This window comes from Qipengyuania citrea (assembly GCF_009828015.1).
Taxonomy (GTDB): domain Bacteria; phylum Pseudomonadota; class Alphaproteobacteria; order Sphingomonadales; family Sphingomonadaceae; genus Qipengyuania; species Qipengyuania citrea.
Window position 1 is genome coordinate 731420 of sequence record NZ_WTYG01000002.1, and the last position, 114352, is coordinate 845771.

At 62.9% G+C, this 114352-nt stretch carries 102 protein-coding genes, 5 tRNA genes and 1 other RNA gene (2 of these 108 cut by a window edge); 49 read left to right on the forward strand and 59 right to left on the reverse strand.

Annotation, left to right across the window (positions count from 1 at the left end; all coding sequences use genetic code 11):
- Positions 1–363: the 3' portion of a DUF3052 family protein gene (locus GRI55_RS09070; RefSeq protein WP_307019311.1), read on the forward strand. The gene continues 45 nt to the left of window position 1, outside the view; 363 of the gene's 408 nt are visible here — the last part of the coding sequence; its start codon lies off the left edge, out of view; it ends in the stop codon at positions 361–363.
- A 25-nt stretch (positions 364–388) separates the two neighbouring features.
- A complete protein-coding gene (locus tag GRI55_RS09075; protein WP_160766900.1) occupies positions 389–1060 on the forward strand; it encodes a nitroreductase family protein in 672 nt (223 codons plus the stop codon).
- A gap of 2 nt (positions 1061–1062) precedes the next feature.
- Here GRI55_RS09075 and GRI55_RS09080 read toward each other — a convergent pair whose 3' ends face one another.
- Together GRI55_RS09080 and serB are read right to left on the reverse strand one after the other, a co-directional pair.
- Entirely contained in the window at positions 1063–1908 is an 846-nt protein-coding gene (locus tag GRI55_RS09080) for a Coq4 family protein (RefSeq protein WP_160766901.1), read from the reverse strand.
- Between the two features lie 55 nt (positions 1909–1963).
- Positions 1964–2764, reverse strand: coding sequence for a phosphoserine phosphatase SerB (gene serB / locus GRI55_RS09085; protein WP_331251265.1), 801 nt, complete (start codon positions 2762–2764; stop codon positions 1964–1966).
- A gap of 88 nt (positions 2765–2852) precedes the next feature.
- On the opposite strand from serB, the gene miaA reads away from it, so the two are divergent.
- The 7 genes from miaA (at position 2853) to GRI55_RS09120 (ending at position 9610) form a co-directional block, all read left to right on the forward strand.
- Positions 2853–3806, forward strand: a complete 954-nt coding sequence (gene miaA, locus GRI55_RS09090) for a tRNA (adenosine(37)-N6)-dimethylallyltransferase MiaA (protein ID WP_160766902.1) — start codon at positions 2853–2855, stop codon at positions 3804–3806.
- A gap of 107 nt (positions 3807–3913) precedes the next feature.
- Entirely contained in the window at positions 3914–5665 is a 1752-nt protein-coding gene (gene ilvB, locus GRI55_RS09095) for a biosynthetic-type acetolactate synthase large subunit (RefSeq protein ID WP_160766903.1), read from the forward strand.
- Complete coding sequence (locus GRI55_RS09100; protein WP_063506000.1) at positions 5665–5964, forward strand: hypothetical protein; 300 nt, start codon at positions 5665–5667, stop codon at positions 5962–5964. Before ilvB ends, GRI55_RS09100 begins: the two co-directional genes overlap by 1 nt.
- A complete protein-coding gene (gene ilvN, locus GRI55_RS09105; RefSeq protein WP_050600645.1) occupies positions 5961–6476 on the forward strand; it encodes an acetolactate synthase small subunit in 516 nt (171 codons plus the stop codon). Before GRI55_RS09100 ends, ilvN begins: the two co-directional genes overlap by 4 nt.
- A 108-nt stretch (positions 6477–6584) precedes the next feature.
- A complete protein-coding gene (gene ilvC, locus GRI55_RS09110; RefSeq protein WP_050600646.1) occupies positions 6585–7619 on the forward strand; it encodes a ketol-acid reductoisomerase in 1035 nt (344 codons plus the stop codon).
- A gap of 154 nt (positions 7620–7773) precedes the next feature.
- Positions 7774–8418 carry a YceI family protein gene (locus GRI55_RS09115; RefSeq protein ID WP_160766904.1) on the forward strand — a complete coding sequence of 215 codons (645 nt, stop codon included), beginning with the start codon at positions 7774–7776 and terminating at the stop codon, positions 8416–8418.
- Positions 8419–8461: 43 nt separating this feature from the next.
- Complete coding sequence (locus tag GRI55_RS09120; RefSeq protein ID WP_160766905.1) at positions 8462–9610, forward strand: alpha-hydroxy acid oxidase; 1149 nt, start codon at positions 8462–8464, stop codon at positions 9608–9610.
- A gap of 18 nt (positions 9611–9628) precedes the next feature.
- Here GRI55_RS09120 and GRI55_RS09125 read toward each other — a convergent pair whose 3' ends face one another.
- Together GRI55_RS09125 and GRI55_RS09130 are read right to left on the reverse strand one after the other, a co-directional pair.
- On the reverse strand, positions 9629–10756 hold the full coding sequence (locus GRI55_RS09125) for an epoxide hydrolase family protein (protein ID WP_160766906.1): 1128 nt from the start codon (positions 10754–10756) through the stop codon (positions 9629–9631).
- Positions 10757–10758: 2 nt separating this feature from the next.
- Complete coding sequence (locus tag GRI55_RS09130) at positions 10759–11184, reverse strand: PaaI family thioesterase (protein ID WP_063511465.1); 426 nt, start codon at positions 11182–11184, stop codon at positions 10759–10761.
- 229 nt (positions 11185–11413) lie between these two features.
- On the opposite strand from GRI55_RS09130, the gene leuA reads away from it, so the two are divergent.
- Complete coding sequence (gene leuA / locus GRI55_RS09135) at positions 11414–13096, forward strand: 2-isopropylmalate synthase (RefSeq protein ID WP_160766908.1); 1683 nt, start codon at positions 11414–11416, stop codon at positions 13094–13096.
- Here leuA and GRI55_RS09140 read toward each other — a convergent pair.
- Positions 13093–14907, reverse strand: coding sequence for a sensor domain-containing diguanylate cyclase (locus GRI55_RS09140; RefSeq protein ID WP_160766909.1), 1815 nt, complete (start codon positions 14905–14907; stop codon positions 13093–13095). The genes leuA and GRI55_RS09140 overlap by 4 nt on opposite strands.
- A 241-nt stretch (positions 14908–15148) precedes the next feature.
- Between GRI55_RS09140 and GRI55_RS09145 the strand changes: the two genes are divergently transcribed.
- Together GRI55_RS09145 and GRI55_RS09150 are read left to right on the forward strand one after the other, a co-directional pair.
- Positions 15149–16210 carry an amidohydrolase family protein gene (locus GRI55_RS09145; protein WP_160766910.1) on the forward strand — a complete coding sequence of 354 codons (1062 nt, stop codon included), beginning with the start codon at positions 15149–15151 and terminating at the stop codon, positions 16208–16210.
- Between the two features lie 84 nt (positions 16211–16294).
- Entirely contained in the window at positions 16295–17263 is a 969-nt protein-coding gene (locus tag GRI55_RS09150) for an NAD(P)H-dependent flavin oxidoreductase (protein WP_063513070.1), read from the forward strand.
- Here the strand turns inward: GRI55_RS09150 and GRI55_RS09155 are convergent.
- The 3 genes from GRI55_RS09155 to GRI55_RS09165 form a co-directional block, all read right to left on the reverse strand.
- The gene (locus tag GRI55_RS09155; protein WP_307019302.1) at positions 17260–17793 is read right to left on the reverse strand and encodes an AHH domain-containing protein; all 534 of its coding nucleotides are present in this window, start codon (positions 17791–17793) and stop codon (positions 17260–17262) included. The two genes, GRI55_RS09150 and GRI55_RS09155, sit on opposite strands and share 4 nt — an antisense overlap.
- A 7-nt stretch (positions 17794–17800) precedes the next feature.
- Positions 17801–18547, reverse strand: a complete 747-nt coding sequence (locus GRI55_RS09160) for a hypothetical protein (protein WP_160766911.1) — start codon at positions 18545–18547, stop codon at positions 17801–17803.
- 159 nt (positions 18548–18706) lie between these two features.
- Entirely contained in the window at positions 18707–19192 is a 486-nt protein-coding gene (locus tag GRI55_RS09165; RefSeq protein WP_160766912.1) for a flavodoxin family protein, read from the reverse strand.
- A 79-nt stretch (positions 19193–19271) separates the two neighbouring features.
- On the opposite strand from GRI55_RS09165, the gene recJ reads away from it, so the two are divergent.
- The 11 genes from recJ to phoB all read left to right on the forward strand — a co-directional run bounded on the left by recJ (position 19272) and on the right by phoB (position 30063).
- Positions 19272–21050 (forward strand): single-stranded-DNA-specific exonuclease RecJ, encoded by a 1779-nt coding sequence (gene recJ / locus GRI55_RS09170; protein ID WP_160766913.1) that lies wholly within the window; start codon positions 19272–19274, stop codon positions 21048–21050.
- Positions 21051–21134: 84 nt separating this feature from the next.
- Positions 21135–21209 (forward strand) — tRNA-Glu (locus GRI55_RS09175).
- Between the two features lie 46 nt (positions 21210–21255).
- Positions 21256–21330 (forward strand) — tRNA-Glu (locus GRI55_RS09180).
- A 62-nt stretch (positions 21331–21392) separates the two neighbouring features.
- A complete protein-coding gene (locus GRI55_RS09185; protein ID WP_160766914.1) occupies positions 21393–22580 on the forward strand; it encodes a sensor histidine kinase in 1188 nt (395 codons plus the stop codon).
- A gap of 128 nt (positions 22581–22708) precedes the next feature.
- Positions 22709–24031 carry an OprO/OprP family phosphate-selective porin gene (locus GRI55_RS09190; protein ID WP_160766915.1) on the forward strand — a complete coding sequence of 441 codons (1323 nt, stop codon included), beginning with the start codon at positions 22709–22711 and terminating at the stop codon, positions 24029–24031.
- A 113-nt stretch (positions 24032–24144) separates the two neighbouring features.
- Positions 24145–25191, forward strand: coding sequence for a substrate-binding domain-containing protein (locus GRI55_RS09195; protein ID WP_160766916.1), 1047 nt, complete (start codon positions 24145–24147; stop codon positions 25189–25191).
- 16 nt (positions 25192–25207) lie between these two features.
- A complete protein-coding gene (gene pstC / locus GRI55_RS09200; protein WP_050600660.1) occupies positions 25208–26593 on the forward strand; it encodes a phosphate ABC transporter permease subunit PstC in 1386 nt (461 codons plus the stop codon).
- A complete protein-coding gene (gene pstA, locus GRI55_RS09205) occupies positions 26586–27836 on the forward strand; it encodes a phosphate ABC transporter permease PstA (protein WP_050600661.1) in 1251 nt (416 codons plus the stop codon). The genes pstC and pstA overlap by 8 nt, the downstream gene beginning before the upstream one ends.
- Positions 27837–27874: 38 nt before the next feature.
- Positions 27875–28621, forward strand: coding sequence for a phosphate ABC transporter ATP-binding protein PstB (gene pstB, locus GRI55_RS09210; protein WP_050600725.1), 747 nt, complete (start codon positions 27875–27877; stop codon positions 28619–28621).
- A 13-nt stretch (positions 28622–28634) separates the two neighbouring features.
- On the forward strand, positions 28635–29306 hold the full coding sequence (phoU, locus tag GRI55_RS09215) for a phosphate signaling complex protein PhoU (RefSeq protein WP_050600726.1): 672 nt from the start codon (positions 28635–28637) through the stop codon (positions 29304–29306).
- A gap of 70 nt (positions 29307–29376) precedes the next feature.
- Complete coding sequence (gene phoB / locus GRI55_RS09220; protein WP_063511931.1) at positions 29377–30063, forward strand: phosphate regulon transcriptional regulator PhoB; 687 nt, start codon at positions 29377–29379, stop codon at positions 30061–30063.
- Position 30064: 1 nt separating this feature from the next.
- Here the strand turns inward: phoB and GRI55_RS09225 are convergent, their stop codons facing one another.
- From GRI55_RS09225 to GRI55_RS14890, 7 genes are all read right to left on the reverse strand, one after another.
- The gene (locus GRI55_RS09225) at positions 30065–30724 is read right to left on the reverse strand and encodes an extensin-like domain-containing protein (protein ID WP_160767070.1); all 660 of its coding nucleotides are present in this window, start codon (positions 30722–30724) and stop codon (positions 30065–30067) included.
- 62 nt (positions 30725–30786) lie between these two features.
- Entirely contained in the window at positions 30787–31422 is a 636-nt protein-coding gene (locus tag GRI55_RS09230; protein WP_160766917.1) for a LysE family translocator, read from the reverse strand.
- Positions 31423–31431: 9 nt separating this feature from the next.
- The gene (locus GRI55_RS09235) at positions 31432–35016 is read right to left on the reverse strand and encodes an error-prone DNA polymerase (RefSeq protein ID WP_160766918.1); all 3585 of its coding nucleotides are present in this window, start codon (positions 35014–35016) and stop codon (positions 31432–31434) included.
- 122 nt (positions 35017–35138) lie between these two features.
- Positions 35139–36608 carry a UdgX family uracil-DNA binding protein gene (locus tag GRI55_RS09240; RefSeq protein WP_160766919.1) on the reverse strand — a complete coding sequence of 490 codons (1470 nt, stop codon included), beginning with the start codon at positions 36606–36608 and terminating at the stop codon, positions 35139–35141.
- Positions 36605–37849 (reverse strand): putative DNA modification/repair radical SAM protein, encoded by a 1245-nt coding sequence (locus tag GRI55_RS09245; RefSeq protein ID WP_063513180.1) that lies wholly within the window; start codon positions 37847–37849, stop codon positions 36605–36607. Before GRI55_RS09245 ends, GRI55_RS09240 begins: the two co-directional genes overlap by 4 nt.
- Positions 37850–37909: 60 nt before the next feature.
- Positions 37910–39397, reverse strand: a complete 1488-nt coding sequence (locus tag GRI55_RS09250) for a DNA polymerase Y family protein (RefSeq protein ID WP_237452488.1) — start codon at positions 39395–39397, stop codon at positions 37910–37912.
- Between the two features lie 83 nt (positions 39398–39480).
- On the reverse strand, positions 39481–40263 hold the full coding sequence (locus tag GRI55_RS14890; protein WP_202392408.1) for a hypothetical protein: 783 nt from the start codon (positions 40261–40263) through the stop codon (positions 39481–39483).
- A gap of 144 nt (positions 40264–40407) precedes the next feature.
- On the opposite strand from GRI55_RS14890, the gene GRI55_RS09260 reads away from it, so the two are divergent.
- Positions 40408–40893 carry a pyridoxamine 5'-phosphate oxidase family protein gene (locus GRI55_RS09260; protein WP_063513182.1) on the forward strand — a complete coding sequence of 162 codons (486 nt, stop codon included), beginning with the start codon at positions 40408–40410 and terminating at the stop codon, positions 40891–40893.
- 134 nt (positions 40894–41027) lie between these two features.
- On the opposite strand, the gene GRI55_RS09265 is transcribed toward GRI55_RS09260, so the two are convergent.
- A complete protein-coding gene (locus tag GRI55_RS09265) occupies positions 41028–42458 on the reverse strand; it encodes a sodium-dependent transporter (protein ID WP_050600669.1) in 1431 nt (476 codons plus the stop codon).
- Positions 42459–42585: 127 nt separating this feature from the next.
- Between GRI55_RS09265 and panB the strand changes: the two genes are divergently transcribed.
- Together panB and GRI55_RS09275 are read left to right on the forward strand one after the other, a co-directional pair.
- Positions 42586–43458, forward strand: a complete 873-nt coding sequence (gene panB / locus GRI55_RS09270; RefSeq protein ID WP_063505867.1) for a 3-methyl-2-oxobutanoate hydroxymethyltransferase — start codon at positions 42586–42588, stop codon at positions 43456–43458.
- A 16-nt stretch (positions 43459–43474) separates the two neighbouring features.
- Entirely contained in the window at positions 43475–44545 is a 1071-nt protein-coding gene (locus tag GRI55_RS09275) for a DUF475 domain-containing protein (RefSeq protein ID WP_063505868.1), read from the forward strand.
- On the opposite strand, the gene GRI55_RS09280 is transcribed toward GRI55_RS09275, so the two are convergent.
- From GRI55_RS09280 to GRI55_RS09305, 6 genes are all read right to left on the reverse strand, one after another.
- Complete coding sequence (locus GRI55_RS09280; protein WP_160766921.1) at positions 44475–45479, reverse strand: bile acid:sodium symporter family protein; 1005 nt, start codon at positions 45477–45479, stop codon at positions 44475–44477. The genes GRI55_RS09275 and GRI55_RS09280 overlap by 71 nt on opposite strands.
- Positions 45480–45519: 40 nt before the next feature.
- Complete coding sequence (locus GRI55_RS09285; protein WP_160766922.1) at positions 45520–47229, reverse strand: tetratricopeptide repeat protein; 1710 nt, start codon at positions 47227–47229, stop codon at positions 45520–45522.
- On the reverse strand, positions 47213–48580 hold the full coding sequence (prsR, locus tag GRI55_RS09290; protein WP_160766923.1) for a PEP-CTERM-box response regulator transcription factor: 1368 nt from the start codon (positions 48578–48580) through the stop codon (positions 47213–47215). The genes GRI55_RS09285 and prsR overlap by 17 nt, the downstream gene beginning before the upstream one ends.
- Complete coding sequence (prsK, locus tag GRI55_RS09295; protein ID WP_063505805.1) at positions 48580–50688, reverse strand: XrtA/PEP-CTERM system histidine kinase PrsK; 2109 nt, start codon at positions 50686–50688, stop codon at positions 48580–48582. The genes prsR and prsK overlap by 1 nt, the downstream gene beginning before the upstream one ends.
- Entirely contained in the window at positions 50688–52073 is a 1386-nt protein-coding gene (locus GRI55_RS09300; RefSeq protein ID WP_160766924.1) for a TIGR03013 family XrtA/PEP-CTERM system glycosyltransferase, read from the reverse strand. Before GRI55_RS09300 ends, prsK begins: the two co-directional genes overlap by 1 nt.
- A gap of 116 nt (positions 52074–52189) precedes the next feature.
- Positions 52190–53572 carry a short-chain fatty acyl-CoA regulator family protein gene (locus GRI55_RS09305; RefSeq protein WP_063535401.1) on the reverse strand — a complete coding sequence of 461 codons (1383 nt, stop codon included), beginning with the start codon at positions 53570–53572 and terminating at the stop codon, positions 52190–52192.
- A gap of 141 nt (positions 53573–53713) precedes the next feature.
- Between GRI55_RS09305 and GRI55_RS09310 the strand changes: the two genes are divergently transcribed.
- A complete protein-coding gene (locus tag GRI55_RS09310; protein WP_160766925.1) occupies positions 53714–55312 on the forward strand; it encodes an isocitrate lyase in 1599 nt (532 codons plus the stop codon).
- Positions 55313–55323: 11 nt separating this feature from the next.
- Positions 55324–55515 carry a hypothetical protein gene (locus GRI55_RS09315; RefSeq protein ID WP_369795408.1) on the forward strand — a complete coding sequence of 64 codons (192 nt, stop codon included), beginning with the start codon at positions 55324–55326 and terminating at the stop codon, positions 55513–55515.
- A gap of 84 nt (positions 55516–55599) precedes the next feature.
- On the opposite strand, the gene GRI55_RS09320 is transcribed toward GRI55_RS09315, so the two are convergent.
- The 7 genes from GRI55_RS09320 to efp form a co-directional block, all read right to left on the reverse strand.
- Complete coding sequence (locus GRI55_RS09320; protein ID WP_160766926.1) at positions 55600–56934, reverse strand: amidohydrolase; 1335 nt, start codon at positions 56932–56934, stop codon at positions 55600–55602.
- A gap of 127 nt (positions 56935–57061) precedes the next feature.
- Positions 57062–58759 (reverse strand): sulfatase-like hydrolase/transferase, encoded by a 1698-nt coding sequence (locus GRI55_RS15240; RefSeq protein WP_160766927.1) that lies wholly within the window; start codon positions 58757–58759, stop codon positions 57062–57064.
- The gene (locus tag GRI55_RS09330; protein ID WP_197458066.1) at positions 58756–60555 is read right to left on the reverse strand and encodes an SLC13 family permease; all 1800 of its coding nucleotides are present in this window, start codon (positions 60553–60555) and stop codon (positions 58756–58758) included. Before GRI55_RS09330 ends, GRI55_RS15240 begins: the two co-directional genes overlap by 4 nt.
- A gap of 48 nt (positions 60556–60603) precedes the next feature.
- Positions 60604–60687, reverse strand: a tRNA-Leu gene (locus GRI55_RS09335).
- A gap of 42 nt (positions 60688–60729) precedes the next feature.
- Positions 60730–61551 (reverse strand): inositol monophosphatase family protein, encoded by an 822-nt coding sequence (locus GRI55_RS09340; RefSeq protein ID WP_050600681.1) that lies wholly within the window; start codon positions 61549–61551, stop codon positions 60730–60732.
- Positions 61552–61561: 10 nt separating this feature from the next.
- Positions 61562–61912 carry a hypothetical protein gene (locus GRI55_RS09345; protein ID WP_063505120.1) on the reverse strand — a complete coding sequence of 117 codons (351 nt, stop codon included), beginning with the start codon at positions 61910–61912 and terminating at the stop codon, positions 61562–61564.
- Between the two features lie 4 nt (positions 61913–61916).
- The gene (gene efp / locus GRI55_RS09350) at positions 61917–62480 is read right to left on the reverse strand and encodes an elongation factor P (RefSeq protein ID WP_050600683.1); all 564 of its coding nucleotides are present in this window, start codon (positions 62478–62480) and stop codon (positions 61917–61919) included.
- Positions 62481–62621: 141 nt separating this feature from the next.
- Between efp and GRI55_RS09355 the strand changes: the two genes are divergently transcribed.
- A complete protein-coding gene (locus GRI55_RS09355) occupies positions 62622–62990 on the forward strand; it encodes a hypothetical protein (protein ID WP_050600684.1) in 369 nt (122 codons plus the stop codon).
- On the opposite strand, the gene GRI55_RS09360 is transcribed toward GRI55_RS09355, so the two are convergent.
- From GRI55_RS09360 to thiE, 3 genes are read right to left on the reverse strand one after another with little or no spacing between them, the layout of a single operon-like run.
- Positions 62991–63683: a M23 family metallopeptidase gene (locus GRI55_RS09360; protein WP_160766928.1), complete on the reverse strand. Its 693-nt coding sequence runs from the start codon at positions 63681–63683 to the stop codon at positions 62991–62993.
- Positions 63684–63700: 17 nt separating this feature from the next.
- Complete coding sequence (locus GRI55_RS09365; protein ID WP_160766929.1) at positions 63701–64924, reverse strand: L,D-transpeptidase family protein; 1224 nt, start codon at positions 64922–64924, stop codon at positions 63701–63703.
- A 50-nt stretch (positions 64925–64974) separates the two neighbouring features.
- The gene (thiE, locus tag GRI55_RS09370) at positions 64975–65613 is read right to left on the reverse strand and encodes a thiamine phosphate synthase (RefSeq protein ID WP_160766930.1); all 639 of its coding nucleotides are present in this window, start codon (positions 65611–65613) and stop codon (positions 64975–64977) included.
- On the opposite strand from thiE, the gene GRI55_RS09375 reads away from it, so the two are divergent.
- Complete coding sequence (locus GRI55_RS09375) at positions 65612–66085, forward strand: hypothetical protein (RefSeq protein WP_082835677.1); 474 nt, start codon at positions 65612–65614, stop codon at positions 66083–66085. The genes thiE and GRI55_RS09375 overlap by 2 nt on opposite strands.
- Positions 66086–66088: 3 nt before the next feature.
- Here GRI55_RS09375 and GRI55_RS09380 read toward each other — a convergent pair whose 3' ends face one another.
- Positions 66089–66976 (reverse strand): fructose bisphosphate aldolase, encoded by an 888-nt coding sequence (locus tag GRI55_RS09380; protein WP_160766931.1) that lies wholly within the window; start codon positions 66974–66976, stop codon positions 66089–66091.
- A 218-nt stretch (positions 66977–67194) separates the two neighbouring features.
- Between GRI55_RS09380 and GRI55_RS09385 the strand changes: the two genes are divergently transcribed.
- Positions 67195–67953: a flavodoxin family protein gene (locus tag GRI55_RS09385; protein WP_160766932.1), complete on the forward strand. Its 759-nt coding sequence runs from the start codon at positions 67195–67197 to the stop codon at positions 67951–67953.
- An 18-nt stretch (positions 67954–67971) separates the two neighbouring features.
- On the opposite strand, the gene GRI55_RS09390 is transcribed toward GRI55_RS09385, so the two are convergent.
- From GRI55_RS09390 to tkt, 4 genes are read right to left on the reverse strand one after another with little or no spacing between them, the layout of a single operon-like run.
- Positions 67972–68427: a PaaI family thioesterase gene (locus GRI55_RS09390; protein WP_050600692.1), complete on the reverse strand. Its 456-nt coding sequence runs from the start codon at positions 68425–68427 to the stop codon at positions 67972–67974.
- Positions 68424–69623 (reverse strand): phosphoglycerate kinase, encoded by a 1200-nt coding sequence (locus GRI55_RS09395; protein WP_160766933.1) that lies wholly within the window; start codon positions 69621–69623, stop codon positions 68424–68426. The genes GRI55_RS09390 and GRI55_RS09395 overlap by 4 nt, the downstream gene beginning before the upstream one ends.
- Before the next feature lie 30 nt (positions 69624–69653).
- On the reverse strand, positions 69654–70661 hold the full coding sequence (gene gap / locus GRI55_RS09400; RefSeq protein ID WP_160766934.1) for a type I glyceraldehyde-3-phosphate dehydrogenase: 1008 nt from the start codon (positions 70659–70661) through the stop codon (positions 69654–69656).
- A 15-nt stretch (positions 70662–70676) separates the two neighbouring features.
- Positions 70677–72668, reverse strand: a complete 1992-nt coding sequence (gene tkt, locus GRI55_RS09405; protein ID WP_160766935.1) for a transketolase — start codon at positions 72666–72668, stop codon at positions 70677–70679.
- A 226-nt stretch (positions 72669–72894) separates the two neighbouring features.
- Here tkt and GRI55_RS09410 point away from each other — a divergent pair, with 226 nt between their 5' ends.
- The 6 genes from GRI55_RS09410 to GRI55_RS09430 all read left to right on the forward strand — a co-directional run bounded on the left by GRI55_RS09410 (position 72895) and on the right by GRI55_RS09430 (position 75948).
- Positions 72895–73071: a hypothetical protein gene (locus GRI55_RS09410; RefSeq protein ID WP_156488678.1), complete on the forward strand. Its 177-nt coding sequence runs from the start codon at positions 72895–72897 to the stop codon at positions 73069–73071.
- Positions 73068–73394 (forward strand): cell division protein ZapA, encoded by a 327-nt coding sequence (locus GRI55_RS09415; RefSeq protein WP_050600697.1) that lies wholly within the window; start codon positions 73068–73070, stop codon positions 73392–73394. The genes GRI55_RS09410 and GRI55_RS09415 overlap by 4 nt, the downstream gene beginning before the upstream one ends.
- Before the next feature lie 11 nt (positions 73395–73405).
- Positions 73406–73576: non-coding RNA, 6S RNA (gene ssrS, locus GRI55_RS15405), on the forward strand.
- Between the two features lie 98 nt (positions 73577–73674).
- Entirely contained in the window at positions 73675–74247 is a 573-nt protein-coding gene (locus GRI55_RS09420) for a 5-formyltetrahydrofolate cyclo-ligase (protein WP_160766936.1), read from the forward strand.
- On the forward strand, positions 74244–74459 hold the full coding sequence (locus tag GRI55_RS09425; protein WP_160766937.1) for a DUF2842 domain-containing protein: 216 nt from the start codon (positions 74244–74246) through the stop codon (positions 74457–74459). The genes GRI55_RS09420 and GRI55_RS09425 overlap by 4 nt, the downstream gene beginning before the upstream one ends.
- Before the next feature lie 52 nt (positions 74460–74511).
- On the forward strand, positions 74512–75948 hold the full coding sequence (locus tag GRI55_RS09430) for an MFS transporter (protein ID WP_160766938.1): 1437 nt from the start codon (positions 74512–74514) through the stop codon (positions 75946–75948).
- A gap of 30 nt (positions 75949–75978) precedes the next feature.
- Here GRI55_RS09430 and GRI55_RS09435 read toward each other — a convergent pair.
- The 5 genes from GRI55_RS09435 to thyA all read right to left on the reverse strand — a co-directional run bounded on the left by GRI55_RS09435 (position 75979) and on the right by thyA (position 80975).
- Positions 75979–76055: transfer RNA gene (locus GRI55_RS09435), tRNA-Asp, on the reverse strand.
- A gap of 227 nt (positions 76056–76282) precedes the next feature.
- The gene (locus GRI55_RS09440) at positions 76283–77596 is read right to left on the reverse strand and encodes a dihydrolipoamide acetyltransferase family protein (protein WP_160766939.1); all 1314 of its coding nucleotides are present in this window, start codon (positions 77594–77596) and stop codon (positions 76283–76285) included.
- 4 nt (positions 77597–77600) lie between these two features.
- Positions 77601–78662: an alpha-ketoacid dehydrogenase subunit beta gene (locus tag GRI55_RS09445; RefSeq protein ID WP_160766940.1), complete on the reverse strand. Its 1062-nt coding sequence runs from the start codon at positions 78660–78662 to the stop codon at positions 77601–77603.
- Positions 78659–79963, reverse strand: a complete 1305-nt coding sequence (locus GRI55_RS09450) for a 3-methyl-2-oxobutanoate dehydrogenase (2-methylpropanoyl-transferring) subunit alpha (RefSeq protein ID WP_160766941.1) — start codon at positions 79961–79963, stop codon at positions 78659–78661. Before GRI55_RS09450 ends, GRI55_RS09445 begins: the two co-directional genes overlap by 4 nt.
- Positions 79964–80042: 79 nt before the next feature.
- Positions 80043–80975 carry a thymidylate synthase gene (gene thyA, locus GRI55_RS09455; RefSeq protein WP_160766942.1) on the reverse strand — a complete coding sequence of 311 codons (933 nt, stop codon included), beginning with the start codon at positions 80973–80975 and terminating at the stop codon, positions 80043–80045.
- Between the two features lie 138 nt (positions 80976–81113).
- Between thyA and GRI55_RS09460 the strand changes: the two genes are divergently transcribed.
- The 3 genes from GRI55_RS09460 (at position 81114) to GRI55_RS15310 (ending at position 83673) form a co-directional block, all read left to right on the forward strand.
- A tRNA-Pro gene (locus GRI55_RS09460) sits at positions 81114–81190 on the forward strand.
- A gap of 110 nt (positions 81191–81300) precedes the next feature.
- On the forward strand, positions 81301–83334 hold the full coding sequence (locus tag GRI55_RS09465) for a site-specific integrase (RefSeq protein ID WP_160766943.1): 2034 nt from the start codon (positions 81301–81303) through the stop codon (positions 83332–83334).
- Positions 83335–83382: 48 nt separating this feature from the next.
- The gene (locus GRI55_RS15310) at positions 83383–83673 is read left to right on the forward strand and encodes a transposase (RefSeq protein ID WP_370873256.1); all 291 of its coding nucleotides are present in this window, start codon (positions 83383–83385) and stop codon (positions 83671–83673) included.
- Positions 83674–83854: 181 nt separating this feature from the next.
- Here GRI55_RS15310 and GRI55_RS09475 read toward each other — a convergent pair whose 3' ends face one another.
- The 5 genes from GRI55_RS09475 to GRI55_RS09495 all read right to left on the reverse strand — a co-directional run bounded on the left by GRI55_RS09475 (position 83855) and on the right by GRI55_RS09495 (position 90350).
- Positions 83855–84802 carry a hypothetical protein gene (locus GRI55_RS09475; RefSeq protein WP_160766945.1) on the reverse strand — a complete coding sequence of 316 codons (948 nt, stop codon included), beginning with the start codon at positions 84800–84802 and terminating at the stop codon, positions 83855–83857.
- A gap of 182 nt (positions 84803–84984) precedes the next feature.
- Positions 84985–86361: a hypothetical protein gene (locus tag GRI55_RS09480; RefSeq protein WP_160766946.1), complete on the reverse strand. Its 1377-nt coding sequence runs from the start codon at positions 86359–86361 to the stop codon at positions 84985–84987.
- 77 nt (positions 86362–86438) lie between these two features.
- Positions 86439–87752, reverse strand: a complete 1314-nt coding sequence (locus GRI55_RS09485; protein WP_160766947.1) for an LlaJI family restriction endonuclease — start codon at positions 87750–87752, stop codon at positions 86439–86441.
- Positions 87724–89319, reverse strand: coding sequence for an AAA family ATPase (locus GRI55_RS09490; RefSeq protein WP_160766948.1), 1596 nt, complete (start codon positions 89317–89319; stop codon positions 87724–87726). The genes GRI55_RS09485 and GRI55_RS09490 overlap by 29 nt, the downstream gene beginning before the upstream one ends.
- 14 nt (positions 89320–89333) lie before the next feature.
- Positions 89334–90350 carry a DNA cytosine methyltransferase gene (locus tag GRI55_RS09495; protein WP_202392409.1) on the reverse strand — a complete coding sequence of 339 codons (1017 nt, stop codon included), beginning with the start codon at positions 90348–90350 and terminating at the stop codon, positions 89334–89336.
- A 331-nt stretch (positions 90351–90681) separates the two neighbouring features.
- On the opposite strand from GRI55_RS09495, the gene GRI55_RS09500 reads away from it, so the two are divergent.
- Complete coding sequence (locus GRI55_RS09500; protein WP_160766949.1) at positions 90682–91164, forward strand: hypothetical protein; 483 nt, start codon at positions 90682–90684, stop codon at positions 91162–91164.
- Between the two features lie 37 nt (positions 91165–91201).
- On the opposite strand, the gene GRI55_RS09505 is transcribed toward GRI55_RS09500, so the two are convergent.
- The 4 genes from GRI55_RS09505 to GRI55_RS09520 form a co-directional block, all read right to left on the reverse strand.
- Positions 91202–91981 carry a 3'-5' exonuclease family protein gene (locus GRI55_RS09505; protein ID WP_160766950.1) on the reverse strand — a complete coding sequence of 260 codons (780 nt, stop codon included), beginning with the start codon at positions 91979–91981 and terminating at the stop codon, positions 91202–91204.
- Between the two features lie 39 nt (positions 91982–92020).
- Positions 92021–92605: a hypothetical protein gene (locus tag GRI55_RS09510; protein ID WP_160766951.1), complete on the reverse strand. Its 585-nt coding sequence runs from the start codon at positions 92603–92605 to the stop codon at positions 92021–92023.
- Positions 92606–92698: 93 nt separating this feature from the next.
- A complete protein-coding gene (locus tag GRI55_RS09515) occupies positions 92699–93238 on the reverse strand; it encodes a hypothetical protein (RefSeq protein ID WP_160766952.1) in 540 nt (179 codons plus the stop codon).
- Positions 93239–93309: 71 nt separating this feature from the next.
- Complete coding sequence (locus GRI55_RS09520) at positions 93310–94224, reverse strand: exonuclease domain-containing protein (RefSeq protein ID WP_160766953.1); 915 nt, start codon at positions 94222–94224, stop codon at positions 93310–93312.
- Positions 94225–94533: 309 nt separating this feature from the next.
- On the opposite strand from GRI55_RS09520, the gene GRI55_RS09525 reads away from it, so the two are divergent.
- Positions 94534–97449, forward strand: coding sequence for an AAA family ATPase (locus GRI55_RS09525; protein WP_160766954.1), 2916 nt, complete (start codon positions 94534–94536; stop codon positions 97447–97449).
- 280 nt (positions 97450–97729) lie between these two features.
- On the opposite strand, the gene GRI55_RS09530 is transcribed toward GRI55_RS09525, so the two are convergent.
- The 4 genes from GRI55_RS09530 to GRI55_RS09545 form a co-directional block, all read right to left on the reverse strand.
- Positions 97730–99493, reverse strand: a complete 1764-nt coding sequence (locus GRI55_RS09530) for a relaxase/mobilization nuclease domain-containing protein (protein WP_160766955.1) — start codon at positions 99491–99493, stop codon at positions 97730–97732.
- Entirely contained in the window at positions 99490–99804 is a 315-nt protein-coding gene (locus GRI55_RS09535; RefSeq protein ID WP_160766956.1) for a hypothetical protein, read from the reverse strand. Before GRI55_RS09535 ends, GRI55_RS09530 begins: the two co-directional genes overlap by 4 nt.
- Before the next feature lie 212 nt (positions 99805–100016).
- Positions 100017–100682, reverse strand: a complete 666-nt coding sequence (locus tag GRI55_RS09540) for a hypothetical protein (protein WP_160766957.1) — start codon at positions 100680–100682, stop codon at positions 100017–100019.
- The gene (locus tag GRI55_RS09545; RefSeq protein WP_160766958.1) at positions 100679–101113 is read right to left on the reverse strand and encodes a hypothetical protein; all 435 of its coding nucleotides are present in this window, start codon (positions 101111–101113) and stop codon (positions 100679–100681) included. The genes GRI55_RS09540 and GRI55_RS09545 overlap by 4 nt, the downstream gene beginning before the upstream one ends.
- Before the next feature lie 544 nt (positions 101114–101657).
- On the opposite strand from GRI55_RS09545, the gene GRI55_RS09550 reads away from it, so the two are divergent.
- From GRI55_RS09550 to GRI55_RS09570, 5 genes are all read left to right on the forward strand, one after another.
- Positions 101658–105158, forward strand: a complete 3501-nt coding sequence (locus tag GRI55_RS09550) for a CHASE domain-containing protein (protein WP_160766959.1) — start codon at positions 101658–101660, stop codon at positions 105156–105158.
- A gap of 97 nt (positions 105159–105255) precedes the next feature.
- Positions 105256–105618: a response regulator transcription factor gene (locus tag GRI55_RS09555; RefSeq protein ID WP_160766960.1), complete on the forward strand. Its 363-nt coding sequence runs from the start codon at positions 105256–105258 to the stop codon at positions 105616–105618.
- A gap of 5 nt (positions 105619–105623) precedes the next feature.
- Positions 105624–106754 carry a tetratricopeptide repeat protein gene (locus GRI55_RS09560; RefSeq protein ID WP_160766961.1) on the forward strand — a complete coding sequence of 377 codons (1131 nt, stop codon included), beginning with the start codon at positions 105624–105626 and terminating at the stop codon, positions 106752–106754.
- On the forward strand, positions 106751–107728 hold the full coding sequence (locus tag GRI55_RS09565) for a HEAT repeat domain-containing protein (protein WP_160766962.1): 978 nt from the start codon (positions 106751–106753) through the stop codon (positions 107726–107728). The genes GRI55_RS09560 and GRI55_RS09565 overlap by 4 nt, the downstream gene beginning before the upstream one ends.
- Positions 107725–109152 (forward strand): glycosyltransferase family 2 protein, encoded by a 1428-nt coding sequence (locus GRI55_RS09570; protein WP_160766963.1) that lies wholly within the window; start codon positions 107725–107727, stop codon positions 109150–109152. The genes GRI55_RS09565 and GRI55_RS09570 overlap by 4 nt, the downstream gene beginning before the upstream one ends.
- 17 nt (positions 109153–109169) lie before the next feature.
- Here GRI55_RS09570 and GRI55_RS09575 read toward each other — a convergent pair whose 3' ends face one another.
- From GRI55_RS09575 to GRI55_RS09585, 3 genes are read right to left on the reverse strand one after another with little or no spacing between them, the layout of a single operon-like run.
- Positions 109170–109901 (reverse strand): glutaredoxin family protein, encoded by a 732-nt coding sequence (locus GRI55_RS09575; RefSeq protein WP_160767072.1) that lies wholly within the window; start codon positions 109899–109901, stop codon positions 109170–109172.
- A gap of 26 nt (positions 109902–109927) precedes the next feature.
- Positions 109928–110407: a DUF411 domain-containing protein gene (locus tag GRI55_RS09580; RefSeq protein ID WP_160766964.1), complete on the reverse strand. Its 480-nt coding sequence runs from the start codon at positions 110405–110407 to the stop codon at positions 109928–109930.
- Positions 110408–110435: 28 nt separating this feature from the next.
- Positions 110436–110708, reverse strand: coding sequence for a metal-sensitive transcriptional regulator (locus GRI55_RS09585; protein WP_063506732.1), 273 nt, complete (start codon positions 110706–110708; stop codon positions 110436–110438).
- Positions 110709–110782: 74 nt separating this feature from the next.
- On the opposite strand from GRI55_RS09585, the gene GRI55_RS09590 reads away from it, so the two are divergent.
- Entirely contained in the window at positions 110783–112489 is a 1707-nt protein-coding gene (locus tag GRI55_RS09590; RefSeq protein ID WP_160766965.1) for a copper resistance system multicopper oxidase, read from the forward strand.
- On the forward strand, positions 112486–113487 hold the full coding sequence (locus GRI55_RS09595; RefSeq protein ID WP_160766966.1) for a copper resistance protein B: 1002 nt from the start codon (positions 112486–112488) through the stop codon (positions 113485–113487). The genes GRI55_RS09590 and GRI55_RS09595 overlap by 4 nt, the downstream gene beginning before the upstream one ends.
- 66 nt (positions 113488–113553) lie before the next feature.
- Here GRI55_RS09595 and GRI55_RS09600 read toward each other — a convergent pair whose 3' ends face one another.
- Positions 113554–114352: the end of a S9 family peptidase gene (locus GRI55_RS09600; RefSeq protein WP_160766967.1), read on the reverse strand. Its footprint extends 1367 nt past the window's final position; the window shows 799 of its 2166 coding nt (coding positions 1368–2166); the start codon falls outside the window, past its right edge; it ends in the stop codon at positions 113554–113556.

A 114352-nucleotide genomic window follows, 5' to 3' on the forward strand; every position in this document is an offset into this window, starting at 1 on the left:
CTGCGCGATGGCCAGCGGGTGTGGTTCGACGGCATGCCCGAAAGCATTCAGGACGAAATCGGTGAATACGCACTCGAGCTGACGTTCGTTCGCGGCCCCGAAGAGGGGCCCGATGCTGCACACATCTTCGTGACCGAACAGGCGGCGCTTGCAGCAAAGCTCGCCGAATTGCGCGAACATATGGCGGGTGACGGCCATGTCTGGGTCAGTTGGCCGGCGCGGGCGGACGGTGCGCCCTCCACCCTTTCCGAGGAGCTGGTTCGCGAGATTGCGCTCCCGCTGGGCCTGGTGGACACCAAGCAGTGCGCGGTCGACGAGGACTGGTCCGGTCTAAAGCTGGTGATCCGCAAGGAATTGCGCTGAACGCCGCTTGGTATAGATCCGCATCATGCGCGATCATGAAATTGTACCCTACTCGCTCCCCGACCTGTCCGATGGCGAACGCATCGCGCGGGCGGAGGCCATGCGCGACCGGCTGAAGCTACGGCGGTCCTGCCGGTATTTCGCCGACACGCCGGTCCCGCGCGCGATTATCGAAGCCGCCATCGAAGCGGCCGGCAGCGCGCCCAATGGAGCAAACCACCAGCCCTGGCATTTCGCGGCGATTTCAACGCCCGAAACCAAGCGCGCGATCCGCGACGCGGCGGAAGCCGAGGAGCGCGAGTTTTACGCGGGCAAGGCCGGGACGCAGTGGCTCGAAGCGCTGGAGCCGCTGGGAACGGATGCCGACAAGCCCTTCCTCGAAACCGCACCGTGGCTGGTGGTCGTCTTCGCCCAGCGCAAGGGCGGGATCGAGGAAGATGGTGAGACGCAGAACTACTATGTCAGCGAAAGCGTGGGGATCGCCTGCGGCCTGCTGCTTGCCACGGTGCACGAAGCCGGGTTGGCCACACTGACCCACACGCCCTCTCCGATGGGCTTCCTGCGCGCGATCTGCGGCCGGCCCGATCATGAAAAGCCGGTGATGATCGTGGTGGTCGGGCACCCGGCGAAGGATGCAAGCGTTCCCGCGCACGCGCTGGATAAGAAACCGCTCAGCCGGATTGCCAGCTGGCTTTAGGATCAGGCTACAGCGGCGGCCCCGTCCCCCTGCTGCGCCAGAAGGTCATAGGGATCGATCCCGTCCTGACGCCAGACATGGTGGCAGACACGGTACCAGTGTGGATCGGGAATACGGAATTGCGCCCGGACTTCGGCGAGGTTCTTGCCCAGCAGCTCGCGGATCGAAAGGCCTACCAGCGGCGGGCAGGCTTTCCCGGTCCGATGCGCCTGCCGCACGGCTTTCATCACCGGGGCTTCGCTTCGGACTAGCCGCTTGAGATGCAGGGCGCCGGCATAGCCCAGCAGCAAATGACCATGGCTGGGGGATTGCCCGTGCGTAAACAGCAATACGCATTGTTCACCCAGTGCATCCCGCCCATATCCGGTGAGCACATGCATCAGATCGTGCGTATCGCGCTGGCGATAGCCGTACCACTGGATAAGGTCGTCATAACTCTGACTGCCCGACTTCTCCGACTCTTCGACGAGCCCGGCGGCAGTCAGGCCTTCGCGTTCCATGAAATCGCAATAGGCGTGCGCCACCGTACCCTCGGGATGGCGGCGCAAGGCGGCATGGTCGTCGAGAATGGGCGGCAGGAACGGTTCGCTCGCGCGTAGCGCCTCGCCATGCGGGCTGAGCGCAAGTTCGCGTACACGCGGCACGAACTGGCCGGACGGCAGAGCATCGTAGATCTTGAAGACCTCGGCCGTATTCTCCTTATCCTTCAGCAATTCGCGGAAGTGACCGAAAGCGGCAAAGGGGCGATAGCGCGGCCTGGGGCGGCGCGGGTCGCGCAAGGGAGTGCCGTCGCGCGCCGATTCGAAATCGACAGAGGTGAAAGCGCCGAGGCTGATCTGATCGTTCATGGTGCCCGTTTGCTACCAGTTCAGCCCCATCTCGCATTGGAAAAGCGCGCCATGGCTAGGCCGGATCGAAATCCTCCACCCATTCGCTCTCCGCAATTCCGAGCAGCTTGAGGATCGCAGTCAGTTCGACGCTGGCAATCCGGCCGTTGGCTGCTTCGCGCGCCTTGGGCTTGGCGCGGTAGGCGATGCCGTAATCGGCGGCCTCGATCATCGGGATGTCGTTGGCCCCGTCGCCCGTCGCCAGCACGCGCGCGCCCTCGCCAAGTTGGGAGCGTTCGTCCTCCAGCGTGGCGAGCTTGGTCGAAGCATCGCTGACCGGTCCGGCCAGAAGCCCGGTCAACGCCCCGCCCGCCACGCCGAGGCGGTTGCCCACGACGCGCTCGAAGCCGAGTTGCTCGGCCACCGGGTCGGCGAAATGATGGAATCCGCCAGTCACCAGGACCGTACGGCAGCCCTTGCTGCGCAGGGTATTCACCAGCGCCCGTGCACCCGGCACCGGCTGGATGCGCTGATCCAGGCAGGTGGCGATAGCGCCTTCCTCGAGCCCTTCGAGCAGCCCGACACGCTCCTTCAGTGCGCTTTCGAATTCGAGTTCGCCGCGCATCGCGCGTTCGGTAATGTCGGCGACCTTGTCCTTTATACCGGCGAAATCGGCGAGCTCGTCGATGCACTCCTGCCCGATCATTGTTGAATCCATGTCGGATACGAACAGCCGCGGCACCTCGATCTCGTGATCCGCGACCAGCAGGTCGCATTCGCCGAAATGTTCGGTCAGGATGCCGGTAAGCCGGGCGCGCTCGCCGTCCGGAAGCGAAATCTGGAGCACGTCGCTACAAAAATCGAGCATGCCTGCCATGGCCACCGGCATCCCGGCATCGGCGCATGCCCCCAGCGCGGCGTCGAGACGCGTTTCCACGCCGTCCATGTCTGCTATCAGCCGCGCGATGAGCACTTCGAAATCTCCCGAGAACAAGCCGGTGGCGCTCATTGCAGGGCCGACTGCCAGCGGCAAGAGCCAACTCGCGGTTGATCTGGCGCAGCGGCTGGCGCGCGACGGGCGCCGCGGGGTCGTCGTCAACGCCGATAGCCAGCAGGTCTACCGCGAGCTGCATATCCTCTCGGCACGCCCCTCGGAGGATGAAACGCAGGGCATCGAGCACCGATTGTTCGGAACCTGGGACGGGGCGCAATCCTGTTCGGCCGCAGATTGGTCCGCAGCGGCGCGCGACATCATTCGCGAGATCCACGCCAGTGGCGGCGTTCCGATCCTGTGCGGCGGGACGGGGCTCTACTTGCGCACCCTGCTGGAGGGCATCGCCCCCGTACCAGAAATCGACCCGGACATTCGCGCGGCGGTGCGGGATCTGGACCAGGTGCGCGCGCGGGCGGCGCTCGAGGCGGAGGATCCCCAAGCGGCGGCGCGCCTTGCGCCTGCCGATGCCACGCGAACGGCCCGCGCACTCGAAGTCATCCGGTCGACCGGGCGCACGCTGGCACAATGGCAGGCGCATAAACGCGGGGGGATCGCAAAGGAAGTGGGGCTTCACCCACTCGTGCTGCTGCCCGACCGCGGCTGGCTGAACGCGCGCTGCGATCTGCGTTTCGAACGCATGCTCGATACCGGTGCGATCGCCGAAGTGGAGGCGCTGCTGGCCCGCGAACTCGACCCAGGCCTCCCGGTGATGCGCGCCATCGGAGTGCGTGAAATCGCCTCCCTGATCAAAGGCGAACTATCGCGCGCTCAAGCTATCGCGGCTGGCCAGCTGGCTACGCGCCAGTATGCCAAGCGCCAATACACGTGGTTTCGCAACCAACCACCCGCCGACTGGGTGCGTGCGGATAACAAAACTATCGCCGAACACGATTTTTTTGTTTCTTTGTTTCGCGCACAAGGTTGACCGCGTAATTGAAGCATCGTATTTGAGTGCATGTCGGCCCGGCGCTTGAGACCCCAGCGTCGGGCCGACTTGTGTTCTGAAATGCCCGGATCGGGCTGGAGGATAGTGTGACCACCGAGCGCAGCGGCGCTGCAATCCTGATCGAATGCCTCAAGCGGCAGGGTGTCGAATTCGTTTTCGGCTATCCCGGCGGCGCGGTCCTGCCGATCTACGACGAGCTCTTCGCCGATGAAGATATCCGTCACGTTCTCGTTCGCCATGAAGCGGGCGCGGCGCATGCCGCCGAAGGCTACGCCCGTTCGACCGGCAAGCCCGGCGTCGTGCTGGTAACCAGCGGACCGGGGGCGACCAATGCCGTGACGGGCATCGCCGATGCCTATATGGATTCGATCCCCCTGGTGGTGATCACCGGGCAGGTGCCCACGGCGCTGATCGGGACCGACGCGTTCCAGGAAGCCGACACGGTCGGATTGACGCGCCACTGCACCAAGCACAACTACCTCGTCAAAGACCCCGAACGGCTCGGCGCGACGATCGAGGAAGCATTCCGCATCGCCACCACGGGGCGTCCCGGCCCGGTGGTCGTCGACATTCCAAAGGACGTCCAGATCGCGCTGGCGACGCAGAGCGGACAAGACGGCACGCCGCTGCCCTCGCATCGCTATCAGCCGCGCATGGTCGGGGCTGCCGACGAGATTGCCGAAGCGGTCGAAATGCTCGCCGCAGCCGAACGGCCCGTGTTCTACACCGGCGGCGGCATCATCAATGCCGGCCCGCAGGCGAGCGAATTGCTGCGCAAGCTCCAGTCTGCCACCGGAGCGCCGGTGACCAGCACGCTGATGGGCCTTGGGGCCTTTCCTGCCGAGCATCCCGATTGGCTCGGCATGCTCGGCATGCACGGCACCTACGAAGCCAACATGGCGATGAACCGCGCCGACCTGATCGTCGCGATCGGCGCCCGCTTCGATGATCGCGTGACCGGGCGGCTGGATGCCTTCGCGCCCGGAGCCCGCAAAATCCACATCGATATCGACCGCGCCAGCATCAACAAGATCGTCCCCGTCGATCTGGGCATTGTCGGTGATTGCACGCATGTGCTCGATCAGATGCTCGAAGCCTGGGGTGGCCGCAAACCGCGCGACCTGTCCGAATGGCAGGCCCGTATTCTCGGCTGGAAAGCGCGCGATTGCCTCGCCTATCCCGAACGCGGCAGCGATTTGATCATGCCGCAGAAGAGCATCGAGCGGCTGTTTGCGCTGACCCGCGACCGTGATCCAATCATCACCACCGAGGTCGGCCAGCACCAGATGTGGGCAGCCCAGTATTTCCGGTTCTTCGGCCCCAACAAGTGGCTGACCAGCGGCGGCCTGGGGACCATGGGTTATGGCCTGCCCGCCGCGATCGGTGCGCAGCTTGGCAATCCGGACAGTCTCGTGATCGACATTGCGGGCGAAGCAAGCATTCAGATGAATATCCAGGAACTGGGCACCGCCAGCCAGTATCGCCTGCCGGTCAAGGTGTTCATCCTCAACAATGAATACATGGGCATGGTCCGCCAGTGGCAGGAGCTGACCTATGAAAGCCGCTATTCGAACAGCTATTCGGACAGCCTTCCCGATTTCGTGAAGCTGGCCGAAGCCTATGGCTGGAAAGGCATTCGCATCGAGGACGAAGGCCAGCTCGATTCCGGGATCGAAGCCATGCTCGCGCATGACGGACCGGCGATCGTCGATTGCCGGGTAGCGAAGGAAGCGAACTGCTTCCCGATGATCCCCAGCGGCGCGGCGCATACCGACATGCTGCTCTATGGCGATCAGGTGGGCGGCACCATGGACGATGAAGCAAAGGCGCTTGTGTGATGGGCATGATGGCGAATTTCCCGAACCGCTTCGAAGCGCGTGCCGAACGGCGCAACTGGTTTGCCCGCAAGGATGCCGAAGCACTGCTTGACTGGGTCGAGGACTGCGGACACCGGTTCATCGGGCTCGAGGTCGCGCAGAAGCAGGACGACGGAACCTGGACCCTGCTTGCGGACTCGCTCGACCTGTCGCGCCAGACCGAGAATTTCGAGGCCATCCGCATGGGCCGCGTCTTCCTGTCGGAATATGACGGCGAAGGGCGGATGTTCGAACCCGTCTGGCAGGACCGCGCACAATGAAGATTGCCCAGCAGGCGGCCGAACGGCACGTCCTCAACGTTATCGTCGACAACGAGCCGGGCATTCTCGCCAAGATCACGGGGATGTTCACCGCGCGCGGCTACAACATCGACAGCCTGACCGTGGCCGACATTTCGGAAGATCACGCGATCAGTCGTATCACGATCGTCACGCGCGGTCCCGAGCCGGTAATCGACCAGATTCGCGCCCAGCTCGAACGGCTGGTGCCGGTCCACAAGGTGATCGACCTCACCGAATCGGGCGGGCATGTCGAACGCGAACTGGCGCTCATCAAGGTCGCCGGGAAAGGCGACAATCGCGTCGAGGCGCTGCGCATCGCGGAACTGTTCCGCGCCAATGTGGTCGACACCACGACCTCCAGTTTCGTCTTCGAACTGACCGGCTCGCCCGAGAAAATCGACAGTTTCATCGCGCTGATGCGCGAGCTCGGGCTTGTTGAAGTGGGGCGTTCGGGAATCGTGGGAATGGTCCGCGGTCCCGAGCCGAACTGATCGAATGAATTTCGTCGCTCCTGCTCAGGCGGGAGCCTATCCAACCTATCGCCAGTCGGCGACCAATTCTGGGCCCCTGCCTTAGCGGGGGCGACGCGAGGGAAGAAAATGCAAGTCTATTACGATGCCGATTGCGACCAGCAGCTGATCAAGGACAAGAAGGTCGCAATCGTCGGCTATGGCAGCCAGGGCCATGCCCACGCGCAGAACCTACGCGATAGCGGTGTGGGCGAACTCGCCATTGCGCTGCGCGATGGCTCCCCCAGCGCGAAGAAAGCCGAAGGTGCGGGCTTTACGGTCAAGACCGTTGCCGAAGCCGCCGAATGGGCCGACGTGCTGATGATCCTCGCGCCCGATGAACACCAGGCAGCGATCTACGCCAATGAAGTCTCTGGCCGGATGCGCCCGGGTACTGCGCTCGCCTTCGCGCACGGTCTCAACATCCATTTCGGGCTGATCGACCCACCCGCCGATGTCGACGTCATCATGATCGCGCCCAAGGGGCCTGGTCACACGGTGCGCGGCGAATACATCAAGGGCGGCGGCGTACCCTGCCTCATCGCGGTGCACCAGGAATCGAGCCAGTCGGGCGGCAACGGCTTCGCCAAGCAATTGGCCTTGTCCTATGCGAGCGCGGTTGGCGGCGGCCGGTCGGGCATCATCGAAACCGATTTCAAGGAAGAGTGCGAAACCGACCTGTTCGGTGAACAGGCCGTGCTGTGCGGCGGGGTCACCCATCTGATCCAGGCCGGCTTCGAAACGCTGGTCGAAGCCGGATATGCGCCCGAGATGGCCTATTTCGAATGCCTTCACGAAACCAAGCTGATCGTCGACCTGCTGTATGAAGGCGGGATCGCCAACATGCGCTATTCGATCTCGAACACGGCCGAGTATGGCGACATCAAGACCGGCCCGCGCATCATCACCGAGGAGACCAAGGCCGAAATGAAGCGCGTCCTAAAGGACATCCAGTCAGGGCGTTTCGTCAAGGACTTCGTGCTCGACAACCAGGCCGGTCAGCCCGAACTGAAGGCCAGCCGCAAGGCCGCCGCCGCGCATCCGATCGAAAAGACCGGCGCCCAGCTTCGCGCGATGATGCCCTGGATCGGCGCGAACAAGCTGGTCGACAAGGACAAGAACTGACATCTGCTATCGGCATCCATTGGTCAGATCCCGGCCAATGGATGCCGTTCACCGACCCGTTGTTGTGCGTACCGCAGCCGACCGGCCCGGCACACTCCGGGAACGCGTTACTGGCGCGGGGCATTCTTCAGTGAGGTTCAACAGGAGGCCGACCATGAAGACATCTTTCCTCGCCCTTGCGCTTGCAGCCAGCGGATCGCTGGCCGTCACTGCGATATCCGCGCAGGATCAGCCGCAGATCCCGGGCGTCGTCGACGTCAGCCGGGTCGCCGCCGGTAGCTATTCGCTCGACCCATCGCATACGCTGGTAAGCTGGCAGGTCGGTCACTTCGGCTTCAACGACTACTTCGGACTGTTTGGCCAGATCGACGGCACGATGACGCTCGACCCTGCCGATATCGACGCGACGAAGTTCGACATCACGGTTCCGATCACCAGTGTATCGGTGCCCAGCGAAGGTCTGCGCGACCATCTGCTGCGCCCGGGCAAGGATGGCGCGGCCCCCGACTTCTTCGGTCCCGAACCTGAAGCAGCGCGCTTCGTTTCAACCTCGGTCCGGCGGACCGGTGAAACCACCGCCGTCGCCAGCGGAATGTTGACGATGAACGGCCAGACCGGCCCGGTTACCATGCTGGTGGAATTCACTGGCGCCGGACAGAATCCGATGAGCGAAGCACAGACCGTCGGCTTCCACGCACGTGCGCAGATCGATCGTACCGACTGGGGGATCAGCTACGCCGCCCCACTGGTCGACAACATGGTCGACCTGGAAATCAGCGCGGCTTTCGAACGCGACTGAACCCCACTCGACAAGCGCATGGCGAGCGGCCACGGTCCTCCCCATGCGCTTGTCAGACTGCCACAATATCGATGACTTCCGCCGGCTCGCGAAACAGCGGCTGCCGTGGCCCGTGTTCGACTATATCGACGGGGCTGCCGATGACGAAGTGACCAAGGCGCGCAACACCAGCGCGTTCGATACGATGGATCTCGTACCGGACGTGCTCGCGGGCGTCGGTCAAATCGACACCTCATGCCAGATCATGGGCCGCCACAGTGCATTGCCACTGGTCCTCAGCCCGACCGCGTTGCAGCGCGCCTTTCACCGCGACGGTGAACGGGCCGTCGCGCAAGCGGCGGCCCGGTTCGGCATATGGTTCGGCATTTCCAGCCTGGCCACGCACTCGATCGAAGAGATCGCGGCGCTGACCGACGGACCCAAGCTGTTCCAGCTATACGTTCACAAGGACCAGGGACTCAACGCCAGCATGATCGAACGCTGCCAGACAGCGGGCTTCGATGCCCTCGCGCTGACGGTCGACACCATAGTATCGGGCAAGCGCGAACGCTGCTTGCGTTCGGGCTTCACCACCCCGCCCCGCTTCAGCGCATCCTCGCTCTGGAGCTACGCCACGCGCCCCCGCTGGACGCTCGATTACGTGTTCGGTCCGAAGTTTCGGCTGCCCAACCTCGATGGACATGTCGAAGAAGGCAGCGGCAAGGCGGTCAGCATCCAGGACTATTTCAACACCATGCTCGATACGAACATGGATTGGGATACCGCGGCGCGCATCCGGCAGGATTGGGGCGGGACTTTCGCCCTCAAGGGTATCATGAGCGCGGGCGATGCGCGGAAAGCGGTCGAGATCGGTGCCGATGCTATCTGGATTTCCAACCATGGCGGACGCCAGCTCGACGGCAGCCGCGCGCCCTTCGACCAGCTAAGGGAGATCGTCGAGGCCGTGGATGGCGAGATCGAGATCATTCTCGATGGTGGTGTGCGCCGCGGCACGCATGTCCTCAAGAGCCTGGCAGCGGGGGCGACAGCCGCCTCGGGCGGGCGGCTGTATCTCTATGCGCTTGCCGCTGCGGGGCAGGACGGGGTCGAACGGGCGGTGCAGATCCTGAAGGAAGAAATCGAACGCGGCATGCGGCTCATGGGCGTGACTTCGATCGACCAGCTTGCGCCCGACCGCTTGCGTCGGCGCTGAGTATCGGTTCAGCGGCGATCACGGCATGGCGGCCACACAGGCGCGCAGCTCGCTCACGAACAGTTCCGGCTGCTCCCACGCGGCAAAATGCCCGCCCTTGTCCAAATCGTTCCAGTAAACGAGATTGGTGAGCGTTCGCTCAACCCACTCGCGTGGCGCGGGCAGGATCTCTCCGGGAAAGGCGCTCGCCCCCGCAGGTATGCTCACCGTGCCGTCGCCGAACTTGCCAAAGCTTTCCCAGTAGAGCCGGGCCGCGGAGGCGCCCGTAGCCGGCAGCCAGTAGAGCATGACGTCGTCGAGCACCTGGTCCATCGTCAGCACATCCCAGGCCGAACCCTGGTTATCGGTCCAGTAGTGCACTTTCTCGAGCATCCATGCCGCCAACGCGGAGGGCGAATCCACCAGGCCATAGCCGATCGTCTGCGGACGCGTGCTTTGCTGCTTGGAATAGCCCGAATCCCATTCCTGATAGAACCCGAGGCGCTGCAGCGCCTTGAGCACCTTGGGGTCCTTGCTCTGCATATCATCAGGTCCCGGACGGCCGATTGGCATGTTGAGGTGGATGCCCCTGCACTCGGACGGGGCCAGTTGCCCGATCGCCATCGTGACTGCCGCGCCCCAGTCCCCGCCCTGCGCCATCCAGCGCCGGTATTCCAACCTCTGCATCAATTCGGTCCAGGCCTGCGCGATCCGTTCCACCCCCCATCCCGTAGCCCCGGGCTTGGCGGAAAAGCCGTAGCCGGGCAGCGACGGGGCGATGACATGGAACGCCTGCGTGTCTGCCACAGCCGGCTCGGTCAATTCGTCGATCACGCCGAGGAATTCGACCACCGAACCGGGCCAGCCATGCGTCAGCAACAGCGGCACGGCATCGGAGCGCGACGAGGGCTTGTGCAGGAAGTGGATATCCAGCCCATCGATCTCGGTGACGAACTGCCCGAGCGCATTCAGCCGCGCTTCGCATCGCCGCCAGTCGTAACCGTTCCGCCAATAGGCGACCAACTCCCTAAGCGCGGCAAGCGGTGTGCCCTGCGTCCAGTCGTCGACCGTTGCCGCTTCGGGCCAGCGCGTGCGATCGAGGCGTGCTGCCAAATCCGCTAGATCCGCCTCGGGAATGTCGAGCGTGAACGGCCTGATCGCGTTCATGGCTACGCGTCCTCCGTCGCTTTTTTCGATGCGGCGACCACTCGGTTCATATCGGCCAGCAATATCGTGCTTGTCGCCTTGGCGAGAACGGTCCCCGCCGCGTCCTTCAAATGGCCTTCGTAGAAGCTGGTCCGCTTGCCATGCCGTTCGACCCAGGCTTCTGCGATGACGAGCCCGGGGCGCGTCGGGGCGAAATAGCTGACCTTGAGTTCCAGCGTCATCGGGACAATGCCGGGGCCGTTCCTGGCCATTGCCGCATGCGCCATGGCCGCGTCGATCCAGCCACTGATGAAGCCGCCCTGCACAACCCCGCCCGAATGGCACTGCTCCCGTTTGGCTTCGTATTCCAGCCTCGCATGTCCCGCGGCGTCGGTCGACACGACCCGTATCAAACCAAGTGTTTCGTTCAGCGAATGCCCCTCGGCCATGCTCTCTCCCATCTACCGTGAAATATAATTTCTCGCGATGCCCAAGACTGTTTTGCTTTACAACCCCGGCTGGCTTTCGCATACGCCGTGGTATGACGAATGCACTCGGCCTAATTATCCTGCGACTTACTCGCCCTTGGGCGTGATATCTGGCGTGCCTTTCCCGGTGCGCTGAGCGCCCAAGGGACCGACCGCCACCCTACACTTTCGCAGATACCGAGTTTCCCCGATGTCCATGCTCCGCGACCCGAGCGTCAAATATTCGCCCTTCCCGCAGGTACCGCTTGCCGAACGCCAGTGGCCCACGCGCACCATCACCGCGGCGCCGCGCTGGCTGTCGACCGATCTGCGCGATGGCAACCAGGCAATTGTCGATCCGATGGATGCGCACAAGAAGGGGCGCTTCTTCGACCTCCTCGTCGAAATCGGGGTGAAGGAAATCGAAGTCGGTTTCCCCAGCGCCGGTGCCACCGAGTTTGACTTCATCTCGGGCCTGGTTCGCGACGGGCGCGTACCCGACGACGTGCTGGTGCAGGTCCTCACTCAAAGCCGTGAAGACCTGATCCGGACGAGCTTTGCCAGCCTTGCAGGCGCCAAGCAGGCGATCGTCCATCTCTACAATGCCGTCAGCCCCGCCTGGCGCGAAGTGGTGTTCGGGATGAGCAAGGAGCAGGTCCGCGACATTGCAGTGCATGGCGCCAAGATCATGCGCGACGAAGCGGCCAGGCAACCCGATACCGCGTGGCATTTCCAGTACAGCCCCGAAACCTTCTCGACTGCCGAACTCGATTTCAGCCTCGAGGTCTGCGAAGCAGTGATGGAGGTGCTGGCGCCCACCCCCGAACACCCGATCATCCTCAACCTGCCCGCGACGGTCGAGGCGGCGACCCCCAATATCTATGCCGATCAGGTTGAATACTTCATCGGCAACCTGCCCGCTCGCGATAGCGCGGTGATCAGCCTGCACACGCATAATGACCGCGGCACCGGCGTGGCCGCGGCGGAACTGGCTTTGATGGCCGGTGCCGACCGCGTCGAAGGCTGCCTCTTCGGCAATGGCGAACGCACGGGCAATTGCTGCCTGGTGACGATGGCGCTCAACATGTACACGCAGGGCGTCGATCCGCAGCTCGATTTCTCCGACATCGACCGCGTGATCGAGACGGTCGAATATTGCAACGAACTGCCGGTCCACCAGCGGCACCCCTATGGTGGCGAACTGGTATACACCGCCTTTTCGGGGAGCCACCAGGATGCGATCAAGAAGGGATTTTCGGCGCTCGAGACGCAGAACGATCCGCATTGGCGCGTACCCTACCTGCCAATCGACCCGGCCGATCTGGGGCGCAGCTACGAAGCGGTGATCCGGGTCAATTCGCAATCCGGCAAGGGCGGCTTCGCCTGGGTGCTGGAACAGGACCAGGGGCTCAAGCTGCCCAAGAAAATGCAGGCCGATTTCAGTCCGCATGTGCAGCGCATGGCAGACGAGGTCGGTCGCGAGCTCAATGCAACCGATATCTGGGAAGCGTTCAAGGCGGCCTACCATGTCCAAACCGCCGACAAGCATTTCCAGCTGGTCGATTACGAGGAACGGCGCGGCAGCGACGGTACCCGGCTGTTCACCGGAACCATCGCGGTTGCTGGACAGGAACAGACCGTTTCAGGCCGCGGCAACGGCCTGATCTCGTCGGTCCTGACCACGCTCGAGGACGCTTTCGGACTTAGCCTGGAAGTGGTCGACTACACCGAACATGCGCTGACTGCCGGACGGGACAGCCGCGCTGCCGCCTATCTCGAATGCCGGGATGCCGCCGGGCGGACCATCTGGGGCTGCGGGGTCGACGAAGATGTCGCGACGGCAAGCGTCAGAGCCGTGCTCAGCGCAGCGAATTCGGCGATGGACGCAGCCTAGCCGGCGACGGCAATCCGCGCCTGTTCGATTGGTGCTCCGCCCCTGGTAAGTCGTCCGAAGCCCTGCGCCCGGCAGGTGCGGTTGCGGCCCGACGCCTTGGCAAGATAGAGCGGGGCGTCCGCGGCCTGCAGCGCCATCGACGCGCTGCAGCTTTCGCTGATCATGGCGAAACCGAGGCTCGCGGTGACGGTAAACGCCTTGCCATCGCTGTCGGCCATGGGGTGTTTCGCGATTGCCAGGCGCAGGCGTTCGCAGATGTCTGCCGCTGCTTCTGCCAGCGGGCGCTTCACGATGATGGCGAATTCCTCGCCCCCCAGCCGTGCGAAGAAGAATGTATCGGACGCCATGCCGTTCATGATCGCGCCGACTTCGCTGAGCACCTTGTCCCCGATGGCATGCCCGTGGGTATCGTTGACCTGCTTGAAATGGTCGAGATCGACGAATGCCAATCCGAACGGCTCCTGATCGGCAACGTCCAACCGTCTATCGAGGATATCGAGGAATGCGCGGCGGTTGGGCAAGCCGGTGAGCGTATCGGTCCGTGCTTCGCGCGTCATCTCCAGCTCCTCGAGCTTGCGTGCGGTAATGTCGCGGATCGTGACCACGAAGCCGCATACTTTCCGTCCCGAGGTTTCCACTGCGCGCAGCTTTGCCTCAAGCCAGCGGGTCTTCCCGCCCCGCCCCACCGACCGCTCGAGTATTTCGGTCCGGCCCGGATGGCGGCTGGCTTTATCGAGCGCGCGGTCGACCTTCTTACGATCGAACTCGCTGAAAAACGCCGCAAGGTGCAGCTGTTCCACGCTGCCGCGACCGCTCAACCGGGTCGAAGCCGGTGACGCGAAACGGATGGTTCCACTGCTGTCGAGGTGTAGCAGGGCGTCGTCCGAATGGTCGGCGATCAGGCGCTGCATCGCTTCGCGATCACCGAGTTCGTCGAGGATCCGCTGACGTTGCTGGATTATGACGGCCATCGGAAAAGCGATCAGCAACAATGTCGCGAGATAGAATTGCAGGAACAGCGCCTTCTGCCACAGTGGCATGGCAAGTTCGGCGAAGACCCCGGTTCCCATTCCCAGAGAGAACGCCGCCGCGACGGAAATCACCAGCACCGCGATAGCGGCGCCGAACCGGCGAAACCGGAAACTGGCGAAAACGAGTGGTACGATGGGCAGGAACAGCAGCGGCATGGCAGACTGGTGAAACGCAAAGCCCGAGACCAGCGCGGTGAGGCTTACCACGCCCGCAAAGGCCAGAACCCGTGCGCGATCGCGCATATTAGCGAAGTCTTCCCTGCGATAGGACTGCAAGAGCAAGGCCAGCGGAAGCACCAGCAAGGTGCCAAGTCCGTGCCCGACCCACCAAGAAAACGCATGGAACAGCCACGTTCCGCCGACGATCTGGACCGCCATCAACCCGCCCACGATCGCACTAGGAAGGGGTCCGACAAAACCGGCCCAGAACCCGAGCGAGGCGACGCCGCCTTCGCTTTCGATAAAATCGCGCTGTGGCCTCAAGCGCACCAGCAGCCACGCGATGAACCAGCCTTCGAAGATATTCGCCACTGCCAGCGGGAGCGCCCAGGCCGGTCCGAAACCGAACAGCGCCGTCGCCGCCGTGCTCAGGCCCATGAGGATCGCAAAAGCTCCGAGGTGGTGGACGCGGGGCAGGGTCAGGAACAGGGCTGCAGCCAGTGCCGATCCCACCCAGACCAACGCAAGACCGCCGGCGAAACGGGTCCAGAAGATCGTGGCCGACGTGACCACGAAGAACAGCGCCCCGTACAAGGCGATCCGCATCGCGGGATGCGTCATGGAGCAACCGTTCCCATGGTGGCGCGGTAGACCGGGGAGGTTAACGGCCTGAAAGGATTTGGCTGCGGGTTGCCCCGTAGCAACGCGTAGATATCCGTGCGCGGACAGCGCGACGGCAAACGGCAGCGCCCCAAGGCATGAGGCCACCCTTCCCGCGCATCCTTTTCGCTTGTCAGAACGGGCGGACCTGTGTTCCATCACCGGGAGAGACCGAAGGCCGCCGAAGGGGGGAGCGCAGCCAGTGACCGAAGATATTCTCGAACCCGAACTGCCGATCATCGATCCGCACCATCACCTGTGGGACCTGCGCCCGCTGGTCGGGGCATTCCCCGAACCGCGGCATGCTTTCATCGAAGCGATCTCGGGTGCCGCCTACTATACCTTCGACCAACTTTACGCCGATACGCACTCCGGCCACAATGTCGTGGGCACGGTGTTCATGGAATGCGGCGCCTTCTACGATGCCAGCCGCGACGAAGCGATGAAACCCGTCGGCGAAGTCGAATTCGTCAATGGTGTGGCGGCACAAGGCGCCAGTGGCCTGTACGGCGATTATCGGCCCTGTGCCGGGATTGTAGGCCATGCCGATCTGACCCTTGGCGATGGTGTCAGGCCGGTGCTCGAAGCGCTGATCGCGGCAGGCAACGGGCGTTTCAAGGGCATCCGCCATGCCGCTGCCTGGGATGCCGATCCCGAAGTACTAGGTCCGCCGTTCCACGCCCCCGAAGGTCTGTATGCGTCGGATGCGTTCCGGGCTGGGTTTGCCGCCTATGCCGAGCATAATCTGACGTTCGATGCCTGGTTGCTCGAACCGCAACTGGGCGACCTCATCGATCTCGCGCGGGCCTTTCCCCACCAGCAGATCGTGCTCGACCATTGCGGCACCCCGCTGGGGATCGCCTGCTATCAAGGCAAGCTGCACGAACGGTTCGAGAATTGGCGCAAATCGATCCACGCGCTTGCCGAATGTCCCAATGTCGCGGTGAAGCTTGGCGGGCTGGCAATGGCTTTTTGCGGACTGCCCGAAGAAGGTCCCGACAAGGGCTATGGATCGGAACACCTGGCCGGCCTGTGGCGACCGTATATCGAAACCTGCATCGAGGCGTTCGGACCCGAACGGGCGATGTTCGAATCGAATTATCCGGTCGATCGCTGGGGGGCGACTTACCCCGTGCTGTGGAACGCCTTCAAGCGACTGGCAGCAAAGCACAGCCCGGCAGAAAAGCACGCGCTTTTCGCTGGCACTGCGGCGCGTATCTACGACATCGAACATGTGCTCGAGCTGCCGTCCGCCGCAGCTTGACGTTTACGTAACGTCACTCTCGACAAGCGGGCGAACGCACCATACGCCACCCGCCTAGCGACTATTGAGAGGAATTTTCCCGCCATGCCCCTGCCCGCCCCCTTCGACAAGCTGCGCCTCCCCGTCATCGGATCGCCGCTGTTCATCGTTTCCGGGCCCGAACTGGTCATCGCGCAATGCAAGGCGGGGATCGTCGGCAGTTTTCCCGCGCTCAACGCGCGTCCGCAAAGCCAGGTGGATGAGTGGCTGCACCAGATCACCGAAGAGCTGGCGGCGCACAACCGCGATAATCCCGATCGTCCGGCAGCCCCCTATGCGGTCAACCAGATCGTCCACAAATCGAACGACCGGCTCGAAGCCGACATGGCGACCTGTGCAAAATGGCAGGTGCCGCTGGTCATCACCTCGCTCGGAGCGCGCGAGGAAGTGTTCAGCGCGGTCGAAGGCTGGGGCGGCATTACGCTTCACGACGTGATCAACGACCGTTTCGCACGCAAGGCAATCGAAAAGGGCGCCACCGGCCTGATCCCCGTGGCCGCCGGCGCCGGCGGTCATGCCGGCGTGCTGAGCCCCTTCGCGCTGATGCAGGAAATCCGCGAATGGTTCGACGGCCTGGTCGCGCTTTCGGGTTCGATTGCACATGGCCGTTCGATCCTTGGCGCGCAGGCACTGGGCGCGGATTTCGCTTATATCGGTTCGCCGTGGATCGCCGCGAGCGAGGCGAATGCCGACGAGGGCTACAAGAAGGCCATCGTCGACAGCAGCGCCGAAGGCATCGTCTATACGAACCTGTTTACCGGCGTTCACGGCAATTACCTGCGCTCGAGCATCGAAAGCGCGGGTCTCGATCCCGACAACCTGCCCGAAAGCGATCCCAGCAAGATGAATTTCGGCAGCGGCGGCAATTCCAAGGCCAAGGCGTGGAAGGACATCTGGGGTTCGGGCCAGGGTATCGGCGCGGTCACCCGGAGCGCTCCCGTCGAAGAGACCGTCGCGCGGCTCGAACGCGAATATATCGCTGCAAAGGAAGCCCTGGCAAAGGCCACCGCCTAGTCCGCGCTCGCTTCCCACAGGAGGCCCGCCATCGCGTCGAGATCGGTAAAATCGACGCGGGCGGCCTGGCGATCTTTCCGATTGAGGCGAAGGGGTTTGCGCACATCCAGCAATCGCCGCCGCAGGGCCCGCTGCAACAGGGCAAGCCGCATCAGGGCGGCGGCAGCGGCTTCGTCCGGGCGCGACTGCTTCTGAAGTGACCAGCGCCGCTCAATACGTCCCATCCGCTGGATGACCATTTCGTTGTAGCGGCGATGCGGCCCGCGATGGAGCGGCAGCGCCAGACGCAGCGCTGCATCCTCGCGCGCAGGCAGCAGCAGGCCGTTGCAACGAAAATCGTCGAACCCGATCCGATCGGCTCCCACCGTTTCGATCAATCCCGTAAAACATCGCTTGTTCAGCGCCTGGCGAGGCAGCAGATGGTGTTTCTGCAGCGCGGGGTCATGTTCAGCAGTGCCGGAACGGTTGACCGCACGGAAGGGCAAGTGCGGGCGGGCGAAGTGGGCTACAGTGTGCGTGCCGCGATCCACCGTGCCGCTAGACGGGATCGATGCGAATCACGCCAGCGGCCAAGTCTGGCACCATTTCGAGTTCCGCTCCCCCCTCGATGACAAAACGCAGCGGTTCGACGGGCAATTCATAACCGACCAGTTCCTGGACGATGCGGACAACAAGCCGTGTCGCGGCAGCACGGTCCTGCGAAAGGGATGACGCCAGCGCCAGTTCGCAGCCGATGAAGAAGGCCAGTCCCTCGGTGCGAAGATGGCCGCCCGGACCGGCATATATACCCAGCATCCCAAGCGCAGGGAATGCCCCGCCGGCGATCCACGCTTCGACCGTGCCGGTAAAGAACTTCGGCGTGATCGCAGTGCGCGCCGGCGGCCAGCACACCACACGAACATCCGGCAGCCGCGCAGCCAGTTCCCCCCCCAGCGCCAGCAAGGTCCGCACCACCGGCAAGGAGTGGGCGCCTGCTGCGATATGCGGGCCAGGACGCAGGCTGACGGCCTCCGCATCTGCAAGGCAATCGACATCGCAGCTGAACCGGTAGGCCACTTCGGGGGCGACCATTGCCGGACCGGGCGCCAGGCCCCGCAAGTCGAAGGTCAGGCCGTCGAGCAGCAGTTCGAGCCAGTCGGTGTCGCGGGACGCTTGCGAGAGTTCGGCTGCGACATGGTGCGACGTATCCGCGTTAGCGGGATCGAAACTGATCGACGCGCGGGGGAAGCATTCCAGCGCTTCAACTATCGCCGCGCGATCGGGACGGCGGCCGTGCTCGAACATGAGCACAAGCCCAGCCGCGCCGGCCCCCGCCGCACCGGTCCTCGAAGCTCCGACCGTCACCGTGCCGTTCGTCCTGCTGCCATGCGGGGCTCTTGTGGTCGCAATTAGACGCTGCGTCGAGACCGATCCGGCGGCATGGCTCCGAAACGGACCCGATCCCTAGAAAATACCCTGGGCGATGCCCTCGGCAAGTGCCGTACCCAGATCCCGAGCGCGGTCCAGGGCTTCCGGCTCGACGGTCTTCGGAGCAAGAATGGCCTCTGCTTCCTGCGCCTCGGTGTTGACGATCCACTGATCGGTCACGCGTTTCAGCCGCCAGCCGGTGGCGATGCGATCGATCTGCCGCTGGGCCCCCTCCCCGTCCGACCCCGCGGCGATCACCGTCGCGTAGGGTCGCCCCTCGATCCTTCCAAGGACGGGATAGTAGCACCGGTCGAACATTTCCTTCATTTCGCCGCTCATGCTCGCGAGGTTTTCGGGGCAGCAGAACAGATATCCGCCCGCTGCCAAAATATCCTCCGGTTCGACTTCTTCCGCGCGCAGCAGGCGGCTATCGGCGCCAGCTGCCTGGTGTGCAGCCTGTGCCAATTGCTCGCTGGTACCGGTGCGGCTGTGCCAGATGATCAGAAGCGGTCCGGTGGACATGGGCCAAGCATCGCGCGCGGCTGTCGATTGTCAATCGGCGCAACTTCCGTTGCCCCCAAGCACAGGCTATTGCCCGCGCATGGCATCGCAGGCCCTTTCACATGTATTCGGCGTATCATCCTCCCTCACGGGCCGCGCATGGCGCTGGCGCGGCGGGAACATGGAACTCGGCGGATCCCAGACCCTGGGGGACGATATCGTTCGCCAGCTGCTGCTGTCGCGCGGTGTTCCAGCAGAGGATATCGAACGCCACCGGCAGCCCACCCTGCGCAACTTCCTGCCCGACCCGTCGCTCTTCCGCGACATGGACGTGGCCGCTGACCGCATCGCGCAGGCGGTATTCGCAGGCGAAACGATCACGATCTATGGCGATTACGACGTCGATGGCGCGACCAGTTCCGCGCTGCTCATCCGGCTGTTGCGCGACCTCGGGGTCGAAGCAGGCTATTACATTCCGGATCGCCTGCTCGAAGGCTATGGTCCCTCGGGCGAAGCCTTGGTCCGGCTCGGCCAATCGGGTTCGAGCCTGATCGTCACCGTCGATTGCGGCGCTATGGCACACGAAGCGCTTGCCATGGCGCATGACGCGGGGATCGACGTGATTGTCGTCGATCACCACAAGTGCTCGGCCGAACTTCCCAAGACGGTCGCGCTGGTCAATCCCAACCGGCTGGACGAGGAGGACGACGCTGCCGCGCATGGCCACCTCGCCGCAGTCGGGGTCGCCTTCCTGCTGGGTATCGCACTGGTGCGCACGTTGCGTCAGCGCGGCTTCTTTGCCGGTCGCAAGGAACCCGATCTGCTTGCGCTGCTCGATGTCGTGGCGCTGGGCACGGTAGCCGATGTCGCTGCATTGCACGGGCTCAACCGCGCTTTCGTGGCGCAGGGGCTGAAGGTGATGGCGCGGCGCGACAACATCGGCATGTCCGCCCTGATCGATGCCAGCCGGCTCAAGCGCAGTCCCGCCTGTTCGGACCTCGGCTTTGCCCTGGGCCCGCGGATCAACGCCGGTGGCCGCGTGGGGGAATCGACGCTCGGCGTGCGGTTGCTGACCACGCGCGATCCCGAAGAGGCGCGCACCATCGCCGCGCAATTGTCAGCGCTCAACGACGAGCGGCGCGCGATCGAGGCCGAAGTGCAGGAAGCGGCCGAGCAGCAGATTGCTGCCCAGCACAACCGGGCGGTGCATCTGGTGGCCGGCGAAGGGTGGCACCCCGGAGTGATCGGGATCGTCGCCGGGCGAATCAAGGAAAAGACCGGCAAGCCCGCAGTGGTCATCGCGCTCGACGGCGATACCGGCAAGGGATCGGGCCGCTCGATCAGCGGGGTGGACCTTGGCGCTGCCATCATCCGTGCGCGCGGCGAAGGCCTGCTGGTGGCGGGCGGCGGCCATGCCATGGCAGCCGGGCTCACGGTGGACGCCGACAAGGTGGACCGGCTGGCTGACTGGCTCGACCATACGCTCGAGGGCCATGTCGCCCGCGCCTCCGCCACGCGCGATATGGCGCTCGATATTGCCGTGGCGCCCGGCGGGCTGACGTCCGAGCTGGTCAATTCGCTCGAAGAGGCCGGCCCCTACGGGGTCGGCTGGCCCGGGCCGCGGGTGGCGGTCGGCCCGGTACGGCTGGTCAAATGCGATATCGTGGGCACCGATCACGTCCGCCTGATTGCCGCGGGCGACGATGGCAAGAGCTTCAAGGGCATCGCCTTCCGCGCCGCCGAAAGCGACATGGGACAAGCCTTGCTGCACGGATCGCGCGGCCGCCGCCTGTGGCTGGCAGGCCGCGTGAAGATCGACGATTGGGGCAACCGCCCGCAGGCGGAACTGCACGTGGAAGATGCCGCCTGGGCCGATTGATACTTTTGCGTGCGAAGGAGGGTTGACGGCCCGCGGCCCCACGCCTAATTGGCCCGCCACGCCACCGACCCGCAACGCGGGTGTGGCCCGTTCGTCTAGCGGTTAGGACGCGGCCCTTTCACGGCTGAAACACGGGTTCGATTCCCGTACGGGTCACCACGGTGGTGGTATTGCCATGGCAATCCGCGCAAAGCGCCACTTCTGTGGCCCGTTCGTCTAGCGGTTAGGACGCGGCCCTTTCACGGCTGAAACACGGGTTCGATTCCCGTACGGGTCACCACTTCTCCACCGGGCTGAAAAGCGGCTGGCGCGTCCGCGGATGCGCCGCTAGGCCGCATGGCCATGACCAAGCCCAGCTTTCCCTGGCCCGGATTCGCGCTGGCGATGATGGCCTGCATCATCCTGGCCTCGCTTGGCGTGGATCTGATCTATGTCGCGCTCGTCCTGCTGGTCTGGATCGGCTCGCTCTATCTGGTGGCCGCGCGACCGGACGAAGCGCGCCCCAAGCCGCAAGGCCCTGCCTTCACCCGCGACAATATGGCCGACCTGTTCGAACATTCCGAAACACCCGTGGTCATCACCGAACGCGACCGGGCGATTATCGCCAATCTGTCGGCGCGCCAGTTGCTGGGCGGGCATATCGTCGGGCAGGATGTCCGCATGGCGCTGCGACAGCCCGAAGCGATCCGCCTGCTCGGTCGCGACGTCGACGGTGGTGCGGTCGTCCGCGGCCTGGCGCGGCGCACCGATATCTGGCGGATTAACCGCAAGACGCTGCCCGGCGAACTTGCCGTCATCGAATTCGTCAACAAGACCGCCGAAGCCGATATCGCGCGGGCCCATACCGATTTCGTCGCCAATGCCAGCCACGAACTGCGCACGCCGCTGGCTTCGATCATCGGCTATGTCGAAACGCTGCGCGAGGATGTCGATAATCTCGATCCGCGCATGGCGGACAAGTTCCTCGGCACGATCCAGCGCGAGGCGAAGCGCTTGCAGGACCTGGTAAGCGACCTGATGTCGCTGTCACGAATCGAGGCCGTGAAACACGACCTGCCCGACACCACGCTCGGCCTGGCCAAGCTCGCCGAACGCGCGGCGCATGATGCGGCCAATGGCGAACGGCTCGAACTGCTCGACTTCGGGGCGACCGGCGAATTCCCGGTCCGCGGCGATCGCCAGCAATTGGAACAGCTGGTCCGCAACCTCGTAGACAACGGGTTCAAATACGGTGAGCCCGGCCAGACGGTGACGGTGCGCATCCATCCCAAGGGCGACAACCGGTTAAGGCTGACCGTGACCGATCGCGGCGAAGGAATCGCGGCCGAGCATATTCCGCATCTCACCCGCAGGTTCTACCGCACCGATCCGGGCCGCAGCCGGGCATCGGGCGGCACCGGACTGGGTCTGGCGATCGTCAAGCACATCGTCGAACGGCACCGGGGCCGGCTGGATATCGACAGCACGCCGGGCGAAGGCACGCGCGTTACGGTTACCCTGCCGCTGGAAAAGCAAGACGAAGACGACTGACGCGGCTTGTGCCGGTGGCAGCGGGGCATGCCAGCCGGTTCCGGTTGTTACACGATGTCATATATCTGAAACATCGCGGTCATAGTGGCGTCGTCGTTCCGTAACCCTCTGATCAAGTGATTTGAACGATGCCCCGTAGCACCCGCTTCCCGCTGGCAATCATTGCGCTCGGCTGCGCTGCCCCCGCACCCCTGCTCGCGCAGGATGCGGACGAAGATCTGACGGCCATGCGCATGCAACTGGCGGCCATGAACGCACGTATCGACCAGCTCGAAACCGAGCTGGAGGCAACGCGTGCCGCCGCAGCGGCGGTGCCGGCTCTCACCACCCCTGCAGAGCCGGCAGCAGCTGCACCGGTCGCCGTGCTCGCCAAGTCCGACGGCTGGAGCTTCAAGCCCCGCGGCCGTCTGATGGTCGATACGGGTTTCACCAGTGCCCCTTCGTCGACCGGGGCCAGCGATGGCTTCGGCAGCGAACTGCGCCGCGCCCGCTTGGGCGCTTCGGGGGATATGCCCGGAGGGTTCGGCTACAAGTTCGAGGTCGGTTTTGCAGGCAACGAGGTTTCCGTCACCGACGCCATCCTGAGCTATGAGGACGGTCCGCTCGAAGTCGCGGTCGGGCAACACAACAACTTCCAGTCGCTCGAGGAACTGACCAGCAGCCTGCACACGACCTTTATCGAGCGCGCGGCCTTTACCGACGCGTTCGGCTTCGAACGCCGTCTGGGTGCGTCGATCACTTACGGACGGGGCGATATCCTCATCCAGGCGGGGGTCTTCACCGACAATATCGAGGACACGGACAGCAAGAACCGGGGCGTGGATGCGCGGATCGTCTTCATGCCGGAGGCTGGCGACACGCAGCTTCATTTCGGCGGATCGGTCCATTACAACGACCTCGACGATCCTGCTGCCGAGGTGCGCTATCGCCAGCGCCCGCTGGTGCACTTCACCTCGCAGCGGTTCATCAACACCGGCAGCATGGGTGCCCGCAGCGAAACCGGGTTCGGGCTCGAGGCCGCAGCGATCGCCGGGCGCTTCCACGCCGCCGCCGAAGGCTATTGGCAGACGGTCGACATGCCCACGCTGGCGAGCGACCCCACCTTCTTCGGCGGCTATGCCGAGGCAGGGGTATTCCTCACCGACGATTCGCGCGGATACAAGGGTGGCAAGTTCGATCGAACCAAGCCGCAGCGGCCGGTTGGCGAAGGCGGGTTCGGATCGCTCCAGTTCACGCTGCGCTACGACCATCTCGACCTTAACGACGCCGGGATCCTCGGCGGCCGCCAGGCAGGCTATCTCGCCTCGCTGATCTGGAAACCGACCGACTATACCGCGCTGTTGGTCAATTACGGCCGCTTGCAGTACGAAGACGCGGTCCTGCCCGCCGCGAATGGCGATACCTCCTACGGTGTCGACGCTTTCGGTGTGCGCGCGCAAATCGATTTCTGAGCGGCGGACGATCCGCCAATTCCCAGCCCCCGGGCGCCGGGTCAAACTATTGTCGCAACCCTGTAACATTGGGGCGCTTTTGCGCCGCTAGCTATACATCTAAGGGGCTATCCATGACCAAGACCAAATCCTTCATCTTCGCCGCAGTATCGGCGCTCGCGCTCACCGCATGCGGTGGCAACGGAGCCGATGGCGGCTCGCGCGACTCGATCCGTGCAGTCGGTTCGTCGACCGTGTTCCCGTTTGCTAAGGCAGTTTCCGAAGCCTTCGTTCGCAACCAGCCCGATTATCGTTCGCCGATCATCGAATCGACCGGCACCGGCGGCGGGATGAAGCTGTTCTGCGCCGGTCTCGGCGCCGACACCCCCGACATGACGCACGCCTCGCGCCAGATGAAGGCGAGCGAATTTGCCGACTGCCAGGCCAATGGCGTTACCGACATCATCGAAATCCAGGTCGGCCTCGACGGGATCGCTTTCGCATCGGCGCAGGGCGGCATCACGATGAGCCTGACCCCCAAGCAGGTCTACGAAGCGATTGCGGCCTCGCCCTATGGCGGCGAGCAGACCAACCAGACCTGGTCCGACGTCGACCCCTCGCTCCCCGACCAGCCTATCCTGGTATACGGGCCGCCGAGCACGTCGGGCACGCGTGACGCGCTCAAGGAACTGGTTCTGGAAGTCGGCTGCGATACCAATCCCGAAATGGGAGCGCTCAAGGAAACCGACAAGGATCGCCACGCACAGCTGTGCACCGAGGTCCGTTCGGACGGCGCCTATGTCGACCAGGGCGAACAGGACAATCTCATCGTCCAGAAGATCGAAGGCAATCCCAACGCCGTGGGCGTCTTCGGCTACAGCTATCTCGAAGAGAATGCCGACAAGGTGCAGGGCCTCGAGATGAACGGTGTCGCCCCGACTTACGAGAACATCGCGAGCTTCGCCTATCCCGGTGCGCGCCCGCTCTACGTCTACGCCAAGAAGGCGCATCTCGATGCGATCCCCGGCCTGCGGGAATACCTGCTGCAGTGGACGAAAATGTGGGACAAGGATGGTGAACTCGCCAAGATCGGTCTTGTCGCATCGCCTGCGGACGTTATGGCGGCGAACCTGAAAGCAGCCACCGAATACACCACGCTCGATGGCGCGCAGCTCAAGTAAGGTCTGAAAGCAACTTATGTCGCCAGCTATCCTGCTCTTCCTGGCCCTCGGGCTCGGGCTCGCCGGATGGCTGGCGGCCCGTGCCCGCGCATGGGCCTTCCGGCGCGACAGCGCCGAACGGCGGCTGCCCAGCCTGCCGGTTTACCATGCGTGGTATGTCGCGCTGTGGATCATCCTGCCGATGGTCGCGTTCATCGCGCTGTGGAGCGCCATTGCTCCCGGCCTGGTGACGCAGCAGGTCCTGGCGAGCCCGGCGGCAGCCGAACTGCCCGCCTTCGGCTTCCAGCGCCAGACCATCCTCAACGAAGCGCGTGCGGTGGCGACGGGCGCGGCTTCTGCGGTCTTCAATCCGCAGGCTGCAGCGCTCGTCGAACCCTATCGCGAAGCGCTGTTCTACTACAACACGATCGGGATCATCGTATCGCTGCTGGTCGCCTTCCTGGCCGGCACCTTCGCTTTCCTGCGGCTGCGGCCCGACTTCGCCGCGCGCAGCAAGGTCGAACGCATCGTCATGGCGATCCTCCTGGGCGCTTCGCTGGTGGCCATCCTGACGACGATCGGCATCCTCGCCAGCCTGGTGTTCGAGACGGTCCGGTTTTTCGGCATGGTGTCGCCGCTGGACTTCCTGTTCGGCACGCATTGGGGCCCCGACCCGATGGCCAACCCCGACAATCCCGATGGTACCCGCTACGGCGCGGTGCCGCTGTTCTGGGGCACGCTCTTCATCGGTGCGATCATCGCCATGATCGTCGCCATCCCGCTGGGTCTGATGAGCGCGATCTACCTGACGCAATATGCCGACCCGGCGCTGCGGCGCTGGATCAAACCCGCGCTCGAAATCCTCGCCGGTGTCCCGACCGTCGTCTACGGCTATTTCGCCGCGCTGACGATCGCCCCGGCGATCCGCGATCTCGCCATCGGGATGGGCGTATCGAACCCGTCGAGCGAAAGCGCACTCGCCGCCGGCCTCGTGATGGGCGTGATGATCATTCCCTTCGTCTCCTCGATGGCCGACGATTCGATCGCCGCGGTCCCCGGCGCCATGCGCGACGGCAGCCTCGCGATGGGGGCCACGCGCTCGGAAACGATCAAGCGCGTCATGATTCCCGCCGCGCTGCCCGGTATCGTTGCCGGGATCATGCTGGCGATCAGCCGCGCCATCGGTGAAACCATGATCGTCGTCATGGCCGCCTCGACCGCCGCCAATCTGTCGGCCAATCCGCTCGAATCGATGACCACCGTCACCGTGCAGATTGTCGCCATGCTGACCGGCGAAGGCAGTTTCGACCATCCCGCCACTCTCAGCGCGTTCGCCCTCGGCTTCGTCCTGTTCATGGTGACGCTGGGATTGAACTTCGTCGCCCTGCGCGTCGTCAAGAGGTACCGCGAAGCATATGAGTGAGCGCATCGCCCCAACGCGCACGCCCGAATTCGAAGCGCGGCTGAAGAAACGCTACGCTTCCGAGCGCCGCTTCCGCGCGCTCGGTCTCGGCGCCATCGTGTTCTCGGTCGCGGTCCTGGTATTCCTGCTGGGAACGATGACCTTCAACGGCATCGGCGGTTTCCAGCGGGTCGAAATGGAAGTGCCGATCGATTTCACCCAGGCCGGTATCGCCGCCGACCCTGCGGCGATGGAGCAACCCGGTGCGCTGGCATCGCTCGAGGCGCAGGGCCTGCGCGATGTCGTGCAGTATTTCGCCGAGGAGGAACTGGGCGAAGCGGCTGCGGAAGAGCTCGGCGCGCAGGCGTGGCGCGACGTCGCTACCGCGATCATCGCTGATCCGGCGGTTCTCCAGCGCAGCGAAAGCTTCTGGCTGCCCGCTTCGGCCAACCTCGCCTCGGGTTACGAGGGCGAAGGCTCGCCCGAAATGCAGGCCCTGGCGGCGGGGCTTTACGAAGAAGGCCGGCTGGCAAAGAATTTCGACCCGGGCTTTCTGGGCCGGTCCGATGCCACCAACCCCCAGCAGGTCGGGATCTGGGGTGCGCTCAAAGGCTCGCTTCTGACGATGGTGGTGACGCTGCTGCTCGCCTTCCCGATCGGGGTGCTGGCAGCGCTTTATCTGGAAGAATACGCCCCCAAGAACCGCTGGACTGATCTGATTGAACTGTCGATCAATAATCTGGCCGCGGTCCCGTCGATCATCTTCGGCCTGCTCGGGCTCGCGGTGTTCCTCACGCTGTTCCCCAATCTGCGATCGGCCCCGCTGATCGGCGGTATGACGCTGGCGCTAATGACCATGCCGGTCATCGTTATTGCCGGTCGCAATGCGATCAAGGCAGTACCGCCGAGCATCCGCGACGGCGCGCTCGCAATCGGCGCCTCGCCCGTGCAGGTGGTCTTCCACCACGTCCTTCCGCTCGCCCTGCCCGGCATCCTGACCGGCACCATAATCGGCATGGCCCGAGCGCTCGGCGAAACCGCGCCGCTGCTGATGATCGGCATGCGCGCCTTCGTGGCCACGCCGCCCGACGGCTTTACATCGCCCGCAACCGTGCTGCCGATGCAGATTTTCCTGTGGTCCGATGAAATCGACCGCGGCTTCGTGGAACGCACCAGCGCGGCGATCATCGTGCTATTGCTGTTCCTGCTCGTGATGAACGGGCTCGCCATCTACCTGCGTAACAAATTCGAGAAAACCTGGTGACCGTAGTCCACGACAACCTCGAGAAAACCGAAGCCAAGATGAGAGCCGAGGCGGTCTCCGTATTCTACGGCGACAAGAAGGCGATCGACGAGGTCTCGATCGATATCCCGACCGAATATGTGACCGCGTTCATCGGTCCCTCGGGCTGCGGCAAATCGACGTTCCTGCGGACGCTGAACCGCATGAACGACACGATCCCCACGGCGCGGGTCGAGGGCAGCATCCAGCTCGACGGCGAGGACATCTACGCCTCGGGCATGGATGTCGTCCAGCTGCGCGCGCGTGTCGGCATGGTGTTCCAGAAGCCCAACCCCTTCCCCAAGTCGATCTACGACAACATCGCCTATGGCCCCAAGATCCACGGCCTCGCCGAAGGCAAGGACGAACTCGACGCGATCGTCGAGAAATCGCTGCGGCGCGCTGGCCTGTGGGAAGAGGTCAAGGAACGCCTGCAGGACAGCGGCACGGCGCTGTCGGGCGGTCAGCAGCAGCGGCTGTGCATCGCGCGCGCCATTGCGGTCGACCCCGAAGTCATCCTGATGGACGAACCCTGCTCAGCGCTCGATCCGATCGCCACCGCCAAGATCGAGGAACTGATTGCGGAACTTAACGGTCGCTATGCTATCGTCATCGTGACGCATTCGATGCAGCAGGCTGCACGTGTCAGTCAGCGTACTGCCTTTTTCCATCTCGGAAAGATGGTCGAATATGGCCGTACGTCCGATATATTCACCAATCCGCATGAGCAGCGGACCCAGGATTACATCACGGGCCGCTACGGTTAAGGCTATGAATTCGATGCAAGAACATACCGTCAAGGCATTCGACGAGGACATCACCCGCCTGCGCGGACTGATTGCCGAGATGGGTGGTCTTTCCGAAGCGGCGATCGCGCAATCGCTCGAGGCGCTGGTCAATGGCGACGACGAGCTTGCCGACCGCGTCGTCAAGGCGGACAAGAAGATCGACGCGCTCGAAAGCGAGATCGACAAGCTCGCGGTGCGGATCATCGCACTGCGTGCGCCGATGGCGGACGATCTGCGCGAGGTGATCGCGGCGCTCAAGATTGCCGGCGTCGTCGAACGGATCGGGGACTATTCGAAGAACATCGCCAAGGCGAGCAAGGCGATCGGGGGCAACCGCAAGCAGTTCGAACCGTTGACCCTGCTCCCCGCGATGGCCGACGTAGCCGCCGAAATGGTCCACGACGTGCTGACCGCCTATGCGGCGCGCGATGCCGAACTGGCACGCGAAGTCATCGCTACCGACGAGAAGGTCGACGCCTTCTACAATTCGATCTTCCGCAACCTCGTCAGCCATATGGTCGAAAACCCTTCGACCATCTCGAGCGCGGCGCAGATGCTGTTCGTGGCCCGCAACCTTGAGCGCATTGGTGACCACGCGACGAATGTGGCTGAAATGGTTCACTTCGCCGCTACCGGGACATATCCTCTCGACGAGGATGGCTGACATAAAACTGTAGCGCTGGGGTCATAATGCCGTGCCGACCGAGACTGAAACTCCCCGGAAAGGCAAGCATTTGCACGCTGCGAAACTGTTATTGGTGGAAGATGACCCGGCTCTTTCTGAGCTGCTCGAATACCGCTTCACCAACGAAGGCTACCAGGTTCGCACGACCCCAGACGGCGACGAGGCACTGTTGCTGGCGACCGAGGATGTGCCCGACCTCGTCATCCTCGACTGGATGATCGAAGGCACCAGCGGGATCGAGGTTTGCCGCCGGTTGCGGCGCGACAAACAGACCGCGCATGTCCCGATCATCATGCTCACCGCACGCGAGGCCGAGGACGACCGCGTGCGCGGGCTCGATACGGGCGCCGACGATTACCTCACCAAGCCGTTTTCCCCGCGAGAACTGCTCGCCCGCGTGGCCGCGGTCATGCGGCGTATTCGCCCCGCGCTGGCCGGCGAAAGCATCGAGGTCGGCGATATCACGCTCGACCCGGTGGCGCACAAAGTCACCCGCCGCGGCCGCACCTTGCAACTCGGCCCGACCGAATACCGTCTGCTCAAGTTCTTCATGGAAAGCCCGGGCCGCGTGTTCAGCCGCGGGCAGTTGCTCGACGGGGTCTGGGGTACCGAAAGCGAGATCGAACTGCGCACGGTCGATGTCCATATCCGGCGCCTGCGCAAGGCGATCGAGATCGAAGGCGCGAAGGATCCGGTGCGAACGGTGCGCAGCGCGGGCTATTCGCTCGAGGCCTGACCTAGCGGCAGACGCCGCGCCAGCGCGGGCTCATGTCGAGATGGAAATGGTCCGCATGCGCGGCATTGTAGTCGGGTGACAGCACGGTCGCGAAGCTGCTGCACGCACCATCGCGCACGGTACGCAGGAATTGCGCCTTGTCCCCCTCGCCGGACCAATCGCGCAGCACGCTAATCCGCGTCCCGTCGGCAAGTACGAAGCCGGCGATATCGATCGCGTTGGCGGTGGCATGTTCGCTCCAGGCGCCGCTGTCACGGCCATAGAGACGGCGGCAGGAATAGGCGCCAAGATGCTCTATCCGCGCGATTTCCGACCCGAATATGTCGTGTGCAGTAGGCTTCAGGACATCGCGCTCCCATAGCAACAGCGCGATCGACGCAGGGCAGGTGACCGGCGGCGTGTTCGGGCTGAGCGGATAGTCGGTGAGCCGCGTGCGATCCTCGCGGCGACACGCGCCCTCGCCCGCGGGCTCGAGCACATCATGCGCGATATCGCTGCGTTCGAGCACCGCACGGCACGCCGGAGCGTCCTCCCGCAGCGCGATCAGCTTGGTTTCGGTCGCCCAGCCCGGCGGATCGCGCAGGTCGAGCGGAGCCCAGGGATCGTGTTCGGGATGCTCGGCCAGCCAGACACGGCCGGTCAGCAACAGCCCGATAAGCATCAGCAGCAGGAGCGCCCGCCGGTCACCGGCAAAGCTGCCAATCGTGCGTGAAAAGGACTGTTTCACAAACCGCTACCCAGCATTTCGCCGAACACGATTGCGGCGATTACCAGGAACAGCGCTCCAATCGCGCGATCGATCCAGCGCCGCGTGGCCGCGCGCTCCATCACCCGTGCAAGCCTTTGCCCGGCACCGATATAAAGCGCGCCGATCGGCAGGTCGATCGCCAGTGCCAGCAGCGCCAGCAATACGATCTGTGGCCCCAGCGGGGACGCGGTGTCGACGAAGGGCGGGATGATCGCGAGCATGTAGATGAGCGATTTGGGATTGCCGGTGGCGATGAATATGCCGTCGCGAAAGGCATGGCGCGATGGGCGTCTGGCCTGCACGGGAGCGCCCCCCTCGGGATGAAAGCTGTGCCGGATCGCGGTAATGCCGAGCCATGCGAGATAGCCGATCCCCGCAAAGGCCAGCACGCGGAAGGCCAGCGGATAGGCCGCAGCGAGCGTGCCGAGCCCCAATGCGACCAGCACCCACCACACCAGGTAGCCGATCTGCATGCCCAGCAGCGCCGCCCAGCCCGAGCGCGCACCGCGCCAGACTGCCTGCCCCATAACGAACAGCATCGATTGCCCTGGCACCAGGCTGGTGGTCGCGGTCACCAGCGCAAAGGCGGCGAGCTTTTCGGCATCGATCATGCAGCGCGCCTAGTGGAAGTCGCGGCTCGGGGGAATGATCCGCGCATCACGCGGATGCCCGCCCGAATTGGGGCCGAACCACCCGCATTCGCGATTGCCCGGCGGGGGCTCCTCCCACGGCTCGACCGGCCGGTGGGGGTCGTCCCCGCCTTCCCTGAGATTGTCGCGCGGATTGAACTTCGCGGGCAGCGGCGTCGTGACATGGTCCGCGCGCGCGACCGGCGCATTGAGCATGTCGTCGGACAGCCGGTAGAGCTGGTGCGTCGCATCCTCCATGTGATGCGCGATCACATGGATCACCTCGTCGTCATATTCGACCCGGCCGCGCACCTCCATCAGCCGTGAACCCATGACCACACGGCGTTGTTTTTCCTTCAGATCCGGCCAGACCACTAGGTTGATAACACCGGTCTCGTCTTCCAGCGTGATGAAGCAGACCCCCTTGGCGCTGCCCGGTCGCTGGCGGATCAGCACCACGCCCGCGACATGCACCATGCTGCGGAACTTGCGGCTGCGCAGATCGCAGGCGCGCACGAAACCGCGTTCAGCCAGGCTGGCGCGCAGGAAGGACATCGGATGCGCTTTCAGGCTGAGCCGCGTGGTCTGGTAATCGGCCACCACTTCCTCGCTCAGCGGCATGGCGGGCAATTGTGTCCGCGCGGTCTCGGCGCCCTCGTCGCGCGCTGCGGCGGCGGCAAACAGTGGCAGGTCCGCCCCGCCCACGATGCTGCGCGCATCCCACAGCGCTTGCCTGCGCGACAGCTGCATCGAACCGAAGCAGTCCCCGCTGGCCAGGCGTTCGATATGCGCCGGGCCGATCCGCGCGCGGTCCTTGAGCGCGGCGACATCGGCATAGGGCCCGCCCGCCTCGCGCTCGGCGATCAGCCGCGCCGCCACGGCCTCTGGCAGGCCGTCGACCTGCCGCAGGCCAAGGCGGAGCGCGATATTCCTGTCCTGCCTGCCCCGCCCCCGTTCTTGGCCGCTCGCGGGTGCCTCGCCGCCAATATCCTCCAGCGTGCAATCCCACTGCGACAGATTGACGTCAGCGGGCAGCACGCTGACGCCATGCTCGCGCGCGTCGCGCACGATCTGCGCGGGGGCATAGAACCCCATCGGCTGCGAATTGAGCAGCGCGCAGCCGAAGGCGGCGGGGAAATGGCATTTGAGCCAGCTCGAGACATAGACCAGATGCGCGAAGCTGGCGGCGTGGCTTTCGGGGAAACCATATTCGCCGAAACCGCGGATCTGGTTGAAGCAGCGCTGCGCGAATTCGCGGTCGTAGCCGCGCTCGACCATGCGCTCGACCATCATGTCCTGCAATTCGTCGACCATGCCGCGGCTGCGGAAGGTCGCCATCGCCTTGCGCAGCCGGTTGGCCTCGCGCGAGGAGAATTTCGCAGCGTCGAGCGCGATCTTCATCGCCTGTTCCTGGAAGATCGGCACACCCAGCGTGCGTTCGAGAATGCTCGACAATTCGTCGGGCGGGCCATGCTCGGGGGCAGGCGCGGGAATGACGACCTGTTCGGCCCCGCGTCGGCGCTTGAGATAGGGATGCACCATATCGCCCTGGATCGGCCCCGGGCGCACGATGGCGACCTGGATCACGAGATCGTAGAATTCGCGCGGGCGCAGCCGCGGCAGCATGTTCATCTGCGCGCGGCTTTCGACCTGGAACACGCCCAGCGAATCCCCCTTGCGCAGCATGGCATAGGTTTCCGGGTCCTCGCGCGGGACGCTGGCAAGGCTGAGCGGGCGATTGTAGTGATCGTCGAGCAGGTCGAGGCACTTGCGGATGCAGGTCAGCATGCCCAGCGCGAGGACATCGACCTTGAGGATGCCGAGCGCCTCGATATCGTCCTTGTCCCATTCGATGAAACTGCGTTCGGGCATCGCGCCATTGCCGATCGGCACGGTTTCGGTCAGCGCGCTTTCGGTGAGGATGAACCCGCCGACATGCTGCGACAAATGCCTTGGCATGCCAATTATTTGCTCGGTCAGTTTAAGAACCCGGCGCAAGTGTGGATCGCGCACATCCATGCCCGTCTCGGCAGCGTGTTTCTCGCTGATTTCGCGGCCCCACCCACCCCATACGGTCTTGGCCAGCGCAGCGGTGACATCCTCGGTCAGCCCCATCGCCTTGCCCACTTCGCGGATCGCCATGCGCGGGCGGTAATGGATCACCGTGGCGCACAGGCCGGCGCGATGGCGACCGTATTTGCGATAGATGTACTGGATCACCTCCTCGCGCCGCTCATGCTCGAAATCGACGTCGATATCGGGCGGCTCCTTGCGTTCTTCCGAAATGAAACGGTCGAACAGCAGCGCGTGCTTGGCCGGGTCGACGCTGGTGATGCCGAGACAATAGCAGACCGCCGAATTGGCCGCGCTGCCGCGCCCTTGGCACAGGATCGGCGGATCGACCCCGCGCGCATAATCGACGATATCCTTGATGGTGAGGAAATATCGCGCCAGGTCGAGCTTGCCGATCAGCGCCAGCTCGCGTTCGATCGTTTCGCGCACAGTCTCCGGCACGCCGCCGGGATAGCGCCAGGCGGCCCCTTTCCAAGTTTCGCTGGTGAGATACTGCTGCGGCGCCTGCCCGTCGGGGTATATTTCCTCGGGATATTCATACGCCAGTTCGTCGAGACTGAAATCGCAGGCATCGGCCACTTCGCGCGTGGCGGCGATCGCATGCGGCCAGCGTTCGAACAGCCTGATCATGGTCGCGGGCGGCTTGAGATAGCGTTCGCCATTGCTTTCCAGCAGGTGCCCCGCCGCCGCCACGGTGGTCTTGTGGCGGATCGCGGTCATCACGTCCTGCAACGGGCGCCTGTCGGGCGTGGCGTAATGCACGTCATTGGTGGCGAGGATGCCGAGGCCATGCGCTCTGGCGAGCGCATCGAGCTGTTCGATCCGCGCGATATCGCTGTCGGTATAGAGGAAGCTTGCGGCAAGGTGGCGAAGGGTGGGAAGCTGGGCCGCGACATGCGGCAGGATATCGGACAGCGTTCCTTCCACCCGCACCCGATCCGCTTGCTCGCTTTCGGATCCTTCCGTCCAGGAACCGGGCGGAAAGGGGACGACATTGTTCGGCACCGTCACGGCGAAGCGCTGGTCGAGATCGCGCGGGGGCAGCAGGATCAGCTGCACATCCCCAGTATGTCCGGCCAGCATCGCAAGACTGATGTCGCAGGCGCCCTTGGCCTGCCACTCCCCGTCGAGCGTGCGCATCCGTCCGGCCGAAATCAGACGGCACAATTGGCCATAGCCGGCGCGATTGTTCGGATAAGCCAGGAAGGCAAGACCTTCGACAGTTTCTATCCTGCAGCCGATAAGCGGCTTCAATTTAAGCGTTTTTGCCTCGGCATGAATGCGGACCACACCCGCCATTGTATTGGCATCGGCAATTCCGATCGCATCGTAACCCAGCGCCCGCGCCTGCAGCACCAGGTCGACCGCATCCGACGCCCCGCGCAGGAAGCTGAAGCAGGACACGAGTCCGAGCTCGACGAAGGGCGAACGCGGCGGCGCCTCGATGCTCGCGGGATCGAGCTCGATCGTTCGTTTCGGGATCTGGAGGTCGTTTTCGGGCATAATGGATAGGCCGCAGGACCGCCGTCATCGCTGCGAAGGCAGGGATCCATCCACCTGCGCCGCTGGGCGAAAGCTTGGCTGGACCCCCGCCTTCGCGGGGGTGACGAGAGAAGTTGAGGGCATCATGGCGCGGCTAGTTCCGCGAGCCGTGTGCGCACCGCGGCAAGGTCGGCATCGAACAGGCGTGCCTGTTCCTCCCGCGCGGGCCCATCGAGCCGCAGCAGATAGGACGGATGCGCGGTAACCCACAATTCGCTGCCATCCTCGAGCGGGATGGGGCGGCCCCGTGCCTTCGTGATGCTGACCGTCTTGCCCAGCATCCCGCGCGCCGCACTGGCCCCCATGGCCAGCACCAGTTTTGGCTGCACGATCGCGCGTTCGCTTTCGATCCACCAGCGGCAGGTGTCGATTTCCTTTGCGCCCGGATTCTGGTGCAGCCGCCGCTTGCCGCGCTGGACATATTTGAAATGCTTCACCGTATTGGTGACATAGGCGCCGCGCCGGTCGATCCCGGCCTTTTCCAGATGCACGTCGAGCAATTGCCCGGCGGGACCGACGAAGGGCCGCCCCGCCTGGTCTTCCTGGTCGCCCGGCTGTTCGCCCACGATCATGAGTGCGGCATCATCCGGCCCCTCGCCCATCACCGCATGGTTGTCGAGCTGGCCGATCGGGCATTTGCGGCAGGCATGGATCGCCTTGTCGATCGCCGCCAGCGTATCGGGCCGGTCCTCCAGCCCGTCCGCGAACAGCGACTTGCCCTTGTCGACCATCTGCGCCTCGCGGTTCTGCGCGCCCGCCACCAGTTCGGGGATGAGCGCGGCTTCGGGCATGTTCTTCCAGTATTTCTTGGGCATTTCCTTGAGCATCGCGCCGATCTTCAGCCGCGCGGGATTGAAGATCGAGGCGTAGTAGCTGCGCCACAGATCCTCTGTCGGATCCCCTTCGGGCGCATCGGACCGCTCGGCCGGCGGGCCTTCGGACATGGTCGTCCCGTCCCAGTGCAGCGAACCGCGCGGGGTCAGGATCGACCAGCGCATGTTCGCAAAGCGCCGCATGAAGAAGCCCGCATTGGCGCGCAGGATATGGTGATCGGGTTCGAACCAGGCGACGTAATGCTCGCCGCCTTCCCCATCTTCGTCCTCCACCAGCCGGAAGCGGACGAAGGCATGCATCTTGTGGCTGTCGCGGCGGACATTCTTGGCCAGCTCCTCCACCCGGCGCACATCGGGATCGGCCTTGTCCTCCATGATCCGCCCGTTCGCCTGCAACCGCCACAGCAGGCGATAGAGCAGCGCGAACCGCTCGGGGTCGGAATGGAGGATCGCATTACGCGCCAGCGTCACGAAGCGCTTGTTCGCGCGCACCAGCCGCGCATCGGCGGGCGGGACGGGCATGCCCCGTTCGCTTTCCGCAGCCGGTGCGGCCGCGAACAGGTCGCCATTGCCGCCCGGCTCGACCCAGGCGATACGATCGGGCGGGACGTCGCATTGCACCAGCGTGCGGGCCTGCTCGCGCCAGAACTCGAAATCGTCCGGCTCGGGCAGGTGCACCACATGGTAGGTGTCAGCTTGCAGATGCTGGAGAGCGCTCATGCGGTGAACAGCTCCAACTGCTCGGTCTTGGGCGCGAGCAGGCTGCGCAGGTCGGCACGGTCGGTCAGCATGACGGGCCGCCAGTCGACGGTGCAGATAAAGGGCCGCACCTTGGTCACCGACAGCGTCAACCGGGCCACATCGTCAAGCCGCAGATTGCGATGGCGGCGGCTGGCGAGGATCTTGCCCACCGCTTTCACCCCCAGCCCGGGGACGCGCAGCAATTGTTCCTTGGTGGCGCGGTTGACATCGACCGGGAACTGTTCGCGGAATTTGAGCGCCCAGGCGAGCTTGGGATCGATGTCGAGCGGCAGGTTGCCGTCGGCCTCGGTCGCCTGCATCACTTCGACCGGCTTGTAGCCGTAGAACCGCATCAGCCAGTCGGACTGGTAAAGCCGGTGTTCGCGGATCAGCGGCGGGCGTTTCAGCGGCAGCACCGCGCTGGCATCGGGGATCGGCGAGAAGGCGCTGTAATAGACGCGGCGCAGGCGGAAATTGTCATACAGCCGGCTCGCCTTGCCGACGATGTCCGCATCGGTCGCGGCATCGGCCCCGACGATCATCTGCGTCGACTGGCCCGCGGGGGCGAAGCGCGGCGCGTGCTTGAAGCGCTTTCTGGCGTCTTTCAGTTCGCTTATGTCGCTCTTGACCCGGCCCATCGCGCCTTCGATCTGCCGCGCATCCTTGTCAGGCGCGAGCCGGGTGAGCCCGCTGTCGGTCGGCAGCTCGACATTGATCGATACACGGTCGGCATAAAGCCCCGCTTGGTGGACGATCTCGGCATCGGCCTCGGGAATGGTCTTGAGATGGATATACCCGCGAAAATCGTGTTCTTCCCGCAGGATACGGGCGACTTCCACTAGCTGTTCCATCGTGTGGTTCGAGTTCTTCACGATGCCCGAGGACAGGAACAGCCCCTCGATATAATTGCGCCGGTAGAAGGACAGCGTGAGGTCGACCACCTCCTGCGGCGTGAACCGCGCCCGCGCGACGTTCGAACTCTTGCGGTTGACGCAGTAATGGCAGTCGAACACGCAGTGATTGGTCAGCAGGATCTTGAGCAGCGAGATACAGCGGCCATCGGGTGCGTAGGCGTGACAGATGCCCATCCCCTCGGTCGAACCGATTCCCTTGCCGCCCATGCTGGTGCGTTTGGCCGTGCCCGAGGACGCGCAGGAAGCGTCGTATTTTGCCGCATCGGCGAGAATCTCGAGCTTCTGAAGGACGGTTTGCGTAGCCATTCGTTCTATATATGTTCCACGCAGCCCCCTGCCAATGTCGAATGATGCATCGAGGCGGTTTCAGGCGCACAAACCGTGCAGGTACCAGTCGGGAGGGCCGCCCCGGCCATCGCCGATGATACCCAGGCGGTAGATCCAGTACCGCCGGCCGGCTTCGTCCTCGATCCGGTAATAGTCGCGCAGCCGCGCGCCGCCGCGTTCGCGCCACCATTCGGGCGCGATGCGTTCGGGCCCTTCAACCCGCGCCACCTCGTGCACTTGCCCGCGCCAGCGAAACCGCTGCGGATAGCCATCGGGCGTCGCATAGAGCACGGCAATGCTTTCGGGACTGTCGAGCAGCTTGAGCGGGCGCGCATGGAAAGCGAGCTGCCCTTGCGAGGATGCCTCGGGTTCGAGCGGCGGCTGCCAGCACTGCGCGCGCTCGGGAATATGGCTGGCAAAGGGCACGGGGCGCGTAACCGCCTGCGCTCCGAGACGAACGGTCAGCCGGTCGATACAGGCCGCCAGCGACGTGCCGTGGGTTTCCGCCGCGGTCTCGATATCGTCCTGGGCAAGTGCCAGCGGTTCCGCCCAGCTGGCCCGCAGGCGCAGCATCTCGATCCCGAACCCGGCATCCACATCGTCGAGCCGTGCCGCGAACAGCCGGACGATATGCGCCGGATCGCGTGTCGCGGCCGCCAGTTCGAGCCGGCGAACCACCACTTCGCCATCGACGCGCCACAACCCCAGTTCGAGGCGCCGGGCACCCTGCCCCCGCCCCTCGAGCTCGCGCGCCATGTCCCCGGCAAGATCGGTGACCACCGTATCGAGCAACTGGCGATGGCGGATCGGTTCGAGCAAGCGCCGCTGGACCAGCGGCACCTGCTGCGGAACCACGGGCAGCAGCGGTTCGGGCACGCGGCCGAGCAGCTGGTCCAGCCGGACCAGCGGGTTGGCGGCAGGCGACTTGCGGTTGCGGAAACGGCGCTGGATCGCATCGCGCCCCAGGGTCGCGATCTCGCCCAGCCGCTTGAGCCCCAGCCGGCGCAACACGGTCACCACATCCTGGTCGAGCCGCAGCGCGGCCACAGGCAGATCGGACAGGGCGCGTTCGATCGCTTCGGCCCCCTCGACGATAGCCCCGTCGCGGCCATGATGCGCCAGCGCCCAGGCGGCCCCGGCGGTGGGCGCAATCGCCGTGCGAACCGCCAGCTGTCGCTGGGCAAAGGCCTGCTGCACATCGGCAAGCAGCCGGTTCTCGCCGCCGAAGAGATGCGCCACCGCGGTCACATCGACCAGCAGCCCGTCGGGCGGGTCGAGCGCGGACCACGGCCCCCAGCGCTGCGCCCAGATTGCCAGGGTCTCGAGAAAGCCGAGATCGCCCGCCGGATCGCTGGGCGCGGTGGCGATTTCGGGGCAGAGCGTACGCGCATCGGCGAGCATCATGCCCTTGTGCGCGCCGGCAGCGGCCCCCGCACGGTTGACCGCCTCGATCCGCGGGCCGTGCGCCGTGTCGGCGATCAGCACCAGCGGCCCCCTGTCCAGCACGCGGCTGTGCTCGTCCGCCATCACGCGCCAGCGGTCGATCGCCAGCGCGGGCAGCCAGATCGACAGGATGCGGCGGGACCGCGATGATCCCGCCTCCTGCGGGCTCACGCCCGGCGCAGCGGATGGCGCAAGCGCAACCCGGCCGCCCAGTTCGCCGCCGCCTCTCCGGTTTCTTCGTCCGGCTTGCGGGCCATCAGCCCGCCCTGCTCCTCGCCCAGCACCCATTCGCCCGGCGCATGCGCGCGCGCGCGGAACAGCTCCGCCCGCCAGCGGGGCGTACCGGGGGCCCGCTGGTTCCAGTGCGGCGCAGGCGACGGGGCCGAGGCGACTTCCCAGCGCATGCGTGCCGAAGACAGGTCGCGCGCGGCATCGAGCCGCACGAGGAACAAGGGCACCCCGTGCCTTTCGCTCGCCAGCGTCAACCGGCGCGAGGCAGTGAAATCGAGCGCCTTCGGATTGCCAGCAATCTCTCCCAGCACGAAGGCCAGATCGCGGCAGCGCAATCCTTCTTCCAGTGCAAAGAGCGCATCTTCCGCCTTTTCCGCCAGGACATGGATCACCCTCCCCTGCAGGGTCTGTGGCAGGCCGGCGCGATAGGGCCGACCCACCCGCCGCGCGGCCTCGCGCGTCTGGACCCACAGCACGCTGCGCCGGTCCTGCGCTTCGTCCCCGGCTTCGCGCGGCAGGCAGCGGGCATCATCGAGCGCCAGCGCCAACGCGGCGGCGCAGCCCGCACTCTCGCGCGTGGAGGCGAAGACCTCGTTGTGCAGCGCCAGACCCTGATGTGCCGCCAACCCGGGGCGCCACCGCGTGCTGCGCCGTGCGGACAGCGCGGCAACATCGGTAAAGGCCGTGAACGGCAAGGAGACAGGATCGGGCTGGGACATGACGGAACGACTCGTTTGTTCCTTTTATGTTCCATATCGGAGCGATTCGCAATTCGGCGGACCCAGTCATCCCCCAATCACACGATCCGGGACCGAACCGCGCGCTCGTACATTGATCGGGTAAATCCAACTCAAGGAGACACCATGAAACACGCCGCAGGGAACCCCGACGAACTCAAGGAACAGTTCTGGAAGGCACTGGCAGATTCGCCCTTCCTTTTCCTCCAGCTCGACGGCCAGAGCTCTACCGCAGTGCCGATGAGCCCGCAGCTCGACAAGGATGCGAACAGTTCCATCTGGTTCTTCACGCATACCAAGAGCGATTTTGCCAAGCTCGGCCGCGCGACGGCCACTTTCGAGAGCAAGGGCCACGAGGTCTTTGCGCGCTTCGATGGCACGCTGACCCGCGAGACCAGCAAGGAGCGGTTCGACCAGTTCTGGAACAATTTCGTCGAAGCCTGGTACGAAGGCGGCAAGGACGATCCCAACATCCTGTTCCTGCGCATGGATCTCGGTGATGCCGAAATCTGGAACGGCGACCTGGGCCTGCTCACCACTGCCAAGATGGCGCTGGGCAAGACCGTGGTCGACGAAGCCGAAGAAAAGCACGCGAAGAGCGTCGACCTCTAGGATTTCGCCTCCGGGCAAACAAAGGGCCGCTCCCACATGGGGGCGGCCCTTTTCATGTCCGGCATTGCTTGTCGGCTATCCCGTTCGCTCGGCGCAATGGCGCGGTCCCGGTTCCGCCGCTGGCGGCGCTGCGCTCAGCCGCCGAGAATGGCGGGGAACAGCCCGGTGACCAGGATGATCGCCACGGCCAGCGGGCACAGCCACGCCAGCAGGAAACGCCAGATTCCGAACGCCAAGGGCGACAGGCCGGTGGTCGTACGCAGCAAGTTCGTATCCGCCTTCCAGCCGATAAATATCGACGTCAGCAGCGCCCCGACGGGCAGCATGACCTTGCCTGTGAAGCCATCGACCGTGTCGAGGATATCGGTATCCGCGAACAGGTCCCAGAAGCCCAGCGGGCGGACATCGGACCACACGTTGTAGCCCAGCAGACAGGCGATCCCGATCAGGAACGCACCGCCGCCGAAGATCAGGGCCGACTTGGGCCGGCTCCAGCCGCGCTCGCCGATCCCGTAGGCGGTCGGCACTTCGAGCAGCGAAATCGAGCTGGTGACCGCGGCGACCAGGATCAGCAGGAAGAACAGCAGGCCGAACAGCGCCCCGCCGGGCATCGTCTGGAAGGCGAAGGGCAGCGTCTGGAACACCAGCGTCGGACCGGCAGCGGGATCGAGCCCGACTGCGAAGACGATCGGGAAGATCATCAGACCGGCAAGCAGCGCCACGCAGGTATCGGCGATCGCGATGATCGCGGCCGTCGGGCCGAGCGCGCTGCCTTCCTTGATATAGGAGCCGTAAGTGATCAGCCCGGCCACGCCGAGCGAGAGCGAGAACAGCGCCTGGCCAAGCGCCGAGTTCATGACTTCGGGGGTAAGTTTCGACCAGTCGGGGGTGAACAGGAACGCCGCCGCGTCGCCGATGTCGCCTTCGATCGCGCCATAGATCACCAGCCCGACAAGCAGGACGAAGAACACCGGCATAAGGTAGGTGGCGGCCTTCTCGATGCCCGAGCTGACGCCGCGCGCAACGATGTAGAGCGTCAGTCCCATGAACAGGAAATGCACTGCCAGGAGCAGACCGGGATTGGCGAACATGTCGCCCAGCCGCTGCTGGATCTGTTCGCGGCTTTCCCCCGCCAGCGCGCCGCGGAACGGATCGCCTGCCATTATGGCCTGCGCGAGGTCGCTGCCCATCACGCCGACGTAATACAGCACCCAGCCGGCAACCACCGAATAGAACGCCACGATCAGGAAGGCGGCGAGCGCGCCGACCGCACCGAACACCGACCATCCCGGGCTCGCCTGCGACTGCGCCGCCACCCGGCGAATCGAGCCGATCGCGTCGGTCTGGCCCACGCGTCCGATGAATATCTCCGACAATACCAGCGGCAGGCCGAGCAGGAACACGCAGGCGATGTAGACGATGACGAATGCGCCGCCCCCGCTCTCGCCCGCCAGCGTCGGAAACCGCCAGATATTGCCCAGCCCGACCGCGGCCCCCACCGCGGCAAGGATGAATGCCGTGCGCGAGGACCAGCCTTCGCCCGTCGAACTCGTGGTGGCGACCATGTTCAGATTGTTCCTCTCAAACCGCGGCGATCCCGGCCGCGCCTCACATGCCCGCCCTTAAACACACAATCTTGCGAGAATCCAAGCTTCGCTTTGCCATCGTTCCCGTGCTTGCTAGTGGGTGCCCATGTCCACCACCTTCCAGCTCGATACCAGCACCAGCAGGGCCAACCCCACTCCCCAGCCGATGAAGCGGCTGACGGTCCCGAAAATCCGTGCGCACAAGGCCGATGGGGAAACCGCCAAGCCACTGGTGATGCTGACCGCTTACACCGCGCGGCAGGCGCAATTGCTCGATGCGCATTGCGATATGCTGCTGGTCGGGGATTCGCTGGCGCAGGTGATCTACGGCCTGCCCACCACCATCCCCGTCACGCTCGACATGATGGCCACCCACGCCGCGGCGGTCGTGCGCGGCAGCTATCATTCGGTGGTCGTGGTCGACATGCCTTTCGGGTCGTACGAACAGTCGCCCCAGCAGGCCTTCGAAAGCGCGACCTTCCTGCTCAAGCAATCGGGCGCGGCCGCGGTCAAGCTCGAAGGCGGCGCGCAGATGGCGGAAACGGTCAGTTTCCTCAACCAGCGCGGCATCCCGGTGATGGGCCATGTCGGGCTCACCCCGCAGGCGGTGAATGTGCTGGGCGGCTATGCTGCGCGCGGCCGCAGCGACGCCGAGGCGGAGAAGATCGTCGGCGATGCGCGCGCCCTCGACGAGGCGGGCGCCTTTGCCATCGTGCTCGAAGGGGTACTCGAACCCATCGCCATCGAGGCGACCGGTGCAGTGTCGTGCCCCACCATCGGCATCGGCGCCTCGGCGCAATGCGACGGGCAGGTGCTGGTGACCGAGGACATGCTGGGCATGTTCGAGAGGGTCCCGCGCTTCGTGAAGAAGTATGCCGACATCGCCGGGGTCATCGAAACGACCGTGGCGCAATATGCCGAGGAAGTGCGGGGCCGCAGCTTCCCCACTCCCGACCAGACCTATCAGCCGAAGAGCTGACAACCGGGCGCAGACCATGGAAACAATCCGCAATTACTACACGTTTTCGTTCGGCTTCACCGCAGTCTGCTTCGCGCTGGCCGCATGGTATGGCTGGTCGAGCACGGGATCGATCACCGCCACGCTCGGCATCCTCTGGATCGTTGTAGTGCTGTCGATTCTCGAAGTGTCGCTGAGCTTCGACAATGCGGTGGTCAACGCCACCGTGCTGCGCGACATGGACCCGGTCTGGCAACAGCGGTTTCTGACCATCGGCATCCTGATCGCCGTGTTCGGCATGCGGATCGTGTTCCCGATCGCGATCGTTGCCATCGCTGCGCGCGTCGGGCCGCTCGAGGCGGTTTCGCTATCGCTCAACAATCCGGCGGAATACGAACGGATCGTCTCCGAAGCGCATATCGGCATCGCCGGCTTCGGCGGCGCCTTCCTGGCGATGGTCGGGCTGACCTTCTTCTTCGACAACGACAAGGAAGTGCACTGGATCGCCGCGATCGAGAAGGCGATCAACAAATTCTCGAATGTGCCCGCAGTCGAGATCGGGCTGGTGCTCGTACTCGTCTATTGGGTTTCCACCCTGCTCGTTCCGGCCGACAAGATCACCTTCCTCACTGCCGCAGTTCTCGGCCTGGTGACCTTCATCGCCGTCCACGCGATCGCCGCGATCATTGAGGAACGCGAAGCGGCCAAGAAGGCGGCCGGCCAGATCGTGAAGTCCGGTCTCGGCGGGTTCCTCTATCTCGAAGTGCTCGACGCAAGCTTCAGCTTCGACGGCGTGATCGGGGCCTTCGCGCTGTCGAACAACATGGTGATCATCGCGCTGGGCCTGTCGGTCGGGGCAATGTTCGTACGTTCGATGACGATCCACCTCGTGCGGACCGGCACGCTGGCGCAGTATCGCTATCTTGAACACGGGGCCTTCTGGGCGATCATCGTGCTGGGCGTGATCATGCTGCTGTCGGCGCGCTATCACATTCCCGAAACGATCACCGGGCTGCTGGGCGCGGTGCTGATCGGTCTCAGCTTCTGGTGGTCGGTGCGCCATAACCGGCGCTTTCCGGCCGATGCGGTGACGACGCCAGCCGACTAGCGATCGGCGCGGCGACCACCAGCTGGAAGAAGTGGTACAGCAGCAGCGCGATCACCAGGAAGCCGGCCTCTTCGGGCGGAAACAGGATCGTCGCCAGCGGCGCACCCACCGCCGCGCTTTTCTGCGCCCCGGCGAACAGGAAGGCGATGCGATCGGCCCGCTGGAGGCGGAGCGCGCCGCCCGCCAGCCATGCGCCCAGATTGCCCGCCAGCAGGAAGGCGGCGACCAGCGCGCCGATTACCGCCCAGTCGATGCCCGCGACGCGCGACCAGATGCCCTGCTCAACCGCACCCGAGAATGCGACATAGACAGCCGCCGAAATGGCGAAGCGGTCGATCCAGGCGATCTTCGGCTTGTGCTGCGCGATGAAGCCCGAGGTACAGCCCTGCACGGCCTGCCCAATGGCGAAGGGCAGGATCAGCAGCAGCATGATCTTGCCGATCACTTCCATCCCCACCGCCCCGCTGCCGCTGCCGCCCAGCGCGAGGAACAGCGGCACCGTGACGAACACGCCCAGGATGTTGAGCAGTGCCGCGCCGACGACCGACAGCGCCACATTGCCCCCAGCAAGCGAGCTGTAAGAGGTTGCCGATTGGACGGTGGAAGGCAGCGTTCCCAGATACAGGAACCCCAGCGCGACCGACGGCGCCAGTAATCCCTGTCCGATCGAGGCGAGCGCCAGCCCGACCAGCGCCATCGCCCCGAACACCCACAACACCAGCGGGACGAGGAAACGCCAGTTCGCGAAACCGGCGACGATATCTCGCCGGGCGATCCGCATGCCGTTGAGCAGGAAGAGAACGAAAATTGCGGCATTTGCCACCATCTGCGCCCAGCCGCGCGCATCACCGGTGGCGGGCAGCAGCGCAGCGACGGCGATCGCCGCCACCAGCATGCGCAGCATCGGGTCGGTCAATACGGTTCTGAAACTCATCGCCCTGCCCTGCCTGCCGGCGAAACGCTTGTCGAGCGGGTCAGCGCGATTGCAGCGAGCGCAGCTTGGCTTCCAATTCGGCGCGCGCGGCGCTCCCGTCATCGGGCATGGCTGCAAGCAGCGCGGAGATCGCCAGCGGGTTCATCGGTTCGAGTTCGTGCGCGGCGAGCGCATAGCTCATTGCCTCGTCCGCGTCGCCCAGCTGCCGCGCCCCGACGCTGCGCGCGGCGAGCACCCACGGCACGCGGCCCATGCCGAGATCGAGCGCGTGATCGAGCAGGCCGACCGCGCGCGGCCAATCGCCTTGCGTGGCGTAGCTATCGGCCAGTGCAGCCGCCGCCTCGCCGTTCATCGGGTTCTGCCGGACATAGTCGGCGAGCATCCTCTGCGCGCGTGGCACATCGTCCTGCGCTCGCGCCAGCCGCAGAGCGAGCGGCCACCCCAGGCGGATCCGGGCGGCGCGACCATAGGCGGCGCGCGCGGCGGGCTTGTCCCCCACGGCAAAGCTTGCATCGCCCAGAACCGCCTGCGCATCGGCCGAGCCGGGAAAGCGGCGCGCCAGTTCGGCTGCGCGCGTCACTGCCGCCTCACCGTCGCCCGCGACGATGGCATGGCGCACCTGATCCCTGAGCTGCAGTGCCCCGGTCGCTTGCGACGTCGGCGCAATCCGTACCGGCGAAAGGCTCGGCAGCGCGGTCAGCTGGCCCGATGCAATCGCCGGCTGATCGAGGAACCGCGCAGCGCGGGCGCGGTCGCCCAGCGCCTCGTAAGCGCGGCCGATCAATGTGCGCAGATAGGCCGATGCGGGATCGTCGGCCACGATACCGGCAAACCGGCGGACCAGCTCGCGCTCGCCAGCGCTGCGCGACAGGGCAAAGGCCAGTAAATCGCGAATCCGGCGGTTGTCGGGTTGGCGGGAATACAGCCGATCGAGCGTCACGGCGGCGATCGCGTAGTTTTCCTGCTGCAGGTCGATCAGCGCCGACAGCAATTGCGCCGAAGCGACCCCGTCCTTCGCCAGACCCGAGCGTTCCAGCAGATCGCGGGCCAGCGCGACATCGCCGCCCCGCGCGGCAATGACCGCCTGGACGAACAGTCCCCGGGGCGCCGCCGCGGCAGTCCCGTCCCCGCCCCGCAGAACCGCCAGCGCGTCTTGCGCGCGCCCCGCATCGCTCAGCGTTGCGGCGAGATCGAGCCGCAGTTCCCGGTTCTGCGGGTGCAGCTCCAGCGCACGGGCAAACCACTCCGCACCGGTTGCGAGGCCCTGCGCATCGCGGGCCAGCTGGCCGCGAAAGCGCAGCGCTTCGGCATGCGCGGGATCGATTGCCAGCGCGCGGTCGACCGCCTCGAGTGCCTGCGCCTGTTCGCCCCCGGCATAGCGCAGCCGGCCGATATCGACCCACAGTCCCGCACTGGCGGGATCGGCGCGATAGGACTGGTCGAAAGCCGCGCCGGCAGCCGGAAGGTTCCCCTGCGCCATTTCGAGCCGGCCGAGGCTCCGGAACCCCTCGGCGCGGGTCTCCGCAGAAAACTCGCCCGGCTCGAGCCAGGCGCGTGCCAGCGCGAGGTCGCCTGCGAGCAATGCCCGTTCGCCGTGCATTGCCGCGATGTCGGCCCGCTGCTGCGCGGCCTGCGTCGGCTCAGCGGCGCCCGTCCCGGACGGATCCTCCACCGGGCCATCGCAGGCGGTAAGGCCCGGCGCTGCCAGGACGAGTCCCGCCAGGAGCGCCAGGTCACGCGTGCAGATCATACTGCTTGAGCAGGTCGTAGAGCGTCGGCCGGCTGATCCCCAGCAGCTTGGCGGTGTTCGAGATGTTGCCCTCGCTGCGCGCCAGCGCCTGGCGGATCATCCGGCGATCAGCCTGTTCGCGCGCCGCCTTCAGGTTGAGCGCGATATCCGCGCCGTCTGCCGCGCTTTGCGTCAGGTCGAGATCTTCGGCGGTCACGAGCTTGCTGTCGGCCATGATCACCGCGCGCTTCACGCGGTTCTCCAGTTCGCGGACATTCCCCGGCCAGGCCCAGCTGTCGATCGCGGCGAGCGCATCGGGCGCGAACCCCTTGACCTGCGGGTTCATTTCCTTCGCCAGCCGGGTCAGGAAATGCTTCGCCAGCAGCACCGCATCGCCGGGCCGTTCGGACAGCGGAGGCACCTTCACCACGATTTCGGCAAGCCGATAGAACAGGTCTTCGCGGAAGGTGCCCGCGCCGATCATCGCCTCCAAATCCTGGTGCGTGGCGCAGACGATCCGCGTGTCGACCGAAATAGCCTTGCGGCCCCCGACGCGTTCGATCGTGCGTTCCTGCAGGAAGCGCAGCAGTTTGACCTGCAAGGGCAAGGGAATATCGCCCACCTCGTCGAGGAACAGCGTGCCCCCATCGGCCAGTTCGATCTTGCCCGGCGTCGTCTTCACCGCGCCGGTAAAAGCGCCCTTCTCGTGCCCGAACAGCTCGCTTTCGAGCAGGTTTTCCGGGATTGCCGCGCAATTGATCGCGACGAAGGAACCGTCCTTGCGAACGCTGCAATCGTGGACGCCGCGCGCCAGCAGCTCCTTGCCCGTACCGCTCGCGCCGAGCAGCATCACCGACACATTGGTCGGCGCCACGCGTTCGATGGTGCGCGCGACCTTGGCCATTTCGGGCGCGGCCGTGATCATCGAACCGAGCACTGTGCGCTCGTCACCGATCTGTTCGGCCAGACGGCGGTTTTCGCTCTCTATCTGGTGCAGCCGGTAGGCGCGCTGGACGATCAGCCCGAGCGTGTCGATATCGACCGGCTTCTGGTAGAAATCGTAGGCGCCTTCCTCGACCGCGCGCAGCGCGCTTTCGCGCGCGCCGTGGCCCGAGGCGACGATCACCTTCGTATCGGGCTTGATCGCCATGATCGCCTCGAGCACCGCGAACCCTTCGCTGGTTCCGTCGGGATCCGGCGGCAGGCCGAGATCGAGCGTGACCACCGCGGGTTCTTCCGCCCGCACCGCTGCCACGGCGGTTTCTCGCGTATCCGCCAGAATCACGTCGAAATCCTCATAGGCCCATTTGAGCTGGGCCTGGAGCCCTTCGTCATCCTCGACGATGAGCAGTTTCGGCTTTCTTTCCGCCATTATGCGACCTCGTTGTTGTCTGCGGAATTGCTGCGCCTGATCAGCGAACTGGCCGCCTGTATCGGCAGGCTGATCGTAAAGCGGGTGCCGAGCCCTTCACGCGATTCGACGTCGACCCTGCCGCCCATCGAACGGATCAGTTCGCGCGCTTCGAAGGCACCGATCCCGAACCCGCCATTCTTCGAAGACACGAACGGCTTGAACAGGCTGTTGCGAATGAATTGCGGCGACATGCCATGGCCGTTGTCGATCACGGTGACCTTGCCCGACATGCCGTCGCTATACACCTCGACCATCACCGAACTGTTGGTATCGCTGGCATCGATCGCGTTCTGGACCAGATGGACCAGCGCCTGGTCGAAGGCTTCGGGATTGCCTTCGACGGCGACCGGCTCGGACCGCAGGACGGCGACCGGGTGAAACTGGCTCAGCTGCTCAACCGTGCGCCGCGCAGCGACTGCCAGATCGAAGCGGCGGACCGCTTCAGACGTCCCCCCGCCATAGCGGCCCAGCCGGCTGAGCAGCGCGTTGAGCTTGTCGGCGCTGTTGCGCAGCGTGACGAGCATGTCCTCGCGGAACTCTGGCTTGTCGGCGTGTTTCTCGGCATTGCGCAGCAGCAGCGACATCTGGCTGGAGAGGTTCTTGATGTCGTGCATGACGAAGGCCATGCGATGGTTGAATTCCTCGAACCGGCCCGCCTCGAGCAGGGCGGTCTGGCTGGCCTGTTCGGCCAGATAGCTGGCCAGCTGGCGTCCCACGACCGCGAGGAGGTCGAAGTCTTCCCAGTCGAGCTTGCGCGCCACCAGCGGCCGCGCGAGGATGACGAGGCCGACGAGGCGGTCGAAATGCATCAGCGGGACGGCCGCCCACGCCGATCGGTCGTGCCGCAGCCACTGCGGAATATGCGCCAGTTCGCCGTGATGGTCGATGCCCGCCCGCAGTTCGTCGAAATCGAGGATCAGCTCGCTGTCCTCGAGCAGTTTCGCCAGCGCCTCGGGGGCTGCCGTGGTGGGCAGGTTGCGTCCCGGCCAGCGCCAGTTGGCCGCGAGTTCGAGGTCCCCCTCGTCGCCCGGCACCAGCAGCAGGCCAGACGGGCTGTCGGTGATATCGGCCAGCGCTTTGACCGTACGCTCCTGCAGGGTGATGTTGTCGAACCCGGTGGTGCCGATCGTGTCGGTAAAGCGGATCCACTCGGTGCGGTAGTCGTACCGGTGCTTGAACAGGTGCTTGACCGCGGTGACCCGCAACCAGCCGCGCAGGCGGTCCGAAGGCAGCCAGATCAACGCCAGCGCACCCGCCGCGATGATCAGGCCCACCTGTGTCAGCCGGGCCAGATCGCCGCTGAGCATGTTGAGCCAGCGCGCGATGCCCAGCATCACTGCAAGATACCCCCCGATCAGCAGCAGCGAGAGGAAGCGGAAGGTGACCGCGCGCGACGGGCTGAAGGCGAGTTCGGAAGAATTGCGCGTGAAGCCGATCGCGAAGGGTACGGCGAAGATGGCTGCCGCCAGTCCGCGCAGGACGGCCAGCTCGCCCGGCGGCGATCCCATGATGTAGGCGATGGTGAAATAGTTGAGGTCGAACGCCCACAGCCCCGCCAGGGCAGCAACGCTCCATCGCAGGATCTCGCGCGAGGTCGCGGCGGCACCGGCATAGAGATTGTGGAGCAGCACCAGCGCGCCGACCGCCACCATCACGCGGAACAGCGCCGCGGTATCGAATGTCAGCAGCGCAAGCTCGGGCGTGACCGCATAGCGCCGGGCGATGAGCAGCAAGAGGAATTGCATGACCTCGACCAGCACCAGCGCGACCACCACCGGTCGCACCAGCCGCAAGGTCTCGTCGCGGCCATCGTTGCTGAACAGGCGGAACAGGACGAACAACCACGCGAGATTGCGGGCGATCTCGGTGAGCTCGACAATCGGCCGGCCCGGCTCGAAGCTAGCCGCGGCGAAGCACCAGTTGGCAGTCAGCGCCACAGCGACGATCGCGGGTGTGCGGTCGCCACGCGCGGGATCGCCCTTGCGCCCGATCCAGATCGCCGCAAGCGCGCAGACGATCGCCCCGATCGTGTAGGCGACATAGGACAGGCTGCCGACGAGACCCATCACCGCGCACCGTCCGGCCAGAGGATGACCCGCGCGGTCTGCAACAGGATCAAAAGGTCGAGAAACGGCGTGTAATTCTTGGCGTAATAGAGATCGTATTCGAGCTTGTGGCGCGCGTCTTCGGTGTTGGCGCCATAGGGGTAGTTGATCTGCGCCCAGCCGGTGATGCCCGGCTTCACCACATGGCGCTCCGCATAATAGGGCAGCGCCTTTTCCAGTTCGGAGACGAAGGCGGGCACTTCGGGACGCGGGCCGACGAAACTCATCTCGCCCTTGAGCACGCTCCAGGCCTGCGGCAGTTCGTCGATGCGCACGGTCCGGATCACCCGTCCGACCCGCGTCACCCGCGGATCGCCCTTCTCCGCCCACTGCGCCCCGTTCGCCTCGGCATCGAAGCGCATCGAGCGCAGCTTTATCAGCGTGAAGGTCTGGCCGTAGAGGCCGACGCGCTTCTGGCGGAAGAATGCCGGGCCGCCGGTTTCCAGCTTCACCAGCACCGCAAAGATACCGATCAGCGGCAGACCGACGATCAGCAGCAGCAGGCTGGCAACGATATCGAACGTCCGCTTGCCGATGCTCGACAAGCGCCGGCCGGCGGAAAACCCGTCGGAGAAAATCAGCCAGCTGGGGTTGAGCGTGTCGAGATCCACCCGTCCCAGCTCACGTTCGAGAAAGCTGGAGAAGTCGTTGACGTGGACGCCCTGCGTCTTGACGCGCAGCAGGTCTTTCAGCGGAAGCGAATTGCGCCGTTCCTGCAGCGCGAGCACGACCTCGGTCGCACCGACGCGGTCGGCGAACCGGCCGAGATCGGAAATCGATTCGCGCTGCACGGCGGTGGCGATCAGCGGCGCGGTTTCCCCCATCGCGACGAAGGCACCGATCCTGAAGCCGCTTTCGGGCCTGTGCGACAGGCGCTCGAGCCGCCTGGCGCGTTCGCCTGCACCCAGCACCAGCACCGTCCGCCGGAACGCCTCGGCGCCCAGCATCCGGCTTGCGAGGATCCGGTTCGCCACGAGCACGAGGATGGCGATCCCCATCGCGTACAGCAGGACCGAGCGCCACAGCGCCGAACCGGGGAGGACGAAATTGACCAGCGATATGGTGAGCACGCCCAGGCTGACCGCCACCAGCAACCGGGCAGTCGCGAAGCGGATCGAGCGCAGCGCCTCGGGGCCATAGGAGCCCACGGCGATCATCCCCAGCCAGATGACTCCGGCGAAAACCCCGATTTCGACCGCGCGATCGGAAACTTCCCCGACGCCCGTGCCGATCTGCATCACGCGCAGCCGCCACGCGGCTTCGCCTGCCAGCAGCAGCAACATGAAGTCGATCAGGGAAAGCAGCACCACATTGTAGGAAATGTAATGCTTGAACAGGCGGATCATCCGAACCGGCTCACCAATGGTTAGTGTCGGGATGCTTGACTAGCAGACAGGAATGAACCGTCGGTAAACTTTACACATCACGCCTGTAAGCGATCCGATCAGGACTGTGCGCGCGGCTAGGCCACTTCGAATTCGAACGGGGTCACGCCGCGCCGCGTGCGGTCGAAGGCCAGCTTGCGGCCCAGCGGCGGCAAGGACCGCTGGCTGCATCCCTCGCGGTGGCAGCGCGCGCAGCCGGGCCCGATCGGCTGCGCATCGTCAGTGCGCAGCGATACGCCGCGCGCATGCGCCAGATCGGTCGCCAGCACCGCCTCGATCCCCAGCGCGACGACGAATTGCGCTTCGCCCGGCGCACCGCTGCCCTCCACCGTGCGGGCCATCGTCAGCCAGCCACCTTCGCGGTCTGCGGCATTGTCGGGGGTGACGAACTGGACTTGCAACTCCCCTGCGCGGTCGAACGCGCGGTGCGCGTGCCACAGCGGGCAGCTGCTGGCGGAATCGACGAAACGCGCGGTGCTGGCACCGGTAATCGTCTTGGAAAACTGGCCGGCCCGGTCGAGCCGGATCATGAAGAAGGGCAGCCCGCGCTGGCCCACCCGCTGGAGCGTGGTCAGCCGGTGGGCAAGCTGTTCGAAGCTGACCGCGAAACGCCGTTCGAGAACCGGCAGATCGTAGCCGGTGGCCTCGCAGGCGCGCAGGAACCGGCCATAGGGCATGATCAGCGCTGCCGCGACATAGCCGGTGAGATGCCGTTCGAACAGCGCCCGGGCCGCCTCGTCATCGAACCGCGCGCCGCGCGCGACCGCTTCGATGACGTCGGCGAATTCGAGCTGCGCGATCTGCAGCGCCAGCTGGAAATTGCGCGAAGGCATGCTGAGCATTTCGGACAGCTGGATCTGCCGGGCATGCAGGTCGAGCCGGCGCAGGCTGCCGGGCAGGATGTCGCGCGGCAAGATCCGTACGGACAGCTGGTGGCGTTCGCGCAGGCGTTCGGTCAGGGCGATCCCGATGTCCCCCCGCGACAGGCGCATCTCGTCCGCCAGCTCCTCCGCGGCGTTGTCCAGATCGGCAAAATGGTTGCGCCAGCGCTCGATTTCGCGGCGCGAGGCGGACAGCGGATCGTCAGCCTCTAGCCCCGCCGGTCCCGCCTTGTCGTAAAGCCGCGCGAATGCGGAAGCGAGCTGCGGGGACGCGGCGAGAAATTCCTGCACTTCATCGCGGTCGATCCCGAGATCGGCAAACCGCTCGTCGGCGAACCGGCGGATGAGGCCCTCGACGCCTCCGATAGCCTCGTCGCCGCGGAGCGAGCGGGGATCGAAATCGAACTGCGAGACCAACTGCATCATCACCCGCGCGCTGACGGGGCGCTGGTTGCGCTCGATCAGGTTTAGGTAGCTGGGCGAGATATCGAGCCGTTTGGCGGCGGCCGCCTGCGTCAGGCCCTCGCGCTTACGAAGCCGCCGGATTGCCGGGCCGGCGAAAAGCGATTCCTCGGTCACGGTGTCACTTTCTTTACAACTTTACAGGCCCATTAGCGGCGCGGGGGCGCGATATACAAGATAATTTGTAAATTTCCCTGTCATCAGTCGGGCTATCGGGCCATCAGGGTCTCCGAAATCAGACCAATAAGGAGTTCCCCCGTGAGCTATTCGGACCGGATCGAAGAAATGAACCAGACCATCGCCGCCAATGGCGCGCCCTGGGGCGCCATCGATGGCGAAAGCGCCGCGCGCATGGTCGTCCAGAACCGCTTCCGCACGGGTCTCGACATTGCCCGTTACACCGCGAAGATCATGCGCGAAGACATGGAGGCCTACGACCGCGACCCCGCCAACTACACCCAGTCGCTCGGTACGTGGCACGGCTTCATCGCGCAGCAGAAGATGATCTCGATCAAGAAGCATTTCGGCAACACCAAGCGCCGCTACCTCTATCTCTCGGGCTGGATGGTCGCCGCGCTGCGCAGCGAATTCGGCCCGCTGCCCGACCAGTCGATGCATGAAAAGACCTCGGTCCCCAATCTGATCGGGGAACTCTACACCTTCCTCAAGCAGGCCGATGCCCGCGAACTGGGCATGATGTTCCGCGATCTCGACGCGGCCCGCGATGCCGGCGACCAGGTGGAAGCACAGCGCCTGCAGAAGGCCATCGACGACCACGAGACGCACGTCGTGCCGATCATCGCCGATATCGACGCCGGTTTTGGCAATGCCGAGGCGACCTACCTGCTCGCCAAGAAGATGATCGAAGCCGGTGCCTGCGCGCTCCAGATCGAGAACCAGGTGTCGGACGAAAAGCAGTGCGGTCACCAGGACGGCAAGGTCACCGTGCCGCATGAGGAATTCCACCAGAAGATTCGCGCGATCCGCTATGCCTTCCTCGAACTGGGCGTTCCCGAAGGCATCATCGTCGCCCGCACCGACAGCCTCGGCGCCGGGCTGACCAAGTCGATCGCCTATTCGAAGGAACCCGGCGACCTCGGCGACCAGTACAACAGCTTCCTCGATTGCGACGAAGTCGATGCCGCCGACATCAAGAACGGCCAGGTCTTCATCAGCCGCGACGGCAAGCTGCTGGCGCCCAAGCGCCTGCCCAGCAACCTGTACCAGTTCCGTCCCGGAACCGGCGAAGACCGCTGCGTGCTCGACTGCATCACCGCGCTGGAAGCAGGGGCCGACCTGCTGTGGATCGAAACCGAGAAGCCGCATGTCGAGCAGATCGCCGGCATGGTCGACCGGGTCCGCGAAGTCGTCCCCAACGCCAAGCTGGTGTACAACAACTCGCCCAGCTTCAACTGGACGCTCAACTTCCGCCAGCAGGTCTATGATGCCTGGGCCGAAGCGGGCAAGGACGTCTCCGCCTATGACCGCGACCGGCTGATGAGCGTCGATTACGACGGCACCGACCTTGCCGCCGAAGCCGACGAGAAGATCCGCACCTTCCAGGCCGATGGTTCGAAGCGCGCCGGCATCTTCCATCACCTGATCACGCTGCCGACCTACCACACGGCTGCGCTGAGCACCGACAACCTCGCCAAAGAATATTTCGGGGAACAGGCGATGCTCGGCTACGTCAAGAACGTGCAGCGCGAAGAAATCCGTCAGGGTATCGCTTGCGTGAAGCACCAGAACATGGCTGGTTCGGACGTCGGCGACGATCACAAGGAATACTTCGCCGGTGAAGCGGCCCTCAAGGCCGGCGGCAAGGACAACACGATGAACCAGTTCGCAGCCGCCTAAGGAGAGGAAGGATGACGACTATGGCAGACGACACTCCGAAGACCGAACCGGGCCGCGCCCGGGCGCTCTTCTCGACGGCGGACTTCCGCCTCCTGCGGACGGCGCTGACGCATTACGCCCGCGCCACCGACGACCGCGAGGAGCTGGCCCGGATCAACGCCCTGCACCACCGCCTCGGGACCTACGTCCCCGCGGAAGACTAGACCCGATCAACAGTTCTCCTGGGGAGGAGAATACGGCCGTCGGAGCGACCCCAAACGCTCCGGCGGCCACACTTTTATCGGGCGTCAGCTTCCCTCGTTCGGCATCAGCCTGATCGCCGCCGATGCGAGAGCCTCGGCACCGGTCGCAATCACCTTCTCCGCATCGGGCGCCCAGAAGGGCGAATGCAGCGAAGGCAGCGGCGTGCCGTCCTCTTCGAGCCGGTCGAGCAGCGGTTGCGGCGTACCGCTGATCCAGAAGATCATCGATTTGACGTCCTCTGGCGCGGCCCGGCGGAACTGGCTGAAATCCTCGCCGCCCATGACCGCCGGCCATTCCATGACCCGCTCATCGCCGAACCGCTGCCGGAAACCCGCCGCGATGCTCTCGCTGAAATCGGGATCGTTGAAGGTCGACGGCGTATAGGGGTCCTCGACGGTGATTTCGGGCATCAGGGTCTCGGGCAGTCCGGCCGTGATCGCCTCGCCGCGCGCCACCCGCCGGATCCCGTCGAGCAGTAGCTGGCGGCTCTCGTCCGAATAGCTGCGCACCGTCAGCTGCAATTTCGCTTCGTCGCTGATGATGTTGTGCTTGGCCCCGGCATGGAAGCTGCCCACGGTGATCACGGCGGGATCGAGCGGCGAGGAACTGCGGCTGACCACCGTCTGCAGCTTCATCACTATCGCGCTGGCCAGCACCACCGGATCGACCGTGGTGTGCGGATAGGCACCGTGCCCGCCGATGCCCTTCACCGTGATGTCGACGCTGTCGACATTGGCCAGTGCATAGCCGGGCGTGTAGCCGATGGTCCCCGCCGGGGCGGGCGCGGCGGCATCGTGGAATGCCAGCGCGTAATCGGGCTTGGGGAACTTGGTATAAAGCCCGTCATCGAGCATCGCGAGCGCGCCGAGGCCGATCTCCTCCGCCGGTTGCAGCACCATCACCAGCGTGCCCTGCCACTGGTCCTTGTGATCGACCAGCAGGCGCGCGGCACCGATGAAGCCCGCCATGTGTGTGTCGTGGCCGCAGGCATGCATCACGCCGGTGGTCACGCCGCTGGCGGGCGTGGCAGTCTGCGTCGAGGCATAGGGCAGCCCGGTCTGCTCGACCACCGGGAGGCCGTCCATGTCGGCGCGCAGGAGGACGGTCGGCCCATCGCCATTGCGCATCACCGAGACCACGCCCGTGCGTCCGACACCCTCGGTCACTTCGAAACCCAGCGCGCGCATCCGCGCGGCCAGCTTGGCCGCGGTCTCGTGCTCCTCGAAGCTGAGTTCGGGGTTCGCATGCAGGTCGCGATAGAGTTCCATCAGCTCGGGCATATCGGCCGCCAGCGTCTCGCGCAGGTCGTTCGCCTGGGCTGGCGCTGCGGTGGCCACGGCCAGCGCCGCCAGCGCGGTAGAAGTGAATTTGGAAACCATCTCGGCTCTCCCTATTGGATGGAACAGTTGGAACGCGGGCCCGCGGCAGAAAACGCGCGTTGCCGGACCCGCGAAACTTGCGGCTGCCTTGTGTCACGGAGCGGCGCGGCAGGAAAGACGCCGGCGATCAGAATGGCCTCCCCGTCTCCGGGTCGTCGGGGACCGGGGCCAGCGCCGCGGGATCGACCTCGCGCCAGCGCGGCTCGCGGTTGAGCCGCGCGTTGTAGAGATAGTTGAAGGTCGCCGGATCGCGCGATGGTTCGTCGAGCGCCCCGCCGCTGCGCGCGCGCACGGCCTCGCGGTCGTATCCCATCGCTGCCAGCAGCGTCGGAGCGATCATGTAGTGGCTGGCAGCCCCGCCGGGCGTGAACGCGAGCGCCCCCGCCCCGCCCTGCAGCACCACCAGCGGCACCGCGCCTTCCTCGGGCCGCGGGTCGACCGAGCAATGCGTGGTCGTCCCGCCCTTGCCGCCTTCATGCAGGTTCTGCCCGTGATCGGCTGTATAGATGACCAGCGCATCGGCCAGCTCGGCGCGCTCCAGCAGCCGGTCGAAAAAGGCACCGACGCTCCATTCGAGCGTGTTGCGATAGGAATTGCGGTAGCGCCGCCAGTCCGCCTGCGAACCGCCGAAGCCGGTGCGCGATCCGGTATCGGTCACATCGAGGAAGCCGCCGCGCGGCAGGATCGGCCGGTAGCGGGCATGGCTGTCGGGAAACTTGTCGTGGATCGGGAAATGCGCCCCGACCTTGTTGATCAGGATGAAGGACGCAGTGCCGTCGCCCAGCAAGTGCGCGAGCCGGTCGGCAACGGCCATGTCGCGGTCCCGCACCGCCAGCCCGCCGAACTGGATGAAGCGGTCGATGCGCTCGCGTTCGCGCGGCGTCATCTGGTTCTGCATCGCGCCGCCGGAACGCTGGGCATCGATATAGACCGTCTCCAGCCCGGCATGCGCGGCATAGTCCCACAGCGAGGGCCCGACCGCGATGTCGCGGCGGTAGCTGTCCCGCGTCCCGGCAAAACGCAGCACGAGATTGGAACCGGCGCTGCAGTTGGTCGCCGAAGCGGCCACTCCGAAATTGGCGATCTCGACCCCGGGCCGCGCCTCCGCAAGGCCAGAACGCACCCCGCGCGGATGGTTGATATCGAGATAGTGGCCCGAGATGCTTTCATCGACGATCAGCACGATATCGCGGTACAGCGGCGCCCGGACATGTGCGATCGAGATGCCCTTGCGCGGCCCGAGATCGCCTGCCGCTCGCTCATACGCCGCCAGGACGGCATAGCTGAGCGCGGCATAGCCGCCCGGTAGCGCCTTGAGCCCGTCTCCGCCGCGCGTAAAGGCAAGCAGCGTGAACAGGACGAGCGCCGCGGGCATGGCCAGTGCCGGCGTGTTGGCGCGGGTACGCGCCCGGCGGCGCGGCGGCCACGCCACTGCGATCAGCAGGACCGCCGGTCCCGGCAGGCTGCGCCACAATGCAGCTTCGTTCTGGTCCATTGCATCCCCGGCAAACTCGGCCGCGGTGATGAGGTCGATGAACGCGCCATAGGTGAGGAATTCGAGCGAGGAGCGGGCATAGGCTTCGATTACGAAGCTGGCGGCGAACAGCAGCAGTGCGAGGCCCCCGCGCAGCAGCGCATTGGCGGTGTAGGCGGCACCGATTATGCCGCACAGCGCCGCCAAGACCAGCACGGTATAGGCAAGCGGCCCTGCGATCCCGCCGATATCGCGCAGGCGGTCGAAGAACTCGGGCAGGAACAGGATGCCGTACAAGGCCAGCAGCGCGGGCTTCGCGAACCGTCGCGGCCGCGCGCTCTCGGCAATCACAATTGATAGGTGACGGCCAGGCCGACCGACAGCAACGTGACCATGATCAGGACCAGCGGCACCCCGGTGCGGACATAGTCCTTAAACTCATACGACCCTTCCGCCATGATCAGCATGTTGGTCTGGTAGGCGATCGGGGTCGCGTAACACAGGTTGCAGCCGAACAGCACCGCCAGCACCAGCGGCTCGGGCGGGAGATCCAGCTTTGCGGCAATGGCAAAGGCGATTGGCGTGCCCACCGTTGCCGCGGTCGCATTCGAGGCGAAATTGGTGAGGAAGGTCATTGTCAGCATGATCGCGGCCAGCGCCGCGGGCGCGGACAGGTATTCCAGCCCGAAGGCCATTACCCCGCCGATCCAGTCGGCGGCCCCGCTGTCGAGGATGACCCGGCCCAGCGCGATGCTGGCGGCGACCAGCACGATAACGCTGCCCGACAACCCCCGCCCGACGCGGTCGAACCGCACGCAGCCGGTCACGAACATCAGGATCGCCCCGGCCAGCGACGCGATGGCGATCGGCACCAGCCCGACCGAAGCGAAGGCGATCGAACCGCCCATGATCGCCGCCGCCAGCGTCGCTTTCGACCGGCGGGGCAATTCGCGGACCCCCTCGAGCTGCAGCAGGCTGTCCGAGCGGGCAAAGTGCTGCATGTCATCGGGCAGGCCCATCACCAACAGCACGTCGCCTTCGGCAAAGCGCATGTCGCCGACTTCGGAAAACTGTTCTTTCTCGCCCACCAGGCGCGCGGGACGGTGGGTCCCGATCACCGCCACGCCGAACAGGTCGGCGATCCCCGAGCTTGGCAGCGTCCGCCCGATTAGCCGCGAATCCGCAGTGACGATCATCTCGCCGACCGCGATGTCGGTGCGCGTCTCGCTCGAGCGGCGGCGGATGCGGTCGATCACCCAGCTGGGCGCCGCATCGCCGCGCAGCGTAGCCATCGCCTCCTCGATCGCTTCATGCGTCCCCGTCATCCGCAGCCGGTGCTGCGGGCGCAGCAGGCCGACCGGAACGTCGTGGAACTCGATCCCGGCCGGCAGGCGCGACTGCAGTTCCGACAGCTGGCGCCCGTTGAGGATCGAATCCTCGGTCACGCGCAGGCGGGTTTCGAACAGGCGCTGGGCATGGACCGTCTCGATCCGGTTGTCGCCCAGCATGCGCGGCATGACGATCCATACGAAGGGCAGCGCCACCAGCGAGGCGATCAGCACGATCGGAGTGAAGTGGAAGACGCCCATTTCGGGCATCCCCAAATCGACCGCGATCGACACGACGAGGATATTGGTGGACGTGCCGATGGTGGTGGCCATGCCGCCCATCAGCGATGCCGCATTGAGCGGGATCAGCGTTTTCGACGCCGCCATCGCGCCGCGCATCGCCAGCTGGACGAAGATCGGCATGAGCAGCACCAGCACCGGCGTGTTGTTGACCCCCATCGACAGCAGGAAGGTCACCACCAGCGAGAACAGCAGGCCCAGCTGGAGGTTGATCTTGAACAACCGCTCGAGGAAACGCGCCGCGGGATCGAGCGCGCCGGTGACCACCAGCCCGCGCCCCATGATCATCAGCGCGCAAATGGTGATCAGAGCGTAATGGCCGAAACCCGAAAATGCGAGGCTCAAGCCGTCGATCGGCTGCGTGTCGTCGAGCGGGAAGAAATACAGCCCCACCGCGATGACGGCGATCGTCATCAGCGAGATGATCTCCACCGACATGCGCCCGCGCGCAAAGGCAATGAACATGGCGATGGTGATGCCCATCGCCGCTATTGCATGGTAGGAAGGGACCCCGATCATTCAGGCACGGGAATCCCAAACTCCGTCTGGATGTGCAAGCATTTAGTTTGGTACCCCTGGCCGGACTCGAACCGGCACTTCAAAGAAACTCGATTTTGAGTCGAGCGCGTCTACCAATTCCGCCACAGGGGCACTGGGTCGGGAGCGCGGGGTTAGCCGCGCCCTCGGCCGGCATCAAGCCTTCAGCGCATTCGCCAGCAATTTGTGCAGCTTCGAATGCAGCGCATCATTGGCGGCAAGGATCTGCTTGGCATGGATCGGCTGCGAACGGCCGCGGAAATCGGACACGAAGCCGCCGGCCTCGCGCACAATCAGGCAGCCCGCCGCGGTATCCCAGTCGTTGAGGTCGCTTTCCCAGAAGCCGTCGAACCGGCCCGCGGCCAGCCATGCGAGGTCGAGCGAGGCCGCGCCGAACCGGCGGATGCCCGCGACCTGCGGCCCGATGGCAGCGAAGATCTTGGTCCAGTCACCGAAATCGCCATGCCCCTGGAAGGGAATGCCGGTGGCGATCAGCGAGTCAGCCAGATTGCGCCGCGCCGAGACCCGCAGGCGGCCGTCGTGCAGCCATGCGCCGCGCGTTTTCTCGGCCCAGAAGGTCTCGTCGGTCACCGGGTTGTAGATCACTCCGGCAGTGACATCGCCCCAGCCGCCGCCGCCGAGCTTGGGTTCCTGCACTGCGATGCTGATCGCGAAATGGGGGATGCCGTGGAGGAAGTTGCTGGTCCCGTCGAGCGGGTCGACGATCCAGCGGGGCTTGTTCTCGTCGCCTTCGATGACGCCCGCTTCTTCCATCACGAAGCCCCAGTCGGGGCGCGCGGCGAGCAGTTCGTCGTAGAGGGTGCGTTCGGCGATGCGGTCGGCCTTGGAGACGAAGTCCGCCGGGCCCTTGCGGCTCACCTGGAGGTGCTCGACTTCGCCGAAGTCGCGGCGCAGGCGGCCACCCGCCTTGCGCGCGGCTTTCTCCATTACGCGGATGACACCCGATAGAACGGCCATGGAAACTCTCTTATTCGGTAAGGACGCGGATCGAACGCGCCTGGAGGTGGATCGTGCCCCATTCGCAGGCCATGTCGAACTTCGTGCCTTCGATGTTGAAGGACTGGATCGCGAAGCGGCGCTGGGTCTGGTCGGGATGCTCGGCGCGCTCGAGGCCAAGCTTCGAGATCCCGGCGAATTTGAGCAGGCCCGGATGGAAGCAGCAGTCGTCGCCCGCGCCCGGCGTTTCGTAATCGGGGTGCGCGGGCTCGAGGCAGAAGTCCATCTCCAGCGTCAGTTCGTCATCGTTGATGATCACCGCGCGCAAGACGCTGCGCGTGACATCGATGTTCTCGAACCGGCTGGCGATGGACTTGCCCATGCGGTTAGCTGGCCTTGCCGACGTAGCTCTGTTCGTAGACGTCGACCACGATCCGCGTGCCGCTTTCGATATGCGGCGGGACCATGATGCGCACGCCGTTGTCGAGCACGGCGGGCTTGTAGCTGGAGGAGGCGGTCTGCCCCTTCACGACGGCATCGGCCTCTACGATTTCGGCTTCGATCTGCGCGGGCAGTTCGACCGAGATGGGCTTTTCTTCCCACAGTTCGAGCTTCACCTGCATGCCGTCCTGGAGGAACGGCCGCGCGTCGCCCAGCAGGTCGCTGGGCAGCGTGATCTGTTCGTAATTCGTCTGGTCCATGAAGACGAGCATGTCGCCATCTTCGTAAAGGAACTGATACTCGGCCGTGTCCAGCCGGACCTTCTCGACCGTATCGGCGCTGCGGAAGCGCACGTTGGTCTTGCGGCCATCCTGCAGGTTCTTCATCTCGACCTGCATGTAGGCGCCGCCCTTGCCGGGCTGGGTATGCTGGATCTTGGCGACCTTCCAGATACCTTTTTCGTATTCGATGATGTTGCCCGGACGGATGTCCACGCCGCTGATCTTCATGGGGAAGCTACCTTCGACTTGTAAAAGAGCGGATCGCCTATCGAGCGATCGTGTGCCGCGCGCCTTAGCCGAGCATGGCCGCGCGGGCAAGCGAGTGGAAAAACGCGCAGCCAATCCCTATATCGCGGGCGGACGGTTACCATGAGACGATTTTTCACCCCTGCCCTGTTCGCCGCGCTGGCCGGCTTCGCGCTCACCCCTGCCGCGGCGCAGGGGCGGTTGTTGCTGCTCGACCAGGGCGCCTATGTCTGCGCACTTCCGGGCGATGCGACGGGGGCTGCCTGGATCGAACAGGAAGGCCGCGATTTTTCCATCACCGGCGGGTCGAGCTATCGCACGCCGCGCGGCAGCGGGACCTATCTGATGGAAGGCAAGACGGTCACCTTCACCCGCGGACCGATGCGCGGGATGAAGATGATGCGGCTGGGATCGGGCCTGCTCCAGCAGATCGAGCCCGGTGGCAAGCTGGGCCGCCTGCGCTGCCACCGCACCGGGCCGGTGCGGGACTGATCACTGCCCCGTCAGCAGCGGGTAAGGATTGACCGCATTGGCGGGCTCCCACCATTCGGCATCCGCGGTGGTCTGAAGGATCGCGAAATGCAGGTGCGGCGCATCCTGCGAGGCATTGCCCGAACTGCCCACCGTGCCCAGCCGCTGCCCGCGGCGCACGCGCTGGCCTTCCTGCAGTCCTTCGGCATAGGCGTCGAGATGGGCGTAGTAATAGATTGTCAAACCGTCGGTCGAACGGATGTAGATGGTGTTGCCGCCGACATCCGAGCGGTACAGCTTCTCAACCGTTCCCGGCGCGGCCGAACGCACGCTGGTGCCCTTGGGCGCCATGATATCGATCGCCTCGTGCAGGCGTGAACCGCTGCTGCGCGAATCGCTGTAGGTATCGCTGAGGTCGCTGGCGCGGATGTTCTTCACCGGGACCAGCAACTGGCGCGACTGTTCGCTGCTGGGCGCGACCGGCGCATCGAGATCGAGCGGTTCGCCGGTGGGCGTTCCGGTGTTTGCCGTGTCTTCCCCGTCATCCGCTGCCTGTTCGGGCTGCGGGCTCGGCGCAGCCTCCGCCGGACGCGTGGCGTTGCGCTGGCTGACGCTGGTTGCGTTTTCGATCAGGCTGCCCCCCGCCACGATCCAGATCGCGCTGGTAATGGTAGCGGTGATGACGATGGTGAGGATGCGGTCGACGAGGTTCATGCGCACAGCCTACCCGTTCAGGCCTCGAAAAGCACCCGCGTCGATTGCGAGACCATTCCGGCCAGCCGCGCGGCATCCCAATTGGTCAGCCGGACACAGCCGCTCGACTGCGCGCGGCCGATGGTTTCGGGGTGGGGCGTGCCGTGGATCCCGTAATGTTCCTTGCTCAGGTCGATCCACACGACGCCCACTGGCGAGTTGGGCCCCGCGGCAAGCGTATAGGTTTCGCCGTCACCATTGCCGAGCACTTCGGGATCGTAGCTGTAGGGCGGGTTGTAGGCTTCACCGACGATATCCCATTCGCCCAGCGGAAGCGGGAACTCGCTCGATCCCGAGCTGACGGTGAACAGCGCAACTAGCTTGTCCCCGCTATAGGCCTTGAGCGTCTTGCCCGCCTTGCTGACGACGATCCGGTCGACCGCGGTCTGTTCGGTGCCGACGCCGAGCGAGGCGAGCGTGCGCTGCCAGTCAGCATCGGCGATCGCCCCCGGAGCGATCCGGTCCGCGCCGATATTGGGTACGCGCAATTGCTGCCCGGCCATGAAATAGCCGCCACCGGCCTGCCCGTCCGCGGCCTGCGCATTGGCGCCATCGTAGGGGCCGGCGTCGGCGGATGCGCTGCTGCCCGCCGGTCGTCCGCCCGGGTTCAGTTCGCGCAGCACCTCGACGGTGGTGTGAAACCGTTCGGCCAGCCGTTCATCGAGCGATTTGTAGCCCAATCGGTCGAGCTTCGCCTTGCCGGCCACGCTGTCGGGCATGTCGGTGTATTCGGCTTCGGCCCAGCTGTCGGGTACCGTCACCACGCGGGTGGCGGGGATCCGCTCCCATTCGGCCAACGCGGTCTTGGTTGGCTGGTCCAGTCTGCCCGTCACCTCGAGATCGTTGGCCTCCTGGAAACCGCGCAGCGCGTTTTCGGTGCTCATGCCCATCTTGCCGTCGATCACGCCGGGGCCGAAGCCGATACGGTCGAGCACGACCTGCGCCTGCATGACCGGCCGTTCGGTCGAATCGGGAATGTCGTTCGCCGCGTCGCTGTCCGGCGTCGCGCCATCAGCCATGTAGCTCGCATCGTCCGACGCCATGGTGTCGGCCAGATTGTCGCTGCCGCGCGTTTCGTAGCCATGCTCGCTGCCGCTCGCAGCGGCGGTCTCGGTCGCGGCTTCGGGCGAAGCATCGGGTTCCTGCCCGCCGCAAGCGACCAGCGCGAGCGAGGACACGGTGGCGAGGATGAAATTGCGCATGGGGAGAGCTCCTGAAATCAGGGCTTTACCGCCCTTTCAGGATAGCCAACTCACGCCGCCCCGTTTTGCTCCGCGCCGATCCGCTGGGCGAAGGCCTTAACCGCCGCGACTTCGTCGCCGTTCCAGACCGCGCCGGACACGGCCAGGAAGTCCGCACCCGCCGCCAGGATCGGCGCGCAATTGGCAGGCGTGATCCCGCCGATTGCCACGCAGGGGATTTCGAACACCGTGCTCCACCATTCGAGGATCTCCGGCTCGGGCCGGTGCTCGCTCGCCTTGGTGGTGCTGTCGAAGAAGGCGCCGAACGCCACGTAATCGGCCCCGCCCTCGCCCGCTTCCATCGCGAGATGGCGCGAGGCATGGCAGGTCACCCCGATCTGCGCTTCGCGGCCAAGTTCCTCGCGCGCATCTCGGACATCGCCATCGCCCTGCCCCAGATGCACGCCATCGGCGCCGAGCCGCTTGGCCAGCGCGACATCGTCATTGACGATGAAGGCCACGTCGCGGGCCGCGCAGATCGCCTGCAGCGGTTCGGCCAGCCGCGCAGCTTCGTGCTGGTCGATATCCTTGACGCGGAACTGGAAGGCGGTGGCCAGCCCGGGGCCGGCATCCAGCGCGCGCTCGAGACGTTGGGGAAAGTCGCCCGTCACATCGAGCGGAGAGATGAGGTACAATTGGCAATCGGTCATGGCTGGCGCCCATAAGACCATTGCCGCGCCGCGTCACCTGTTCAGCGATACGAAAGCAGCCGGCGCCTCTACCGCAGGCATGAAAGCCTATCTCGCCGCCGCCCTGATCGCCCCGCTGACCGCCGCCTGCGCCATCATTCCCGATACGCCCCGCGGCAATGGCGATGCCGCCAGCCAGGGCAGCGCGGTCGCCATCGGCAGCCCGGTGTGGGCGGGCGATGCGATCCTGACGCCGCTGGCGATCATCGAGGACACGCGCTGCCCGGCGGACGTGCAGTGCTTCCACGGGGGCGAACTGACCGTGTCGACGCGCATCGCGGCGACACACTGGACGCAGACCGCCCCATTGACGCTGGGCGATCCCTACGAAGTGATGGGCCGCACCTATGTGCTGGCCACTGCTGCTCCGTTGCCAACGGCCGGCGGAGACATCCCCGCCGGCGATTATCGGTTCGTCTTCGAACGCCAGTAGCGTTCAGGCAACGCTGGCGGCGTGGATCTGGTCGATCGCGCCCGACAGCGTGCCGTCGAATTCCTCGTCGCTTTGCGTGGCGCGCAGATCCTGCAGCAGGCCGCGGCTGAAGCTGGCGATCATGCCGGGGTTCTTGGCCAGCTCGCTGCAGGCCTCCTCGGTCGAATAGCCGCCCGAGAGCGCGACCACGCGCAGCACCTTGGGATGGTTGGTCAGCCCGCCATAGATCCCGGCTTTCTTGGGGATCGACAGCTTGAGCATGATCTGCTGGCCTTCGGGCAGCGCGACGAGGCCTTCCTCGATCGCTTCGAGCATGATCTTCTCGCCCTCGGCGCGGTCGGCGGCGGTGATGTCGTATTCCGGCTCGAGCATGGGGACGAGACCGCAGGACAGGATGCGCGCACCTTCGGCGAATTGCTGGCGGACGGCTTCCTTGATCCCGACCGGATTGGCCGACTTGATCACCGACCGCATCTTGGTGCCGAAGACGCCCAGCTCACGCGCGCGGTTGCACATGTCTTCCAGGCCCGGATTGGGCTTCATCAACTGCGCGCCGTCGCGTTCCTCGGCCAGGCCCTTGTCGACCTTGAGGAAGGGCACGATGCCGCGTTCCTTGAGCCGCGCGGGCACGCTCTTGCCGCCGCTGGCGCCTTCCATGGTCTTTTCGAACAGGATCGCGCCGATGACCTTGCCATTGCCGAAGCAGGGGCTTTCGATGATCCGCTGGCGCATTTCATGGATCAGGCCGAACATCTCGTCTTCGGTGGTCCAGGCATCCTCGGCAACACCGTAACCGGCCAGTGCCTTGGGGGTCGAACCGCCCGACTGGTCGAGCGCCGCGATAAAGCCCTGGCCCTCGGCAATACGCGCCTTCATTTCATCGAACGTCATCTGGAAAACCCCGTCGCTGGTAGTGGTACTGCATTCGTATGCGGCGCATACAAAAGGCCCCCAACCCCTGCAACTGCGGGGGCAACAAAATCCGCAGCCTTGCCGGCGCACAAGACGGCCACGGTGGCGGGCTTCGCGCAAAGCAAGGCAAGCCGCGGATGCCGCGCGGTAACTATCGCGCCGCCCATGCGTAGTTTCACCAGACCCAAGGAGGACGCATGCTCGACGATACCCAGCGCAAACTGTGCGACGACAACACCACCGATTTTTCGGATCTCAAGGCGTTGACCATCAATTGCACGCTCAAGCCCAGCCCCGGCGGTTCGCATACCGACAAGTTGCTGGGCGTTGCCGAGGCGATCCTCGTGCGCAACGAGGTGACGCTCGAGCAGGTGCGGCTGGTCGATCACACGATCGCGCCGGGCGTCTATCCCGACATGACCGAACAGGGCGCCGAGCGGGACGACTGGCCCGCGATCTGGAAAAAGGTCGAGGCCGCCGACATCCTGATCGTCGGCACGCCGATCTGGCTGGGGGAGAAAAGCTCGGTCTGCCAGCGACTGATCGAGCGCCTCTACGCGCATTCGGGCCAGACCAACGACAAGGGCCAGTACGTGTTCTACGGCAAGGTCGGCGGCTGCATCGTCACCGGCAATGAAGACGGCATCAAGCATGTCGGTATGGGCGTGCTCTATTCACTGCAGCATGTCGGCTACACCATCCCGCCGCAGGCCGACGCCGGCTGGGTCGGCGAGGCCGGGCCTGGTCCAAGCTATGGCGACGCCAGGGAAGACGGCCAGGGCTACGAAGGCTTCGACAATGACTTCACCCGCCGCAACACCACCTTCATGACGTGGAACCTGATGCACATGGCACGCATGCTGAAGGATGCGGGCGGCATTCCCGCATGGGGCAATTCGGTCGATTTGTGGCAGGAAGGCCGCCGCTTCGACGCGCCCAATCCTGAGTATCGTTAGTACGCGTGCCTGCGGGGTCTAGCGGCGCGTGATCTTTCGGATAATGCCGTTGAAGCTCAGCACCGGCTTGCCGTCGGCACGGATCATGCCGACGACATAGATCGTCTTGCCGCCCGCGCGGACGACTTCGCCGCGCGCCTCGATCAACTGGCCGACGCTGGCCGGATCGAGGAAATCGCCCGCGAGATGCATGGTGACGCCATGCGATCCGGCGAGTTCGTCGGTCGCGATGGTGAAGATCGCACTGTCGGCGAAGGTCATCATGCAGCCGCCGTGCATGAAGCCAGCGCCGTTCATGTGGCGCTCCTCCGCGCGGAAGGCGGCGACCATGCTGCCGTCGTCATCGCGCCGTTCGTAGAACGGCCCCGCGCGCTGCTCGAAAGCATCGCTCTGCCAGGTCGACCAGCCGGCCCACTCGCCCTCGGTGACGGGTACGAGCCCGCCGCTCGCGCCTACTGCTTCGTTCTCGCTCATGCGGTCAGCGCCGCCACGCCGGGAAGCGGCTTGCCTTCCATCCATTCGAGGAAGGCGCCGCCCGCGGTCGAGACAAAGGTAAACTCGTCCTTCACCCCGGCATGCGCGAGTGCGGCGACCGTATCGCCCCCGCCCGCGACCGAGATCAGCGAACCGTCCTGCGTCAGCGCCGCGGCGGTCCGCGCCAGCGCGACGGTGGCGGTGTCGAAAGGTTCGGTCTCGAATGCGCCCATCGGGCCGTTCCACACCAGCGTACGGCAGGTCTTGAGCACGTCGGCGAGCGCCTCGGTCGCCAGCGGGCCGACATCGAGGATCATCTCGTCATCCGCAACCTCGTGGACGTTGCAGGTACGCAGGGACGCGGGGTTGGCGGCGAATTCCTTTGCCACCACGACATCATAGGGCAGGTGGACCGTGCAGCCCGCATGCGCGGCTTCGTCGATGATACGATTGGCGGTGGCGGTAAGCTCGTGTTCGCACAGCGACTTGCCGACATCGACACCCTTGGCGGCGAGGAAGGTGTTCGCCATCCCGCCGCCGATGATCAGGTGCTGCACCTTGCCGACCAGATTGGTCAGCACGTCGAGCTTGGTCGAGACCTTGGCCCCGCCGACGACCGCGGCCACCGGCGCTTCGGGATTACCCAGCGCGGCGTCAAGCGCCTTCAGTTCGGCTTCCATCGCGCGGCCCGCATAGGCCGGGAGATGGTGCGCCAGCCCCTCGGTGCTGGCATGTGCGCGGTGCGCCGCGCTGAACGCGTCGTTGACGTAGAAGTCGCCATGCGCGGCCATACCCCGCGCGAATTCGGGATCGTTGGCTTCCTCGCCCGGCCAGAAGCGGACATTGTCGAGCAGGCCGATATCGCCATTGGCAAGGATGCCGATCGACTGTTCGACCACGGGCCCCATGACCTCGGGGATGAACATGATCTCCTTATCCAGCACCTTCTCGACATCGCCCTGCACGAAGCTGGTGCTCATGGTCGAGAAGCGCTGGCCCTTGGGACGCCCGTAATGCGCGAGCAACAGGACCTTGGCACCCTTTTCTGCGAGTTCGAGGATGGTCGGCTTGACCGCCTCGACGCGCGAGACGTCGGTGGCCGAACCATCCTTCATCGGCAGGTTGAGATCGACGCGTACCAGCGCGACCTTGCCGGTGATATCACCGAGATCGTCCAGGGTCTTGAAGCTGCTCATTGGTCGGGCGTCCTTTGGCGGAACTTGGCGTTAGAGGAACTTCGCCATCACGCCGGCGGTGTCGATCATGCGGTTCGAGAAGCCCCATTCATTGTCGTACCAGCTGACGACGCGGGCAAGCTTGCCTTCCATCACGCTGGTTTCGAGGCTGTCGATGGTCGAGCTGGCGGGGTAGTGGTTGAAATCGCTGCTGACGAGCGGCTGGTCGGTATAGTCGAGCACGCCCTTCATCTTGCCTTCGGCGGCTTCCTTGAGCGCCGCGTTCAGTTCCTCGGCGCTGGTGTCGCGGCCGGGGGTGAAGACGAGGTCGACGAGGCTGACGTTCGGCGTCGGCACACGCACGCTCGAACCGTCGAGCTTGCCCGCCAGTTCGGGCAGGACGAGACCGACCGCGCGCGCCGCGCCGGTGGTCGTCGGGATCATGTTCTGCGCGCCGCCGCGGGCCCGGCGCATGTCGCCATGCATCTGGTCGAGCATGCGCTGGTCGTTGGTGTAGCTGTGGATCGTGGTCATGAAACCGCGCTCGATGCCGACGGTGTCGTGCAGCACCTTGGCCATCGGCGAGAGGCAGTTGGTGGTGCAGCTGGCGTTCGAGACGATCACGTCCTCGGCGCTGAGCGTTTCGTGGTTCACGCCGTAGACGATCGTGGCCGAAACGTTCTTGGCCGGAGCCGAGATCAGGACGCGCTTGGCGCCTGCCTTGAGATGCGGTTCGGCCGCTTCATGGCTCTGGAAGAAGCCGGTGCATTCGAGGACGATGTCGACGCCCTGATCGCCATGCGGCAGGTCGCCCGGATCGCGCTCGCTGGTGACCGCGATCGACTTGCCGTTGACGATGATCGCATTGTCGCCGACCTCGACCGTGCCGGGGAAACGGCCATGGGTGCTGTCATACTGGAACAGCAGCGCATTCGACTTGGTGTCGGCCAGGTCGTTGATGCTGACGAGTTCGAGATCGTGATCGTCACGCTCGAGAATGGCGCGCGCCACGAGGCGGCCGATACGTCCAAAACCGTTGATTGCAACCTTCGTCGCCATTGCAAAAACTCCTGCTTAACCGTTCAGTTTGTTCATGATTTGCGGAACGATGGCGTCCGCAGTGAAGCCGAATTTCTCGAACAGATCACCCGCCGGCGCGCTGGCACCGAAGCGGTCGATGCCGATCCGCAGACCGTTGGTCATCGTGTAGCGATCCCAGCCGAATGTCGTCCCCGCCTCGATGCTGACGCGAAGCGTTTCGTCGGGCGAAACATCGGGCAGCAGCTCGGCCTTGTAGGCATCGTCCTGCTCGTCGAACAGCTGGGTGCAGACCATCGACACGACGTCCGCGCCGATGCCCGCCTTTTCCAGTTCGGCGGCGCATTCGGTCGCCAGGCTGACTTCCGATCCGGTCGCGATCAGGATGACCCGGCGCGGGGATTCGGCGGCTTTCAGGCGATAGGCCCCGCGCCGGCTGAGGTTCTCCGAAGCCGCCTCGGTGCGCAGCTGCGGCAGCCCCTGGCGGGTCAGCGCAAGAACCGTCGGGCGGTCCTTCTCGCGCAGCGCGATGTCCCAGCATTCGGCGGTTTCGACCGTATCCGCCGGGCGCATAACCAGCAGGTTCGGGATCATCCGCAGCGACTGGATGTGTTCGATCGGCTGGTGCGTCGGCCCGTCTTCGCCCAGCCCGATGCTGTCATGCGTCATGACATAGACCACGCGGGCCTGCTGCAGCGCGGACAGGCGGATCGCGGCGCGGCAATAGTCGGTGAACACCAGGAAGGTGCCGCCATAAGGGATCACCCCGCCATGCAGCGCCATGCCGTTCATCGCCGCGGCCATGCCGAATTCGCGGATGCCGTAATAGATATAGCGTCCGCTGCGGTCGTCGGCGGTGAATGGGCCGATGCCGCCCGCCTTGGTGTTGTTGGACCCGGTCAGGTCGGCGCTGCCGCCGATCGTATCGGGCAGATTGGCGTTGATTTCGCCCAGCGTCATCTCGCTCGCCTTGCGCGTCGCGACCTTCTGCGGTTCGTCGATCAGCGACTGGATATAAGTGTCCAGACTGAAACTCTCGGGAAGATCGCCCGCCATCCGGCGTTCGAATTCGGCCTTGTCGCCATGCGCCTCGAGCCGGTTGCGCCATTCGGCGCGCGCCGCCGAACCACGCTCGGCCGTCCCGCGCCAGTCGGACAGCACCTGTTCGGGAATTTCGAACGGCGCCGCGTCCCAGCCCAGCGCTTCGCGAACTGCCGCAATTTCATCGTCGCCCAGCGGTGCGCCGTGGGTGGCACTGGTGCCCTGCTTGTTGGGCGAACCCTTGCCGATCACCGTCTTGCACGCGACCAGCGAGGGCCGTTCGTCGGCCATCGCTTCATCGAGCGCGCGGCGGATGTCGTCGAAATCGTGCCCGTCGCAGCTGACGACATGCCAGCCGGTCGCTTCGTAGCGCGCCTTGATGTCTTCGCTAGTCGACAGGTCGGTGGTCCCGTCGATAGTGATGTTGTTGTCGTCCCACAGCACGTTCATGCGGCCGAGCTTGAGATGGCCGGCAAGACCGATCGCTTCGTGGTTGATGCCTTCCATCAGGCAGCCGTCACCCGCGATCACCCAGGTGCGGTGGTCGACGATGTCGTCACCGAAACCCGCGTTGAGGTGCCGCTCGGCAATCGCCATGCCGACCGCCATCGCCAAACCCTGCCCCAGCGGGCCGGTGGTGCTTTCGACGCCGTCGAGCAGGAAGTTCTCCGGGTGCCCGGCACAGGGGCTGCCAAGCTGGCGGAAATTGCGGATATCCTCCATCGTCGGGGCGGCATAGCCCGACAGGTGGAGCAGGCTGTAGATCAGCATTGAGCCATGGCCCGCGCTGAGCACGAAGCGGTCGCGATCCGCCCAATCGGGTGCGGCGGGATCGTGCTTGAGATAGTCGCTCCACAGCACGGTCGCGACATCGGCCATGCCCATCGGCATGCCGGGGTGCCCCGAATTCGCCGCCTGCACCGCATCCATCGAAAGTGCCCTGATGGCATTGGCCATCTGGACCATGCGAGCGGTGGCAAGACTCATGGGATTTATTCTCCGGAAACTGGGTCGATTCGACGCGCGCGAAGCCTTCGCGGAGCGTAGGCGCGAGGTCAACCCGCCCCGGCCGCGATGCACAGCGCGCAGCCGCCTCATTCCACTTATCAACAGCGCGGGGCAAACCTTTGCCTTGGCGCAGCAATCTTGGTAATTTGTGCGAGTCATGACTTCGCAGCGAATTACAAATGCCCTCGATCGGATCGATCGCGCGATGGCGCGCATCGAAACGCAAGCCGCGCTGGCTTCGCATGCCGCGCCTCCAACCGGCCTCGGCGATGCGGCAGATCCGGACGACAGCGGCCTCGCTGCCCGGCACGAAGCCCTGCGCCGCAGCGTCACAGCCAGCCTCGCCGAACTCGACGGGTTGATCGAAGGGCTCGAGCGATGAGCGACGTGACGCTCGCCGTGGGCGGCCGCAATTACACCGTATCCTGTGCCGATGGGCAGGAAGAAAACGTCCAGCGGCTGGCGCGCGTGGTAGATGGCAAGCTGGGATCGATGGGCACCAATCTGTCGACCAACGAGGCGAAAAACCTGCTGTTCGCTGCGCTCCTTCTGGCCGACGAGCTGGAGGAAGCCGGCCAGCGCGCAACCGCCCCGCCCGCAGAGCCCGAAATCGACGTGGACGGGCTGGCCGGACGGCTCGAACGGCTGGCCTCCGCGCTCGAGAAAGCGGCGTCCACCCTTGAGGACGGGTCGCATAACGCCTAGATAGTGCGGTGACGGGGCTGCCCGGCACGAGCCGCATGAACATCCCTGAGGCTATAAGCAATCCAAGGGAGCTGTCCCTGCCCTGGTCCACCGGTTCGGCCGTGGGATTGGGGCATACGGTACCCACCTGACGTTTTAGGCGTCAGAGGATTTCGCCGGAAACGACCCATGGTGGTCCCGTCACTCTTCCCTTTCCGTCTGCCCGTCCCGTGTCCGGGGCTGCGTGTCCGGCGTGCGGCGCGATGGACGCCCTGCCTTCTCCCCGATAAGGATTTGCCCCGTGACCAAGGATGATCTCCGCAGGCAATTGCGCACCGCGCGGCGCGACCATGTCGCGGCCCTGCCCGCCAGCATGCGCACGCTGGTGTTTATGCGCCCGCCCGCGCCGCTGCTCGAACTGGTGCCGGACGGTGCTGTGGTCGGGCTATACCGTGCGACCGCCAACGAAGCCCCGACGGCCGCCTATGCACGGTATTTCATCGAGCAGGGCCACGATCTCGCCTTGCCGCGTTTCGCCGATGCGCACAGCGCGATGGAATTCGCGCGCTTCACCGATCCCTTCGCCGAGAGCGATCTCGAATCCGGCCCGTTCGGCGTGATGCAGCCCGCCGGCGATACCGACACGCTCGAACCGGGCGTGCTGATCGTCCCGCTGGTCGGATTTACCGCCTCGGGTGCGCGACTGGGCCAGGGCGGCGGACATTACGACCGCTGGCTTGCCGATCACCCCGGGACGATTGCGATCGGGCTCGCCTGGGACAGCCAGCTGGTTGACGATCTGCCCAGCGAAGCGCACGATATTCCGCTATCGGCAGTGGTCACCCCGACCCGCATTTACGGACCCTTCGCATGAGGAAAGAACCCAGCTGGCGCCTCCCGGTCGGCATTTTCGGCCTGATGGTCGCACTGGTGGTCTATGGCGTGATGATCGCGCGCTATGCCCCGGGGCTGATCGGCGAATGGCCGACGTTGCTGCAGACGCTGGTCTATGTCGTCCTCGGCATCGTGTGGCTGCTGCCGCTGCGCCGCTTCCTGATCTGGATGGAAACCGGCCGCTGGGGCTGATTGCCAAGGCGCCTGCCCTGCCCTAGCCTCGTTGCGGGATAGGGAGAGGGCATTGACCCAAACTGAAGGCGCGACGGGGAAAGCCCCGGTGTGGCTGAAGCTGGCACATGGATCGGGCGCCGCAGCGTTCGGGATCAAGAACGGCGGCTTCGATTATTTCCTGTTGCTGTTCTACGGCACGGTCATCGGGCTCGAACCCGGTCTGGTCGGCCTCGCGATCCTGATTGCGCTGGTGGTCGACGCGATCAGCGATCCGCTGGTGGGCTATTGGTCGGACAATTTTCGCAGCCGCTGGGGGCGGCGGCACCCCTTCATGTATGCGGCCGCGCTGCCCGTCGCACTGAGCTATTTCCTGCTGTGGAACCCGCCCGACTGGGGGCAGACCGGGTTGTTCATCTATCTGACCGTCCTCGCGGTGCTGATCCGAACCTTCATCACCTTCTACGAAACACCCAGCTCGGCGCTGATACCCGAACTGACCACCGATTATGCCGATCGTACGAGCCTGCAGGCCTATCGCCTGTTGTTCGGCTGGTCGGCGGGAACCGGGATGAGCGTCGTGATGTTCGGCGTGCTGCTGACCGGTCCGCTCGGCATGCGCGATCCGGACGCCTACGCCACCTATGGCATCATCGCCTCGGTGCTGATCTTTGCGACAATCATGATGTCGGCGCTGGGGACGCACAGCCGCATTCCCTATCTCCACCAGCCAGTCGAGACGGGCGAGCGCTACAGCGTCGGCCGCATCTTCCGCGAGATGCTGCAGACGCTGAGCGAGAAGAGCTTCATCGCGCTGTTCCTGGCGACCATGCTGTTTGCCATCGCCAGCGGGCTGTCCGCCGCGCTGGCCTTCCTGATGCTCAATTACTTCTGGGGCTTCAGCGAATACCAGATCTTCATCTGGACCTGCTCGGTGTTCATCTCCGCGCTGCTGGGCTTCGTGCTCGCCCCTTGGGCGACGCGCAGGCTGGGCAAGAAGCGCGCGACGATCCTGCTCGGGGTGCTGGCCTTCACGATCCAGCCCATGCCCGTGCTGCTCCGGCTGGCCGGGCTGATGCCCGAAAACGGCGATCCGCTGCTGTTCCCCCTGGTGCTGGGCGTGAATGTGATCGACCTGGCGCTAATTATCGCGGTCCAGGTGGTGTCCTTTTCCATGATCGCCGATCTGGTCGAATCCAACGAACTGCGCACCGGGCGGCGATCCGAAGGGGTCTATTATGCTGCGGTGACTTTCACGCGAAAGACCACACAGGGTCTGGGCGTGCTCGCCGCCGGGCTCATCCTGTCCTTCGTGAACTTCCCCGAAGGAGCCCAGCCGGGCAGCGTCGCGGCGGACACTCTGTGGAATCTCGGGGCGCTCTACGCCCCCGCGATCCTCGCGGTCTACCTCGCCGCGCTGCTGTGCATCGCGCGCTATCGCATCGACCGGAACGCGCATGAGGAAAACCTGCGCCGGCTGGCGCAAACCCGCAAGGGCGCGGCAAGCTGATGGACATCGAGTTGTAAGGAAATTCCCAAGTGGCGCGAGTGACGGGACTCGAACCCGCGACCTTCGGCGTGACAGGCCGACACTCTAACCAACTGAGCTACACCCGCGCAGCCACTTGGGAGCCGCGCATCTACGGGCGGGTCCGATTCCTGTCAACGAAGATTCGTCCCTTTTTTCGAACTTTTTTCCCAGGCGGCATTCCGCCTCTCTATTTACCGCAAAACCGCCGAATTCCGCGCGTTTTTACCGCACCATAGCACTGAAAAGGGCCCCCGGACCGATCGTCCGGGAGCCCCCTTTAATTCGATGCTGCAAATGACCCCGGAAAGGGCCGTCAGTCGATCAGGATCAAGGCCGGCGTTTCGAGAAGGCGCTTGAGCGCCTGGACGAAACTCGCCGCGTCCCAGCCATCGACCACGCGGTGGTCGCAGCTGATCGAGATATTCATCAGCTTGCGCTTCTCGATCCGCTCGACGCCATCGCTGCCAGTGACATACATCGGGCGTTCGATGATGCGGTTGGGCCCGATGATGGCCACCTCCGGACGGTTGATTACCGGCGTGGTCGCCACACCGCCGAGCGGACCCAGCGACGTCACCGTCAGCGTCCCGCCCTGCATTTCTTCCGATTTTGCAGTGCCGCTGCGTGCCGCCTCGGCAAGGCGCGATATCTCGTTGGCAAGCTGCCACAGGTTCTGCGCCTGCGCATTTCGGATGACGGGGACCATGAGGCCGGCATCCGTCTGCGCCGCCATCCCCAGGTTCACCGCGCCGTGGCGCGTCACGACGCCGGCTTCGTCGTCGTAACGGGCATTGATCATCGGGAAGTCGGGCAGCGTCTTGCAGATCGCAGTGATCAGCAACGGCAGGATGGTCAGCTTGGGCTTTTCGCCGCGGTTGCTGTTAAGCTGCGCGCGCAGCACTTCCAGATCGGTGACGTCGCATTCCTCGACATAGGAGAAATGCGGAATGTTGCGCTTCGATGCGGCCATGTTCTCGGCGATGCGGCGGCGCATCCCGATGACCTTCTTCTCCTCATCCGCACGCGGCGCGGCGGCGGCGCCATAGCCTGCATTGTAGGACAGGAACTGGTCGAGATCGCCGTGCCGGACGCGGCCGTCCTCGGCTGGCTTCACCTGCGCGAGATCGACGCCGAGGTCCTTGGCGCGCTTGCGCACCGCGGGCGTGGCGAGAACCTTGGCGTGCTGGACCGGCTCGGGCGCGGGCGTGGGCGCAGGAAGCGGCTCGGGCTTTGGATCGGCCGCCAGCGCATCGTCGGCATCGGACGCATCCGAGTTCTCGACCTCGATCCGTTCCTCGACCGCCTCGTCCTTCGGCGCGGGGGCCGATGGGGGCGCAGCCTCGGTAGCAGCCGCGGCTTCCTCGACGACATCCTCAGGCACTTCGCCCTCGACCTCGATGACGACGAGCATCGAGCCGATCGACACCATGTCGCCCTCGCCGCCCGCGATCTCGAGGATTTTGCCGTTCACGGGGCTTTCCATCGGCACGGTGGCCTTGTCGGTCATCATGTCGACGAATTCTTCGTCTTCGCTGATCTGATCGCCGACCTGCTTGTGCCACTGCACGATCTCGGCCTCGGCGATGCCTTCGCCGATATCGGGCATGTTGAAGGTGAATTTCGCCATGGGATCAGTCCTTGAGGATCTTGTCGATGGCCTCGCCGATGCGGATCGGGCCGGGGAAATAGGCCCATTCGAGGCTGTGGGGATAGGGCGTGTCGAAGCCGGTCACGCGTTCGACCGGGGCTTCGAGATGATAGAAACAGCGTTCGGTGACCAGCGCGGAAAGCTCCGCCCCGAAACCGCTCGTGCGGGTCGCCTCATGCACGATCAGGCAGCGCCCGGTGCGTTCGATCGAGGCTTCGATCGCCTCGATGTCGAGCGGGACCAGCGTGCGCAGGTCGAGGATGTCGGCTTCGACGCCTTTTTCGCGGCACACCGCCTCGACCACATGGACCATCGTACCATAGGCGAGGACGGTCAGCCGGTCGCCTTCGGTGACGTGCCGCGCCTTGCCCAGCGGGATCTTGTAATAGCCTTCGGGCACGACGCTGGCGTCGAACTTCTTCCACGGCTGAACCGGCTTGTCGTAATAGCCCGAGAACGGACCGTTGTAGATGCGCTTGGGCTCGAAGAAGATGACCGGGTCGTTGTCCTCGATGCACGAGATCAACAGCCCCTTGGCGTCATAGGGCGTGGCCGGGATAACCGTCTTGAGGCCCGAGACATGCGTAAAGATCGCCTCGGGGCTCTGGCTGTGCGTCTGCCCGCCAAAGATGCCCCCGCCAAAGGGCGATCGGACGGTCATCGGTGCGACATATTCGCCCGCCGAGCGGTAACGCAGGCGCGCCGCCTCGGAGATCAGCTGGTCGAGCCCGGGGTAGATGTAATCGGCGAACTGGATCTCGGGCACCGGGCGCAGGCCATAGGCGCCCATGCCCACCGCCACCGCGATGATCCCGCATTCATTGATCGGCGTGTCGAAGACGCGCGTCTTGCCGTATTTGTCCTGCAGCCCCGCGGTGCAGCGGAAGACGCCACCGAAATAGCCGACGTCCTCGCCCATCACCACGACATCGTCGTCGCGGCCCATCGACACGTCGAGCGCATCGTTGATCGCCTCGATCATGTTGAGGCGGCGTTCACCCTGCTGCTCGGTGGCGGGCAGGTCCTTGGTCTGGGTCTCGCTCATGCCTCGGGCAATCCTTCGGGAAACTTGGTCTTGCGCTCGTGCACCGCCTGATCGGCCTGCTCGCGCAGGTGCCACGGCAGTTCCTCGAAGACGTCTTCGAACATGGTGCGGAACGGGTGGTGGAGACCGTGGCCGAGGATACCGTTGGCCTCGGCTTCCTTGGTCACCTTCTTGACGTGCTCGGCCGCCTCGAGGTCCATCTTCTCCTGCCGCTCCTCGTCCCATTCACCAAGCGCGATGAGGTGGTTCTTGAGCCGCATCACCGGATCGCCGAGCGGCCATTCGCTGCGCTCCTGCGCGCTGCGGTAGCCGCTGGGATCGTCCGAGGTGGAATGCCCTTCGGCGCGGTAGGTAAAGAACTCGATCAGCGTCGGCCCGGCGTTGGCGCGCGCACGATTGGCTGCCCAGCGTTCGGCGGCATAACAGGCCAGTGCGTCGTTGCCGTCCACCCGCAGACCCGCAAGGCCATAGCCCAGCGCGCGTGCGGCGAAAGTGGTGCGCTCCGCCCCGGCAAAACCGCTGAAGCTGGAGATCGCCCATTGGTTGTTGATAACATTGAGGATAACCGGTGCATTATACACCGTCGCAAAGGTGCAGGCCGAATGGAAGTCGCCCTCCGCAGTGCTGCCCTCGCCCACCCAGGTCGCGGCGATCCGGCTGTCGCCCTTCATCGCGCTGGCCATCGCCCAACCAACCGCCTGCGGGGTCTGCGTTGCGAGATTGCCGCTGATGGTGAAGAAGCTGTGCTCGCGGCTCGAATACATGATCGGCAACTGGCGGCCCTTCAGCTTGTCCCCCTTGTTCGAGTAGATCTGGTTGATCATCTCGATCAGCGGGTAGCCGCGCTGGATCAGGATGCCCTGCTGGCGGTAGCTGGGGAAGACCATGTCGTCGCCCGCCAGCGCCATCGAGGCCGAGACGCTGGTTGCCTCCTCGCCGGTGCACTTCATGTAGAAGCTGGTCTTGCCCTGCCGCTGGCCGCGGAACATGCGTTCGTCGAACGCCCGCGTCATAGCCATGTGGCCGAGCATGGCTCGCAGCGTGTCCGCGTCGAGCTTGGGATCCCACGGCCCGTGCGCCTTGTCGTCATCGCCCAGCACGCGGACCAGCCCATAGGCAAGGTCGCGCATCTCCGCAGGGTCGCACGCCTCGTCGGGCCGCGCCATGCTGCCCGCCTCGGGCACGTCGATATGCGAGAAATCGACCGTGTCGCCCGGCCGGAACTTGGGTTCGGGAACATGCAGCGAGAGTGTCGGGCGGTTTTCGCCTTCCGCTGCACTACCCTGGGGCCTGTCGGCCATAGAATCGTCTCCCAGACGCAATCTTACGCTTAAGCGTTATTTTATTTCACTGATGGGAAACGGTCAAGGGATGGCCGGATCACACCGCGACGGGCGCCTTGATCGGCCCGTGCGGCGTATAGTCGTGAACCACGAAATCCTCGATCGTGTAATCGAAAATGGAGGGCGGACGCCGCAGTATCTCAAGGCGTGGGCGGCCCTGCAGTTCCCGCGACAGCTGCTCCGCGATCAGCGCTTCGTGGTTGAGGTAGAGATGCGCGTCGCCGCCCGTCCAGACCAGCTCGCCCGGTTGAAGGCCGACTTGCTGCGCGATCATCCGGGTCAGCAGCGCCGCCGACCAAAGGTTGAACGGCAGGCCCAGCGCGACATCACAGCTGCGCTGGTAGAGCAGGCAATTGAGTTTCGCCCCCTCGCCCCCGACATGGAACTGGTATGTCTTGTGACACGGCGGCAGCGCCATCGCGTCGAGCTCGGCGACGTTCCAGCCCTCGATGATATGCCGCCGGCTGCCGGGATTGCTGCGTAGCGATTCGACCACCTCAGCAACCTGGTTGATACCCGGCCCCGGCCGGAAGCTGCCGTCGCTCTGCGCTTCATAGGTCGGCCAGTCGACCCATTGCTTGCCATAGACCGGACCGAGGTCGCCCCAGCGGGCGGCGAAGGCCTCGTCATCGGCGATCCGCTGGACGAATTCCTCAAGCGGAACCTGCTCGCCCGTCTCCGCGACATAGCGCGCATGCGGCCATTCGTTCCAGATCTTGACCCCCTGCAGCACGAGCGGGCGGATATTGGTGTTGCCGGTTAGGAACCACAGCAATTCGCGCGTCGCGGTCTTCCAGTAGACCCGCTTCGTGGTCACCAGCGGCATTGCGCCATCGGCAAGGTCGAACCGCAGCATCGCGCCGAAGACCGACCGCGTGCCCACGCCGGTCCGGTCCATGCGTTGGTCACCCTCCGACCATATGCGGCGCATGAGATCGAGATACTGCTGTTCGGGATGCGATTCGGACACGGAAGGCTCGTTTTGCTGCGGAAAATCCTCCTAGGCACAAATTGCCCGAATTGCCCGCTTGCGTGTGCCGCAATCCCCACCTATAGGGCGCGCCTTGCTTCGCACCCGCCGCTTCACGAAGTCGCGGGCCGATCCGGTCGGGGAGTAGCTCAGCCTGGTAGAGCACTGTCTTCGGGAGGCAGGGGCCGGAGGTTCGAATCCTCTCTCCCCGACCACATTGCCTTTAAGGCCCTGAAAAGAAACCGCTTCCACTAACTAGGTGGAACGGCGTGACCCATAGCGTGTCACATACCGGTTCACCGACCCAGTTCGGGAGCCTCCAGCAATGCCAAAGATCCCCTTCACCGTCCGACGTGATGGCAGATACTATTTCCGCCGTCGCGCCCGTTGGCAAAATGGCAACGATTTCAGTGTCATTATACCGCTATCGACCTGCAATGCGCAAGAGGCACGTGGAAGGTCAGCGGCACTCGCCGCGCATTTCGACAAGGTGAAGCGAGCTGTGACTGCATATTTCAACCTCGACCGGACGCTCGAACCCGAGATGCTCAAGGGATTGTTTGAGAACGAGTTGAAGGCCTGCCTCGCTCGGCTCGTCGAGGATTTCTACGATCCGGAAAATGATCCCCAAGCGCTCGTAGCGCAGGCTCGCACCCATGCGAGCGCGTATGACCTTGCTCAGCGCCCGGGAAATATCCCCGAACTCACCGAAGCGCACCGCAAAATGCTGACGGATGCGGGACATGACGAAGATGCGATCGAGTGGGTGGCCTGCGACCTAGATCGCTATTGCGGCAAGGATACGATCACTGACGAAACGATGGCGCTCATTGCAGAGGGTCTGGGCGTGGAGCCAACCCCGGCTGTCATCGGAAGAATGAAGCATATTCATCTCCAGGCGATGGCCGAAGCTCATCGGCTCGCGTCGCACTTTCTCGATGAAGATGTGCAAGCTGCCTTTGATCCGGAAGAAGTGCTTCTCCAGAAAAGGCGCCAGAATGGCGAGGCTCTGACATTCGTATCAAATGCTGGGACCGACACCCAGCCGGTGATAGTTCCGTCCCCGCGTGACATCAGACCTGCGAACGAGGATTCCGAGATCACTGCTTGCGTCTTCAAGCGGCACCACCCGATCCGTTTCAGCGAGGTCATTCCCAAGATCTTGAAGCTCGCGCAGCTGGCGGGACACTGGAATCGCAATCTTGCGCAGTATGAGCGCGTATTGAGGACCTTTGCTTGGATCACTGGCGACAAGGCACTCGGAGATTATGACCACTCCGACGTGGCGAAATACAAGAATGCGCTGCTGCAGATGCCGCGCGATTATCGTCCCGCAAAGGACTTCGATCGTCCTTTCGATGAAGTCGCTAAGACCTTTAAGGTCACAAACAATGCGCGCTCGATCAATACGGTGAAGCGCGATCTCTCGTATATGTCGACGGCTCACGACATTCTTGCGGAGGATGAATGGGAGCCGAAAATCCCTAACACTAAGGCCTTGGACTTCTCGAAAGTCCGCTTCGGCAAGCACAAGAAGGTTTCGCCGAAGACGTCTCGCCCCGTCTGGACCGTCGCCCATCTGGAATGCCTGTTCTCGGCGCCGCTATGGAATGGCGGTGGTGGTAATCTGCATCGGCTGGATGAAAACGCTGGTAGCGAGGTCTACCATGATGCCGCCTACTGGCTCCCGCTGCTTCTCTACTACACTCACGCGACCGTGAACGAGATCGGTGGTCTGCGGGTCGACGAGGTGCACATCGGTGACATCGTGCCCAATCTCGAAATTAAGAATAATGATGTGCGCGCCGAAGATGGCGTGGAAGGCGGCGAAAAGAATGTAAATCGCGGCCGCATTATCCCCCTTCACGGCGAACTGCTGCGCCTGGGCTTCAGCGATTACGTCGAGGCGATTCGGTCCGAAGGGCATCGCGAGCTCTTTCCCGAACTCTATCTTAACGGTGCAAGGGTCGGTGGTCATCAGTTTCGCAACATTGCCTGGCGGCACATGGTGACCTGGATCGCCGAACACATGAACGTGCCGACAAACCCGACGTCGAAGAAGTCCGCCGATATGCATTCTATCCGCGCACTCGGTTCGAGTTTCTATGCACAGGCCAATGCGCCCGATCTCATGCGGGCTGACGTAATGGGTCATGCCCGGACAGGGACAAATGCCCTGCATTATTCAAAACGGGTCGAAACTCACGGGATGGATCAAGTCTTGGCAGAATATCGCGACTTCATGGGTAGTCATATCGAGGTGGCGACGGGCGACCTCTTGAAAATGCCAATAAAGCTTCTGCCACTTCGCCATCGTTCGCGGACCGGAAAGCCTAAACTGCGAGAGCCCGATAAGTAAGTTCGGGGTGTATCTGTAGTGGGCGCTCTGGAAAGTGGCGGCGATCTAATGGCCCACGTTAGTCCCGAACCAGCGTCGTGCTACTCTGGAGCCGTTTGTGACCGCAAATGTCGGTATCGGCGAGGCGCCCACACTGACGAACTCCGCATCTACGCAAGCCTCTCAAATGTCGGCTATCGCCATGCTCGCGTGAACCAGGGCGCGACGGGATATGCCTGTTACGATTATCGCCTTGCCAAGACGGTCACGGTCAACGGCATCGAGAACTTCTGGCGGCACCTGAAATGGTCAATCAATGGCACTCATACGAGCGTCAGCGCCAAGCACTTGAACAGCTAAGTCACGGAATTCGAGTATCGCTTCAATCGTCGCCATCGTCCGGAGACGATGCTGCCGGCGCTTCTTTCGACTTTCCGGCCATTGACCGCAGAGTAGCCTCAAAGGCCTCACGGTCGCCAATCTCACCTTCGTGTTCGGCGATGACTGGTCGACTTTGTTCTGCTCGACTGCTTCGCGAAGGCTATTTATCTAGGGATCCCTTAAACTCTAACAGGTGGATGCGCTTCGGACGTAGTGAACCACCCTTTTCTCTAGCAAACTCCACTGCAATGTCGGCCACGACCATTTTATGATCTGCCAATGCGTCGGCATCTACAGTTGGATACAGGTCCATTGGCATTTTGCGCTCTATATCGGCTTGGCCAATTATCCTCGCCTTCCATCCAGTTTTGAGGCTGTCTCTGTCTGTCGCCCTAATTTCAATTTGCTGATTGGGCAGCGGTAAAATCGTCGTGTCTTCTAACCCCTGAAGATCAGCCTCGTTTGGATACTCCGTTATAGCTTCCTGCTCTAGGTCACCAAAACCACCGACATTGATGGACGAACCAGGATTCTGCTTTGCTGGCCTGAAGAAGTCGGTGACACGCCCAACCAATTGTCTGCGCTTTTTGGGAGTGATCTCATCAGACACCGCCCTTTCGATCGCTTCAGGCGAGATAGTGAGCGTGTTGGCAATGATATTGACCACCTTGTTATATTCACCGTCGATGTGAATGGGCGGCGGGGAAGGCAGCGCAGGCTGGTCTTTCTTTTTCTTCTGGGTGACAGCCTCGTATGCCCATCGAGCCACGAAATACGTGACTGCGAGCGCGGCAAGCGTTGCGAGAGATTCATATTCTGGCGGCACATCCACCCCCGTTAGCCCCTCGATGCCCTTGATAACCTTGTCGTCTATTGACTCCTGATAGGAGTGATAAATTTCCAAAGCTAAATCTGTGAGCAAAGAGCCGGCGACAATTTGGTTCACGTGGATCGCGACTAAGCGAAGATCGGAGTCCGGAGCCGCACGGGCAAGAACAGCTATACCTTCTTCCAACAATCGCTGTTGGGCCAGCAAGGACTCTACCACTTCCGCTAGCGGAATCTGATCTGCGGAATATTCCACCCGATGGTGTAACGTTTTCTGCATAGCCCCCCTCGAGTTGAAGGGACCGGCCTAAATTAGAAATCCGCAGAAAGTCAAAGTTATATCGCGAGAACACGACCCGCGCTAGCACATATAAGGAACAGACGCAGCTAGGCTTGCGCCAAGCCGTGCCCCATTTAAGTCAAGCATTACCTATGCGAAGGGGATACACCCCGAAACAAAGTTTAGAGCTTCGCTGGAACCAAACCGGGGAACGCCGATGTGAAGTCGTATGACGTAATAGTCTTCCCCGCATTTCGTTTAACCTTTGCGAATACCTGCCTCCGCTTCCATGTTTTCGCTGCATTGGGTATGTTGGATTCACACTGTTTCAAAAATTCGTCCGAGATAGGAAATCTATCGACCACGTCGTTTGTCACGTGGAAGCCATCGCCAAAGCTACGCCAGTATTTATAAAAAAGACTTGATGCGAGTATTTGCAGCAAGATCAGAGAAGAGTCCTGTTCGTGTGTCCTAACCGGGATAACGCCCGAAACTTTGCCTTCATATTCTCTAATACCGATGAAATTCCGGGCTACGCCGCCTATCGAAAAAGCGCCACGCCCGATTCTCGACATAAGCGAACGAGCAGTTCGTCCTCCTTCCGCCTTCTCCATATAGCGCGCGAGTTCCTGGTCGGCCGGTCTAGGGATCTGCCGCTCTATGTCGAAGTCGGAGCAATCATGAAATTCCGGTATATCGTTAAGAAATGCCGCGCGTTCGGAAGTTGACCATCGCAGTAGGGCACTGGATTCAATCACACCCGCCCGTGCCCCCCCAAGATTGATAATCGTGCATCTCTGACTGTTCGCCTTGTTGGTGTTCCCACTCTCCGGCTTGCCTGCTTTGAAGAGATAATCCGGCATATTATCGTAGCTGGATGCACTCAGCGGGAGTTTGGTGTCGCGAATGATTCGACGAAGGTCCACGTAGTCGCGGCTAAAGCATACCGACACTGGCAGGATGAGCCCGATGTCTGGAGTTGAAAAATTATCGAGCATCGATTCGACAAAATCCGCGTATAGGTTCTTCCAGCGGCTACCCCGCTCGTTGGTGACGAATGGAGGGTTGCCTACAAAAATGACGTTCTTGGCGTCATTCGACCTAGCCCACTCCAGGAAATTGGCGTTCTCCAGTTCAATGTTTTCGAACTGGATCGAAAATGTGCTTTCGAGTTTGGCAATCGTGCCGGCAACAAAATCCAGCGCCGCCTCATTGAGGTCAACTGCCCTGAACTTTATTGTCGAAACCGCTGAAGGCCCAAGCCCGAGGTCCGCAAGGCTGCGAAGAAGACTAAACAGGAACATCCCGGCCCCGACCGATGGTTCAACAAAGGTTTTGAAGGCAATGAGACGTTTAGCATCGTCAGAATTCGCCACGTCATGGTGGCGCCAGAACAGGCGCCAGAAGTGGCCCGATACATCAGCGGGAGTGTAATAGGAGCCACTTGACTTTCGTCCAGCGCCCTCACTGGAAAGAGCCATCTCTGCTGCCTCAAGCCGCTCCAAGATTGTGTCGAGGGCGTCGATCCATGTTTGTAGAGACATAGAGTTTTCAGTCATATTTTCCCTCATTCCCCGATCAGGGCATAACAATGATGTTCTTCTTATGTTCTTATGGCAAAAGGTATGGCCCATGCCTAGCCTGCATCGTTCAAAATCATCGCAACCCTCGCTCTCCAGTCTTCAGGATCATGTAGGATGTCGTGGGTGTAGACTGCCAATGTCTTCAGGAATGGCAGAGCAATCGCGTCTACCCGCTCCCCCCCTTCAGGCAGTTCGACGCCGCCTAGCAGCTGAACGTCCTTCACATCGGATGGGAACAGGAAGGCGTTTTGGACAACGGCGTATCCGCTCTCCTCAGCGATCCCTTGAAGGTGCTGTTTATACCAGATTTGCTTTGCGACGTCGTTGACGCCCGGATTACCCATAAGCGTCGGCGAAAAAGAAAGCCGATAGTATTTAGCATCCCCGATAAGCAATTCTTCATTGGAAATCGGAGCCACGAGATCGGGGATGAATGTGCCTTGGTCATTTTTCGACCCGTCCGCAGCAGTCCAAATCGGCTTCGGAATATGTGGGAGCCAGCTACCAACCTCATCCTTGAAAGCCGACTTGCAGGCCTGCTCCCATACGTTGTAAAAACTGCTGGTCCCATAGAGGGCTAGGCCGTGAGCCGTTTCAATCTCGATCGCTTGCACCGTGGCCAGCATCATAGCCAGGAGTTCAATTCCTCGTTGCGAGTAAGTCCGCCTTTGCTCGATCGCAAGCTGGCTCTCGCATTCCTCCACTGACGGTAGCGCTTGCAACCTTTCGACGGGCTCATGGTCCAACAAAACCGGTTCGAGATCGAGAAGCGGGCCATATTCTGCTGACAGCTTCTCGAGAAGAAACAAGTGCAAGCGAGTCGCAAAGTTGCGGTGGTCCTGCTCGGAACGTTTGGTGATCGTCTCGAGATAGACAGGACGTCCACGAGACATGACGGGGTCGATGTTCTCGACGGTCCTGCGCCAGTCGGTGCTTCCGTTGCCACTCATCTCATGTGAAGTTTCGGTGCGACGCAGCAAGCCGTTCGCGTTGAAATCCTCGATAAGCCATTCTGCGGCGGCAAGCCCGCTGATCGTGCCCCTTTCCGGTCTGTCGTTGAGAAAGGGTGACGGCTCGTGGTAGTTGGGGCACCATTTCGCGTAGTGCCTCATAGCTCGAGTGACCTGCCGATGGGTGTCTATGTTGGATGTCGCATTGCGGATTTTAGGTAGAGCGACAAGAGTGCGCTCATTAAAGACGATGATGCCGACGAAGCGGATATGGAGCCTACCTGACCTGCCGGTGCTTAACGCTCCGCTTTCCGCTAAGCGAGCGCGCAATTCCGGATCTTCGCCTGCTGGCCACGCATCACCTTCCCGCAGCCATTCTATGCCGCGGTCACCCTTCACCGAAATCAATCGCTTCAACGAAAATGTTTTCGCCGTCTCGATAAGATTTGACGAGCGTTCCGAAGGTAGTCGATCCTCCGGAAAAGAGTTTGCGTGGCGCACTCTTCACCACATCGTCCCGCAGATACTGTAGCAGCTTATTCTCAAATGCTTTCGGACGCGCCAAATCTTTCTTGGTCATAAAGAATGGGCCGAGGAGTCGGTCTTCGGTGATGCCTTCCTTGGCAAGATGGCCATTGATAGCCTTTCGAAACGCGTTCCATTTGACTGGGCCTTCTAGGAAGTTGACTGTGAGTTCCCATTCCGCGGCTACATCTTCTCCATCGTCGAGACCCACGTATTCCATCGTCCATCGGCGCTTAAACGCTGAATCCATAGGCATTACGCCCTGGTCGGCACTGTTCATGGTTGCCCAGATGAACATATTGGCTGGGATACTGACCGGACCGTGATGCCCTTTCGAGGCCAGATAGTCGCTCGCCTCGGGAGACAGCGTCACTGAATACTTCCCGCGCCCGTCATCATCACGATCTAGCATCTGGAAGGCATCGGCGAACACGGCGCTGGCATTCGCGCGGTTTATCTCCTCGATTACGAGACAGTAGTTGTGATCCGGATCGGACAACGCGCGCGATAGAAGTTGGAGGAAAGGACCCGGCACGAAACGATAGTCTATGAGCGGCTCGAAATTGCCCGCCGAACTTGTCTTGTCTGCCTCTACAAAGTCTCCGTCAGCCGTGCGATAAATCGGTGTCGGACGGAATGACCCCATAAACGTGCCACTCGTGTATTCAGGGTAGAAGGTAGTCCGCTGAAAGAGTAAATCATCTGGGAAGAATAGATTGAGTTCTTCATTTAAGTTGTGGCTTTTACCCGTGCCTGGCGCGCCATAGAAGATGCGATTTCGCGCGAGATCCTCCGGCAACGGGTTTGAGGGGACATCCCCGAGATCGGTATAAACCTCGCCTTCAATTTCCGGTGCCGGCAAAATGAGTTCGTCGGTGATCACGATCTCGTCGTGAAGGGAAGCCATGTTCTCGAGATAATATGCCAACATATCTGGGGTAAAGCAGCAGACCAATCGCTTCTTCGAGTCGACGGATTGCCCAAAACCTGTTCGCGCCGCCGAGGCCATTCCCGCAGTCCGAACATAGCAGCTAGTTGGCTTCGCGTGACCTTCGTAGGCTGCTGGATCCCAAGCGCACATGACAAGGAGCCCGTTGCGACGATATATGCCCATCAGCGAACAACGGGGATCGCTTGCCTTATCTCGCATGAAATCCTGAGCGTGCTCGTCGTATGGTCGGGACAGCTGAATACGCTTTTCATCCTGAGCTCGCTCACCGCTACTCCAGGACAGGTTTGAAAAAATATAGGTTATGACCGTTAACGATTTCGACCCTTTTGACATCTCAAACTGACGTCGCTTTGTCTGCTTGTCTTCTTGCTGAAATACTACGGTCCAACCGCGGGCGTTCAGACCATCACGAATTATTTTTTCTTGGTCTTCGAACGGGACCTGCTCGGGATCGAAGTCAATTACGATCTCACCATCAGGTTCGATCTGGTTTACTGCGGTCGGCATCTGAATCTCCGAACTCAGAGGTGCTTTATCAAATGGCTAACCATGGCTTCGCCCAATAAGCAGGGAACGGCATTGCCGATCTGCTTTTGCACGGAACGACGGCTGCCGTGGAACTTATAGCCTGACGGGAACGTCTGGATTGCCGCCGCCTCGGGCGCCCGCAGACGGCGGCTATTCCAATGGAACGGCCCAACCCATGGACCAGGCTGCGCTGCGATGGTGATTGAAGGTTGGTCGGGGTGGAGTTTATAGAGGAAATTCCAAAAACGCCCGCCGCGTCGAAAAATGCGACCGTCGTAGTTCTTAAGTTCGTCCAGCGCCATGTAGTTGCGGCCAGGAGGGACGTGGCGTAATTCGCTCTCGTATGTGCCACCGTTCACGAGTTCAGTGGGCTCAAAATACTTGGGCGAGGAGAAGGGCTTGAGGAACTGACCTACGCCGAGATGCGGTGGAAGGTCATCAGCTGGGTCGGCGGAGCGCTGGCGGATCGGCTCAGGGATGGCAGCGCCGCGTCCATTGCGCCCCATGATAAAGAGGCGCTTGCGCTTCTGAGGAACGCCAAAGTCCGCAGAGTTCGCCAAAGTTACGGTGCAGGTGTAACCCAGCCCCTCGGCCGCAGCTACGAATGCGTCGAGGGCATGGCGGTTGGTCGGATGTCGCAAACTCTCGACATTCTCCAGCATGAAGCCTCTCGGCTGTGCTTCGCTGACGGCACGAAGGAACTGCGACAGCATATTGCGCGGATCATTATCGACGAGGCGGTTCTCGTTCTTCACCCAATAGCCATTCTTGGAAAATGGCTGGCAGGGTGGTCCACCTATGACAATCAAGTCATCAGCCTCGTCTCGATGATGATGGAAATCGAGATCCGCGATGTCGGCATGGTCGATAAGCGCGTGATCGGAAAAATTTAGTCGAAGTGTTTCGGCAGCGTCGGCATCAAACTCGACCGCCCGGACAATCGTCGCGCCAGCCCGCTCTGCTCCGACGTCGAGCCCCCCTGCGCCACTGAATAAACTAATACATTTCAAGTTACGTCTCTCTAACGGATTAGCGTGCGCTATAGGATGCCGCAGGCGCAGCGCCAAACCGCTTTGGCAGGCTATCTACAGTCTGGGTGATCAGCGAGGCGCAGACACGCGGATGCCGCCTCGCGCCCCATCAGGGGTCAATGGGCAGTCAAGTCCTCGCTTGAACTCTGCGAAATTGCAAGCGTAGGCTAAAAGCGGAGCCTAAGGAATCTCCACCCTAGCTTGATCTCTTTTGAGGAGGAAGTTGCACACAATACGCTGCGTTAACCAGTGCAATTTATGGCACCTCTGGGACCGATGAATGAGTGTCCATCATGACAGGGGTAGTAGAATGGCGGTAGATTACCGTATCCATGGATCGAAGATTTCTGAAACTACCGCCACGATTTTGAAGGCCGCGGGCGTAAGCGCATCACGATTAGATCGTCGATTTGATAAACGAGTAGCTCAGCGATTTACTCCATTTATCTGGGGACCGAAAGATTATCGTTTAAATAAAATTCGTGAGCGAACGGGGATCTCAATCGAAATGATCTCTCGAGAACGGCGAACCATACTCTTATGGGCCCGGCGTTTTCAGCCATACGTTGCTTATCATGAAATATCTCAAAAGAATTGTTATCTTGAGATTTTCGCATCCATCCCCGAAACTATATCTGTAAATGCGCCCGGCAAGAAGATTAGTGATCTTGTTAATGGGCTGGAGGACAAGGGCGTGGGAGTTTTTGGAGGTTTGACAATTACCGGAATTCGTAATGAAGGAGCGCGGTCCATTATCAACGTTAAACAGTCGTGGCAGTCGGTGCGCCCTTGAGACAAAAAGAGCGCTGACCGACCTCGGCGCTGATACGTTAGGTGGACATCAATCGGACTCTACAACCAATCTCGAAGTGATCCGCGATTTCGCTCTGCAGTTCGACAGAATAATCCGCAAGGATCGGGACCATGGCATGTTCTGGGCGGCGCCTAATGAACCCGGCGACGAGCCCAATGGCCGCTGCCTGAAATCGCAGACCATCAAAACCTTGCGCTACGAGCCAGGCGATTTTCGCAAGCGCGAGCAGCAGGCAGTCTAGTTCGACGTGATCTCGCAATGATTTCCAACCTGCAGCGCTTGAGGGCTGAGCGACACCCGGTTTGGCCGATACTAGTTCGTCAGGAACGCCCATACGCAATAGGACCTGGCTGAGATGCGACCAAGTCCTTCCACCTCCTTTTAGTTGCAAGGCCAAGTCCAGGTGAGGACGCGGCCCCCGGCGGCCCGGTTGATCGACAAGCTGCGGCGGTAGCGCCAAACCATGCGCCATGCTGCCCAAAAGAAGCACGGGAACATCGGTCGCCAGACCGCCAAACGTAAGAACCGGTGTCTCCGAATGAGCGCGTAAAAAATCGAAAAGTTGCTCGATCACTGCACGCTCGTCGCCCCAGTCGTGCTCCGTCCATGATGCAAGAGTGCCCGTCTCGATCCGACCCTCAGTATCAATTGAGAACTCGAATACCGAGGCGGCCATGATTTTCTTCACGGCGACTGCGTGTCGGTGGGACTTTTGATCGATTGATCGATGTGCTTCGTAGAGATGCTCATCCCAGACCATTTCGGTATCCAGTGCCAGATAGGTTTGCTTAGCCATTTCTTTTCCTTTCCTAGAATGTTGGCACCTTCATTCCCTTCAGAAAGGCATCGGTCGTGCCCGCTCGATCTCGCGCCAGGCCTGCCAGGCTGCGCTGAATGAGATTCGCTGGGATGGACGAACGAACGCCCAGAGATATGTGAGATATAGAAGCTGGGCTTCATCGGCGGCCTTGCGTGCCTGAGCGAGGGTTGAAGAACCTGGCCCCGCACGGCGGATATCAAATGCAGCTGCGGTTTCATCGAGCGTATCCGAGGCGCACTCGAGCGGCACGACGTGGAGGTCGGACCTGTGACGCTGCAGCAGTTGGAGGTCAGTCGGTGACGCAGGACTGCCGTCCGCAGAACGGTGATGCAGATAGTGTCGCATCATCGGCGGTGCGCGGGAAATGAGCGTGGCTCTCTGGGGCACACGTTCCACGATGCCCTGGATGATCTCGGCCCTGCTTGTTTCGCTGTCGAAGGCGCTGTGTTCCAGGTGGAAGCGAGCGTTGTAGTCTGGACATACTTGCGCGGTGAAGAGCGCAATGCTGCGGATAGCGGATTGCCGAGCGAACTCGGACCGATTGCGGACGATGGTAAGCGAGGAGATGATGCGCGGATGGCGCGCGCCGTTCTCGGCCATGGTTGGAATTCCTTTTGCAAGATACGAAAAAGGCGGCGCTCCGCTTAGAGCGCCGCCTTCTCGACGAGTTCGAACTCATTCTGGTCTGACGATTTAATCGACCCAGACCGCTGCGAGCCGGCCTTTAGGAGGATTGCCGATGTATCCCTGCTCCCAGTTACCCTGATCGATCGAGACATTCCGCATAGCTCCACGAATGTCAGACCATGCGTGCTCGATGCCTCGAGTGACTTTCGCCCGTGGTGGCACAGGACAGGTCGTCATGATGCAGCGCTCATCGAGCCGGAAGGCGCGGCGGCGATCTGCCGAAACGAGGAGAATGGGTTTACCTCGCTTGAGACGGCAGGGCTCGACCATGATCGCCTCGGCACCGTCTCGTGTTCGGTAGAGCAAGGCTAGGCAGATGAAGCTGTCGCTGCTGCGGTCGGCAAAGATGGAGAGCAACTCGTCTTGCCGCCCGTCGATTGCTGCCATTGCAAGAGTATCGATCACCTCGTCGTTGGGATGGTCCAGGACCCCGAACTTGAGTGCGTTTGTTCCCGGACCGGGGTTTATGGGCAGATCCAGAGCTTCGGCGAGCGCATAGGAGAGCCTGCGGCGGGGGCAGGCCCCGCCGAGATCGAAATCGATCATATCGTATTTCCTTAGATGTAGATGTTGCGGCCTATTGGCCGGAGCTTTTCCCTCAATTGGAAGGCTCGCTGTCAGCGCCTGAAGAAGGCCACTTCCACTTCTCTTTTCACCGGTTTCCAGGTCCAGTCCGCGCGGTAGCGCTGGCTCCAGTCGACCGGCACGATCGACGGCTCCTCACCAGTAAGATCGCGATACCAAATTCGCTCTATCTCGAAGTCCGCTTGGCGCACGAGTTTGTGGCGTAGGCTATGCTTGTCAGCCCATGCATACCCGCGCCGCTGGACGTCCTTGCGGAAACGATACGGCAGATTGGTCGCCTCTAAACGCCAACTCGGTGCCTGCGCATGCTCGAGCGCATGGCTCATGACCGTGCGGCCATCCGCGAGCTGGTGGGCAAGCAAGTTGATCAGGCTTGCGACATCATCACCAGCGCGGTGGGCGACCGGGTTGAACATCCCCGATTGCATGAGGAGGTGCCCTTGTGCTCGGCCATCGTAACCGAGCGCTTGCCATGGAACATCTTCCATTGCGCAGATCCAAGGCATTTCCGAAATGCCCGGGACGAATTCTTCAAGATGCTGACGGTCAAACCGGGCATGAAAAGCTGCGCAGGCATCGGCCTGATCGAGATAAGCGGCAATCTTTTCTGGGCTCATCGCTTTTCCTGCGACCATCTCCTCGGTGATGCCTGTGATCGCCGTGATGTGGGGCTCGATCGGTCGGCTCGGCTGCTGCCGGCCAGTGCACATTCCTTCGACGTTGATGATCCGCCCGCTCTTATCGATCACGATCATTGCCACGGCGAGTTCGAGGATCTCGTCGTAGAGCGGGTCGAGACCAGTGGTCTCGGTGTCGAGCACCGCAATTTTCATGTGCGGCGGCCCAGCGTTAGCTGGTGCTTGCCAGTCTCTGAGCGCCGTGATGCGGCGCAGGGTGCGCGTGTTTTCGTCCGCCGATGGCGGGCAGCTTTTCGAATGCGATGTCATAAGGATTTCCTCTGTGGCTCAGACACGAGGTTGAGCTTGGCGAAGGTCTTTTCCTTCACACTCTCACCCTCGGCTGCTCCGTCAGCCTTGAGGCTTTGCAGTCCGGACTTAGGAAACCAGCTTTTCCCAATGTGGTGACATGCCTAAGTTTCCTTCCCCTTTCGAAAACAGCCAATTTGCTGCTCAGGGCGCACAATTGCAGTTCGCCAACTTCTACTTTCGCAAGAACCGTGCAGAGCGAGGTTATCCTGCTACGGTGAGCAATATTTCCGCTTGGAAATGGCACGGAAAAAGGTTGAAGGGTCTTCGATGGCCAGCGAGAGGAAGCGCCAAATGAATGTGGATGAGGGATACGATGCTGCCAAGGCTATTCTTGAAGAGGCGCAATCCCGCCTGCCCGAGATCACGACAGAAGAAGACGCCAAGATTCAGGTCATTAATCGCATCCTGACCCACGCACTCGGTTGGGAGCACAAAGATATTTCTGCCGAGCGGAAGCACGATAATGGTTTTTCAGATTATGTGCTGCACATCGAAAGTAACCCTACGTTTTTGATTGAAGCAAAACGTGCCGGTGTTCTTAATCTAAAGACAAAGTCAATAACGCGCGGGCAGTTTAAGATTTCTGGGCCCGTCATTCGACCAGCGATCGAGGGCGTTAAGCAGGCTGCCGCATATAGTCTGCCTGAAGGAATACCTCTTTGTTTAGTTACTGATGGGGTTACATGGATTGTGTTTTTGCCCTGGACTGGCTCAGGGAAATACACCGACAAAGAGGCAATCGTTTTTCCCACGAGCAGTGCTGTGCTTAACTCATTTACTGAGTTCTATGAGCTCCTATCCAAGGAGCACATCCAACGAAAAACATACAAAGTCATATTCGATTCGGTTCACGAGAACCGATTGACCTTAGATCGCATGTTGGTCCCAGCAATTGATCAGTCCGACAACTACATCGTTCAGAAGTCAGCATTGGCATTTGACCTAGAAACGGTGTTTTCGAAATTTTTCTCGAATCTTACGGGTCAGAACGATCCAGATATGCTTGCCGAATGCTTTGTCGAAACCCGCGAGAGCAGAATTGCCGATTTCTCCCTAGAGAAGCTTACCAAGAATGTCCTTGGCAACGTCGCCGCCGGTCATCAGAGCATTGACGAAGACCTCAAAGACTTAGTTGCTGATGCTGTTTCCAGCGATGGTGGCCAGACGGTTTTTATCGTGGGGCCTTCCGGGGCGGGCAAATCGACTTTTCTAGATCGATTTTTTTCTCGGACCCTCGACGCGGATATCAGGTCTCAATGCCTAGTCATCAAAATCGATATTCAAGATGCCACCGGTGATTTAGATACACTGCTGCCATGGCTCACAGAGAAAGCCATCGCATCTATCGAAACTCAGCTTTATGATGGCGGGTCACCATCTTGGGAAGAACTCTTTGGTCTATACCACCTTGAATACGTGAGAAAATCAAAAGGTGCAGATGCTAGATTGTATCAACGAGACAAAGAGGCGTTTAAAGATAAGTTCTCGGCCTACATGGACGAGCAGGTGGAACAGGATAGGGAAGGCTTTTTACGACGCCTTTTGAAAGATATCGTTGGAAATCGGAAACGGCTTCCCGTTTTCATAATTGACAACACCGACGAATTCTCAATCGAAATCAAGGCAAAGGTCTTTCAATATGTGCAAGCCCTGCAGAGGCTTGCCAGAAATTGCCTCATATTCTTCCCATCTACAGACCGGTCTGCTTGGGCTTTTGCAAAAACCGATATCTTTAATATTTACTCATCTCGTTCATTCTTTCTTCCGACACCTCCGCCTCGTGAGGTCTTTCGAAAGCGCGTAGATTTTCTAAAATTCAGAACCGATCAATCTAAGAGCGAGGCTGAGGCTGCAAAATACATCGCTCAGCATGGTATCACAGTTAAAATTCAGAACATTTCAGCTTTTGCATCTGTGGTGGAAGCGGTCTTTGTTGAACAAGACTACGCATCCAAGCAGGTCGGTGAATTGGCTAATTACAACATGAGGAAATCCCTCGATCTGGCAAAGAGGGTAATCACGTCATCGGTCTTAAATCTCGAAGATCTAGTTCGATCTTATATAACTTCGACAATGGCTGCACCATCTATTCAGCATTTCTCAAACGCTCTCATCAAAGGCGACTACTCCTTTTACAAAGAAGAAGATGAGCCTGCAATTTTCCCAGTATTTCAGGTTGATAAAAACATCCGGCAGTCACCTCTGACAAACTTAAGATTATTGCAGCATTTGTCCGACGCTAGCCAATCTGCCCATTCTTCAGATGATCGTTATGTCCGGGCAGAGGCGATACTCTCATTTTTCGACGCAATGTCTATCACCGAACTTGCAACACAGCGGAGCTTAGAGGGGCTACTAGAAGCAGGACTCATTGAACCTTATGACCTGTCTCGGCGCGGATACTCGGATGATAGGAGGTTTGCGATCACCTTTAGGGGCCTGTCGCATCTCCGGATGGCGAAGTTCAACCCAGTTTTCTTCGAGCAGATGGCATTAACAACTCCGTTGGCTGATTCCGAGATTAGTGAACAGATTCGGAGTGCTTTCCATCAAAAAGGTCGCGTCGGCGCGCGTCTGGAGAAAGTTCGAGAACTATTCGCTCAATATTTAGCCGACGAAGACTCGAGGCATTGTTTTGTCCCAGAAAGACCAGAATTTTCGCAACAGGCTGACCTAGCCAAAGAAATTCATGACCGCTGGGTTTCGGCGGCGCCTACCGAAGAGATGTGGGCACCTGTTGATGTCGTTGGAGAACGACTGACGGGAAAAATCGAGAAGTTCGACAAGTTTAAGGGCTTTGGGTTTGTCGAGTTTCCTAGCCTCAAAGAAAGCGCCTTTCTTCATATTAGACATGTAGAAGCGAGCGGAATCGACCCAATACCGGACCCACTTCCAGGAGATGTAATCGAGTGCGAAGTGACCCGTAATGACAAAGGGCTTGCAGTTTCCAAGGTCGTATCGTTCAAGCCTGCAAACGAAATGCGGGTGTCTGGCAGGATTGTGAAACTTATACCCAATAAGCGCTTTGGGTTTGCTCATATCCCTTCTTTGAAGAAGGATGCGTTCTTTCACTTTGATTGGTTTTCTGAGGAACTTCAATTGCGCTTACACGAAGGAATGGAATTGGACGCTATGGTCGTGAGTGACGACGAGGGGCAACTCCAGATTCGACGCACTTTATAATCCAATAAGTATCGTCAATTAACATTTTCGGTGTCCAAACTGAAACGACCCGTGGAGGACTCCGTCCGGGACAGGGCTGGCTCGGTCATCATCCGGTCCTACCCAAAGAATGCAATTCTCGAAGCACTGGAATTGGTTGCCTCGGAGAGGCGATGAGGCAATTTCCGGGACCAACGCGTTTGCCTGTATTTCATTGTTCACAGGAGGTGCGGCCAGTAGTTTGGCCCCACGACCCAAGCTGTAGCAAGCTATGCCGAACGCTTTGTCTGGCCCCGTATCATCACCTTCCTAGGTCTTGGTCCGGATATCTTGGCCATGGCTTCCCCTCTGCCGCCCCACCTGGTAACGAATGAGAATTCTGCGGAGACGGCTTGGGCCGAGGCTCGCTGGCTCCTGCTCCGTCATTAGGACGAACAGGATGTGAGGTCGCGGCTTGGTCTGGTGCGTGCGGCTGAATAGGGGCTGGAAAAGTCGGCATTTGCTGCTTCTGTGGCTCCACAATTGCCAAGCCTAGTTCGTTGGCGATTTTATGGACGCGCCTGAGGTCACGACGCGAAAAGCCTTCGGCGATCACCGCTTCCTCACCGCGCAGCTTAAGCAAGCGGAGCGACAAGGCTATCGCCGCGTCCGTGGGCCGCCCTGTGATGACGATGACATCCCCGCAATCTGTGACACGGGTCGAGGCTTCAGATCGGTCCTTCGCCGTGTAAACGACTTTGGCTCCCAACCTCCGTCCTCGGAAGGAGGCATCCTCAATTATGTCTAAGCGGTGTGGATTCTGGATGATCTTTGGCGAGTGAACGATTGTCGACCCTGTTGCCATGGCAAGGATTTCCGCAGGGTCTCCCGGTCGAGCGCCAGCCATCCAATCTTCAAAAGATGGAAATGCGCAAGATGATCGCGTCGACGTCATCGCCTCGCTGGCAGCATTGCCAAGGCTCTTCCGCAACGCATTCGACACTCGCTTTAGGCGCCCCTGAAACTCCGCCTTCTCAGCTTCGAACCGGATGCGATCAACCTGATGACGAGTTGCTTTTTGCGGTTTAGCCTTACCGCTGAAATCCCGGGGAAGTGGACCAAAGCGCTCCTGAAGCTTCGCGCTGCTCCATTTCCGCAAGACAGAGGGACGCACTTTCTCGGATGCTTTTCGCCCTTCATCATCCACGTAATGAACTTGGTATGCTGCGTTGGACCCGGTCATGGCGAGTTCGATGCCAAATTGGCCGAGATCGGACAGGAACGGTCCGAGTTCACTGTGCCGCTCAACCAGACCCGGAATTATCTCTTTAACCAGCTGCTCACTCGAAAGACTGCTTTCGTCGCGCCCCAATTCAGACCTTGCTTTGGCACACTTTGCGCGCGAGAAATCCTCGTCCGGCCAAAGGCTGGGATCATCAGCGGGTCCTAGATCTATCGAGCCGCCATCGCCGATTAATCTGCCATCCCTGACCTCCCATCTCGCCTTGGCTTCACGGCGCCAGCCAAACCGATCTTCCATGCAGGCCAACAGTTGATGAGCACGCAGGAGATCATATTTTGGGAGCGGAACGGGTTCGCCGGTATGGGTATCGATACGGGTCACCATGAGATGGAAATGCGGATGATCGGTATCGAGATGGACCGCAGCGACGGCCGGGCAATTCTCAAGCCCGAGACCTTGAAGCAGTATATCGACCGCCTCTTCAAAGTGCTCGAGCATTTCTTCATCATCTCGGATGCTGACGATAAAATGCTCGACAAGGCCGTCGCCGCCATCAGCAGCCTCGAGAAGCGCCGCGACCTCCTCAGCAATCGCTTCCGGCGAGTGGCATAAGATATTGCGAGCCAGTTTGGCGGCAACCTCTTCCGAATGATCGTCACGGCGAACGTAGCGCAAGAGGTCGGAATGATAGCTGTCGACCGACGTCATCATCTGTGCGGTTGCCAAATCCTTTAGCTGGGCCCGCCAAATATAGTGGACTAGGGCTCCCGCTTTATCGCGTAGGCGCGAACGGTCCGTGGCCTTTGCGAGGCCCCGGGACTCTGCCTTGAAGAAGGCAGTCATTGCGAGACTCCGGTGGAGTTCTTTTTCTGATGATTGCTAGAGCTGTGACGAAGTTCCTTGAACGCATGCTCGAGCGCCGCGACAGCCTCGCTCCTGCTATCATCTGGAAGACCGTCGCGAACAGCCTGGTGAACCGCAAGGATTGCTTTGCCCATGGCTCGTCGGATGTCACAAAGTGCGTCCGGCTGCGCGTCGAGGACAAGCCGCCGCGCGTATTGCCCAATGGAAATATCGCCGGCCTTGCGTTGCACCTCGGCCTGTTCGCTGGCCGTCAAATTGAAGCCAAAGGTCTTCCTGTCTTTCCTTTTCACGGGTATTCCTCCTCAAGTTGCGAGAAGGCGAAGCCGCCGAGAAACTCGCTGTGTTAACAGCATGCATCCTGCGTAACTTCTGGAGCAATAACGTATTTTGAAGGATTTAAAGTGAAACGGCGGGACACCATTGGGCCCCGCCGTCAACTGTTCGGCAATGGACTGGCAACTGAACAGAGCCATGCTGCCGTCAAAATGCTGGCAAAATGCCGCTAGCAGGCAGAAGGCCCGTCCAGGATGCTTCGGATGAAGTTGGATGTGCGAGCGTCGCTCAACTCTCCATTCATCCAGATCGCCAAAGTGTCCGGATCCGGCTCCTTCGCATCCCTATACGAGAGAAGGCTTCGCCCTGGTTCTTCGAGAGCGTCGCGGCGCTGAATCTCGAGGAATTTGGGCCGGGTCTCCCAATATCTTCCTAGCGGATCGAAACGCTTTTCAGCGACGCGAAGCACTAGACCCGCTCCCAAGATGACATCTCGGTGCAGTGAGCCAAAGCGGCGCGAAAGCGCCCCATCACGTGTCATGAAGACACGATACTCCAATTCGGAGTCTCTCGCTTCAGACCGCAGCCTGTCGACGAGTTCGCCGGTTGGAACGAGGTCCTTCCCTACTACAGGAACGTCTACGACGATTACGTCGCAGCTGTTACCGATCCGCTTCATCAGGCCGTTAATACGCTCGGGGACTATGACGCGCACATCCTCCCCCTCTACGAGACGCAGATAGGCAGCACCTTCTGCGGTAGTGGCTGTGATGATGGGTATCCCTTCGAGTTCCGCCACAGCCTTGAGCACGCGCACCGGCATCGCCGAGTAGGTGTCCTCTGCTGCACGGACATTGATCGCTAGGGTATGAAGCTTGGGAGTGGGTTTGCTCACAGGACATCCTCCTCGCTGAATGTGGCTCTTGCGGGGACTTGGGTCTTCTCGGGTCCCTCTTCTGTGTGTGGGGCATCCTTCGCGGAACCGGATACGTGAGCTTCAGCAGTGGAAGCGGTCGCGGCTTCCTGATTGGTCTGGACCCACGGACCGAGAGACGCGGCGATAGCTTTGCGCAGCGTATCTGGCTTATGCGCATCGTCGCTCACATCCAGCAGGAGCAGGACTACGTCTTCCTGGCGATATCCTGCCTCGCGCATGGTTTCGATGAGCTCCAGATTCTCGCGAACGAGATCGGCCGCTTTCGGCCGGTCGTGGAGCCGCTTCCCCATCGCTTCGCGTCGGCGACGCACGATTGCGTCTGCCTCCGTGAGAGATAGGGCGGTCCCATCGCGGGACGTTCCCGCCTGGGTATTCTTGGACTTTGTCATAGCATCTGACCTTCAACCAAGCGGCAATCCACCGGATTGCCGCAGAAAAGATCACGCCAGAAATGCGGAAATCGCTGCGTTGGCCGCTCGAATTTCGCGAATCGATTCGCCATCGAAAACCAGCCCTTGCAACGCCGCACATGGCGTGACACATAATGGTTCACACGCCCGATTTGGTGCGTGTTCACCGGCGGTTTTCAGGGCCGGACATGTGATCTTGAAAGTGGATTCGCATCCTCTCTCCCCGACCATTTTTCGTCGTCTTCGCCATACGGTCGAACAGGATCCTGCCTGTTCGAGACGATAAGCCGGGCCGGTGTGCGATGCGCGGCCGCAACATGGCCGAGCGGATGATCGAGCGGTGGCGATTGGCGATATCGCCAGCCTACTTCGCCCCGGATCTAAGCCATTGCTTCCATAGCGACTTTTAGGTGGGCGATGCGGGTTGCTCCGCAATGTGCGCTAGACGTTGGTTTCGAGGTTATTAACCTTGCGTCACCCATGCGGATGCAGCGCCGCCCCCCATAGTTTCAACAGGTACAATATGTCGCAACGTCACAAGGCCGGGGGTTCTGCGAACCTTGGCACGGTTCTCCAGCCACGAAATCTGCGTGACATCGGCTTGCTGGCGATCTGCTATTTCGTCGCGGGCTATATCGGCCTCTCACTGGCGGTGCCGCCGGGCTATGCGACGATCATCTGGCCCGCATCAGGCGTGGCGCTGTGTGCCCTGCTGCTGCGCGGCCCGGTTATCTGGCCCGGCATCTGGCTGGGGTCCTTCGCACTCAACGTCATGAACGGGTTCGACCGGGCCAATTTCGACAGTGCCGTGCCGATCATTGCCATCGCCGCGGTGGTGGCCGCCGCTGCAAGCATCCAGGCACTGGTTGGCCTGCGCCTGGCCCAGCGCTTCTCCGAAAGTATCGAGCTTTCGCGCCTGCGCCGGATGGGCATGGCGGTCTTGCTGGTGATCGCCCTGCCCTGTCTCATCGTCCCCACGATCGGGACGGGCACGCTTCTTGCGGCCGGCGCGATCGGTCCCGACATGGTGCTGGAGAACTGGCGTACCTGGTATATCGGCGATTTCTTCGGCGTGCTGCTGATCATCCCGATCCTCCTGCTGTCGCATCGCTCGCCGGTCGAAGTGCGGTGGCACGACCGCTCACTGCAAGGCGCAAGCTCGCTGGTGGCGATCAGCCTGGTGACGACACTGCTGCTGACATTCTACGCATGGCAGTTCATCTCGGAGCGGGAATACGGGCAAGCCGAAGCCAATTTCGTGGCGATCGCCGACGAGACCGACAATGCGCTGCGGTACCGCCTGCAGATATACCAGCGTGCGCTAGAAGCCGGCGCAGCGTTCGTCGCCGTCAATGAAAGCGTGTCCCCGGCCGAGTGGCGCGAATATGTCGCCCAGCTCGACATGACCCGCGCCTATCCGGGCATGCGCGGCTTCGGCACGTTCGAATTTGTGTCCGCAGACGACCTGCCCGCCTTCCGCGACAATTTCATTCGCGAGTTCGGCGATCGCTTCGAAATCCATCCCGAAGTGATGCGCGACGAGCATTATGTCATCAACCGGATCGAGCCGCTGGAAAGCAACCTCGCCGCACTCGGCCTCGACCTCGCGTTCGAGGAAGGGCGCCGCGACGCGATCGCGCTATCGAGGACATCCGAGGAACCGGTGCTCACGCGTCCGATCGTGCTGGTGCAGGACGCAAAGCAGGGCGCGGGCTTCCTCCTGATGCGGCCCGTTTTCGACCGCGCCGGCGAACCGACCGGCAAATGGGTCTACGCCCCGGTCGTGGCGGAAGAGCTGGTCTCGGCGCTGACGCCCGGACAGGGCGATCAATTCGCGCTCGAGGTTTTCCACGGCGACGAGCCTGCCGCCGACGCTCTGCTGTTTTCGACCACGGCGAAGAATGCGGCGGCGAGATTTGTCGTGACGCGGACGGTCGAACTGGCAGGCCAGCCGATTTCACTGCGCTGGAGCAGCCTGACGCCCTTCGAACAGCGCAATTCGTCGAGCGCGCCGGCCTTGGTGCTGGGAAGCGGCATCCTGATCACGATCCTGCTGGGCCTGCTGCTCACGATATTCCTGCGCCGGGAAAGCGATGTCGTGCGCAAGGTCGAGGAAGCGACCGCCGAACTGGCAGAGCGCAACCGCATGCTCGAGATGGCCGAGGCAACCGCACATATCGGCCACTGGCACTTCGACCTGGTCAATGAGGATATTCGCTGGTCGGACGAAGTGTTCCGGCTGCACGGACTGGCGCCCGAGGAAGCACCGCCGCTCGACCGGGCGTTCGAATTCTACCACCCGGAAGATCGTCTGCGGGTCGAGGATACACTCGACCAGGCAATCGCGAGCGGCGAATCGTGCAGGTTCAAGGCGCGTATCCTGACCGCCGATGGCCAGACCAGGCATGTCGAGGTGATCGGCCGGGTCGACACTTGCGAAGGAGGCGAAGCCAGCGCCCTGTTCGGCGTGATGATCGACCGTACGCCCGAGACCCTGATGCGCGAACGCCTTACCGAGACGCTGGAAGAAGCCCGGGCGGCCGACAAGGCCAAGACCAGCTTTCTGGCCAATATGAGCCATGAAATCCGCACCCCGATGAACGGTGTGATCGGATTCACCGAGCTGGCGCTGAGCGAGGAAAAGGAACCGGCCCAGAAGCGGCGCCTCCAAATAATCGCTGATTCGGGCAACGCCATGCTCCGCCTGCTGAACGACCTGCTGGATTTTGCCAAGATCGAGGCCAAGCAGATGGCCATCGTCAGCGAGCCGACCGATCTGCGGCATACGCTGAGAAGCTGCCAGAGATTGATGGAACCGGTCGCGCAATCGCAGGACCTGAAACTGAAACTCGACATCGATCCGGCGCTTCCGCCAATGGTTCTCGTCGACAAGATGCGCTTCCGCCAGATCGTGCTGAACCTTGTCGGCAATGCGCTGAAATTCACGATGGAAGGCGAAGTCACGATCGCGGCATCGGTGGCCAGGCGCGCGTCCGAGCCGGGTGACAATATCGAGGTTACGGTGCGCGATACGGGCATCGGCATCGCTGCCGACCGGCTCGAAAGCATCTTCGAGAAATTCACCCAGGCTGACGATACGACGGCGAGACGCTTTGGCGGGACCGGCCTTGGTCTGCCGATCAGTGCGGAACTCGCCGAACTCATGGGCGGCGACTTGCGTGCCGAGAGCGAGCCGGGCGTGGGTTCCGCCTTCATCCTGTCGATCCCGCTCGAAGCCAGCGCTGCGCAGGTGGCGCAGCAGGCTGCGGAAGCGCCGTCCGGCGATTGCGGGCATGACGTGACGCTGCGTGTGCTGGTGGCCGAGGACAATCCGGTGAACCAGGAACTGACCATGGCGATGGTCGACAAGTCCGGACACGAATGCGAACTTGCACAGGATGGCCGCGAGGCGGTCGAGGCCGTGCTCAACGCCAAGCGCAACGGGAGCCCCTACGATCTGGTCCTGATGGATATGCAAATGCCCGAGATGGACGGGCTGGAAGCCACCAGGGCGATCCGCGCGGCGGGTTTCGATGGCGACACCCTGCCCATTATCACGGTCACGGCCAATGCCTATGCCGACGACATCCAGCGTTGCAAGGCGGCCGGAATGCAGGCGCACCTCGCCAAGCCGCTGCGCCTGAAAGACCTGTGCGCCGCAATCGCGCACTGGTCGTCGCGTGTGGTAATCGAGCCGCGCAGCGAAGAAAATGCGATCGAAGAGGAAACCGATCCACGTTTGCGCATTATGTTCGATGAACGAAAGACCGCTGCGCTCGATGCGCTGGCTTCAGCGCTTGGCGAAAACGAAATTACCGAAGATCGGAAGAAGGAGGTAGCCAGCCTGTTGCACCAGATAGCCGGGGTCGCCGGTTATTTCGGACAAGCAGCGCTTGGCGAAACATGCCGTGAGTATGAACGGAAGATCCTCGCATCCCAGACCGATCGGGACAGCCGCGAACTGATGGAAACCATTCGCGGGCAGATATCGACGGTCGCGGCTGGCGCTTCGGCGGAAAGCTGAGCACTGCGAGGTTCTACGCATGGCCCGCCGCGGGAAACATGCCTTAGAATTGCCTTAATAATCATTCCTTATCCAATGAACGAGCCTGGAGCGATAGATGGCCGAAATACTGATTGCCGATGACGACCCCATTCTTGTCGAAATACTGAAGTTTCGGCTCGAGGGTGCGGGCCATTCGGTGTCGGTCGTCAAGGACGGCGAGGAGGCATTGGCGATGGTGCAGTCCGGCGCGCCGCAGCTGATCGTGCTCGATTCTATGATGCCGATCCTCTCCGGTCCGGAGGTCCTTGCCCAGCTCAAATCCGATGAAGCGGTGCGCGACATCCCGGTGGTGATGCTGACCGCGCGCGACAGCGAGGCCGATATCGTCGCCGGGTTGAAAGGCGGCGCGGCCGAGTATCTGACCAAACCGTTCATCCCGCAGGAATTGCTCGTCCGCATCGAAGGCCTGCTCGGGTAATCCCTGTGGCCGGGGCCCGTATCCTTGTCGCCGCATCGGCCCTCATGGCGGCGCCGCTCGCCGCACAGCAACCGCTCGAAACGCGCAGCGAACAGGTGGAAGCCGCCGAGGCTGCGCGTTCCGCGAGCGACTTTGCGGAAGCACGGCGATTACTGCGCAGCCTGCTTGCCGACGCACCCGGCGATGCCGACCTGCTTCGCCGCCTCGCCATGACCGAGGCGGGCGATGGCAATCTGGACGAGGCTCTGGCGCTGGTCGAGCGGGCTTCCCAGCGCGCGCCTGCCGACCTCGATGTCGCGTTGGCGCGCGCCTATATCCTTTTCTGGAACGGGCAGTACGACGCGGCCGAACAGGCCGTGGCCGGTATCGCCGCGCGGGCGCCCGACTATCCCGACCTCGCCCCGCTACAGGCGAATCTGCGGCGCCAGCGCGATGCAGGCGACCTTCGCCTGCGCGTGCTGTCGGCGTCCGCGAGCGTTTCCGATATCGCATTCGACAATCGCGGCAGCCAGACCTGGACCAGCCAGAATGTGGCCGTCGCGTTCGACGTGTCACAACGCTCTTCGATCACGCTCGCCCTCGCCCAAGAGGATCGCAATACCAAGGACACCCGCCTGTCGGCGCGCATCGACCGGCGGATCGGCACCGGTTTCGTTTATATCGCTGCCAGCACTGTTCCCGATGCAGACTTCCAGGAACGCTGGAGCCTTGCGGCGGGCGGCGAGGACCGGATTTCAGAACGCCTCACGGCGATCCTCGATACGCGTATCGCCGAATATGAAACGGGAACTATCCTCGCGCTGCAGCCGGGCCTGCGGTTCGATCTGGACGATGATTTCTCGCTGACTGCACGCGCGATCAATATCTTCGGAGGCGGCGACAGCTATCGGCTGGGCGGTTCCGCGCGGCTCGACTACCGCGCCGACAGCGGTCTGGCCCTGTTTGCGATCGCTGCGAGCTATCCCGATGTCGAAGCCGACGGCGTCAGGCAGTTGCGCAGCGGTGCGCTTGGCGTGGCCGTTCCGCTGTCCGACCGCTTCACCCTGTCGGGCGCGACCAGCTACGAAGACCGCGAGAACAGCTATCGCCGCCTGTCCGGGACCCTGGCGTTGTCATACAGGTTCGGCACCCCATGATCGGGTACGGCCAGGTGGTGACCGGGACGACGTTCCTCGCCGCGGCGATCGTGGTGGTATTCCTCATTCTCGTCCTGCGCCGCTACCTTGCAGAACGCTCGAAGGCGCAGCGCGATGAGCGCGATGCCGCCATTACTCGCAATTACCTCCACCGGGTGGCCGGGCACAGGGTGGACGATAGCGCCAGGTGGAGCCGCAGCGTCAGGCTCGCCGCGGTAACCCGCATCCTGCCGCTGCTGAAGGGCGGCGAAAGGGCGCGTCTGCTGCAGATTGCCGAACTCGACGGGGTGCTGGCCGAAACCCTGCGGCGCTCGCACAGCATGTTTCGCGCAGAACGGATTTCCGCCATCCATTTCCTGCAGCGGTTCGGAAGCGAGGTCTGCGTGGCCCGCCTGCGCCAGCTCATGGCGCATGATTCCAGTTCCCGCGTGCAGCTCGAAGCGGCATTCGCGCTTGCCGCGAACAACGCGCTGCCGCCGCCTCGGGAAAGCCTGCGCATCCTGAATGCGCTTTCCCGGCAACCGACACGGCTCGATGTCGCGCTGCTGCGCGCGACGGCCCCGCTCTACCCCGCGCAGATGGTCCTTCTCCTCGAAGACGACTTGCCGAGCGAATGGCGCGCGCAGATCATCGACGCGCTTGGCTGGTCGGGCGACATGGGGACCATCGACCTGCTCGAGCGTGCCGCAGCAGATCCCGACCCCGAAATTCGCCGCGCAGCGCTGCGCGCCTCCGCTAAGCTCGGCCATCCGGCGGCCGAACGCTGGATCCTGCCCGCGCTGAACGATCCGATCACGTCGGTCCGCCTGCAGGCGATCGCGGCGAGCGTCTCGCTTGGCCTGCGCAGTGCCCTACCCGATCTGACGGCGATGCGGAGCGATGAAGAACTCTGGATCCGCTTGCGCGTCGAACAGGCCTTCGACAGGCTCGCGCCCGAACAGAACGCGGCCCTGCCCAGGGACGGTGCCCGATGAGTTGGGAACAGTTTCAGATCCTGGCCGCGAACGGAATCATGTGGGTCGCCTTCGCATGCTTCATCATCGTTGCACTGCGCAACGGGATCAGCCTCATCCAGTTGCTGATCGCGGCATGGGTCTTCGTGACCCGCGTCCGGCCGAGCGAAGGCGCCCGCGACCTGTGGCACCGCTATGCCGATCTCGCCCTGCCGATCACCGTCATTGCACCTGCATTCAACGAAGAACTGTCGATCGTGCAGAGCACCAAGGCGCTGCTCGCGCTGGAATATCCCGAACACGAAGTCATCGTGGTCAACGACGGGTCATCGGATTCAACGCTGGACGTGCTGATCGAAGCGTTCGGCATGGAGGAAACCCAACGCACGCAAATTGCCGCGCTACAGGTTACGGAGGTCTACCGGACTTTCCATTCGCGTCGGTACCCGAACCTGCTCGTGGTGGACAAGGAGAACGGCCGCAAGGCCGATGCCGCAAACGCCGGGATCGGTTTTGCGCGCACGCCGCTGGTGTGCATCATCGACGCCGATTCGATCATCGAACCCGACGGACTGCTGCGCGCAGCCGAGCCCTTCATGTATGACGACGGGCGGCTGGTCGCGGTCGGCGGGGCAATTCGCATAGCCAATGGCTGCACCATTCGCGGCGGTTCGCTGCAGAAGATCGGCATTGCCGACACCATGGTCCCCCGCTTCCAGGTTGTGGAATATCTGCGCGCCTTCCTGATGAACCGCGTCGCCAATGCGCATATGAACACGCTGATGCTCATCTCGGGCGCGTTCGGCCTGTTCCGCCGCTCCACGCTCGTCGAAATGGGGGGATATCGCCACGATACCGTGGGCGAGGACCTCGAACTGGTGGTCCGCATGCACCGCCACATGCGCGATCAGAAGCGCGACTACCGGATCGACTTCGTGCCCGATATTGTCTGCTGGACCGAAGCACCCGCTGAACTCGACGGCCTCGACAACCAGCGGGCCCGTTGGCAGCAGGGCGCGCTGGAAACGCTGCAGCGCCATCGCGGGATGATCCTCAACCCGCGCTATGGCCGCATCGGCCTGCTGGCCATGCCGCAAATCGTGCTCGAGGACATTTTCGGACCACCGGCCGAACTGCTCGGCTATCTCGTCCTGCCCGCCGCAGCGCTGCTGGGCCTGCTCGATCCGATGATGGCCGTCGCCTTTTTCTTCGTATCGGTCGTTTTCGGCTGCGTACTCAGCCTCGGGACGCTGGCGCTGGAGGAACAACAGCTGCGGCGGACGCCGAATGCGAAGGATCTGCTACGACTGGGCGCCGCTGCGGTCCTCGAGAATTTCGGCTACCGTCAGATCAATCTCTGGTACCGCATGGCCGGCATCCGCCGCTACTTCCGCAACGACACGTCCTGGGCGGCGGTACCCCGCGTGGGCCTCGGCAAGAGCTGAGCCTGGTCGCCTGGCGGTTACACCGCGACAAGACCAAGCGCCTTGGCCCCCATCCACAGGCCCATGCCGATCATGAACAGGTTCTCGGTCAGCGAAACGAAACCGAGCGGGACATTGCTGTTGCCCCCCACGCAGGCGCATTTGAGCTCGCGCTTGTCGACATAGACGGCCTTGAACACGCTCACCGCGCCGACCGTGCCGATGAACAGCGCAACGGGGACCGAGATGATCGGCAGCACATGCGCCACCATCAGGATACCTGCGAGCGCTTCGCCGAAGGGATAGATATATCCGTAGCGAACCCACCGGCGTGCAAGCAGGTCGTAATTCAGGAACATGGTCGAAAAGCTGCGCAGATCCTGTAGCTTCTGGATGGCGAGCAGCGCCATCGAAAGGCTGACGAACCATTCCGCCGCCTGCACGGTGAAAACCGTTTCGAAGACATACCAGCTGATCGCCAAGGCGAGCATAAAAGCGACGCCGAATATGGCGAGAACCGGCTGGTAGCTGGTCTCGCCCTCTTCGGGCTGGCTGCGGGACTTGCCCAAATATTCGCGCAGGTCGTCGTAGCCACCGATCCGCTGCCCATCGATAAAGGTCTGCGGCGTGGTCGCGACATCGTGCTCGGTCTTGAAGGCATCGGTTTGGGCGCGCGTCTCGAGATGGTGATCCTCGACAGCGAAGCCCTCGCGCTTCAGCAGGTCGACCGTCTTCAGGCCATAGGGGCAAAGATGGTCCGGCATCACCATCCGGTAGACTGTCGCGGTCTTAGTGTTCACGAGGCGCCGCCCGGATAGCTGGACCAGACCTTGCGGCCATCAGGCCCGAAAGCGATGACCTGGTAGGCCTGCCGGTGATCGCCATGTTCCATACCCGGCGATCCGACGGGCATGCCTGCGACCGCGAGCCCGGCAACGCCCTCGGGGCGTTCCGCCAGCAGGCGTTCGATATCGGCGACGGGCACATGCCCTTCGATCACATAGCCATCGACGACAGCGGTATGGCACGAAAGCAGATCCGCGGGCACGCCGTGTGCGGCTTTCACCGCTGCCATATCGGGATGACTGACCGCCTCGACATCGTGTACCCCGCCGCGCTCTAAATGCCCGGCCCAGGCGAGGCAGCAGCCGCAATTGGCATCGCGGTACATGGTCAGGCTGGCCGCCTGGGCAGCGCAGGCGGTCAATGCCGCCACCAGAGCGAGCGAACCCGCCAGCGTCCGGCGAGAAAGCGCCGATCCGAGCGATGAAATCATGTGTGTTCTCCTTGGTTTCGAACCGCGCTCACCGTTTCGCCTTTTCGAACAGCGTCACCAGTTCCTCGAACTTTTCGCGCTGGTCGTCGGCATTGCCGCTGGCGATGGCCTCGGCGACGCAGCAGGCGGCGTGATCCTTCAGGACCTGCGTTTCCACCTTTGCCAGCGCAGACTTGATCGCCTGGATCTGGTGCAGGATGTCGATGCAATAGCGATCGTCCTCGACCATCTGGGCGACGCCGCGAACCTGACCCGCAATGCGGTTGAGCCGGTTGATCCCTGCCTTTTTCGCTTCGGCCATTCCATCGTCCTGTCAAAATACCCTATGGGGGTATATATCGGTTCGACCGCAGGTTCAATTGGAAGCAGTTTCGCATGTCCACTCTTTCCCGCCGCCACCTCATCAAGAGCACCGCCGCGCTTGCCGCCGCCAGCGCGCTGCCCATGCCCGCGTGGGCGAAAGGACAGTCGCTTTCGCACGCCAGAAAAGGGTTCGGCGAGGTTTCCGGGGAGGATATCGAGCTTGCCATCGGCAATCACCATTTCGCCATCGGCAACCGCTCGGGACATGCCGTGGCGGTAAACGGGACGATTCCCGGGCCGCTGGTGCGGTTGCGCGAAGGCCAGCGAGCGCGGCTTCACGTCACCAACACTCTCGCCGAGGACAGCTCGATCCACTGGCACGGCCTGCTCGTACCGTTCCAGTTCGACGGTGTTCCGGGGGTGAGCTTTCCCGGTATCCGTCCCGGCGAACGGTTCACCTACGACTTCCCGATCCGCCAGAGCGGCACCTATTGGTGGCATTCACACTCGGGATTGCAGGAACAGGCCGGTCACTATGGTCCGATTATCGTCGAAAGTGCCGACCCCGATCCGCGCTACGACCGCGATTACGTAGTGCTGCTCAGCGAATTCACACCGCTCCATCCGCATGACATCATGCGCAAGCTGAAGGTCGGCGAACACTATTTCCAGCGCGACATGCTGACCGCAAGCGAAGGCACCATGCCCGGCGCCATGCGCCGCATGTGGGGCAAGATGCGGATGAACCCGCGCGATATCTCCGACGTGACGGGCAGCACCTATACCTTCCTCGTCAATGGCCACGGGCCGCAGGACGATCTGCAGTTCGCGTTCGTACCGGGCGAGCGCGTGCGCCTACGGGTCATCAACGGGTCGGCCATGACCTTCTTCAATCTGCGTATTCCCGGCGTTCCGATGACGGTGATCCAGGCCGACGGCCAGGACGTGGACGAAGTCGAAGTCGATGAATTCCAGATCGGTGTGGCGGAAACATACGACGTCATCGTCAGTCCGCCCGCCGGCAGCCATGCCATCGTTGCCGAGGCCATGGACCGCAGCGGCATGGGCATCGCCAGCCTGACCAGTCACAAGGGGCATATCGCCACCCCGCCCCCCCTGCGCCAGATCCCCACGCTGACCATGGCGGACATGGGGATGATGGACCATTCCGCGCATTCCGGAAGCGGAATGGCGAGCATGGAGGGCATGGACCATTCGATGCGCGACACATCGGCGCTGCCCGCCGATGTCGAAGCGGGGCCCGGCGTGGACATGGTCGCCCCCATGCCGATGGACCGGATGGACTTCCCCGGGCTCGGGCTGGATACGGTCAGCCACCGCGTGCTGCGCTACACCGATCTCAGGGCCCGCCGGATGAACCCCCACCGCGAAATCGACCGCGAAATGGAAATCCATCTTACCGGCAATATGGAACGCTACATGTGGTCGTTCGACGGCCGGAAGTTCACCGCGGTCACCGACGATCCGATCCGTTTCGGCTATGATGAACGGGTTCGCGTGAAGCTGGTCAACCAGACGATGATGGCGCATCCGATCCACTTGCACGGGCACTTTTTTGAACTCGTCAACGGTGCTGACCACATGCACCAGCCGCTCAAGCATACCGTTGTGGTGCAACCCGGCGGAACCGCCACGTTCGACCTCACCGCCAACGAACCGGGCGACTGGGCCTTTCACTGCCACCTTCTCTACCACATGCATGCGGGCATGATGCAGGTGGTGACCGTGCGGCCGTTCCCCGAAGGAGCGGAAGCATGAGGCGCGCCGCACTGCTAGCCGGGGCCATGTTGATGGCCGCGCCGCTCGCCGCGCAGGACCATGCGGAGCACGGGAAAAACGCCGGGACGCAGCCGCAAATGGACCACTGCGCGATGGGACACCTGCCGCCCGAACAGTGTCCACCGAAAGAAGGCGACCCGCCGGCGGAGACCATGGACGACCCGATGGCGGGGATGGATCATGGCGCGCACCGGGGCATGGCGGAAAAGTCGGCTCCCGGCGCGGCGGCCGAAGATGCCCTGCCTCGGCGTGCGCTCGAAGGGCCGCAGCATGCCGCCGACGCGATCTGGGGCAGCGCGGCCATGGCGCCCGCCCGCCGCCAGCTCGCGCGCGAGAACGGCGGCATGGTCACGGGCAAAATCTTCGTCGAACGGCTCGAAGCCCGGCTTGCGGCCGATGGCGCGGAGGACGGCTATGTCTGGGATGCCCAGGCCTGGTATGGCGGCGACATCAATCGCTTCGTGCTCAAGACCGAAGGCGAAGGCGAGATCGGCGGCGCGCTGGAGGATGCGGAGATCCAGGCGCTCTACAGCCGCGCTATCGGCCCCTTCTTCGATCTGCAAGCGGGCGTCCGCTTCGATTCCGAACCCGAGGCGCGCACGCATCTGGTGGTCGGCGTGGCGGGTCTTGCGCCCTACATGTTCCATGTCGACGGAGCGCTGTTCCTGTCCGACCGGGGCAAGCTGACTGCGCGGATCGAGGCCGAATACGACCAGAAAATCACGCAGCGGCTCATTCTTCAGCCCCGCATCGAAGCCGAGTTCGCCGCGCAGGACATTCCTGCACGCGAGATTGGTGCAGGGATCACCAAGATCGAACCCGGGCTCAGGCTACGCTACGAGATCGTTCCCGAATTCGCGCCCTACATCGGTCTCGAATACGAAGCGAAAACGGGCGAAACCGCCGACATCGCGCGCCTTGCGGGAGAAGACCCCGATGGCCTGAAAATAGCGCTCGGATTGCGCGCCTGGTTCTAGGCGCGCAATCCGGTGCCCGAGGTGAGACACGCGCTCACCTCGCGCGCCAGACCGGCCTGCCCCGCTTTACTCGGCCGGTGATGCGGTCCGGGTCCATCCCGAACGGTAGCGGTCGAACCAGGCGAGGATCGCCGCAGCCTTGGCGGCCGATTGCGACGGCCTCGCCGCAATGCTGCCGTGGCTGGCGCCGGGCACCTTGACCAGAGCGGTAGGCACGCCGCGCAGCCGCAATGCGGTGTAATACTGCTCGGATTCGCTGACCGGCGTGCGGTAGTCCTCGCTGCCGACCACCACCAGCGTGGGCGTTTCCACTTCGCCAACGAGCGAAAGCGGCGACAGACGCCAGTAGGTCTCGGGGTCTTCCCAGGGCTGTGCGCCGATCCAGTAACGGCCGAAAAACGCGGGACCGTCGGCGGTCAACGCCTGCGTGGTCCAGTTGATCACGGGCTTCTGCGTGGCGGCAGCCTTGAACCGGTCGGTCTTGCCAACGATCCAGCTGGTCAGCACGCCGCCGCCCGATCCCCCGGTAACGAACAACTGGTCGGGATCGGCAATCCCCAGCGCGATCGCACGGTCGACGATCGACATGAGATCGAAATAGTCATTGCCCGGATAGGCCTTGTCGATCTCGTTGGCGAAGTCTTCCCCATAGCTGGTCGAACCGCGCGGATTGGCCGACAGAACAGCATAGCCGGCAGCGGCATAAAGCTGGTTGTCGGTCGAGAAATGCGGGCCGTAGGCGGCGAAGGGTCCGCCATGGATTTCGAGGATCAGCGGCACACGCTGGCCTTCGGCATAGCCCGGCGGCAAGGTCAGCCACCCCTCGATCTCGAGCCCGTCATGGCTCGACGGCACCGCGATCCGG

What these genes read in the sequence shown, in the direction of transcription:
- GRI55_RS09075 (WP_160766900.1), top strand. Translation starts at nt 389, where the DNA reads ATGCGCGATCATGAAATTGTACCCTACTCGCTCCCCGACCTGTCCGAT.
- GRI55_RS09080 (WP_160766901.1), bottom strand. Translation starts at nt 1,908, where the DNA reads ATGAACGATCAGATCAGCCTCGGCGCTTTCACCTCTGTCGATTTCGAA.
- serB (WP_331251265.1), bottom strand. Translation starts at nt 2,764, where the DNA reads ATGGCAGGCATGCTCGATTTTTGTAGCGACGTGCTCCAGATTTCGCTT.
- miaA (WP_160766902.1), top strand. Translation starts at nt 2,853, where the DNA reads ATGAGCACTTCGAAATCTCCCGAGAACAAGCCGGTGGCGCTCATTGCA.
- GRI55_RS09100 (WP_063506000.1), top strand. Translation starts at nt 5,665, where the DNA reads ATGGGCATGATGGCGAATTTCCCGAACCGCTTCGAAGCGCGTGCCGAA.
- ilvN (WP_050600645.1), top strand. Translation starts at nt 5,961, where the DNA reads ATGAAGATTGCCCAGCAGGCGGCCGAACGGCACGTCCTCAACGTTATC.
- ilvC (WP_050600646.1), top strand. Translation starts at nt 6,585, where the DNA reads ATGCAAGTCTATTACGATGCCGATTGCGACCAGCAGCTGATCAAGGAC.
- GRI55_RS09115 (WP_160766904.1), top strand. Translation starts at nt 7,774, where the DNA reads ATGAAGACATCTTTCCTCGCCCTTGCGCTTGCAGCCAGCGGATCGCTG.
- GRI55_RS09120 (WP_160766905.1), top strand. Translation starts at nt 8,462, where the DNA reads ATGCGCTTGTCAGACTGCCACAATATCGATGACTTCCGCCGGCTCGCG.
- GRI55_RS09125 (WP_160766906.1), bottom strand. Translation starts at nt 10,756, where the DNA reads ATGAACGCGATCAGGCCGTTCACGCTCGACATTCCCGAGGCGGATCTA.
- GRI55_RS09130 (WP_063511465.1), bottom strand. Translation starts at nt 11,184, where the DNA reads ATGGCCGAGGGGCATTCGCTGAACGAAACACTTGGTTTGATACGGGTC.
- leuA (WP_160766908.1), top strand. Translation starts at nt 11,414, where the DNA reads ATGTCCATGCTCCGCGACCCGAGCGTCAAATATTCGCCCTTCCCGCAG.
- GRI55_RS09140 (WP_160766909.1), bottom strand. Translation starts at nt 14,907, where the DNA reads ATGACGCATCCCGCGATGCGGATCGCCTTGTACGGGGCGCTGTTCTTC.
- GRI55_RS09150 (WP_063513070.1), top strand. Translation starts at nt 16,295, where the DNA reads ATGCCCCTGCCCGCCCCCTTCGACAAGCTGCGCCTCCCCGTCATCGGA.
- GRI55_RS09160 (WP_160766911.1), bottom strand. Translation starts at nt 18,547, where the DNA reads ATGTTCGAGCACGGCCGCCGTCCCGATCGCGCGGCGATAGTTGAAGCG.
- GRI55_RS09165 (WP_160766912.1), bottom strand. Translation starts at nt 19,192, where the DNA reads ATGTCCACCGGACCGCTTCTGATCATCTGGCACAGCCGCACCGGTACC.
- recJ (WP_160766913.1), top strand. Translation starts at nt 19,272, where the DNA reads ATGGCATCGCAGGCCCTTTCACATGTATTCGGCGTATCATCCTCCCTC.
- GRI55_RS09185 (WP_160766914.1), top strand. Translation starts at nt 21,393, where the DNA reads ATGACCAAGCCCAGCTTTCCCTGGCCCGGATTCGCGCTGGCGATGATG.
- GRI55_RS09190 (WP_160766915.1), top strand. Translation starts at nt 22,709, where the DNA reads ATGCCCCGTAGCACCCGCTTCCCGCTGGCAATCATTGCGCTCGGCTGC.
- GRI55_RS09195 (WP_160766916.1), top strand. Translation starts at nt 24,145, where the DNA reads ATGACCAAGACCAAATCCTTCATCTTCGCCGCAGTATCGGCGCTCGCG.
- pstC (WP_050600660.1), top strand. Translation starts at nt 25,208, where the DNA reads ATGTCGCCAGCTATCCTGCTCTTCCTGGCCCTCGGGCTCGGGCTCGCC.
- pstA (WP_050600661.1), top strand. Translation starts at nt 26,586, where the DNA reads ATGAGTGAGCGCATCGCCCCAACGCGCACGCCCGAATTCGAAGCGCGG.
- pstB (WP_050600725.1), top strand. Translation starts at nt 27,875, where the DNA reads ATGAGAGCCGAGGCGGTCTCCGTATTCTACGGCGACAAGAAGGCGATC.
- phoU (WP_050600726.1), top strand. Translation starts at nt 28,635, where the DNA reads ATGCAAGAACATACCGTCAAGGCATTCGACGAGGACATCACCCGCCTG.
- GRI55_RS09225 (WP_160767070.1), bottom strand. Translation starts at nt 30,724, where the DNA reads ATGCTTATCGGGCTGTTGCTGACCGGCCGTGTCTGGCTGGCCGAGCAT.
- GRI55_RS09230 (WP_160766917.1), bottom strand. Translation starts at nt 31,422, where the DNA reads ATGATCGATGCCGAAAAGCTCGCCGCCTTTGCGCTGGTGACCGCGACC.
- GRI55_RS09235 (WP_160766918.1), bottom strand. Translation starts at nt 35,016, where the DNA reads ATGCCCGAAAACGACCTCCAGATCCCGAAACGAACGATCGAGCTCGAT.
- GRI55_RS09240 (WP_160766919.1), bottom strand. Translation starts at nt 36,608, where the DNA reads ATGAGCGCTCTCCAGCATCTGCAAGCTGACACCTACCATGTGGTGCAC.
- GRI55_RS09245 (WP_063513180.1), bottom strand. Translation starts at nt 37,849, where the DNA reads ATGGCTACGCAAACCGTCCTTCAGAAGCTCGAGATTCTCGCCGATGCG.
- GRI55_RS09250 (WP_237452488.1), bottom strand. Translation starts at nt 39,397, where the DNA reads ATGGCGGACGAGCACAGCCGCGTGCTGGACAGGGGGCCGCTGGTGCTG.
- GRI55_RS14890 (WP_202392408.1), bottom strand. Translation starts at nt 40,263, where the DNA reads ATGTCCCAGCCCGATCCTGTCTCCTTGCCGTTCACGGCCTTTACCGAT.
- GRI55_RS09260 (WP_063513182.1), top strand. Translation starts at nt 40,408, where the DNA reads ATGAAACACGCCGCAGGGAACCCCGACGAACTCAAGGAACAGTTCTGG.
- GRI55_RS09265 (WP_050600669.1), bottom strand. Translation starts at nt 42,458, where the DNA reads ATGGTCGCCACCACGAGTTCGACGGGCGAAGGCTGGTCCTCGCGCACG.
- panB (WP_063505867.1), top strand. Translation starts at nt 42,586, where the DNA reads ATGTCCACCACCTTCCAGCTCGATACCAGCACCAGCAGGGCCAACCCC.
- GRI55_RS09275 (WP_063505868.1), top strand. Translation starts at nt 43,475, where the DNA reads ATGGAAACAATCCGCAATTACTACACGTTTTCGTTCGGCTTCACCGCA.
- GRI55_RS09280 (WP_160766921.1), bottom strand. Translation starts at nt 45,479, where the DNA reads ATGAGTTTCAGAACCGTATTGACCGACCCGATGCTGCGCATGCTGGTG.
- GRI55_RS09285 (WP_160766922.1), bottom strand. Translation starts at nt 47,229, where the DNA reads ATGATCTGCACGCGTGACCTGGCGCTCCTGGCGGGACTCGTCCTGGCA.
- prsR (WP_160766923.1), bottom strand. Translation starts at nt 48,580, where the DNA reads ATGGCGGAAAGAAAGCCGAAACTGCTCATCGTCGAGGATGACGAAGGG.
- prsK (WP_063505805.1), bottom strand. Translation starts at nt 50,688, where the DNA reads ATGGGTCTCGTCGGCAGCCTGTCCTATGTCGCCTACACGATCGGGGCG.
- GRI55_RS09300 (WP_160766924.1), bottom strand. Translation starts at nt 52,073, where the DNA reads ATGATCCGCCTGTTCAAGCATTACATTTCCTACAATGTGGTGCTGCTT.
- GRI55_RS09315 (WP_369795408.1), top strand. Translation starts at nt 55,324, where the DNA reads ATGACGACTATGGCAGACGACACTCCGAAGACCGAACCGGGCCGCGCC.
- GRI55_RS09320 (WP_160766926.1), bottom strand. Translation starts at nt 56,934, where the DNA reads ATGGTTTCCAAATTCACTTCTACCGCGCTGGCGGCGCTGGCCGTGGCC.
- GRI55_RS09330 (WP_197458066.1), bottom strand. Translation starts at nt 60,555, where the DNA reads ATGATCGGGGTCCCTTCCTACCATGCAATAGCGGCGATGGGCATCACC.
- GRI55_RS09340 (WP_050600681.1), bottom strand. Translation starts at nt 61,551, where the DNA reads ATGGCCGTTCTATCGGGTGTCATCCGCGTAATGGAGAAAGCCGCGCGC.
- GRI55_RS09345 (WP_063505120.1), bottom strand. Translation starts at nt 61,912, where the DNA reads ATGGGCAAGTCCATCGCCAGCCGGTTCGAGAACATCGATGTCACGCGC.
- efp (WP_050600683.1), bottom strand. Translation starts at nt 62,480, where the DNA reads ATGAAGATCAGCGGCGTGGACATCCGTCCGGGCAACATCATCGAATAC.
- GRI55_RS09355 (WP_050600684.1), top strand. Translation starts at nt 62,622, where the DNA reads ATGAGACGATTTTTCACCCCTGCCCTGTTCGCCGCGCTGGCCGGCTTC.
- GRI55_RS09360 (WP_160766928.1), bottom strand. Translation starts at nt 63,683, where the DNA reads ATGAACCTCGTCGACCGCATCCTCACCATCGTCATCACCGCTACCATT.
- GRI55_RS09365 (WP_160766929.1), bottom strand. Translation starts at nt 64,924, where the DNA reads ATGCGCAATTTCATCCTCGCCACCGTGTCCTCGCTCGCGCTGGTCGCT.
- GRI55_RS09375 (WP_082835677.1), top strand. Translation starts at nt 65,612, where the DNA reads ATGGCTGGCGCCCATAAGACCATTGCCGCGCCGCGTCACCTGTTCAGC.
- thiE (WP_160766930.1), bottom strand. Translation starts at nt 65,613, where the DNA reads ATGACCGATTGCCAATTGTACCTCATCTCTCCGCTCGATGTGACGGGC.
- GRI55_RS09380 (WP_160766931.1), bottom strand. Translation starts at nt 66,976, where the DNA reads ATGACGTTCGATGAAATGAAGGCGCGTATTGCCGAGGGCCAGGGCTTT.
- GRI55_RS09385 (WP_160766932.1), top strand. Translation starts at nt 67,195, where the DNA reads ATGCTCGACGATACCCAGCGCAAACTGTGCGACGACAACACCACCGAT.
- GRI55_RS09390 (WP_050600692.1), bottom strand. Translation starts at nt 68,427, where the DNA reads ATGAGCGAGAACGAAGCAGTAGGCGCGAGCGGCGGGCTCGTACCCGTC.
- GRI55_RS09395 (WP_160766933.1), bottom strand. Translation starts at nt 69,623, where the DNA reads ATGAGCAGCTTCAAGACCCTGGACGATCTCGGTGATATCACCGGCAAG.
- gap (WP_160766934.1), bottom strand. Translation starts at nt 70,661, where the DNA reads ATGGCGACGAAGGTTGCAATCAACGGTTTTGGACGTATCGGCCGCCTC.
- tkt (WP_160766935.1), bottom strand. Translation starts at nt 72,668, where the DNA reads ATGAGTCTTGCCACCGCTCGCATGGTCCAGATGGCCAATGCCATCAGG.
- GRI55_RS09410 (WP_156488678.1), top strand. Translation starts at nt 72,895, where the DNA reads ATGGCGCGCATCGAAACGCAAGCCGCGCTGGCTTCGCATGCCGCGCCT.
- GRI55_RS09415 (WP_050600697.1), top strand. Translation starts at nt 73,068, where the DNA reads ATGAGCGACGTGACGCTCGCCGTGGGCGGCCGCAATTACACCGTATCC.
- GRI55_RS09425 (WP_160766937.1), top strand. Translation starts at nt 74,244, where the DNA reads ATGAGGAAAGAACCCAGCTGGCGCCTCCCGGTCGGCATTTTCGGCCTG.
- GRI55_RS09440 (WP_160766939.1), bottom strand. Translation starts at nt 77,596, where the DNA reads ATGGCGAAATTCACCTTCAACATGCCCGATATCGGCGAAGGCATCGCC.
- GRI55_RS09445 (WP_160766940.1), bottom strand. Translation starts at nt 78,662, where the DNA reads ATGAGCGAGACCCAGACCAAGGACCTGCCCGCCACCGAGCAGCAGGGT.
- GRI55_RS09450 (WP_160766941.1), bottom strand. Translation starts at nt 79,963, where the DNA reads ATGGCCGACAGGCCCCAGGGTAGTGCAGCGGAAGGCGAAAACCGCCCG.
- GRI55_RS09465 (WP_160766943.1), top strand. Translation starts at nt 81,301, where the DNA reads ATGCCAAAGATCCCCTTCACCGTCCGACGTGATGGCAGATACTATTTC.
- GRI55_RS15310 (WP_370873256.1), top strand. Translation starts at nt 83,383, where the DNA reads ATGGCCCACGTTAGTCCCGAACCAGCGTCGTGCTACTCTGGAGCCGTT.
- GRI55_RS09475 (WP_160766945.1), bottom strand. Translation starts at nt 84,802, where the DNA reads ATGCAGAAAACGTTACACCATCGGGTGGAATATTCCGCAGATCAGATT.
- GRI55_RS09480 (WP_160766946.1), bottom strand. Translation starts at nt 86,361, where the DNA reads ATGACTGAAAACTCTATGTCTCTACAAACATGGATCGACGCCCTCGAC.
- GRI55_RS09490 (WP_160766948.1), bottom strand. Translation starts at nt 89,319, where the DNA reads ATGCCGACCGCAGTAAACCAGATCGAACCTGATGGTGAGATCGTAATT.
- GRI55_RS09500 (WP_160766949.1), top strand. Translation starts at nt 90,682, where the DNA reads ATGGCGGTAGATTACCGTATCCATGGATCGAAGATTTCTGAAACTACC.
- GRI55_RS09505 (WP_160766950.1), bottom strand. Translation starts at nt 91,981, where the DNA reads ATGGCTAAGCAAACCTATCTGGCACTGGATACCGAAATGGTCTGGGAT.
- GRI55_RS09510 (WP_160766951.1), bottom strand. Translation starts at nt 92,605, where the DNA reads ATGGCCGAGAACGGCGCGCGCCATCCGCGCATCATCTCCTCGCTTACC.
- GRI55_RS09515 (WP_160766952.1), bottom strand. Translation starts at nt 93,238, where the DNA reads ATGATCGATTTCGATCTCGGCGGGGCCTGCCCCCGCCGCAGGCTCTCC.
- GRI55_RS09520 (WP_160766953.1), bottom strand. Translation starts at nt 94,224, where the DNA reads ATGACATCGCATTCGAAAAGCTGCCCGCCATCGGCGGACGAAAACACG.
- GRI55_RS09525 (WP_160766954.1), top strand. Translation starts at nt 94,534, where the DNA reads ATGGCCAGCGAGAGGAAGCGCCAAATGAATGTGGATGAGGGATACGAT.
- GRI55_RS09530 (WP_160766955.1), bottom strand. Translation starts at nt 99,493, where the DNA reads ATGACTGCCTTCTTCAAGGCAGAGTCCCGGGGCCTCGCAAAGGCCACG.
- GRI55_RS09545 (WP_160766958.1), bottom strand. Translation starts at nt 101,113, where the DNA reads ATGACAAAGTCCAAGAATACCCAGGCGGGAACGTCCCGCGATGGGACC.
- GRI55_RS09550 (WP_160766959.1), top strand. Translation starts at nt 101,658, where the DNA reads ATGTCGCAACGTCACAAGGCCGGGGGTTCTGCGAACCTTGGCACGGTT.
- GRI55_RS09555 (WP_160766960.1), top strand. Translation starts at nt 105,256, where the DNA reads ATGGCCGAAATACTGATTGCCGATGACGACCCCATTCTTGTCGAAATA.
- GRI55_RS09565 (WP_160766962.1), top strand. Translation starts at nt 106,751, where the DNA reads ATGATCGGGTACGGCCAGGTGGTGACCGGGACGACGTTCCTCGCCGCG.
- GRI55_RS09570 (WP_160766963.1), top strand. Translation starts at nt 107,725, where the DNA reads ATGAGTTGGGAACAGTTTCAGATCCTGGCCGCGAACGGAATCATGTGG.
- GRI55_RS09575 (WP_160767072.1), bottom strand. Translation starts at nt 109,901, where the DNA reads ATGGTGATGCCGGACCATCTTTGCCCCTATGGCCTGAAGACGGTCGAC.
- GRI55_RS09580 (WP_160766964.1), bottom strand. Translation starts at nt 110,407, where the DNA reads ATGATTTCATCGCTCGGATCGGCGCTTTCTCGCCGGACGCTGGCGGGT.
- GRI55_RS09585 (WP_063506732.1), bottom strand. Translation starts at nt 110,708, where the DNA reads ATGGCCGAAGCGAAAAAGGCAGGGATCAACCGGCTCAACCGCATTGCG.
- GRI55_RS09590 (WP_160766965.1), top strand. Translation starts at nt 110,783, where the DNA reads ATGTCCACTCTTTCCCGCCGCCACCTCATCAAGAGCACCGCCGCGCTT.
- GRI55_RS09595 (WP_160766966.1), top strand. Translation starts at nt 112,486, where the DNA reads ATGAGGCGCGCCGCACTGCTAGCCGGGGCCATGTTGATGGCCGCGCCG.